The following is a 113152-nucleotide window of genomic DNA, read 5'->3' on the forward strand; positions in this document are numbered from 1 at the left end:
GTCATGACTGGCCAGTCCTCCGAGTCCGGCGAGCGGATCCCCGTCCGTGTCCTCGGCGGTCCCACCGTCCTCATCGAGTACGGCGGCCTCCGCGTCCTCACCGACCCGACCTTCGACGACCGGGGCGAGTACCCCTCGCCGAGCGGCCGGACCCTGGTCAAGACCGCCCCGCCGCGCACGAGCGCCGCCGAGCTGGGACCCGTGGACGTCGTCCTGCTCTCGCACGACCAGCACGCCGACAACCTCGACCACTCCGGCCGCAGCGTGCTCGCCGCCACCCCGCGCACCTTCACCACGCCCGCGGCGGCCGAGCGGCTCGGCGGCAGCACCGTGCCGCTCATCCCCTGGCAGTCCGCCGAGCTGCCCCGCCCCGACGGCGGTACGGTCACCGTGACCGCCACGCCCGCCCTGCACGGCCCCAAGGGCTCCGAGCCGCTCGTCGGCGAGGTCACCGGCTTCCTGCTGACCTCCGCCGACCTGCCCAGCGTGTACGTCAGCGGCGACAACGCCTCCCTGGAACTGGTCCAGGAGATCGCCGACCGGCACGGCCCCGTCGACACGGCCGTCCTCTTCGCCGGGGCGCCCCGCCTGGCGGTCCTGGACGACGCCCTCCTCGTCCTCGACGGCAAGGGCGCGGCCACCGCCGCCGAGCTGCTCGGCGCCCGCCGCGTGGTGCCGGCCCACTGCGACAGCTGGGCCCACTTCACGGAGGGGCGCGAGGAGGTCGTGACGGCGTTCACCGAGGCGGGGCTGGCGGACCGGCTCCAGCTGGACTGACCGCCGTAGCGGCGCGTCGTACGAGGGCGCGCTCAGCGTGCCCGGCGTCGCAGGAACACCGCGCTGGTGAGCGTGCCCAGGACGACGAGGGCCGCGTTCACCGCGATCGCCGTCTTCAGTCCGGCCAGGACGTCCGTACCCGCCATGGCCGCCGTGGCCACGGCGCTCATCACCGGGGTGCCCAGGGTGATCCCGATCTGCTGGGTCATCGTGGCCAGCCCGGTGGCGAGGCCCTGCTCGTGGTCGGCCAGCCCGGAGGTGGCGGTGACCATGAAGCCGACGATCACCAGCATGTTGCCCACCCCGCCCGCGAACGTGGCGGCCAGCAGCAGCCCGAGCGAGCCGTGGCCGGTGCCGAGGAAGAGCAGGGCCGCCGTGAACACCGCCTGGACCGTGCCGCCGGCCACGAGTGCCGTGGTGGGGCTGGTCCGGCCGATCACGCGCGGGGCGAGCGCACCGCCCACGACCGTGCCGATGCCCAGCACCCCGAACGACAGCCCGGCGGCCAGCGGGGAGAAGCCGAGCACCTCCTGGAGGTAGAGGGTCAGAAGGAAGACGAGGGACGTCTCGGTCACGAACGCGATCAGACCGGCGACGTTCCCCCAGGCCACCGTCCGCCTGCCGAGCACGCCGAGCGGTACCAGCGGCTCCGCCACCCGGCGTTCGATCGCCTGGAACGCGATCAGCAGCACCACCCCGGCGGCCAGGGGCAGCAGGGCCGCGGGTGAGCCCCAGCCGTGTTCGCCGGCCTGGGTGAGACCGAGGACGACGGCCAGCAGACCGAGCGTGACGGTGACCGCGCCGGGCATGTCCAGCCGCGGACGTACCGCGGGCCGCGACTCGGCGATCACGGCGGGCGCGACGAACAGGACGGCCACGGCGACGGGGACGTTGACGAAGAACGCCCAGCGCCAGGACAGCAGGTCCGTCAGCAGGCCGCCGAGGATCGCGCCGGTGGTGAAACCGGCCGACATCAGCGCCCCGTTGAGGCCGAGCGCCTTCTGCCGCAGCGGCCCCTCCGGGAAGGACGTGGTCAGCAGCGACAGGCCCGCCGGGGTCACCGCCGCCGTGGCCAGGCCCTGGAACACCCGGGCGGTGAGCAGCACTGCGGGGGTCTGTGCCAGTCCGCCGGCCAGTGAAGCCGCGCCGAGGACGACGAGACCGCCCAGGAAGAGCCGGCGGCGGCCGAAGAGGTCGGCGATCCGGCCGAACAGCAGGGTGAACCCGGCCGCGCACAGGGCGAAGGCCGTGCCGATCCACTGGAGACGGGCCAGCGGGAAGCCGAGGCCCGTGCCGATCACCGGCAGGGCCACGTTCAGGATCGAGAAGTCCACGGCCAGCATGAACTGGGCCGCGAGCAGCACCACCAGCACCAGGCGGAGCCGGGGGGTGAGGGCGGCGGGCGCGGTGCCCGCCCGTTGCTCGGCAAGGGTGGACATGACAGTGGGTCCTTTCTCCGACAGGGGGTTGCGGAGAAAGAGGCTCGTCCGGTCCCGGCGGGGCAGCCAGTACCGGCTTCGGGCCCGTCGCCGCGTGGGTGGTCATCGCATGACCACCCTCACGGCTCCCGTCCGCCCGGCCCGGCGGGCATGATGGACGGCGGCCGACACCCTTCAGGAGGCACCGATGGACGCCCCGTCCGAGCTGGGAGATTTCCTCAAGTCCCGCCGGGGCGCCGTACGGCCCGAGGACGTCGGGCTCGCGACCGCGCCGAACCAGCGCCGGGTCGCCGGGCTGCGCCGCGAGGAGCTGGCCCTGCTCGCCGGGGTCAGCGTCACCCACTACACCCGCCTCGAACAGGGCCGCGCGGCCGGTGTCTCGGACTCCGTGCTGGACGCGATCGCCCGCACCCTGCGGCTCAGCGAGGACGAGACCGCCCACCTCAAGGACCTGGCCCGCCCCACCGGCGCCCGCCGCCCCGCCGTACCCCGCGCGGAACGGGCGACCGCCTCGGCCCGTCAGCTGCTCGCGGCCATGACGGACGTACCCGCGCTCATCCTGGACCGGCGCGGTGACGTCCTCGCCTGGAACCGGCTCGGCCGCGCCCTGCTCGCCCCCCATCTGCCCTGGGAAGCGCCGGACACGCCCGGTGAGCGCCCCAACCTGATCCGGATGCTGTTCCTGGACGAGCGGTACCGGGACCTGTACGCCGACCGGAAGGAGGAGGCCCTGCTCGCGGTCGCCTCCCTGCGGCTGGTCGCGGGTCGGCATCCCGACGACCGCGCCCTGGCCGAACTGATCGGGCAACTGTCCATCCAGAACGGCGAGTTCAGCTCCCTGTGGGCTCGGCATCCGGTGCGTACCTGCACCTCGGGCGTCAAGTCCCTGCACCATCCGGTGGTCGGCGCCCTGGAGCTGAGCTTCGAGAACCTGTGCCTGCCCGGGGCCTCGGGCAGGCGCCTCATCGCCTACACGGCCGAGCCCGGCTCCCCGTCCGACGCGGCCCTGTGCCTGCTGGCGAGCACGGCGGCCCCGACAGAGGCCCAACCGGTCGACGAGGAACCGGTGTTCGACCCGCGCTGAACCGTGGACCGTGGACCGTGGCGGCCAGACAGTCGATCAGGAGTTCCGCTCCGCGCACATAGGGACTGAAGTACCCGGAGGTGCCCGTGACAACGTGGTCGTGCACGGCCAGGACGCCGGCCAGCAGGCACACCGCCCCACCGGTCAGCAGCAGCCGCAGCCAGGCGGGGCGGAGCATGAGCAGGCCGAGGGCGAGTGGCCAGAGCAGATAGAACTGCTCCTCCTGGGCCGGCGACCAGGTCGCGGTGAGGGGGCCGAGGTCGCCGAGGTCCGCGGCGACATACAGGTTGGCGCAGAACGACAGTGATCAAGAAGCCCGACAGTGCGAAGAAGACGTCGACGCCCAGATATCCCCAGGTCAGGACGTTTGAGTGAAACAACAGGACCAGCACGACGGCGGCCCCGCGGAGCCCGTCCAGCGCGGGGTACCGCGTGTGGGTCCAGGTTCACTGGTGACAGCGCGCTGGCCCGGCGCACGGCCCCCCGGATGCCCGGCTCCCCGGGCGCGGTGCCGGTCGCCGGGAAGCCGGTGCCCGCGGAGCGCCTAGTCGACGTCGACCGGGCCGTCGTCGTCCCCGGACCGCCCCTTGCCCGCGCGCAGTTGGAGCAGGGCGGTCGGGTTGCCGCTGTTGCCGCCGTTGCCGGTGTCGTTCCTGTCCTTGTCCTGGCCGTTCAGGTTCTGGCGGACCGAGTCCAGGATCGTCAGGCCCTGGGAGACCAGGCCGGCGGCGATCTCGCCGAGGCCGTCGGCGCCGTTGAGGACGTTGACGTTGGCGCCGGCCAGGCCGCCCGCGGCCTCCTTCACGATCTGCGGGAGCTGGTCGATGAGCATGCGGTCCAGCGCGACCCGGTCGTAGGAGGCCGCGGCCTCCGCCTGGATCTTCATGCGCTGGGCCTCGGCGGCGGCGAGGATCCGGACCCGCTCGGCCTCGGCCTGGGCGGGCTTGACGACCTCGGCCACCAGCTGCTGCTGGCGCAACTCGGCCTGCTTCTGAGCCAGTTCGGTCTGCGCCTCCAGCACCTCCTGCTGGGCGTGAGCCTGCGCCAGCGGTCCCGCCTGGGAGGCCTGGGCCTGCGCCCGGTCCACCTCGGCGGAGTACTCGGCCTTGACGATGGCGGTCTGCCGGGCGTACTCGGCCTGCTTGCGGGCCGCCGCCTGCTCCGCCTCGACCGAGGCCTGGGTGGCCTGGGCCTGGGCGATCTGGGCCTGGCGCTGGATGGCGGCCTTGTGCGGGGCGGACATCGCGTCGATGTAGCCGGTGTTGCCGTCGTCGATGGACTGGATCTGCAGCGAGTCGACGATCAGGCCGATCTTCGCCATCTCCACCTTCGAGGTGTCCAGGACCTCGGCGGCGAGCTTCTGCCGCTCGGTGACGATCTCCTCGACCGTCATCGAGCCGATGATGGCGCGCAGATGGCCGGCGAAGATCCGGCCGGTGAGCACCGACATCTGTTCCTGGTCGGACAGGAAGCGCTGGCCGGCGTTGATGATGCTCTCCTGGTCGTTGCCGACCTTGAAGGCGATGACCGCGCGGACGTGCAGCGAGATGCCCTGCTTGGTCACGCAGGTCTCGGTGACCTCCGCCTCACACATCGACAGCGTGAGGAAGCGGACCTTGCGAAAGACCGGAAGCACGAACTTGCCGTGGCCGGTGACCACGCGGAACGGAGCGCCCCCCAGTCCCCGCCTGCCGCCCGAGATCAGCATCGCCTCGTCGGGCGCGGGAACGCGGTATCCGAACATGCCTGTACTCCTCAGCTTGCGCCGGCGGTGTCTCCGCCGAGCGCATCCAGTGGATCCACCCACTCGATGACGCCGACCTCGCGGCATCCCCGTGATTCGATCACGAGGACCGTGGCGCCCGCGGGCAGGGGCTCCTCGGACCAGGCCAGGAAGGTCTCGGAGCCGCCTCTGACCCGTACCAGGACCTCTCCGGGACCCGCGGATCCGCGCGTCCCGATGAGCACCTTGCCCGTACAGCCGATCACGGCCTCGTCCTGCGGCATCACCCGGCCGTCCTCCTCGTCCTGACCTCAGGATTCCGACGATAGACCCAGACGGGCCAGGACCCAACGGGCAGGAGGGTATGGCGTACCGACCAGTACGCGGGGGGGCTCAAGCCCGGGTGTTCCCGAAGCGCAGCCGCCACGGGGTGAGCGCGGATTCGAGCTGGACGGCCAGGCTCATCTTGGAGGCGCCCTCGATCCGCTCCTCGAACCGGATCGGCACCTCGAGGATGGTCAACCCCCGTGTGATGGCGCGGTAGTTCATCTCGACCTGGAAGGAGTAGCCGTTGCTGCGCACGGTCGGCAGGTCGATCGCCCGGAGCGTCCCGGCCCGCCAGGCCTTGAAGCCGGCGGTGGCGTCCTTCACGCCGAGCCGCAGGATGGCGTTGACGTAGAGGTTGGCCCAGGCGGACAGGGCCTTGCGGTGCCACGGCCAGGCGGCGGCGGTCGAGCCTCCGGCGACATAGCGGGACCCGAGGACGACGCCGGCGCCCCGCGTCAGCAGCGTGTCGACCATCGCCGGGATCGCCGAGGCCGGGTGCGAGAGATCGGCGTCCATCTGGATCACCACGTCGGCGCCCTCGTCCAGCGCGCGCGTCATACCGGCGAGGTAGGCGCGGCCGAGCCCGTCCTTCGCGGTGCGGTGCAGCACGCCGACGGTGTCCGGCGACTCGGCGGCGAGCCGGTCGGCGATCTCCCCGGTGCCGTCCGGGGAGTTGTCGTCGACCACGAGCACATGCAGGTCCGGCAGCGGCAGTTCCGCGAGGAGGCGGGCCAGGACGGGCAGGTTCTCCCGTTCGTTGTAGGTCGGTACGACGACAACGACCTTCGGTGGTACGGGAGTCGGGGCGGCGGTCATCGGACCCGGGCTCTCTTCCGCCGCAGATCGCGGCCGGCGCTCAGGGCCGTGGCGGCCAGGAGGGCCAGCGCCAGGGTCTCGGTGACGGAGGCCGGGCCGGGGGGAGCGGCGAGGAGATTCCGGCCGGCGGCGAGGGCCAGTCCCGCGCCGAGGTACAGCAGGGCCGTGGACAGCCGGCGGGTCGACGGCAGGGTGGCCGTACGGGCGACCCGGGCGACCAGGACGCACAGCCGGAGGGCGACGAAGCCGAGCGTGAGCCAGTAATAGCCCACCATGGCGCCGTCGGCGAGGCCGGTGGTCCGGGCGGGCGTGCCGCTCCAGGCCAGCAGGCACAGGGCTACGACCGCGACGGCCGGGGCCGCCAGGGTGCGGACCGCCGCTGCGACCAGCCGGCGCAGGGCCGCGCCGCGCAGCAGGGGGAGCGGTGCGGCGAGGGCGATGCCGAGGAGCAGCGGGGCGAGCCACAGGCCGGCGGCCGGGTGGTGGCGGTCGGCGGCCAGGGCGCCGGACGGTTCGAGGGAGCGCAGCAGCAGTGCGGCCGTCGCCCCCAGCGCGAACAGGGCGACGGTGAGGACACGGCGGGTCTGCCCGGTGAACGTCTCGGGCCAGTCGCCGGGGTGGAGCCACAGCCGGGCAGCCCCCGCGACGGTGTCGGGCCAGGACCGGATGCCGGACGCGGACACCTCGCTCCTGATGTCCGCGCCCCAGCGCTCGCGTACGGCCGGCGGGTAGAGCCCGGCCAGCAGCGTGGCCGCGCTCATGCCGGGCCGATCCCGAGCGCGCGCAGACCGGCGGCCGAGATGCGGGCCATCTGCTGGAGTTCCACCCGCAGTTGCTCGCGGCCCGCGTCGGTGATCCGCATGGTGCGATGCCGCTCCTGGGCCTCGCCCGCCTCGTCCGCGGGCCGGATCAGCTCGCGCGCCTCCAGCCGGGACAGCGCGCCGTAGAGACTGCCGGGGCCGAGCCTGCGGCCGGTCAGCTTCTCGATCGCGGTGTTGATGGCGTATCCGTGCCGCGGTCCGTCCGCGAGGACGGTGAGCACGAGCATCTGGGCGTCGTTGCTGTGCATGCGATTCCCGTCTCCTTGCCTCCGGGTCCCTATAGTACGAGCCTCGATACTACCTGTCACGTAGTACGGGGTGCGTACTGTGGTGGTCTGTGGTGGTGGTCACGCCGAAGACCTCGTCGAGGGCGACGAGCCGGGGCCGCTGAGCCGGCGCGGGCCGGCAGCACGCGCTGGCGTTCGCCTCCGGACAGGGAGGCGACGGCCCGGACGCGCCTCGGTCTACGGCACCACGCTCAAGGCCCTGGTCCACGAGCAGTTCGGTGACGGCATCAGCCCACCAAGCCCTTCTGGATCCCGCCGACTCGGCGATCGGCCCGTCGAGGTCGCGCCGTAAGCTGCGCCGGGGGTTCTGAACATCACGGGGAGGCGCGAGTGGGGCGGGACGTGGTCCTCAGTGGCCGGTACGAGCTGGTCGAGAAGCTCGGACAGGGTGGCATGGGAACGGTCCACCGGGGGGTGGACCGGCAGCTGCGCCGTACCGTCGCGGTCAAGCTGCTCTCCTCGGAGTTGGCCCACGATCCGCAGTCGCGAGCCCGCTTCCGGCGCGAGGCGCACGCGGCCGCCGCACTGAACCATCCGGCAGTGGCCACCATCCACGACGTCGGCGAGGAGCCGCACCCGGACGGCCCGCGGCCCTACCTGGTCATGGAGTACGTGCAGGGCGCCACCCTCGCCGAAGCCCTGCGCGACGGCCCACTTCCCGTCGCCGCGGCGATCGACGCGGCCTGCGCGGTACTGGACGCGCTGCGGCACAGCCACGAGCGCGGCATCGTACACAGGGACATCAAGCCCTCGAACATCATGCTCACCGGACCCGACACCGTGAAGGTCCTCGACTTCGGCATCGCCAAGGCGTTCGCCGAGGCCGCCACCCGTATCACCGGCAGCGGCGCGGCCATAGGCACCCCCGCCTACCTCTCGCCCGAGCAGATCAGCGGCGCGGAGATCGACCACCGCGCCGATCTGTACGCGATGGGGTGCCTGCTGCACGAACTGCTGACCGGACAGACCCCGTTCCGTGGCGATTCGCCGTTCGCCGTCATGCATCAGCACCTGTACGCCGAACCCGAGCCGGTCTCCCGGTTCCGGCCGCAGGTACCGCCGGCGGTGGAGGCAGTGATCCTGCGCGCACTGCGCAAGGACCCGGCGGAACGATTCGCCGATGCGGGACAGATGCGCGCGGCCCTCGCCGACGCCCTGGCACAGGCCTCCATGCCGACCGCCCAGGCCACCACGCCCCGGCCCCCGGCGACGCGATCCGGCGGCCGAACCGCCCTCCGGGACAGGTTCCGTATCTCACTGCGCCCTTCCGCCGACGGCACTCTGGCTCTGCTCGGCTGCCTGCTGTCGATGCTGTGCGCGCGAGTCCAACTGGTGGACACCGCTCACTTCGGCCGGGTCGCCATCGCGGCCGGTGTGCTGGGCATCGTGACGCTGCCCTGGTCGACACGCCTGTCGTGCGCGATGGGCTGGGGGCCGGTGGCCGAGGCCGTGGCGGTCAACTCCGAGCTGCGGCGCGCCGACGTCGGCTGGGGCCACTCGTACGTCGCCATCGCCGCCCTGCTGGCCCTGGCCGCCGCCTGCTGTCTCGTCAGCGCGGTACGCGGCCAGGAGCGCGGTGTCGGCTCACTGGTCGCCTTCTGGTTCAGTGCCACCGCATCGATCTGGTACTTCCTCGACGATCTGCACAAGCTCTTCGTCTTCTACCTGCTGCTGTCGCTGGTGGCCCTTGCCACCGTGTCGTGGGAGGCCGTCGACCTCGTGCGGCGCAGGGCCGACGACAGGGGGGCAGCACCGCAAGGGCCGCCCGGCCGCCGGCTGACGGCCACGCTGACCCGAAACCTCAGGGCTGTCAGGAGGTGAGGACGGAGATGCCGTCGCCGAGCAGTTTCAGCCCGAGGACGAAGAACAGGACAGCCATCACGGCGACATTGTGCTGAGCTGCCCAGTCCTTCCAGTTGCCGAGCGTGGTCTTCGCTCGCTCTCCTCCGAGGAGGAAGACCCCCAGCGGGGCCAGCAGGCCGAGGGTGGCGATGACGACGAAGATCGCCAGCGACGCGATCTGCTGCCCGACCGGAAGTCCGGCTGAGCCGATCGCGGCGCCTGCGGCGATGGTCAGCGGGGCGTTCTTGGCGTTGAGCGCGGCCAGCGCCACTCCGAGGCCGAAGACCTTGAGCGGTGTGAGACGGTCGATCGCGCCCATCCACTTGGGCAGTTGAGCTTGCGAGGGATCCGCGGGGCGCCGGCGCCACTGCCGGGCTCCGAAGAGGACGAGAAGCACGCCCAGGGCGAGCTTGAGAGCTCCGACCCAGGTGGCCGGGTGTTTGTGGGCGGAGGCGCCTGCGGGGGAAGCGATCGCCAGCATGATTGCGCCCAGTACCGCGAGTCCGAGCAGCCAGCCGACGGTGAAGAGCGGTCCGTTGAGACGTCCCCGGGGTGTGGCGAGGATGAGGATGACCGCGATGACCGGAAGTGGGCTGACCGCGACGCCGGCCGCAAGACCCAGCACGTCACCGAGAACCTTTCCCATGGCTCCTCCCACAGGCTCGGCAGGCTCGGTTTTCATGGTGCTGCATCCCTCCGCCGCTGTCTTCGTGATCTCCTCCGAACGCGGCGAAGGTGCTGATCAGGCCGCATCTTGAGCCGCCCCCTACGCTCCGCGCCACCATGCCGGCGTGCCGGTGCGGGCGGCGGTGAAGCAGAGCGTGCGCACGAGCGTGCCCGCGGGTTTGCCGACGGCCGCGGCCTCGTAGAAGGTGGCGCGTTCGACGTACCTGCGGTCGTCCACGTCGTGCGGTTCGTAGGCTTCGCGGGTGGTGCCGGTCAGGTGCTCGGTGCCCAGCTTCCTGCACGCCTCGCGGACGGCGAGGCGGATCAGAAGGGCTTGGTGGGCACCCCACGAAACCTCAGGTCAGGGCCACACCAAGCAGTACGGCTGATGCCCCGCCTCATGCAACCGGTGCGAGAAGTCCTGCCACTCGTGCAGCGAATGGGAGGGGTGGGGCGGTGACCTGGGGTTTCTCGGAGAAATGTGCGTTGACCTGCGGAAACTCTCCTCGGTAGTTCTCACGGGTCAACGCCGTTTCCCAGGCTCATGTGCCCTGGATGTGCCCTCGGGATCGGGGCCAGAGCCGTCCCGAGTGGCCGCCGCAGCAGCCGCGAGGAGGGGGATCGAGAGCGCCCACGCACCCCGCTCCTCGCGGAGGGTCTGCTGTGTCCCTCCAGCAGAGTGGGCCGTAGGGCACAGCTTGATGGCAGGTCAGCGCAAGCTGGTGCTCGACACGTTCAGCACGTATCGGCATCGGGTCGGACGGCAAGAGCCACGCCATGGCCTAGCTCGGCGAGTCCAGAGCGCGTGCCGAGGGAAGTGTCATCGGTAACGGAATCGGTATCCGTGTTGGCACGATCTTCGTTCCCATTGAGACTGAGCACGTGCCTAAGCCAGTGAAACGACGGGGGTGTATCAATGAGCGGTCTCTTGGACGCAGTGGACACGGCTCAGGGCAACATCGAGCGTTTGGCTGACCCAGGATCCTTCCGCCTTGCCACCGACCAAGTGATGGAAGTCGCTCGTCAGTGCGGCGCTGAGTCAGTCCTCGCAGCCAGTGCAGCCGCAGAGGGGCTGGTAGGGGCACTGCTGGCCTCGTGTTCCAACCTGGTCAACTTGTCTTCCCGGGCGGTTGGACTGTCGACCAACGTATTGATCATCGACATCAACCTCGCCAGCGGTACCACCGTCGCGCAAGCTGCTCGCCGAGCGCGCGGTCTGGGTGCACAGCATGTACAGGCCGTCGTACTCCACCAGGTGACCGCGGCCACCGTTCAAGCTGCAGACTGTGGCGTGGAAGCGCTGACTGTGCTGGGTCGACGGCCCGCGGCCCCGCCTTCTTCTACGACGGATTCGGGGTTGTGGTAGATGCGGTTGGCAAAGACGTGAGTGCCGCCGCAGCTGCCGCAGCGCGTTTGGGATCCAGCTCCTTTCCCCGTGCCAGGGCGTCGGCCTTGGGCAGGCCAAGTGCCTCACCTACCTCTTTGCCACTGCGGTAGGCAACCTTCTGGATCTTGTGATCTCGGCAGATGTACCCCAAGGCGCCTTCGATCATCAGACGATGACGGGGCGCCGCCTTTCTGCTCCCAGTTGGACTGACGTCGGCTGTGCAGATAACCACCGCGTCAGGCTTCAAGGCTGACAACTTGCTGCTGAGCTTGCGCCCCAAATCTTCAACTTGATCAATAAGCTCTGACGTCGCCGTTCGGAGCTCGCATGCTTCAACCAACCGCGCCTGATCTCGTTGACCTTCCAGAACTGCACAGACAACGACAGGCCCACGCCCCGCCGTTGGGAAGCCCACGCTGATCCCGAGTACCACCATGCTCAGCACTATAGGGTGTTGGGCATGTCGGGAACGGTGATAGCCCAGGTCGGCCAACGCCAGATCGGGAACCGCATCAGCAACCGCTACCAGGTACTGGAACGCCTTGGGCGTGGGGCGACCGGCGAGGTCTATCGCGTTGAGGATGAGCATCTGCGCATGGAGGTAGCGCTGAAGCTCTTCGAGCCTATGCCGGGGCAACCCGCGACGTGGGACGAAGCGCAGACTCTGAAGGAACTGCAGAGTGAATACCTGCTCACTGTCTACAACGCAGATATCGCGGCCGGGACTGACATTCGCTATCTCACAATGCCTGTAATGGATGGTGATCTTGAAGCGGCTGCGGCGCCCTTCGGGGTGGATGTCGCTAAGGCGGTCCATTGGGGTCAACAGATTGGTTATGGACTCGAACGAATTCATGCCGCTGGCCTACTGCATCGCGACGTAAAGCCCGGGAATGCTTTCGTCGATTCGAGCGGTGACGTATTGCTTGGCGACCTTGGATTGGCCGTGCAGATGGACTCGAACGGTCGCTCGCCTATGGAGGGGACGTTCGCCACCGTTGCCCCTGAAGTGCTGACCACGAGAATGTGCTCTGTGGCATCTGATGTCTACTCGTTGGCGGCAACGGTCTTCTATCTCCTGTCTGGACAGTACCCGAACGGTCCACTTAGTCTCGGCCCGGCCGCCCGCCGGGACCGAATTATCAGCGGCCATTTTGACAAGTTGCGGGACGTCGCGCCTCAGGTATCGCAAAGCTTGGGTGCTGTCATCGAACGCGGACTTTCTCAGGACCCTGAAAAAAGACCGGTTAATTCTCAAGAATTTGCCAACCAGCTTGCTCAGTGCTCTCTCCATCGTCGGCCTTGGAAGCGCATCCCATCCCACAGTGGCCATGATCGATGCTTCGAAGGAGGTGCCATAAAGTCGGCAAAAGCGGTGGCCGTATGCGTGCTGCTCGATGCGCGGGGCCGAAGTAATATCGAGGTGAAACAGGCATCTGGACGGCGCTTGCGTCAACATGAGAAGAACGGAATTCCGCGAGACCAACTGTCCGCCGTCTTGCGTTCCCTGTTGCGCCAACTCTGACTCGCCCCGGGCCCCGGAGTGTCGACGGACTGTCCTGCTGACTTGGCTCCTGGAGTCACGCTTCGAAACTGCTAGGAGCGCGGCGGCGCCGTGCTCCCACGGATCACCAGCTGCGTCGGCACGACCACGTCGTGCTCCGTCTCCTCCCCGCCTAGGATGCCCAGCAGCATCCGGCCCGCCAACTCCCCCTGCTCCCGCACCGGCTGCCGCACGGTCGTAAGGTCCGTCAGCTCGGCCACCGGATGGTCGTCGATGCCGATGACGGACAGATCGTCGGGGATGCGCAGCCCGGCCCGGCGCAGGGTGCGGATCGCGCCGAGGGCGACCTCGTCGGAGTGGGCGTAGACGGCAGTCGGCGGCTCGGGCTGGCTGAGGAGCTTGGCCATGGCGTCGGCGCCCTGGTCGCCGCCCCAGTCGACGGTGACGACGAGGCGTTCGTCGAGGGGGATGCCGGCATCGCGCAGGGCGGCGTAGTACGCGTTCGAGCGGCCCGACGGCTGCACCTCGTCCGGCTGGTCCGGGTCGACCGCCGCGATCATCGCGATGCGTCGGTGGCCGAGGAAGAGCAGATGGTCCATGGCCTGGCGGCCGGCCGTCTCGTCGTCGATGGAGACGTTCGGATACGGCGCGTGCTGGCCGCCCGCGGCGATGATCGTGACGCCCATGAGCTCCAGCCGCCGTTGCTCCTCCTCGCCGACCGGGAAGGCCAGGACCACGACCGCGTCGACCTTCCGTCGCGCGGGCAGCCGGTGGAAGAAGTCGTGCCGGTCCTCGATGCCGTCCACGTGGTACAGCAACACGTCCAGGTCGGCCGCGCGCAGTACCGACTCCAGGCCCTCCAGCAGCGCCGCGAAGAACCAGCGCGAGATGTGCGGTACGACCACCGCGACCCGACCCGTGTCGCCACCGGCCAGCCGGGACGCCTCGGGGGAGACGACGTAGGAGAGCTCCTCGGCGACCGTGAGGACGCGACGGCGCGTGGCCTCGGCGACGCCGCTCTCGTTGTTGAGCGCGCGTGAGGCGGTGGCCATCGAGACGCCGGCCGCAGCGGCCACGTCCGCCATGTTGATCTTCTGGGAGCTCTGCGCCATGCCGGAAGGCTAACTCACTTTCGGAAACGCTTCCATGATTCTTGGAAGGGTTTCCGATGGCCCGGCGGGCATCGGCTACCCGAAGGTACGGGCATCTGATCGTTTCACCACGTCAACTGCATGTTGCGGCTTCGTTACTTGACAGACCTGATGGCGGCCCTCAGTCTTTCGGCAACGGAAACGCTTCCGAAACCCGCTTCGCACTCCCCGCGGCCCGGTCCGAGAAGCATCCGATCTCTGTCTGCCGACCATGATGGGAACGGCAGCCGCATGGATGCGAGGAGGCATCATGCCTGAGCAGCACCCCACCTCCCCCGCCAGAACCGTGGGCCGTCGCCTGCGCGCCCCGCTGGCGGCCGTCGCCGCCGCGGCCGCGCTGTCCACCCTGGCCGCGTGCAGCGCACCCGGCTCGGACTCGGGCTCCGGCGCCGCAGCGAACACGACGCCGACCGCCGTCTCCACTGCCGTCGGCAACACCCCGGCGACCCTGACCCTGTTCTCCGCGGCCGGTCTGGAGACCTACGAGCAGGGCCTGGCCGACGCCTTCATGGCCAAGTACCCGAAGATCAAGGTCAAGCTGCGGGTCGAGGCGGACAACAACTACAACACCGTGCTGCCAAGGCTGCTGGCCTCCGACTCCACGCCCGACATCGTCGCGCCGAACGACCTCCTCGGCGGGGTGAAAGACAACCTGCTCACCAACCTCGACGCCTACGACAAGGCGTACGGCTGGAGCGACAAGGTCCCCGCCTCCGCCCTCGCCCCCGGCCGGGTGCTGAGCGGAGTGATCGGCGGCGGGCAGCTGTACCAGGCGGGCGGTTCGGCTGGCCCGCTGGTCGGCGTCTTCTACAACAAGGAGCTGGCCGCCAAGGTCGGCATGACGAAGGTGCCCGCTTCCGTCTCCGAGCTCGAGGCCGTCATGGCCAAGGCGAAGAAGTCCGGCATCACCCCGATCGTCGCCTCCAACCAGGACGGCCTGATCGGCCACCTCTACAACCTGCTGCTCGGCGACTACATGGGCGCCGACAAGCTCAGCGACATCGTGTACCACCAGACGGGCGCCACCCTGGACACCCCGGCGGCGGTCCAGGCCACCGAGACCCTGCAGAAGTGGATCAAGGCGGGCTACTTCGCCTCCGACGTCAACTCCGTCAACCAGGAGGCGTCGTACGGCCAGTTCACCGGCGGCAAGGGCCTGTTCTTCTTCCAGGGCAGCTGGATCACGCAGACCATCGACAAGACCTTCAAGGGCAGGTACGGCGTCTTCCCGATGCCGCCGGCCGAGAAGAACGGCCCGTACGCGGGCATGACCAGCAACACGCTCGCCTTCTCCATCGCCGCCCGCTCCCAGCACAAGGACGCCGCCGGCCTGTTCCTGAACTTCCTCACCACCCCCGAGGCCGCGAAGGTCGCCGTCAAGAACGGCTACGCGGCGCTGACCTCCGGCACCGCCTCCCCGGCCAAGCCGTCCCTGTCCGGCACGCTGACCGAACAGATCCAGACCGGTTACGCCGCCATCGCCGCCGACAACGGCTTCGACAGCTGGCTGCAGAACTCCGCCCCCGCGGTGGGCACCAAGCTGACCCAGCAGCTCCAGCTGCTGGTCTCCGGCAAGGTCGAACCGGCCGCCATGGTCAAGACCCTGCAGACCACCTACGCCGACGCACTCAAGAGCAGCTGAGCACCATGCCCTCCACCCCCCGACCCACAAGGAAGGGCACCGCCGCCCGGGGCCGCACCAGGCTCCGGGCAAGGCGGTGGGCCGGCTGGCTCTTCGCCCTCCCCACCCTCGCCTTCTACGGCGTCTTCAACTTCCGCCCGGTCCTGATGTCGATCCAGTACTCCTTCTACGACTGGGACGGCGTCGGCGCCTCCACCTGGGTGGGCCTGAAGAACTACACGGCCGTCTTCACCGACAACGAGCAACTCGACTCCCTGCTCCACGCCTTCTACCTGATCCTGTTCTTCACCGTCCTGCCGCTCACCCTGGCCCTGATCACCGCCTCCGTCCTACGGCAGTTGCAGGGCCGCTTCACCGGCGCCCTGGCCCGCACCCTGCTCTTCCTGCCGCAGATCATCCCCGGCGCCGCCGCCGGCGTGGCCTGGACGTGGATGTACTCCGACAACGGCGTGGTCAACCAGCTGCTGCGCGCCATCGGCCTCGACTCGCTCGCCCGCCCGTGGCTCGCGGACTTCACCTGGGCCCTGACCGCGGTCGGCTTCATCGGCACCTGGCTGTCCACCGGCCTGTGCACCATGCTGCTCCTGGCCGGCATCGGAAAGATCGACAACAGCCTCTACGAGGCCGCCCGCATCGACGGCGCCGGACCCATCCGCCAGTTCCGGGCCGTGACCCTCCCCGGTCTCCGCAACGAGATCGGCGTCTGCGTCACCATCACGATCATCGCCGCCCTCGCCAGCTTCGACGTCGTCTACCTCTCCACCCAGGGCGGCCCCGGCACCCAGACCATGGTCCCCGGCGTCGCCGTCTACAACCTGGCCTTCAACGACAGCCGCCTCGGCGCCGCCTCCGCCCTGGCCGTCGTCCTGACGCTGATCGTGATCGCCGTCATCGCCCCGCTCCAGCGCCTGTTCCGGGAGAAGTGAGTTCCATGCCCGCACGAACGCAGACGCTGCGCCGCCGCGCCCCCGGACTCATCCTCATCACCGCCGCCGCGCTCTACTCGGTCGTCCCGCTGCTGAGCATGGTCAGCGCGGCCCTCGCCCCGCAGGGATCCTTCCCCTCCGGCCTGAGCTGGCCCACCGACCCGCACTGGCACAACTTCGTCGACGCCTGGAACGTCGCCAACATCACGACCCTGCTGAAGTCCAGCACCCTCATCGTGCTCGGCGTCGTACCCGTAGCGGTCCTGATCTCGACGATGGCCGCGTACGCCATCGCCGTCCTGGAGATCCCGCTCGGCAAGATCTTCTACACGATCCTCGTCCTCACCCTGACCCTCCCGTACGAGATCGTGATCGTCCCGCTCTACGAACAGACCAAGGCCATGGGCCTGCTGGGCACCCAGTGGGCGCTGATCCTCCCCCTCATCGGGATGAACATGCCGTTCGCGGTGTTCTGGATGCGGGCGCACTTCGTCGGCGTACCAAAGGAGTTGTCGGAAGCGGCGGGGATGGACGGCGCGGGCCCCTGGCGGGCGCTCTTCCACATCCACCTGCCGCTGGCCCGTCCCGCGATCGCCTCCCTGGCGCTGTTGATGTTCCTGTCCACCTGGAACCAGTTCCTGCTCGCCCTGGTGCTGATCGACGACCCCAACAAGCGGACCATGGCGGGCGCGTTGCAGGCATTCACCACCAAATACAGCACCGACCAGGTCCTGCTGAACGCCGGCGCCCTGCTCATCATGGCCCCCACGATCCTCGTGTTCCTGTTCCTGCAACGCCACTTCGTCAAGGCGCTGCTACAGGGCTCGGTCAAGGGCTGACCACCACCCCCATCACCTTCAGAACAGTCAGGACCGAGCACCATGACCAACCCGACCCCTACAGTGCTGCCCGCCGACGCCGACTGGTGGCGTACGGCCGCGATCTACCAGGTCTACATACGCAGCTTCGCCGACGGCGACGGCGACGGCACCGGAGACATCGCCGGCCTCCGCTCCCGCCTGCAGTACCTGGCCCACCTCGGCATCGACGCGATCTGGATCAACCCCTGGTACCCGTCCCCGCTGGCCGACGGCGGCTACGACGTCTCCGACTACCGCGACATCCACCCCGCCTACGGCACCCTCGACGAGGCCAAACAGCTGATCACCGAGGCACACGAGGTCGGCCTGCGGGTGATCCTGGACATCGTCCCGAACCACACCTCCGACCAGCACGCGTGGTTCCAGGAGGCGTTGGCGGCCAAGCCCGGTTCCCCGGAACGCGACCGCTTCATCTTCCGCGAGGGCAAGGGCGAGGAAGGCTCGCTTCCCCCCAACGACTGGCACGCGGCCTTCGGCGGCCCCACCTGGACTCGCACCGAAGACGGCCAGTGGTACCTCCACCTCTTCGCCCCCGAACAGCCCGACCTGAACTGGGACAACCCCGAGGTCCGTGCCGAGTTCGAGTCGATCCTGCGGTTCTGGTTCGACCTCGGCGTCGACGGCTTCCGTATCGACGTCGCCCACGGCATGGTCAAGGACCCCGCCCTGCCGGACCTCGGTCTGACCGAGTTCTCCGTCCTGACGGGAGAGGGCCAGGAGAACCACCCGCACTGGGACCGCGACGGCCTGCACGACATCTTCCGCAGCTGGCGCGCCATCGCCGACAGCTACCCGAACCCCCGCGTCTTCGTCGCCGAGGCCCACGTCCGCCCGGGTCGCATGCCGGACTACCTCCGCTCGGACGAACTCCACACCGCCTTCAACTTCGACTTCCTCAAGTGCCCGCTGGAGGCGGGCAAGTTGCGCGAGGTCATCGACCGCAGCATCACCAGCCTAACCGCCGTCGGAGCCCCGAGCACCTGGGTCCTGTCCAGCCATGACGAGACCCGCCACGTCACCCGCTACGGCCGCGCCGACACCGGCGTCCAGGCCCTCTTCCGGGACAAGCCCATTCCCACCGACCTCACCCTTGGCACCCGACGCGCCCGGGCAGCGGCCCTGCTGATGCTGGCGTTGCCGGGAGGCGCGTACATCTACCAGGGCGAAGAACTCGGCCTCTACGAGGTCGAGGACATCCCGGAATCGATGTTGCAGGACCCCATCTGGGAACGCTCCGGCCACACCCTCCGAGGCCGCGACGGCTGCCGCGTCCCTCTCCCGTGGACCGGCGACACCCAGCCCTTCGGCTTCAGCACATCCGTGACCGCCGCCCCCTGGCTCCCCCAGCCGGAGGACTGGAAGTCCTACACCGCCGAGGCCAACCAGGCCGACCGCACCTCCATGCTCCAGCTCTACCGCTCCGCCCTGCGCCTACGCCGCACCAACCCAGGTCTGCGCGGCGAGGACTTCCGCTGGCTCGACAGCCCCGCCGGCACGCTCCTCTTCGAACGCGGCAACGGCGTCCTGTGCGCGGTCAACCTCTCCGACCAGCTGATCCCGCTACCCGACGGCTCCGGCCCCCTCCTCGCGTCAGGGCCACTGAGCGAAGAGGGCCTGCTACCTCCGGACACAGCGGTCCTGCTGCACGGGGACTGATCTCCACCCCTGTGCCCCCGAAGCCGCCAGGGCCTGTCCGGTGTATCTCCCCGCCGACCGGACAGGCCCTGGCCTGCACAGGAGTGGAAGTCCGGCACTACAGGAATCTCGTCCATCCCTGGCGGAGAAACGGACCGGACGCGTACCGAACCGCGACACGCTCGACATGCGCTAGCCGGCGGTAAATGCCACGCTGAACGATCTCGCGGCGACGGCGGCAGCGCTTCCTCCGTCTGCTCCACCTACTCCGCGTGCGCCACCAACGCTGCCTCTGTCGCTCGTCGCCGTCCGGGCGGGGCAACAACAGGCTCTTGAACCACTGGTGCTTGCTTCAGCGCAGGCACAAGAAACGCGGAGTGTTTGACGGCGCTTCCTTCTCGCAGTAAGACGCTACTTCGAAGCGTCCTCTACGGCCTCGAAGATGTCGGCGTCCGTCTCCTTCTGCCAGTCGGGCAGGTCGGGCCAGTCGGCGACGTAGCCGGGCTTGGGGTCCTCGAAGTGCTTGTACATCTGGGCGGTCCAGCAGGTGGCGACGAAGCGGCTCTTCTGCTCGCGGGTGAGACGGGAGGCGTGGCGGTCGCTGAGGTCGAGGAACTGTCGCACCTGGTCGTACACGGCCCCGGCGGCCTGGCGCTCCCACTCGGGGGTCTCTTCCCAGGGGGTGATGTAGCCGGGCTTGGGTTCGCCGGGGAAGTGCTTTCGAACGCCGGTGATCCAAGCCTCGCGGAACACGCGTGCGCCCTCGATCTGCGACATGCCTTCCCCTCTCGTCACGTCGTGCACAGTGCGTCGATCTCGGCGCCCAGTTCGACCACGCGGGCGTCGCGGGCGAGGGGGCCGAGGTCGGTTCGTAGCCCCTGGAGTTTACGGGCGACGTAGCCGGAGGACGTCGCTCGGGCGAGTTGCAGGGCCTCGCGGCCGTAGGTGAGGACTTGGTCCGGGTCGTGGCGCAAGGCGCCGATGGACGCGAGGTCGGTGAGGACGGCGCCGCGGCGCCGGAAGGACTGCCCGGAGGCGAGTACGTCCTGGCTCAAAGCAGTGGTGAGGGCCTTCTCGGCGAGGTCGAGGCGGCCCAGTTGGAGGTAGCGGGCGCCGCGTTCCTCGGCGAGGCGGGAGCCGTCGAAGCGCAGCCAGCCGCCGTTGTGGAACGGGCCGTTGAGGTTCGTGACCTTCTCCGCTTCGTCCAAGGCGCGCTCGCAGGCGGACAGGTTCCCGAGTCCGGCATAAGCCTCGGCCTGAACCGAGGCGACCCAGTGGCGGGTGGACAGGGAACTGTCTCCTCGCCGCGCCACCCTCTCAGCCGCCGAGAGTGCGGTGGCGGCCTCGGCGTAACGCCGTTCGTACAGATCGACGTATGCGTGTCGGACCAGGGCGCATGCCCAGAGATCGTACGACTGGGCTTCCTTGCTGGCGGAGGCGGCGAGCGTGTAGGACGCCGCTGCGTCGGTGTAGCGGTTGCCGTCGAAGGCCAGCTCACCGGCGAGCTGGAAGAGGTCGCCGGCCGCGCCGCACAGGGCCTGGGATTCAGCTGCCGGCTGGCCGTCGAGGGTGTCGTTGAGCGTGGTGAGCTGGTCGCGGACGATCGGGTACACGGAGCCCTTCGCGCGGGCGAGTTGATACACCTGCCAAAGGTGGCCGTTCATGCGCAGGAAGTCCTCCGACATCCCACGGTGGGCTCCGTCGGTGAGGGCGGCGCTGTCGTCGGCGGGCAGGGCCACGAGGGCGCTGGTGACGGCTATGGCGCGCAGAAACTGGCGTCGGATCATGTCGTCGGGGTCCCCTGAGCCGTGGTGGTCGCGAGGCAGCGACCCTGCCGACTCCGGACGGGCTGCTTGTGGCTGTCCCATCAGGGCGTCGAGTGCGTCAAGGTCGAGGTGCAGCAGCTCGGCCAGCCGTGGCCGTAACGGCGGCTGGGGTGTGGTGGTCCGGGTCTCCCAGCGGCCGATCGTGCGCCGGTCGACGCCGAGGGCGTGCGCGAGCTCTTCCTGACTGTAGCCCAGCGCCCTGCGCCGCTCCGCAAGCCCCATGCCGCCCCCTTTCCACGTTCCCGTCCGTGTCTACCCTGGCGGCGCTGATCTGTCCCATGAGTGTCCCAGGAGTGCCTCATGGATGCCGTGGTCCGCGCCAACCCGTTCCGGTTTTCTGGACGTTGTCAGCCACGACAACTGTGGACACCGGAGAAGGGGTGCGGGCATGGGAACGCAGATCGCCATGTCGTCCGAGACGGCGCAATTCCCGATCGTCCTGGAGGCGGTCGACGAGAGCGTGGCCACGGCGCTCGCCGTCGGGCTGGCAATGCCCGATCGCCCGGTGATCGACGCGACGACCCGGGCCCTGGTCGGCCACCTCAGAGCGCTGATGGCCGAGGACCTCGGCTTCGACGAGGACCCGGCCGTGCAGGCGCTGTTCCGGGAGGGCTACCGGGTCCTCGACCTGACGCGCCGGCCGACCGCGGAGTCCACCCAATTCGGCGCCTACCAGTACATGCGTGAAGTCGGCCTGCTGACCAGGCGCTTCGCCGACGTCTACCGCGAGGCGCAGGAACAGGACGCAGCCGATGGCTGACGAAGCCCCCATCGATCTGCCCATGCGCCCGCCCGGAGCGACCCTGCCTGAACAGGAGCGGGCACGACGCCTCTTCATCAGTCCACCCGGCCTCCCGCCCTTCGTCCGGCAACCCGAGGGTCACCGCGAACAATGAAGAACAGCCGGCGCAACAACTTGCGCCTTGGCCCCTATGGCTGGCGCCAGTGGCTGCTGTCAGCTCTGATCATCGCCTCCACCTCACCGGTCGCCTGGGCCTTCTGGTACTTCGATCGCCCCTAGCCCTCGACGGGCACTCACTGACTCCCGCTCTGGCCGCGCGAGCCCTCAGGAAGACCCGGTTCCCCACCGGGACGGGCTCAACAACTCCCCAGCGGCCAGAGCGGGATCCCATCAGGCGGCATCACCGGCGGCACCCTGCCGCCTTGGCAGTCCCCTCGATGAGCTCCCGTCCCGGTCGCCGGCCTGCCCGCGGCCGGGACGGGTCCAGGGCTCCGCACTTCGCGGGGCTCGTCCACTCACTCCGTAGGAGAGGAACGACCATGAACATCGACGAACTGTTCACCGGCGACCTGATCACCGGCGTCCCCAGCATGGACGCGGCGCTGCTCGACAAGATGCCCGGCGGCGGCGACAACAACGGCGACCACTGCAGCTGACCAGCCCGTGAACGCGGTGGAGCAGGGCCGAGCGCCCTGCTCCACCGCCCCATGACTGAGGGGGGAAGCAGGTGCTTTCGTTTCGTGTGCGGCTGGCCGACACCCGGAGCACAGCCTGGCGCTGGAACACAGACCGGTGGGTCAGCGGGCAGAGCTGGATCAGACCCGCTCACGCGGCTGCCTTGGAAGCCGAGCTTGCGCCGGGCGATGGATCCGGCGTCTGTGCGCTGGTGAGGGAGGACAAAGGCGGGGAGGTTGACTTCACGTCCCTGCTCCTACGCCCGGACGAGGTTCAGGTCTCAGCAGGTGTGTTCGGCACCGCGCCGCTGTATCTGGTAGCGGTCGGAGAAGACCTGTACGGCTCGTGGGACTTGGCCGACCTACGGCCTCACCTGGGACTTGACCGACTCAATCCCCAGGCCGTGGCACGCGCCTTGACCCGCCAGCACCGCTACAGCGCCGACACCCTCTTCGACGGCGTGTACCGGCTCACGGAACGCGCCACGGCCGTCTTCACGACCGCGGGACTCACGATCCTTTACCCCGAGCCCGCCCAGCACGTACTGGAACCCCGAAGGCTGCGCCCGGGTGTTGACCCGGTGGACGCGTTCGATGCGCTGCTGACCGAGGTTGCGGCCGGGTGGCTTTCTACGGCGAGCTGCGTCGGCGTCGAGGTGTCCGGCGGGGCCGACTCGGGCAACGTGACTCTCTCCGCCGCCGCAGCTGGCTTCGGCTCCGTCCGCACATTCGGCCTGCTCATGGGCGGCCGGATCGGTCGCCTTCAGCAAGACCGACGTCGCATGCTTGTGGATCACCTGGGACTGCGGGACACCGCCATCCCGGCCATGCAGCACCCGCCGTTCGTGCCCGGTGGGGTACGGGGCCGCGGATTGCCGCACGACCCGGCAGGAGCCTTCTACCAGGAGGCATTCGACGTCTTGCGCGGGCACGTGGCCGCCCACGGTTGCGAGGTGGTCTTCACGGGCGGTGGCGGGGACGAGGTCAACGCCTGCCACTCCCGTACGGGCGCCGAACTCCCCGCGGCAGAGCCCATCCCGTGGCTCGGGAACAAGGCCATCGAGGCCCTGGCCCAGGTGGACGAGAACCTCGCCCCCATCCCCGTGCTCCCGGTGCCCACGCTCATGGCCTTCGGCCTGCACAACCCGGCCTACCTGAGACTCGGAATCTGGCCGGTGGCTCCGCTCGTCCACCCCCGAATCGTCCGCTTCATGGAGCAACTGCCACACGAGCACAAGGAGGGCAAGGCGATGTTCCGCGACCGCCTGCGGCGTGCCGGACTGCCCGAGTCCGTTGCTGCCCCGACCGAACCGGAGAACTTCCTCGCGGTCATGGAGTCGGGCCTGCGCAGTTACGGCCTTCCCCTCCTGGACGACATGCTCCGCGAGTCACTGCTGGTCGACCTCGGCTACGTTGATCCCGTCGCCCTGGCCCGAGCCCGGGAGCACGCCGAGCGAGCCCCCGTGGTGCCCGACCTGCTGTGCGACACACTCGCCCTGGAAGTCGGACTCCGGAGCCTTGCATGAGCAGCCTGGACATCGTGGAGGCGGAACGCCTCGAAGCGTCGAACCTCTTCTACCGGGACCCCACGCTGTACGACCACGTGCAGGCTGACAGCGACAGCGCGAGCCTCTGCCGGGAACTCATCGACCGGCACTACCCCGAAGCCCGAACACTGTTGGACTTCGGCTGCGGCACCGGCAGGGACCTGGAACTGCTGGCCCAGCACTTCGACTGCATCGGCGTTGATCTTCAGCCCGACCTGGTCGGCTACGCACGCCGCACGCGCCCCGAACTCGACTTCCGGGTCGGGGACATGCGCACCGTCCGACTCGGCCACACCGCCGACGTCCTGGTGTGCCTGGGCAACTCGCTCGCCTACGTGCACGACAACGCTGACGTCCGGGCAGCGTTCCAGACCTTCGCCGCACACGCGCACCCGGGCACCCTGCTCGTCCTGTGCTCCCCGGTAGCCCCGATCGAGTCTCCGAGCCCTCAACAGGCCCGCGTAGAAACCCCCCTCGGGGCCGCCACGGTGACCATCAGCTACCAGTGGGATCTGCGGACACAGATCAACACCATGCGTCGGCACTGGGTGTTCGACTCGGGCGAAGAGTGCCACGATGCCATCCGCAGGCGTGTTCTCGGCCCTCGCGAACTGGAGCTGCACGCGCTCCTCGCCGGTTTCGAGGTCTTTGAGATGGTCAACGAAACCGGCGAACTGCCTGTCCTGGGTCCAGGCGCCTACTCGGTGGCTCGCTATCAGGGGTGAGGCTCCGGCCAATGCTGCTGCGGCATGGCGAGTTGGGCCATCGCCTGAAAGCCGAGGACTCCGCTTGATCGGCAGGCGATTGCTCGCTGACCTCGACTGGGCAGCATGGCGGGAAGGAATCAAGGTCGCCCTCCAGCACGTGCTGAATCCCCAGCCGCACAGCATCGAGGGCATCCGGAAGGACCAGCAGGGATGAGCCAGGGAGTGCCGGAGTACGAGCAGCGCCAGATCACCGACGAGCAGTTCCACGACGCGGTGCTGATCTGGGACTACCACAGGATGGGCCACGAGCGGCGGCCCTGCTCGGCGGCGATCGGCCTGGGCAGCCACCACCTGGGCGTCGCCACCACGGCCGTCGTCCTCTATCGCGCCGGCTTCTTTCCGGTCGTGGTGTTCAGCGGCGGTAACAGCCCCACCACCCGGGCCCGTTTCCCGCGCGGCGAGGCCGTCCACTACCGCGAGCACGCCCTGAACCTGGGCGTGCCGGACGAGGCAGTCCTGGTCGAGCCGAAGGCCGGCAACACCGGCCAGAACATCACCTTCTCCCGCGAGCTGCTGGCCGAGGCCGGCATCGCGGTCGAGTCGCTGATGCTGATCTCCAAGCCGTACATGGAGCGCCGCTCGTATGCGACCTGCCGCAAGCTGTGGCCCGAGGTGGAAGTCGCGTGCGCCTCTGAGCCGCTGGAGTTGGACGACTACATCAAGTCCATCGGCGACGAGAAGCTCGTCGTCGACATGCTCGTCGGCGACCTGCAACGGGTGATCGAATACCCGAAGCTTGGCTTCGCCGTCGAGCAGGACGTACCAGGGGATGTCTATGACGCTTACGAGCGCCTCCTGGGCGCCGGCTTCGACAGCCGCCTCATCAACACCTGAGGCGTGCCCCGCCTCCGGCCGCCTGGCGGGGGGCGGGATTGCCAGTAATGCGCCCGCCTTGCGTCTCTGGACGATCGAAAGTGAATCGTCTGGCCGCCTAACGGGAGCTCACCGCCTTGGAGTTCACGCGTGACCGAGCAGATTCCTTCGGGCAAGAAACCCTTCCTCTATGTTGTCGTCTGTGCGGCCGGAGTTGCTGGCGACGTCGGCAGGCTGATCACCGCCGCGCAGGAGCGGCACTGGGGCGCCGGCGTCGTTGCCACGCCGCAGGGGTTGGGCTTCCTCGATGTAGAGGCGATCGAGGCGCAGACCGGCTACCCGATCCGCTCTGCCTGGCGCACGCCCGGTGAGGCTCGCCCTCTGCCGCCCGCAGGGGCCATCGCGGTAGCGCCGGCCACGTTCAACACGGTCAACAAGTGGGCCGCTGGCATCTCCGACACCCTCGCGTTGGGCATCCTGTGCGAGGCGTACGGCATGGGCATTCCCACCGCTGTCCTGCCGTACTTGAACTCGGCCCAGGCCGCCCACCCTGCCTACCGTCGGAGTGCGGACCAGCTGTGCGAGATGGGCGTCCTGATCGGCTCGTACGAGCCCCACAAGCCCAAGGCCGGCGGAGGCGCCGACCGATTTCGGTGGGCAGAGGCACTGGAGCTTCTCGCACCGGAGCTGTCCGCGCGGACGTGATCAGCGCCTTGGCTGCCCCTTGGGCTCCGGTGAGAGCGGGGACACCGACACAGTCGGGCGCTGCATAGCGTGGCGGGCGTTGGCTGCCTGCGCCTGCGGGCCGGGTGCCTGGCGCTGACCGAGGCGGCGGATGCGCCAGGTCAAGGCACGGGCGGGGCTGCGCGCATCGTCCAAAGGGCGTTGGCTGAGCGCCTGGTCGAGGAGGTTGGACACGTTGTGGCCCGCGGCCTCCCCTTCGGCGAGCGACGTGGCCAGGGCATCCCAGGCCCGGTCGTTGAGGATGCGTTCGGCGTGCTGGGGGGCCGACCGCAGGAGGTAGTGGGCATAGCGGCGCTTGGTCTGCGCCCCTGGTGTCCGGATGGCGAGGCCGGCTAGGACCGGTTCCGCGACCTGCGCGTATGCGGCCTGCAGGTGGATCAGAGCCTGCTCGGATGCCGCCTGCTGTTGGGCGTGCTGGCGGACGCGATGCCAGTGCATGGCGTAGGCGACGGCGGTGAGCGCGGCGTCGATCAGCATCGCCAATCCGGCGCCGTCGCCGTGGCGTACGGGATCGTTCCAGATCGCTTGGACGCTGCGGCGCAGGGCACGGGCACTGGCGTGGTCGGCGTCGATGCGCGAACGAGTGGCCCGTTCGAATGCCGCGGCGGCTCGTTCCAGTTCGGCCCGTGCTGCGGCCGGGGCAGTGAGGGAGAGCAGGTCGAGTGCTCCGCCGAGCGCTGAAAGTTGTCCCTGGGCCATGCCGTCGTCGCTGTGGATGAGGTGGTGGGGGATGCGTTCGGTGGCGGCGGTGGCCTGGTGCCACGGGTTGCCCGGTCGGACGGAGACCGGCGCAGGAGCGGTCGTCGCGAGGCGCTTGCGGACCTGGGGCAGGGAGAGGTCGCCGGAGAGAGTGGAACCGGCGTACCAGATGGGTTCGCCCTGCTTGTTGACGTCGCCGGGCAGGCTGACGCTGTAGCCGGACACATCTCCGGACGGCTCTGTCTTCGGCCGCACCACCACGCCGGACGCCTCCAGTAGGACGAAGAACTGGGTCTCGGTAGAGGCGGCGGCCATCGCGCGGCGGACGCGCCGGCGCAGGATCTCGCGGGCGGTGGCGTCCTGGCCCTGGCGTTTGGCCTTGAAGTGTTCCTTGCTGGTGGGGCGCTTGGCGGCGGTGCCGTCGCCCGGCTTCAACCGCCGAAGCCCGTAGTCGATTTCGATCTGGCGGGCCGCGCGCTGGACGGCCCGGATGTCGTAGTCCCGTTTGGGGCGGCGGCCGTCTTGGCGGACGAGGGTGGCTGCGATGTGGATGTGATCGTCGGCGTGCCGGACGGCCACCCAGCGGCAGGCTTCGGTGTCTCCGGCGGGGGCGATGCCGGCGGCGGCCACGATCCGGCGGGCGATCTCTGCCCACTGGGTGTCGGACAGGATGGGGTCCTCGGGGGCGGCGCGGACTGGGCAGTGCCAGACCGTGGTCTGGGGGGCCTGGCGGCCGAGCATGACCACTGGCTGGTCGAGCTGGGTGTAGAGCTGCTTCTCCACCTCCTTCGGGTCGCGGTGCGGGCTGCGGCCGGGGTCGGGGGCGAAGTCGTTCCAGGACGCGACCAGGTGGGGGTCGACGTGCTCGTTGGCGTCGCCCTTGCCGAAGAGGTAGGCGATCAGACGGCGGGTGCTGCCCTTGCCGGTGATGATCTTCGGTATCACCGGCCCTGCCTTCCCTCGGTGACTTTGGCGACGGCGGTGTCCACGTCGGCGATCGACGTTTCGATGTGGGCCAGGAGCCGGTGGACGACGTCGGGCTCGGGCCAGGCGCCGTCCTTGTTGAGGTGCCAGGTGAGCTGGTTGAGGTTGTTGCCGAGGCCGGCGAGCTGCCGGTTGGCGGCCATCAGTGCCTTCACCATGGCGCGGTAGTCGGCGATCGCTGCTGTGGGGTCCTCGGCGCGGGCGGCGGCGAGCGACGCCTCGGCGACGTAGCCGCCGATCTGCATACAGCTGAGCGCGGCGGCGTGGGCGAGGTCGGTGAACTCGCTGTCGTTGTAACGGGGGTGGACGCGGCGCTCGCGCAGGCGGGGCTGACGCAGACGGCGTTGCGGTATTGGCGTCTGCGCGGCGTGCGGTGAGGGTGTGGTGGCTCCCGTCCCGGTCGGCTCCCCTGGGCCGGCCGATCCCGGTGCCCCCTCGGCGCCGGGTGCCTCCGCCACCCCAGGGGCGGAAGCCGGGTAAGGACTCCTTACCCGACAACTTGCTGCGCTGTCTGGGGCTGAGGTCGTAGGCGTCGGCTGTTGGGCTGTGGGGAGTTCGTGGTGCTGTTCGTGCATGGTGTGGCTCCGGCGGTGAGGGGGCGGGAGATGTGTCACGTGCGTCGCATCCGTCCCATGCCTGGTCATGACAGGTACGGACACTCGGGCAGGTACGGAGAAGTCCGTCCCGGTGAGGACATCCGTCCCCGCGCTGACCTGCGCGGGGACGGATGCGACGCAGTGATACGGACCCAGCGGGAGGCGGGTTAGCGGGCGCGTTGGGGGCCGGCGGTGCCGCCGGGCGGGCCGATGGGCAGCTGACCCGACGGGGCGGCGGGCGGCTTGCCCTGAACCTGGCGCGCGGTTGCGGCGTCGTGCGCGGTGGCAGGCGCCGTCTCGGTGAGGTCGGGGCAGTGCCGGGCCCAGCTGTCGAGGAACCGGTTGCGGGCGTACCCCTTGGCCTGCCTGCCCTTGTCGAACCGGTAGTTGGCCGGGCGGATGTCGAAGTCCCGCAGCATTCTGCCCAGGTGGTAGGCGTTGAGCCCGTTGGTGCTGTGTTCCGCCCAGGGTGCGTCGGGGTCCTGGAGCAGGGCGGTGACCAGATCCAGGGAGGACAGGGCCTCTGGGTTGCCGTGTGCCTCGAAGACGCGGTGGATGTCGCGCAGCAACCTTGTCTTCAGGTTGGTTTGCTCGTCCTGGACGGCCTCGAACCGGGTCATCGCGACACAGGCCGCACGGGCGCTGGCGGGCCAGTGGCCGCCGGCCAGGTCGGCGATGATGACCAGCGGTTCCCAGGTGTCTGCCGCCCGGTCCTCCACCGGCATCGTTGGCGCCATGCGGCCGGCCGTGCAGCGCAGCGGTCCCAGCCATGCGGCCAGCTTGTCCCGCAGCGCGTTCAGCTCGGGTGTTGCGTGGCGCGAGCGGAACGGGGTCACCTTCTCGCCCGGCTTGCGCTTTTGCATGCGGAGCACGACCGCCCGGTCTGTGATCGTGTCGGGCAGGTCGCCGATCGAGGCCAGTGCGGCCATGGCGAAGGTCGGATACGGGGTCGGCTTGTGCTCCGGACCGGAGATGCGCCAGGCGGGCCGGTTGCGCTGGTGTCCGGCGTTCAGTAGGCCGCGCAGTTCCTCGTTCTCGCCGGCCTTGCTGAAGATGGTGTCGGCCTCGTCCACCAGGATCGTGCGCGGGTTCTTGCCGATGATGCGGAAGAGCACAGCCGTGGACATGTTCACCGTCATGATCGGCTGGTGGACGGTCTCGTGGAGCACGTCCAGAACCCGGGACTTGCCGCAGCCCTTCGTCGGGCCGACGACTGCCAGACGCGGCGCGTGCTGCAGCGCGGTCTGGATGTGCGTGGCCGCCACCCACAGGGTGACCGCTGTCAGTGCCTCGTCACTGGGCAGTACGACGTACTTGCCGATCGCCGCCCGCAACTCATCCAGCAGTTCCGCACCCTCACCGGAACCCCGTTCCCCAGGGTCTCCCGGTCCCCGAGGAGACCGGGAGCCGGTCCCGTGATCCGGTCCCCGTACGTCGACGGGACCGGTCCCCTCCTGCTGGGCGGTTCCCGCCACGGGGTTGTCAGTCCCCAGCGACTGGCGGGGACCGTGATCACGGTCCCCGTTGCGGTCCCCTGGTGCAACTGCAGCCTCTTGGGGACCGGTCCTCATTTTGACGCCGCTGACCTGCAAGTTTGCGCCGGATGCCGATACGGGGACCGGGACGTGCGGGGACCGAGCAGCGGGGACGTCGCCGGGACGGTCCCCAACAGCGGCATCAGGCGGCGGCTGGGGACGGTCCTCGTCTGCTTCCACATTCGCCGAATGCTCGACGGTCCCCGACGCAGGGGACCGTGTGTCCGCCTGATCCCTGCGGCGCCAGGGGACGCCCTCGCCGGGGACCGCGGGAGTGGGCCAGCCGGTCGGGGAGGTGTTCGTGGAGCTGGGGGACGTAGAGTCCTCCATAGGCGTTCCTCTCCGGTGAGAGGCAGGACGGGCAAAGTCCCGCCCCTCACCAGCTCGTTCGTTCAGGGATGGGCGATCAGTCGGGAAGTCTTCGGCCCTCGGCGTTGGCGCGCCGGGGGCCGCTTCGTTGTCCGCGCCAGACGCGGGGTCAGGCCGTGAGGTCGTACGACGTCTGGGCGTCCAGCCACGCGTCCACCTCCCGCCAGCGGTAGCGCAGGTGACGGCCGACCTTGTGGACGCTGGGGCCGATGCCCCGGTACTTCCACTGGTAGAGGGTCCTGACCGGTACTCCGAGGTACGCGGCCACGTCGGCGGGAGTGGCGAGCTGGTCACGCTCGGCGCCGGCGAGGCGCGGGGAGTGGTTCGGCAATGAGGTCTCCATATCGGAATCAGAGTTTTGGATGGCAGGCGTGGGCAACACGGCCACACCACCTGGGAGCGTCCAGAGTGAATTCTGAAACCCCCGGTTACTTCCCTCGGCGTCGCCGGGGAAGACCAAAACAGTAAGGGCGGATCCCCGGTTGCCGAAATCGCTCCCGCGGAAGCCGAAATTTTCTGCGGAGGAGCAACCGGCTGACGTGCCGGAATCCGATACCTCAGCAGCTCAGACGTAGCGTCCAGCAATGAGAAATGGTGTGGCAAGTCCAGCGGGCACTGCATCCGATAGTTGCCCAAATCGCCCACTTTTTTGACGCGGAGGGAAGGTAGCACAACCTCCCCGCCAAAACGGCTCGTGATGTGCCGGAATTCGACGAGACGAACACCACTTCGCCCCCGGACGACTTTTGGAGAGTTTAAGAACTAACTCTTGCCATGGCGGCCGACTGCAAGTTACAGCTATTTGTCATGCCCAACCGACCTGCCGAAATAGACCCCGCCGGCCTCCACGCCGCCCGCGCCATCGAGCACCTACGCCTCATGCGCAGCCTGCCCCAGCACCAACTCGCCGCCCTTCCCGCAGCCCTGCTGCTCCCGTGGCTGACGCACACCGCCGCGCTCTACGCCACCGCCCAGTCCCCTAACCCCATCCAGGAGACCCTTCTTGGCTGACGTGTACGACCGCTGGCACAAGTCCCACCCCAAGCCCGCCGAGGCCGAGTGCGGCGACCACAAGAGCCGTACGAAGCGGATGGTCCCCACCGCGGACCACGGCATCGGCAAGCGCTGGCAGGTCCGTTACCGCGACCTGGACGGCCATCAGCGCAAGGAGAACTTCCACACGAAGGCCGAGGCGGACAACCGCGCCGTCGAGGTCGATGTCGAGATCCGGCGCGGCTCCTACGTCGTCCCGGCCGAGACGAAGCAGACGCTCGGCGTCTACGCGCAGAAGTGGCTCGACGCGAACTCCGTCGGCCCGACGACCGCGCTCCGCTACGAGGCGACTGTCCGCAACCACATCGTGGAGCACCTCGGTCGGCGCGAGCTGCGGTCCCTCAACCAGCCCTCGATCATTCAGGGTTGGATCCGTACGCTCCAGGACGCGGAACTGGAAGTGTCGACGATCGAGGGCATCTTCGACATCCTCTCCAGCATCCTCGGGATGGCCGTGGAGGACGGGCTCCTGCCGAAGAACCCCTGCAAGTCGAAGTCGGTCAAGCTGCCGACGGCGACCAAGAAGAAGATCATCCCTTGGTCGTTGGAACGCGTACGTGCGGTCGTCGCCGGACTCCCGAAGCGCTTCCAGGCCGGTGGCAATCTCGCCTTCGGCTGCGGCCTGCGCCAGGGCGAGGTGTTCGGCTTTGCAGTCGACGACATCGACTTCAAGGGCGGATGGATCCACGTCAACCGCCAGGTGCGGTTGGTCGGTACGAAGCCTGTCTTCGCCCTGCCCAAGGGCAACAAGATCCGGTCAGTGCCCCTGCCGGCTCAGCTTGCTGCCACCCTCAAGGCCCACATGAAGGAGTTCCCGCCCGTCGCCGTCACCCTGCCCTGGGCCAAGCCAGACGGTGATCCGAAGACCTTCCGTCTCCTCTTCGTCGACGCGAAGGGACGGGCCTACAACCGCAGCGTCTTCAACATGGGTGACTGGAAGCGCGCCCTGGCTGCCGCCGGAGTGATCCCACCCCGCGAGCGCGGCGCGCGCTACCTCCAGGCGGCCCCCGAGGACGGCATGCACGCCCTCCGGCACGCCTACGCCTCCGTCCTCCTGGACGCGGGGGAGAGCATCAAGGCGCTCTCCGAGTACCTCGGCCACTCGGACCCGGGCTTCACGCTGCGGACGTACACGCACCTGCTGCCGTCCAGCGAGACCCGCACCCGCAAGGCGATCGATGACGCCTTCACCGAGGCCAACGCTGAAGACCGAGGTAGCACTTCCGATGGCGAGGGAGCATCCGTGCCTACACCGCAACCAACGTGCCAGCGTTGCGCACTGGCCGCCTGACAGCCTCTTCCGGCACATGACGAGAGCGGGGCGGTGGGTGAAACGGCCTGCATCGATTGGCTTGTTCGCCGCTCAGACTGCTGCCAGCACGCTCCCCCCAAGGGCAATCATTCCGAGGAGGAAGCAGACCAGTCCTGTCCTGATCCACCGGTGTTTGGCCGCGACGATGTCGCTCGTGTTGCGGAGCGCGATCACCAGGCCCGATATCTGCTCCTCTTCGGTGGTGCGCAGAGCGTCAGCGAGTACTCCGGAATCCGCGGCCCGACGGATGTCGAGGAAATACGTTAGGGGACTGCCGGCCCGCCACTGGCTCGCCCGGTAGCGAGGAGCTGTCGCGAACAGTAGAAAGCTCAGCGCAAGAACCCAGCTCAGAGCACTGGCCGTGCCCAGGGTTCGACTGAAGCCTGTGGCTGGCATCCTGCTCCAGTACGTGCTCAGGACGACTCCGGCACACACACCCAGCGCGCCAATGAGAACCGATGCCTTGGTGTCGGCACGACCGATTTCGGTTCGCACCTCGGCCAGCAAGCGTTCCGCGGCATGCACACCTGCGGGATCGGAATTGAGCCTTGGGGCGGGCCCGTGAGAGGAGGACGTTGTGCTCGTGACACCCATCATCTTCGGTTCTCCTGACATCGATTCAGGTTGGAGACATCCCCTGCGGCCTTCACATCACGGCAAGCCGGACCACAGGAGGGCACCGGCCACCAGCAGGCCGCCCCACAGGGCGCCGCGGTGACCGAGCTGGCCTACTGCCTCGCGCAGCGCCGACAGCACGGTGCCGACACAGCGGTGTCCGGCGCTTGCGACAGCGCACACCGCGTCTCCGTAGGTGTAGGCGAAGGGGGCGGCGTGGCCGGAGACACGGCGCTGCGCCCGGGTCCAGCAGTATTCGGGCAACAGCAGTCCGACGACCATGACATTCATCGCGTACTCCATGCCGGTCTCCAGGTGCGTCAACAGTGGTACCGCAGCCCAGCGGAGCAGCACGTAGCAGGCGATGCCGACGACGAGAGCAGGCACGAGGGCCCGTTCAACGTCCGCGGGCGTGGTCACCGGTCTTCTCCCGATGCGTCCGGTCGCTCATCCTGATCACTGGTTCCCCGCTCCAGCTGTTCCCGGTAGAGGGGGTGTTTGCGTGTCCGGCCCCGGCCGGCGTCGTTGAGCCGCTCCTTCACAGCCGACAGAGCCGCCCGCGACGCATCTTCCAGCATGTGATCCTCAACTGCTCCGGAGTCGAGGACCCGCTCGATGACGCGGATCTGGTTGGCGCTGGCCTCGCGCTCGTCGTCACGAATGGATTCGATTGCGAGCGGGATGTCGGCCGGATTCTGCGCGAGGTGCGCGCCCCAGCGCTCGAACTCGCCCTGAGACAGCAGCCGGGCGTAGAAGGAGCTGCGCTCCTCCATGACTTCGTGTTCGTTGTGGGTGCGCAGCCTGGTCAGTTCGTGCTCGCTCCGCGTCCGCTGCTTGGTGTAGTCGAGGGAGCGCAGTGAGGACAGTTGGCCGACCGCCTCCTCGTCGAGGCTGAGCCTGACTTCGCATTGGATGTCCAGCCCTTCGTCGGCCGCCAGAGGCGTGGTGGCCAGCGCCTCCATCACTGCGACCTCGGCAGCGGCGCTCTCCTCGATGGCGTACCGGCGGCTTTCCCGGCGCATCCGGGTCAGCAAACGGGGCTCCAGCAGCGCACGGACGTCGCGGATCTGCCGTTCCACCACCTTGGCGGGGTCGATGACCCGCCAGGTTAGATCGGTCTCCGCGGAGAAGAACGCGGCATCGCCGTCGCTAGGCAGCCGGTGCTCCAGCGACATGTGTTGGATGCCCATGTCCACTTCGTACAGTGTGCGGAAGTTGCTGGTCACCAGCTCTCCGCGGGTGGGCTGCTGATGCGGGAGATACGTCTGCGGTCGTCCTCCGGACGTCAGGAACACGAGTGCGCGTTCCGCGTAGGTCGGTGGCCGGTGGCGTACGTATTCGAAGCGGCCCAGGCTCCGTATCTGGCGCACAGGGTCGTTGACCAGTTCCATGAGTTCTCCTGTTTTCGGGGCATTGCATACGAGGCGGTGAGTCGCGTGAGGCTGGCCGAGTGTCGGCGGCGGCCGGAATCGGGGATGACGGGTCTGCCGTCACAGGGGACGGGGCAGTGCCGCGGGGCCTTTGGCGAGGGCGGTCCTGAGCCGGGCGGCCGTGGGGCTCTGGCCTCCGTCCGGGGTTTTGACCCGGCGCAGAAGGAAGTCCAACCGGTCCCAGTCGTTCTGGTTTTCGACCAGCAGAGGGAGCAGTCTGCCCAGCGCCTCCTCTACGTCCGACACCGTGTCGTACCGGTCCGTCTGCTCGAATGGCGCCTCGGTCGTAAAAGCTCGGTGCCGTGCCGCTTTCGCGGACGCACGCTCTGCGACCCGGACCCAGCGAACCAGTTCGTCACGTGCCGCGTCGCGGCTGGAGCGACTGTCCAGCAACGCCCGCCACATCACGACGGCGTACCGTCGGGCGTGGGCGTCGTGTTCCGCCAGCCACAGAAGGCTCGGCCAGGTCGTCGCCTCGTTGCTCACGGCCCGGTGGCGCCTGCGCGCACCCCGCAGAAATCCTGCTACTGCCAGTTCGCGCAGGGGACCACGGCTTGCGTGCCACTGCACGAGTCGCTCCAGAACGGTGACGGCTGCGGGCCCCTGAAGCAGCGCCTCCAGTGCCTGCTCAAGCGCTGACTGGAGCGCGCTGTCCGGTGGCGGTTCGGTCGCGGTCATCCGCCCGATGTCCCGGAGCGCACTCGGGGCCGTGGCCCCGCCCAGCAGAGCGTATGAGCGAGCGACCGTCCACCTCCGTGCCAGGTGATGTCGGCTGCTCCAGTCGGAGAGTAAGCGCCTGACGGCTGTGTCCATGCCATGTTCGGCGGCGGTGTACAGCGCCCATGCGGCGAGCTGCCGCTGCATCGGCCTCGGCGAAGAACCCCACTGATTGAGGAAGCTGTCGAAGGCGTAACCGAAGTCCGCGGCCGCCAGTACTCCCGAGGCCACCGCGGCTCGGAGCCGTACGAAGGTCCGGCGGTCCGTCACGAGGGTGTCGAGCCAGGCCAACAGGGGCTTTCTGACAGCTGGATGGCTGGTCCAGACATGGCGCAGGGCGATGCTCCAAAGGGAGTCGTTCTGGAAAGCGACGACCCGTTCGGGCAAGCGTCCCCATGCGGTGTCGGTCTCTTCGTCGTGTTCCTGGGCCCTGGCCAACCTCAATCGGTCTTCCGGGGATGAACCGAAGACGGGATATCCGGCGGTGCGATCGGGTTCCTCGACGGTGCGAAGCCGCATGTAGAGGAGGTCTCCGAGTTCGGCCACCAACGGATATGGCAATCCGTCGAATACGGCGAGCGAGATCAGAAACGCCTTGTCGCGCAGCGGGGCTCCGCCCGACTGCTGGTCTTCACTGAACCACCTGCTGGCGATCTCCTCGGCCGATCTACGGCCGTACCCGGAAAGCTCCTCATCGTCGCAGCGTCCCGCTGCGTACTCCACGAGAAGCCGAGCGAAGTCGGCGGCCTCCGCGGGTGACGGGCCGGAGCTCAAATACCGTACGGTCGTCTCCAGTTCAAGCAAACGCCGCACCCTGTCGGCCGCCGCGGCATCACCGGCCGGTCCGTCTGCCGCTGAGCCCTGGATCGCGTGCAGCAAGTGAGCCCGTGTGATGTCGGCGGCGGGAAGCGGTTGCCAATCGTGCGCTGTCACTTCCTCCATGACGGTGCCGTGCGCTGCGACGACGACAAAGAGACCGTCGTCCCCGAGACGGCGGCGGATGGCGTTGAGATGGATGTCCCGCAACGGACTGTCCTGGCTGGTGATCGGGTCCACCACCACATGGGCCCCGCCGGGCTGGACGTGGTTGGCGAAATCGGCCGACTCCGTGCCTGGGTCCAGCGCAATCACTTCGCCGGCTTTCGGACCGACCTGCATGAGCATGTGCAGGGCCGCGGTCCTGCGACCGGTGCCGGGCCGCCCGCGTAGAACGAGGACGCGTCGGGCGCTGAGTTGCGCGCACAGCTCGTCGTACCGCCGATTCGGTGCGAACGTCTCGGCCAAGTGGTCGAGTTCCGCTGTCGGCAGAGGGCCGACAGTGTGCAACCGGGGCAGGCGTCTTTCGTGCAGGTGTACATCGACGCGCTTGTCGCCTGCGACGACATCGCCGGATACCTGGGTGTCCCCCATGACATTGGCCCGCCCTGACCGCAGGTGCGGGGCGAGAGCAAAGAGCTGCTCGATGGCCTCCCATGCCTCCGGGGCGGGGTCTTCATCCGGTGTCGGTGGCGCCACGTCCCCGGTGTCGGCGGCCCGCCCGGGATCCTTCTCTGCCTCGGGTCCGGCGCCGGCGTCCTCGGGGTCTAAGGAGGCGTCCATGTGCTGGTTCACTCTCCGGTTCCTTCCACGTCCCGCTGCCGAGTCGACTCGGTGGAGCTGGTACCAACGTGCTTGTCACCCGCAATGGCGTCCCCGGCGATGCTCGCGGTCCCGAAGAAGAAATTGCCCGTGCGCGTGTGCAGCGCCGGAGCCGGAGCCGCGCCGGCTGAGTGCTCGGACCTGGGTACCGGTACGGCCGCCTGGGCGGGGATGGAAGATGCGGTCGACTCCGCGGTGGGCCGCTCCGATCCGGCGGTGTCGGTGTGCTGTCGCGAGCTGTCGTGGTACCAGCCCGTCAGCGTGGCACCTTCTTTGCTGTCGACGGTCAGTGGATGGAAGTGCTCGGGCCGTACACCCGGATGCGCGTGACGCACCACGCCCTGATACACGGCGTTGGACACGCAAAGGACACTCGGCTCCGACGTCGCGGCAAGCTCCTCTCGTAGCGCCGGTGCGTCCAGGAGCCGGAAAGCATGGACGAGATCCGCGCCGACTGCACCGAACTCGTCCAGTGCCACTTCGCCGGTATGGACGACGATCCGCAGCCTGATCCGAGCACCCTCGGCGGCCAGCCGATTGGTGCTGACGAGTTGCTCAGGTGTCGCCGTCAGCAAGGCCCTGAGCAGCGCGGGCTTCGGCACGGCCGGATCGATAAGGACGAAGACGCCGTCGCCGCGGTCCTCGCTGCGATACTCGGTCGGCTCGATGGCGGCAGTCGACAGCGTCTCATGGAGGACTCTGTACAACATGCGGTGAATGACGGCTTGTTCGCTGTCGCGACGCCGCCCCGATCCCTCCATGTCCATGAGCAGGATCGTCTTGTTGCTGGGTTCCGCCATGTGTCTCTCCTCAGAAGCGCGCGACCGGCGCGTCAGGCCGAAGCGAAGTGCGGGAGGGGCAATCGACTGCCGGGCCGACCAACCTGGTCGGTCAGGACCACTCCATGCCCAGGGTCAACCAGCACGTCGTGCGCCGCGAGGATCGTTGCCGCACGGTTGATGTGACGGATTACGCAGAGCCGCCGATCCGCCGCAACATCTCCGGCTTGACCACCACCAGGGCTTGACGGCGTGTGGTGACATAGCCGCGCTCCCGTAGTTCGCCAAGAAGCCGGGTAACCGACTCACGGGACGCCCCCACGGCCCCGGCGAGTTCCTGCTGGGTGAGTGGCACCCTGACGAGAACGCCCTCCGGTACTGGCGCACCGTGGTACTGAGCCAGCTCCAGCAGCAGGCGCGCCAGTCTCTCCTTGACACTGCAGGCCGCGAGCTCCAGCCGCTTGCGATCCCCGGCACGCATCCGGTCTGTGAGCACGGCCATGAGCTGACGCGCCGCGATCGGGTGCGCGTCAAGGAACGCCTTGAAGCGGTCCGACGAGATGACCACCGCCCTTACCGGCTCCAGCGTGGTCACCGAAGCGGACCGTGTCGTGTCCTCGAGTGCGGCGCTTTCACCAATGATGTCCCCCGGCCCGCGCAGAGCCAGCAGCGCTTCGTGCCCGCCGGGGGAACCGTCGGTCACCTTCAGCCAACCTTCCAGGACGAGCAGGACGTGGGAGGACGGCTCGCCCTTCATGAGCAGGACGGTACGAGCCGGATAACGCAACTCGGATCCGGCGCTGATCAACGCCGCCGAGGCCGCCTCCGGGAGCCGGGCGAGGTAAGGGACGCGGTCATCGGTCAGAAGAGGTACGGCGGCCTCAGCATGAGCGCGTAAGGCTCCTGGCTTCGCGCTTCCAGCGGCGCTCTCCACAGCAGTGTCCTTCCCGCAACGGAACTCACTCGCCCCCAACGCCGCCTGTCAAGCGGGCACCCAAGCAGTTCGCGGAAGCCTGCGGGATCGTCTGTGGCACGAGGTTTTGTCAAATGCCCGACGATTCTGGCGCATGCGTCTGACGATGGGCAATGTTGAATGCACAACGCGTCACCGGCATCCCATCGACCCACGCGCAGTACCGGGACGGGCAGAGCACCGGCTACCGAGAGGGCGCGGGCGTACGCCAGTGCCCTGATCGCAACCCATGTGCCCTCAATGTGCCCTGGCCGCCTGACGGCCCCCTCCGCCACCAAAAAGGGCGAGGCCCGAAGACCCCGCCCAACCCGCAAGAAACCCCAGCTCAGCGCCGATCAGGGCCAAACAAGGCAATAAGGCTGATGCCCCGCCTCATGCAACCGATGGCTGAAGTCCTGCCACTCGTGCAGCAGCTGATACACGTTGAACGCGTCCCGCGGACCGCCCCGGTCCGGCACCGTCGACCAGATGAAGGCTGCCGCGCCGACCGCTTCCTCGCCGATGCCGCGGAGGGGGTCGACGACCGTCATGGGGAGTTTGACGACCGCGTAGTCGGGGTGCAGGACGACCAGTTCGAGGGGCGGCACCTTGTGCAGGGGGACGCCCTCGATGCCGGTCAGCACCATCGCGGCCATCGTCTCCGGCTTGATCTTGGTGAACATGCCGTTCATGCCCAGCTCGTCGCCGCCGAGTTCCTCGGGGCGCATCGAGATGGGGACGCGGGCCGCGGTCGCGCCGTCCGGCGCGCCGAAGTATTTGTACGTCACCCCCACCCGACCACCATTCCTGCTCCCCGCCCTGAGACGGTCGGCCCGCCGGTCGTGCCGCTCGGGCTCGCCCGGTACACCCTGTGTCTGACGTGCTTCGGTCGCTTCCTCCGCGTCGCGCCGGTGCCTTCCCCGCCGGGCACGCCGAGGACCCAGGTCATCAGTCCCCTCGCCCAGTCCGCCACCGCGATGCATATCTCCACCCGACTGCTTTTCTAGGACGCGTGGCCCCCGCCGCGCAACCCGATCATCGTGTCAGTGACCTCCCCCACGGCCGCCCGCCGAAACGTGCGGTGAAACACCAGTCCGCAGGATCTTGGACAGCCCATGACCACGACTATTACTACGTGCTCATGAGCTGTGTGTATCAGGTCTCAGTCTCGCAGATGCCATGGCCGTGATCACGGTTGCGATCCGAGGCCGGCCGCTGCCGGGGCGGGCCGCGGCCTACCCTGAGGAGGTCACCACGCAACCGGAGTCCGAGAAGCCGGAGAAGCCGCACGTCATGAGTGCCCTGAGCGAAACGCCCTATCCCTACGATGCGCCCGTCTCCCAGGCGCTCTTCGACCGCGCCTCCGCCGTCACGCCCGGGGGTGTGAACTCCCCGGTGCGCGCCTTCCGCGCGGTCGGCGGCACGCCCCGCTTCATGGTGTCGGGCAAGGGGGCCTATCTCACCGACGCCGACGGGCGGGAGTACGTCGACCTCGTGTGTTCCTGGGGGCCCATGATCCTCGGGCACGCGCACCCCGAGGTCATCGCCGCTGTCCAGGAGGCCGTCGCGCGCGGTACGTCCTTCGGCACGCCCGGTGAGGGCGAGGTCACGCTCGCCGAGGAGATCGTCGCGCGCGTCGAGCCCGTCGAGCAGGTCCGGCTCGTCAGCAGCGGCACCGAGGCGACCATGAGCGCCATCCGGCTCGCCCGTGGGTTCACCCAGCGGTCCAAGGTGATCAAGTTCGCCGGGTGCTATCACGGGCACGTCGACTCGCTCCTCGCCGCCGCCGGCAGCGGCGTCGCCACGCTCGCCCTGCCCGACACCCCCGGCGTCACCGGCGCCCAGGCCGGCGACACGATCGTGCTGCCGTACAACGATCTCGAGGCCGTGCAGGAGGCGTTCCACCGGCACCCCGGGGAGATCGCCTGCGTCATCACCGAGGCCTCGCCCGGCAACATGGGCGTCGTGCCGCCGGACCCCGGGTTCAACCAGGGGCTCAGGGACGCCTGCAAGAAGAACGGCGCCCTCTACATCTCCGACGAGGTCATGACCGGGTTCCGGACGAGCCGGGCCGGGTGGTACGGGATCGATGGCGTCAAGCCGGATCTGATGACCTTCGGGAAGGTCATGGGCGGCGGGTTCCCGGCCGCCGCCTTCGGCGGGCGGGCCGATGTCATGGCCCACCTCGCGCCTGCCGGGCCCGTCTACCAGGCCGGCACCCTCTCCGGTAACCCCGTCGCCACCGCCGCCGGACTCGCCCAGCTGCGGCTGCTCGACGACGCGGCGTACGACAAGGTCAACGCGGTGTCCGCGCAGATCCAGGGCCTGGTCAGCGAGGCGCTGAACAAGGAGGGCGTCGCGCACCGGGTGCAGACCGCCTCCAACATGTTCACCGTCTTCTTCACCGACCGGCAGGTGCGGACGTACGAGGACGCCAAGCGGCAGGAGGCCTTCCGCTTCACCGCGTTCTTCCACTCCCTCCTCGCCAACGGCGTCTACCTGCCGCCGTCCTGCTTCGAGTCCTGGTTCGTGTCCACGGCCCACGACGAGCGGGCTGTCCAGATCATCGCCGACGCCCTTCCGGCGGCGGCCCGAGCCGCTGCGGAGGCCACCGCGTGAGCACCCCCACCAACGGCAGCAAGGACGTCACCGTCGTCCACCTCATGCGGCACGGTGAGGTCGAGAACCCGACCGGGATCCTGTACGGGCGGCTGCCCGGCTACCACCTGTCCGAGCTCGGGCGGCAGATGGCCGAGCGCGTCGCCGAGCACCTCGCTCCCCGGGACGTCACCCATGTCTGCGCCTCGCCGCTGGAGCGGGCGCAGGAGACGGCCGGCCCGATCGCCAAGGTGCACGGTCTCGACCTGGACACCGACGAGCGGCTCATCGAGGCCGACAACGTCTTCCAGGGCAAGACGTTCGGGGTCGGGGACGGGGCGCTGCAGCGGCCGGGCAACTGGAAGCACCTCGTCAACCCGTTCAGGCCGTCCTGGGGTGAGCCGTACGTCGACCAGGTCGTGCGGATGATGGGCGCGCTGAACGCGGCCAAGGACAAGGCGCGCGGCCACGAGGCGGTGCTGGTCAGTCATCAGCTGCCGATCTGGATCGTCCGGTCCTATGTGGAGCGGCGCCGGTTGTGGCACGATCCGCGCAAGCGGCAGTGCACCCTCGCCTCCCTGACGACGTTCACCTACCTCGGCGACAAGATCGTGTCGGTCGGCTACAGCGAGCCGGCCATCGATCTGGTCCCGGCCCATCTGCGGGCCGGCGCCAAGCCGCAGAAGGGCGGCAACGCCGCTCAGGGCAAGGCCTTCGGGGCCTGAACGGCAAGGCCTGACGGTCTGTTTGACCGGGCTTGGATCGTTTTTGCCGCAACTATTGCGAAAAACATAAGAATTATCGGAACCTCCCCGATCGTCGCGCCCTCTCAGTGGGTGACTCACACCGACAGGCGCGACGAATCGGGGATCTTCCATGCGCACCGTCTCCCGGACCCTCTCCCGCCGGGGCATACTCGGCCTCGGCGCAGGCGCGGCGGCCGCCGCCACCCTCGCCGGCTGCGGGACCCACACGTCATCCGACGGTGCCGGCGGCAAGGGCGGTTCCGGCGACGGAAAGAGCGGCAAGGGCGGCGACGCGAGCGGCGCGCCGCAGGGCAAGCTCATCGGCGACGGCTCGACGTCGTACACCGGCAAGCAGCCGCACCAGCCGGAAGCGCCCCGGCCGCTGGAGGCGGGTGAGACCCCGCCGCAGTTCGTGGTCTTCTCCTGGGACGGCGCCGGCGAGGTCGGCAACGGCCTCTTCCCGCGCTTCCTGGACCTCGCCAAGGAGCACGGCGCGTCCATGACCTTCTTCCTCTCGGGCATCTACCTGCTGCCCGAGTCGAAGAAGCGGCTGTACGCCCCGCCGAACAACAAGATCGGCGCCTCCGACATCGGTTACTTCAGCGACGAGCACGTCAAGGCGACGCTCACCAACGTCCGCCGGGCCTGGCTCGAAGGCCACGAGATCGGCACCCACTTCAACGGCCACTTCTGCGGCGACGCCCACACCTCGGTCAAGTGGTGGACGCCCGCCCAGTGGCACAGCGAGATCAAGCAGGCCAAGTCCTTCGTCAAGAACTGGAAGACCAACACCGGCTGGCACGACCTGCCCCCGCTGCCGTTCGACTACGAGAAGGAACTCGTCGGTGGCCGTACGCCGTGTCTGCTCAACCAGGAGAACCTGCTGCCCACCGCCCGCGAGCTGGGCTGGCGTTACGACGCCTCCTCGCCCGGCGGTCTCCAGATGTGGCCGACGAAGAAGCACGGGCTGTGGGACCTGCCGCTGCAGGAGGTCCCCTTCCCCGGCAGGAAGTTCCAGGTCCTGTCCATGGACTACAACATGATGTTCAACCAGTCGGCGAACTCCACCAAGGCGCCGGCCTACAACTACCCCGCCTGGCGTGAGCAGGCGGCCGGGGCGTACATCGCCGGCTTCAAGCGGGCGTACTTCTCGAACCGGGCGCCTTTCTTCATCGGCAACCACTTCGAGCACTGGAACGGCGGCATCTACATGGACGCCGTCGAGCAGGCCTTCAAGCACATCGCGCAGGCGAAGGAGAAGGGCGCCGACGTCCGCATGGTCTCCTTCCGGCAGTTCTGCGACTGGATCGACGTGCAGAAGCCCGAGGTGCTCGCCAAGCTGCGCACCCTCGCCCCCGGGCAGATGCCCACCGGCGGCTGGAAGACCTTCCTCGCCTGAGCCTCGTACGTACGCCCCACGCGTATGACCCCCTGTCGGAAATGTCCCGTGTAAATACGCCCTGAAATGCGGTTTTCCGCCCGGCAGGGGGGCGCGCGAGAGCCCCGGAACGGCCATGCGAAACTTTTCACATGAGTACCCGTAGCCGCGCCGCCCTGCTCAGCGCCGTGGCCGCTGTCGCGGCCCTGACCCTGTCCGCGTGCGGCAAGGGCGGCACCTCCGGCGGCGGTGGCAACACCAACTTCGTCACCGGCCACAACGGCATCGCCACCGCCCCCGCCGGCAAGCGCGACGCGGCCCCGGACCTGTCCGGCAAGACCATCGACGGCAAGACCCTCGACGTCGCCTCGCTCAAGGGCCAGGTCGTCGTCGTCAACGTCTGGGGCTCCTGGTGCAGCCCGTGCCGGGAAGAGGCGCAGTACTTCGCCAAGGTCTCGAAGAGTTACGAGGGCAAGGGCGTGCAGTTCGTCGGGATCAACACCCGAGACACCAGCACCACGCCCGCCGTCAACTTCGAGAAGGAGCACGGCATCACCTACCCGAGCCTGTACGACCCGACGGGCAAGCTGATGCTCCGCTTCAAGAAGGGCACCCTCAACCCGCAGCTGATCCCCTCCACGCTCGTCATCGACAAGCAGGGAAAGGTCGCCGCGCGGGCCCTGGAGGCGCTCGACGACACCGCCCTGCTGAAGATGCTCCAGCCCGTCCTGGCGGAGAAGTGACGTGAGCGCCCTCGTGACGCTCGCGGCGACGGGCGAGAACCAGACCGTGCTCAACGGCGCCCTGCTGATCGCCCTGCCGGTCGCCCTGCTCGGCGGACTCGTCTCCTTCTTCTCGCCCTGCGTCCTGCCGCTCGTCCCCGGCTACCTCTCCTACGTCACCGGAGTCGCCGGCACCGATCTGGCCGAGGCCCGGCGGGGGCGGATGGTCGGCGGGGCCGCCCTGTTCGTGCTCGGCTTCAGCGCCGTGTTCGTCTCCGGCGGCGCGCTCTTCGGCTTCTTCGGCTCCACCCTGCAGGAGTACCAGGGCACTCTGTCCAAGGTGCTCGGCGTGCTCATGATCGCCATGGGCGTCTTCTTCATGGGGCTCATGCCCTGGCTCACCCAGCGCGAGTTCCGCTTCCACAGGCGGCCGACGGCCGGCCTGATCGGCGCGCCCGTCCTCGGTGCCCTGTTCGGCATCGGCTGGACGCCCTGCATCGGTCCCACCCTCGCGTCGGTGAACCTCCTGTCCATGAACCAGTCGAGCGCCGGACGCGGTGCGCTGCTGATGATCGCCTACTGCGTCGGCCTCGGTGTGCCCTTCGTGCTCGCCGCGGTCGCCTTCCGCAAGGCGCTCGGCGCCTTCGGCTGGGTCAAGCGCCACTATGTGTGGGTGATGCGCATCGGCGGCACGATGATGATCGCGACCGGTGTGCTGCTGCTGACCGGCGCCTGGGACAGTCTGGTGCAGCAGATGCAGACCTGGTCCACCGGCTTCACTGTGGGGATCTGACCGATGAGCAACGCGACAACCGACAAGAGCCAGGGCGCCGAGAGGAGCCAGGACCAGGAGGACCTCGGCGCGGCCGGCTCCCAGCTGTCCACCGCGCCCAAGGAGGAGACCTCCGTCGCGCCGGGCCTCGGCGTCATCGGCTGGGCCCGCTGGTTCTGGCGGCAGCTGACCTCCATGCGGGTCGCGCTGCTGCTGCTCCTGATGCTCTCCCTCGCCGCGATCCCCGGCTCGCTGATCCCGCAGTCGGGCGCCGACCTCAACAAGGTCGACGACTTCCGCAAGGCCCACACGACGCTCGCGCCGGTCTACGACAAGCTCGGCCTGTTCCACGTCTACAGCTCGGTGTGGTTCTCCGCGATCTACATCCTGCTGTTCATCTCCCTCATCGGCTGCATCATTCCGCGCGCCTGGCAGTTCGTCGGCCAGCTGCGCGGCCGCCCGCCGGGCGCGCCCAAGCGGCTGAACCGGCTGCCCGCCTACACCACCTGGCGCACCACCGAGGACCCCGAGAAGGTCCGCGAGGCCGCGCTCGCCCTGCTGCGGAAGAAGCGCTTCCGGGCCCATGTCGCCGGTGACGCCGTCGCCGCCGAGAAGGGCTATCTGCGCGAGCTGGGCAACCTGGCCTTCCACATCGCCCTGATCGTGCTGCTGATCGCCTTCGCCTGGGGCCAGCTGTACAAGTCGGACGGCACCAAGCTGGTCGTCGAGGGTGACGGGTTCTCCAACTCGATCCTCCAGTACGACGACTTCAAGTCTGGCAGCCTGTTCAGCAACGACGACCTCGTGCCGTTCAGCTTCGACCTGAAGAAGTTCACCGGCACCTACGAGATCGCCGGCCCCAACAAGGGCACGCCGCGCACCTTCCAGGCGACGCTCGCCTACAGCGAGGGTGCGTACGGCACCCAGAAGCCGGTCACCGTCAAGGTCAACGAGCCGCTGCACATCGGCGACTCCAAGGTCTACCTCGTCAGCCACGGCTACGCGCCCGTCATCACCGTCCGCGACGGCAAGGGCAACGTCGTCTACCACGACGCCGTACCGCTGCTGCCGCTCGACGGCAACGTCAGCTCCAACGGCGTGATCAAGGTGATGGACGGCTACAGGAACGCGCGGGGCCTGTCGGAGCAGCTCGGCTTCCAGGCCTTCTTCGTGCCGACCTTCGACCCGAAGAGCGGCACGATGCTCTCGCAGTTCCCGGCGCTGCTGAACCCGCTGCTCGCGGTGAACGCCTACCACGGCGACCTCGGCGTCGACTCGGGCATCCCGCAGAGCGTGTACCAGCTCGACACGAAGCACATGAAGGCGTTCAAGGACGGCAAGGGCCAGCTGCTGAAGAAGCTGCTGCAGCCGGGCGACACCATGACGCTGCCGAACGGCGCCGGGTCCATCACCTTCGAGAAGGACATCAAGCAGTGGGCCGGCTTCGAGATCGTCCAGGAGCCCGGCAGCGGCTGGGCGCTCGGCGGTGCCCTCGCCGCGATCTTCGGCCTCGCCGGGTCCCTGTTCATCCAGCGGCGCCGGGTGTGGGTGCGCGCGGTGCGCGGCGCCGACGGCGTGACGGTCGTCGAGATGGCCGGCCTCGGCCGCAGCGAGTCCGCCAAGGTGCCCGAGGAACTGGGCACCCTCGCCGGAACCCTCTACGACCAGGCGCCGGGGGCACCCGACGCCGACGACGACTCCACCGAATCTCCCGTCGTACCTGCCGAAGGGGCTGAGCAGTGACTCCCGCCGCCGCAACCGAGCTCGCCGCCGCGACCAACGAACATCTGGCGAGCATGAGCAACACGCTCATCTACTCGTCCATGGCCGTCTACATGCTGGCCTTCTTCGCGCACATCGCCGAGTGGCTGTTCGGCAGCCGCAGCAAGGTGGCCCGTACGGCCGCCGCGCTGACCGCCGACAGCACGAAGGCGGCGAGCGGGCCGGCCGTCACGGTCAAGCAGGCCGGGGGGACCGCCGTACTGGAGCGGCCGAAGGTCGTCGTGCGCTCGGCGAGCGGCGCGCGGGACGTGCCGGACGGCCCCGGCGCGCACGGCGGCGACGCCCAGGGCGACCTCTACGGCCGGGTCGCGATCTCCCTCACGGTCCTCGCCTTCCTCGTGGAGCTGTCCGGCGTGATCACCCGCGCGGCCTCCGTGGAGCGGGCGCCGTGGGGCAACATGTACGAGTTCAACATCACCTTCTCCACGGTCGCGGTCGGCGTGTACCTCGGGCTGCTGGCGCTGAAGAAGAACGTCCGCTGGCTCGGCCTGTTCCTGATCACCTCGGTCCTGCTGGACCTCGGCCTCGCGGTCACGGTCCTGTACACGGCGAGCGACCAGCTGGTCCCGGCCCTGCACTCGTACTGGCTGTACATCCACGTCTCGACGGCCATCTTCTGCGGCGCGGTCTTCTACGTGGGCGCGGTCGCCACGATCCTGTACCTCTTCAAGGACTCGTACGAGACCAAGCTCCAGACCGGCGGCAAGCCCGGCGCCTTCGCGACCTCGGTCCTGGAGCGCCTCCCCGCCTCGGCCACGCTGGACAAGTTCGCCTACCGGATCAACGCGGCGGTCTTCCCGCTGTGGACCTTCACGATCATCGCGGGCGCGATCTGGGCGGGCGACGCCTGGGGCCGCTACTGGAACTGGGACCCCAAGGAGACCTGGTCCTTCATCACCTGGGTCGCCTACGCCGGCTACCTGCACGCCCGCGCGACAGCCGGCTGGAAGGGCCGCAAGGCCGCCTACCTGGCGATCCTCGCCTTCGGCTGCTTCCTGTTCAACTACTACGGCGTCAACATCTTCGTCACCGGCAAGCACTCCTACGCGGGCGTGTGACCGCCGGGTCGGTGACACTGGTGTCATGAGCGGTTCCATCGCGCAGGGCACCAGCCAGACCCACGGGAACACGCACATACTCCACTTCCTGGTGCGGCTCCCGCGGTCCATGGGGGACGTCTGGCCGGCGGTGGCCACCCGCGAGGGGCTCATGGGGTGGTGCACCGCCGTCGGCGTTCTCGAACCCCGGCTCGGGGGCGCGGTCGTCCTGGACGAGCTGGGCTCCGGGCGGGTCACGGCGTGGGACGTGGACCGGGTCGCCGAGTACACCTTCGAGGGTGAGGGGCGGGTCCGGTTCCATCTGGAGCGGGAGGGGGACGCGGCCAGCGTGCTGCGGTTCACCCGGGAGTTCCGGGGGGAGGGGGAGTCCGAGGCCCGGTGGCGCGGTCGGTTCGAACGGCTGATCGAACAGCTCGGCTCCTCCTAGGCCGGCGGCAGGCACTCCTTCGCCGGCGGCCGCCCCTCCGGCCAGGCGATCCGTACGAAGCGCGAGCCGCCCTGCGGGGTGAGTTCCACGATCGGTACGGCCTTGTCGTACGGGTTGCCGTGCACGTTCAGGCAGATCCAGCCGCTCGCCCCGTTCACCCGCAGCGGCCCCTTGACCTGCGGCCACTGCAGGCCCACGTCGGCCAGCGCGGGCACGCTCCTGCCGTCCGGCACCGCCTCGCGGATGCCGTGCACCGCGAGGCGCAGGGTGTCGTAGCCGATGATCAGCTGGCCGTCGTCCAGGGCGGCCGGTCCGATCGGGCCCACCGGCGCGCGCGTGGCGGACGTCAGCAGGGTCTGCAGGGTGGTGAAGTCGGCCGTGGAGCCGCCCGTCGCCGGAGCGTTCTTCACCCAGGCGTCCGGGTGGGCGAGCGAGGTGTAGCGCACGGACAGGTTGTGCCGCAGGGCGTCGCGGTCCAGCGCCTTGTCATGGGTGAGGTAGGACGCCTCGTCGCCGGTCAGGACCGTGAACTGGCGGTCCATGCAGCCGCGTGCGCCGAGCGCGTTGATGAACTGCCGCAGCTGGGTGTGCCGACCAGCGAAGAGGATCGTGTCCGTCTGCCGGGAGGTGCCGCACAGCAGGGTCGTGATCTGCCGGAAAGTGTTCGGGGTCGTGCCCTCCTGGCTGCGGTCGGCGGGCGGGGTGAACGGCTGCGCCCCGTACGGCGAGCCCTTGATCAGCGCCTGGAACGAGTTCTCCAGCGTCTGGGTGTACGGGTCGCCCGGCTTGTCGTACACCAGCAGCGCCCGGCCCGCGGTCACCTTCGCGAAGGAGGCCAGCGCGTGCGCCTCGTCGGTGTTGGTCGGCGCCACCCGGGCGAGACCGGGGTAGGGGTCCTTGCTGCTCTGGCCGTTGGCGAGGTCGTCGGCGGTGATGGAGGAGCCGATCACCGGGATGCCCCGCTGGGTCAGCCGCGCCACGGCCGCCTTGTTGGGGTCGGTGCTCTGCCCGATGCCCGCGACCGCCCGCAGCCGGTCCGCGCTGTTCGTCATCGCCGTCAACTGGTCCACGGTGTGCTGCCAGAGGTCGCCGCTCGTCCCCGGGTTGGCGAGCACCAGCCGGATCTGCGGGGTCTGCCCGTTGGAGTCGTGGTTGGCCTGGTACTGCGCCAGGTAGGCGCCCTGCAGCTGATGCTGGATGTCGTTCACGCTCGTGGCGGAGGTGGAGGTGTACGGCAGCATCAGCGCCACCGTCACGTAACTCCCCTGCTTGAGGCCGGAGTTCTCCCGCCAGATCGCCTTGACGACGTCCGTCAGCGCGGGCTGCCCGAAGTCGTACGGCCCCGGCCCCGTCGCCACGCCCACGCACTCGTCGCTGTCCTGCGGCCGGGCCACCCCGGGCGCGCAGGAGCGGTCCTCGTGGGTGAGGACGCGGACCCCGAACACCGCGCCGGTCACCAGCACCGCCCCCAGCAACAGGGCGAGATAACGGCGCAGCGGGATCTCCCACACGCTCTCCCGCAACCAGCTCCCCACGCCTGCCATCACGCCTCCCCGATGTCGTCGTCCGGCCCGTCCTCCGGGTCCTCCGGGCCGGTCATCGGCCGCCCGGCGAGCGCCGCCGCCGGCCAGTCCCGGGAGGCCCGCCACAGCAGCGCGTTGCCCGCCGGATGCAGGTTGGACAACTGCTCCAGCTCGAAGCCGAGCCGGACGGCGACCTGCTGCTCGGGCAGCACCAGCGGGTCCGCCAGCTGCCACACCGCGTGCAGCAGGCGTCGTACCAGCCGGTGCAGTACGGGGTCCGCGCCCTCCGGTACGGCATGGGTGGCGTCCGTGTGGCCGAGCGCCACGCCGGCCCGCTCGTCGTCGGCCCGGCCGGTGAAGTCGCGGCCCTCGGCGTCGTGCGCGTGGAAGTACGGCGCGGACGCGACGAACAGCAGCGTGCGCAGCCACTCCCGGGTGTCCGCGGTGACGAAGGTGTCCCGCAGATGCGCGACCGCCGACTCGGTCCGGCCGAGGGCCAGTTCATGGTGCAGCCGGTACCGGGCGTCCTCGGGCGCCGTGTAGTACGCGACGAGCCTCTCGTGCGCGGTACGCCAGGACGCGTGGTTCTCCTCGCACAGATGCAGCCGGAGCAGCAGCAGGGTGCGTACGAACGGGTCGCCGACGAACCGGCCCGGCACCTCCGGCAGCCCCTCCTCGGCGAGCCGGGCCTGCAGCGCCCGTACGCTCGCCGGACCGAAGGTGTCCGGCAGCAGCGCCGAGGCCAGCGCGCACGCCGAACCGTGGTCGTGCGCGGCGGCCAGCACGGTCAGCTCCGCCAGATACGCCTCGGGCACCAGCCCGTCCAGCAGCGCCCGGTAGGTGGGCAGCCCGGGCAGGTCCTCGGCCGGCCGGACGTCCGCCGTGAGCAGCCGGGCCGGCGAGGACACCCGCGGCGGATTCTGCGCGGCCGACTCGGCGAGCAGCTCGATGCCGAGCGGGTTCCCGCCGGTCAGCCGGTGGATGGCGTGCGGGAGCCGGGGCGGCAGGACGGTGTCCCCGCGGACCGCGCCGACCAGGTGCAGGGTGTCGTCCGGGCTCAGCGGCGGCAGCGCCACCAGCAGCGCCCGCGACGAGGGGGCCGCCCCCGGCTCCCAGCCGGACCTGCGGGCCACCTCCGGCAGCCGCCGCCGCACCGCCGCCGGCAGCTCCTCGCGGGCCTCGCCGAGCCGGGCCGCGACGAACGCCACCTGGTCCCGCACGCCCTCGGCGCGGTCCCGCAGCACGGCCGCGACCAGCCCGGGGCCGGGCGCCGACTGGGCGTTGTCGAGCAGCACCAGCGGCCGGCCGAGCCGCTGCATCCGGGGCAGCACGCCGGCGTAGGCCTCGGTCAGGTCTTCCAGCAACGCCCGCACCAGATACCGCTCGGCGTGCTCCCGGTTGGGGCCGCCGTCGCCGAAGTGCCGGGACAGCAGGATCAGCCCGCGCTGGGCGTTGCCGCCCGCGTTGGGATACGTCCGGTACCACACCGACGCCTTCTGGCGCCGCCGGCCCGCGAAGCCCTCCGAGACGGCCTCCAGGGTCGCCTCGATCGCGCCGGACACCAGGGGTCCGGTGCCGGTGGCCGCCGCGACGACCTTGGCCGCGACCTTCCCCGCCCAGCGCCCGGCGAACCCGCCGAACCGCGAGCCGCCCTCGTTCAGCAGCAGGATCCGCTCGACCTCCCGGCGGATCCGATCCGAGTCGGCGTCGCCCCAGCCGCTGGCGGCCACCGCGACCAGGCCCGTCATCAGCCGCGGGAACGAGATCCGGCCGGCGCCCGTCACCGGTGCCGCCAGCTGCTCGGCGAGCACCAGCAGCGCCTGCGCGAGCGGCGACCAGGAGTCGCCGGACCGGCCCGCCGGCGGCCCGGCGAACTGCTCCTCGGCACAGTCGATCAAGGCGACCGGAGTGTGCCCCTGGTACGCGTCCCGCAACTCGGCGAGGACCGCGCTCTTGCCGAGCCCCCGGGCACCGGTCAGCATCACAAAGGGCAGTTCGTCGGGGTACTCCGGCGGATGGGCACGGTGGTGCCAGGGGCGCAGACCGACGTGCCGCGGCGCGAGGCCGGCGGGCTCGTCGTTGAACAGCGCCCCGCGTCCATGCAACCGTCTGCCCACCCGATCGCCCCCCTCAACGATCGCCCCCTCAACAGCAGTGTAGGAAGGGGCAGTTGCTTCGGGCCAGAGTCAGTGGTGTCCGTTGGGTTACGAAAACTGTCGATGTAGGTTCCGGTCAGGACACGGCCGTGAGGCTGCCGCGCGTGGCGACCGAGGCGATGTGATCGCGCAGCCGCTCCACGTACAGCCGCAGGTTCTTCGCCGCCACGTCCGTGTCCGGGTACCGGCTGGCCAGCCACAGCCCCTCGTGCAGCCGGTTCACCCACACGCACACCTGGTCGCCGTACGACACCCGGATCAGCCCCGCCGCCCGCTGTTCGGCCCAGTGTTCGGCGCCCGGGATGGACCGGGTGTCGCAGTAGGAGACGATCGAATACAGGTCCGGCGAGGTCGGCCGGAAGTCCGCGCCGAGCAGGCTCAGCACCCGGGCCAGCGGCATCCGGGACAGCGGCCGGCTCGCGCGCAGCTCGTCGCGCACGGCCCGCATGGCGTCCCGCAGCCCCGTCGTACGGTCGACCGTCACCTCGATCGGCGCGCCGCCGACGTACCACCCCACGGAGTCGCTCCAACGCGACTTCACCCGGGTGTGGAACGGCACCACCGTCCGGTACACCGGCTGACCGCCCAGCTCGTGCACGGTCAGCGCGGTCGCGGCCAGCAGCCCGACCTGGCTGCCGCCGTAGGGCCGGCAGTACGCCTCGAACGCCGCCGCCGCGTCCGCGTCCGCCAGCGCCTCGCACAGCATCCGCTGACGCGGCAGCGGCCCGCCCGGCTCCAGTCCCAGATCGACGGGGAAGCCCGGCAGCATCCCGTCGCAGCGCCGGATGAACTCCCGCCAGCGGCCGACGGTCGCGTGCCGGGCGTCGATGCCGTCGGCGTCCGCCCGCTCGAGCTGACAGAAGTCGACGTAACTGGCCACGGGGGAAGCCGAGGTGCCGGGCACGGCGCCGGTCAGGCCCGCGGTGTACAGGTCGTGCACCTCGGCGGGGAGCCGGTGCAGGGAGTAGGCGTCGACGTTGCTGTGGTCGAAGGCCATGTACACGGAGACGCCGTCGTCCCGTACGACGGCGGTGTAGATGAGGTTGGGCCAGCGCAGCGCGTCCGCGACGGTGTCGAAGCGCTGCTGAAGATGCCGGACCAGCTCACCGGCGTCCGGGAAGTCCCCGGCCTCCTCCCGATGCAGCGCCACATCGGCGGCGTCGAGGGTGAACCGGCGCAGCTCGTCCCCGGCGTCTCCGGCCCAGCGGAAGCCGCTGCGCAGCGTCTCGTGCCGTACCGTCCAGGCACGCAGCGCCTCCTGGAGCACATCGAGGTCGACCGGGCCCGGCAGGTCGAAGGCGGTGCCCAGCCAGGTCGGCACGAACAGCCCGTCCTCCCGGACGCACTTGGCGGTCCGGATGTGCGACTCCTGGATGTAGGCGGGCGGCCGGGAGTCCTCCGGGAGCGCCGTCGCCGCCGCCACGGTCGCCGGGCTCAGCGTCCATTCGACGAGCCGTCCCGGCCGGACCTCGCAGCGCTGGATGTCAGTGATTCGCACGCGTCTCCCATCACAGAAGGGGGCCCCTGGATGCGGGCCCCCTTCAAGGCAATGCCGGGGGACGGGGCGGGGACATGCGTGTCCGGTCCATTTCAGCGGAACGGGTGGTGGGACGAACGCGGGATTGATTAACCGACGGTGATCGGGGCCACACTGACGGCATGGACCAGGAACAGGCCAGCGCCTGGCTCGCCACCGCCGTCGCCGAGGCCCGCGCCGGCCGCGCCGAGGGCGGCATCCCGATCGGCGCCGCCCTCTACGGCCCCGACGGCACCCTCCTGGGACGCGGCCACAACCGCCGGGTCCAGGACGGCGACCCCTCCCTGCACGCGGAGACGGCCGCGTTCCGCGCGGCGGGCCGCAGGCGCACGTACGCCGGTACGACCATGGTGACCACGCTCTCGCCGTGCTGGTACTGCGCGGGCCTGGTCCGGCAGTTCGGCATCTCGCGGGTGGTGATCGGAGAGGCCACGACGTTCCACGGCGGCCACGACTGGCTCGCGGAGCACGGCGTGGAGATCGTCGTCCTGGACGACCCCGAGTGCGTGGAGCTGATGCGCGCCTTCATCGACGAGAACCCGGCTCTGTGGAACGAGGACATCGGTGAGTGAGCTGAACGATCCGCGTATTCCGACCATCGATTTGGCCCCCTGGCTGGACGGCGACGCCGAGCGCCGCGCCGCCCTGGCTCGTACCGTCGACCAGGCCTTGCGGAGCGCCGGCTTCCTGCTGGTCACCGGGCACGGCGTGGACCCCGGTCTGCGCCGTGCGATCCGGGAGGCGGCGCGCCGCTTCTTCGTGCTGCCCGCCGAGGCCAAGCGGGCCTACGAGGCGAAGGTCGGCGGGCGCGGCTGGCTCGGGCCCGGCGCCGAGGCCAACGGGTACGCGGAGGGGACCGAGACCCCGCCCGACCTGAAGGAGTCGCTGACCTTCGCCACGCATGAGCCCTTCGACGACCCGGCCGTCAACGCCGAGTGGTACGCGCCCAACGTGTGGCCGGCGGAGGTCCCCGAACTCCGGCCGCTGTGTGAGGAGTACCTCGCGCGGATGGCCGAGCTGGAGAAGGAGCTGCTGACCCTGCTGGGGCATGCGCTCGGCCTGGAGACCGACTTCTTCAGCCGCCACATGGACCACCCGACCTACGGGTTCAACATCAACTGGTACCCGGGGACGGAGGTCGTCGGGGAGCCGGAACCGGGGCAGTTCCGGATCGGACCGCACACCGACTTCGGCACCGTCACGATCCTCGACCGGCAGACGGGCAAGGGCGGGCTGCAGGTCTACACCGACGAGGACGGCTGGCAGGACGCCCCCTGGGATCCGGCCGCGCTCACCATCAACATCGGCGACCTGATGGCCCATTGGACCGGTGACCGCTGGCGCTCGGGACGGCACAGGGTGCTGCCGCCGCCCGCCGACGCGCCGGGCGAGGAGCTGATGTCCCTCGTCTACTTCGGCGAGTGCACCCCGGGCACCCGGGTGGAGTCCGTACCGGCACCAGTCGGCCGGGTGGCGTATCCGCCGGTGGACTCGCATGTGTACCTGCGGGAGAAGCTGAACTCGATCACCGTGGAGAGTTGAAGCCGTTCACTTCGGCGCCGCGCCGACCGATCTCCAGACGGCACCGTTCCTAGGGTTGTTGGCCGGTGTTGGCCAACTCGCCGTAATCCGGACGTGTGGTCCGGTGGCCCTCCCGACGGTCCTGAGGGCCTGGGAACAGTGCGAGCTGGTCACTGCGGCGCGGTCGGGTCTTGCCGCCCGTGGTGGGCTTGCCCGCTGTCCTGGGTGGGCTCGCGGTCCCGCACGCCCTCGGCAGGGATGAGGCCTGGCCGGTAGCTCTCCCCGCGCTCATCCTCCGGTGAGCGGGGGTCACACCTGGCCGACGCCGGATCCCGTAACCGAGGGCGCGCCTGCCGATGGCCACCGAGGCAGCATGGTGCCGGGTGACCTTGGTCTTGTTCGTCGATTGCTGCTTGAGGGGTGTGGTCCTACGGCTCCACGGGCCTCGGCTCCTGCTCGGACTCGACCGCGCGCTGGACCTTCCGCAGTGCCGCAGGCGGCAGCGTCAAGGTCGTCAACGTCTCCACCGGCGCCTGTCTGAGCGCCAACGGCAACGGCCAGGCCGTCTTCGTCGGCGACTGCTCGCAGGGCGGCGGCAATCTGCGCTGGACGACGGGTTCCGGCAACTCCCTGGCCACGGTCATGGACGGCGGCTGCCTCGACCTCGCCTTCGGCGGCGGTGTGGACGAGCAGACCTGCCAGTCGGGCACGTCCTCGCAGAGCTGGGCGAGGACGTAAGGGGTCATCCGCTGATCATGCCGATGATCGCGCGCACCGCGTCGGCGACCGGCTGGCCGACCGCACCGACGGTGCTCGCGATCCCGGCGATCGCCATCAGCGCACCCCGCCGCGCCTGCGCGGGCACGGCGGCGTCGGGAGCGAGGACGGGCAGGGAGTCGTCCAGCAGCTGGGCGTCGGCCGCCGGCACCTGGGCGCGCAACTCGGTGATGAGCCGGTGCAGTTCGGCGAGGGCCGCGACCAGCGCCGGGTCCTGCCCGGCGCCGGCGGCACCGTAGTTCCTGACGATGCCCTGGTTGCCCTGGCCGCCGTACATGTTCACGTTGTCGCCGTAGTGGTAATTGCCGCCGCTCATCCGCTGATCCCCACGTTTCCGCTGCCGCCGTACATGTTGACGTTGTCGCCGAAGTAGTAGTTCTTCGGCGAGAAGTGCAGGCTCTGCACCGTCACCTTGAACTCGGTGTCCGGATGGTCGATGGCGTACGAGATCTGGCCGACGACCTGGTCCAGATACTGCGGGTTCTGGCTGGTCACCAGCGCGGTGGACGCGCCCGATGTCTCCACCGCGAGGACGTGGTGGTCGGAGGCCAGCAGGACCGAGAACAGTTCGACGATGAAGTAGATCTCGAGGCCGAGGGCCGCGATCCAGACGACCGTGACGTAGCCGGCCGCGCCGGAGTTGTCCCCGCCGCCACTGCTCGCGATCAGTCCGGGCACCATCGCGAAGAACCCGATGAGCAGCAGCCCTGCGGTGTAGCGCAGGAAGCGCAGCACCGCCTCCTTGCGCTTGGGGCGCATGACGAAGGTGTAGACGCGGGCGATGTTGTGCAGCGGGTACACCGCAGCGCCGATCCACAGGATCCGCTTGCTGACCCGCAGATCGACGGAGGCGGAGGCCGGCTGCCGGGGTGGCGCGGGCACGTCCGGCATGTACGGCGCGGAGGCGGGTGGAGCGCTCGTCGGCGCGGGTGGCGGGGTGGCAGGTACGGGTGGTGGCTCCTGGGCCGGGTTCATGTGTCTCTGTCCCCCAGAGGTCAAGCGATCGCTCGCAACTCAGTGATGACCATTAACCACAGGTCAGACGACGAGTGGCAAGTCGTTATGAGCAACGAAGTCGTCTCTGTCGGTGATGAATTGATGGAGACTCACCTTCGCATTTCTTTCCTCCGGCGTTGGCCGGGCGTTCGACCCGGGATCGTCCGGCAAGCGCACGATCCTGTCCCCGCTGACGCAGGAGACACGGGTGTACACAGACAGAGCCGAGACCGAAAGACCGCGTTCGACCGGCGAGCCCCGGCTACGGGTCGGGGCTCCGGCGGTCGCGTCCTCGCCGGGCTCCACGGCGCGCCGATGGTTCCCGCGCGCCGTCGCCGCCGTCACCGCCCTGTGCGCGATCGTCGTCCTCGCCCAGGGGCACGTCGGCCTGCCCTTCACCCATATCGTCACGATCGAGGCGAAGATGGCCTCGAAGGCCGACTACTTCGAGGATCCCGAGGTCCAGCGGCTGCTCGTCCGGCACGGCTTCCGCGTGCACATCACCCGCATGGGCTCGCGGGGGATCGCCGCGCAGAGCTACGACGGCTACGACGTCGTGTTCCCCTCCGGGCAGCCCGCCGCCGACCTGATCACCAGGAAGCGCGCGGCCGAGGGCCACCCGGCGACGACGTACCGTCCGTTCGTCAGCCCGATCGTGCTCGGCACCTACCGCGAGTACGCCGAGACGCTCCAGGAGGCCGGGATCGCGACCCCGTTACCGGGGGTGCCCGCCGGAGCCAAGCCGCTCTACTACTCGCTGAACATGCAGAAGTTCCTGCAGGCGACCGCCGACGGCCGCCGCTGGGACAGGCTCGGCATCGACCGGCACGGCATCCACAACGGCAACAAGGTGCTCGCGCAGACCTCCGACATCTGCGAGGCCAACTCCGCCGGCACCTATCTGGGCCTGGTCTCCTACGTGTGGAACCACGACAACATCCCGCAGAACCCGGCCGAGGCGGCACAGTTCGCCGAGCGGATAAGGCTCCTCCTCAACGACCAGGGCATGCCGTCCTCCGAGAAGAACGAGACCTACGTCTCCGCCGAGGGCAAGAGCATCGCGCCGATCGCGGTGATCTACGAGCACCAGTTCCTGGCCCACCAGATCGACACCCAGGCCGACACCGGACACCTCGACGACGAGCGCGTGCTGCTCTACCCGTCCGTGCGGTTCGTCACCGAGCCGCAGCTCATCGCACTGACCCCGGACGGCGACCGGCTCGGCGACCTGATCGGCAAGGACCCGGCGCTGCAGCAGCGGGCGATGGAGCTGGGCTTCCGGGTCCGGGACGCCGAGGGCGCCTCCGCCACCAGCGACGCGCTGACCCGGTTCCTCACCGGCCGCCACATCCAGGCGCCCGTTCTGTCGGACGACGACACCAAGGCGGTGCTGCCCCGGCTCGACCTGCTGGAGAAGATGATCGAGACCGTCGGCGACTGCACCCCCGTGGCCCAGTCGGCGGCGGCCGGGGAGGCGCCATGAGGGCCCGCGGGCTGCGGGCCGCCCTGTGCCTGGTCCTGCTCGCCGCGCTCGGCGGTCTCGTCTCCTGCTCAGGCGGGGGCGGCGGCCCCGACACCACCCTGCACGTCCTGGCCAGCGACGAACTCGCCGACATGAAACCCCTGTTGGACCGGCTCCGGCAGGACACCGGCGTCCGCCTAGACCTGGACTACCGGCCGACCAACGACGCCGGCGACACCCTGCTGACCGGCCGCCACTCCTACGACCTGGCCTGGCTCTCCTCCGACCGCTACTTCCGCCTGAAGGCCAAGCAGGCCGCCACCGGGAGCCATCCGACCACCATCGTGCAGAGCACGTCGACCATGCGCTCCCCGGTCGTCGTCGGCCTCACCCCGGACCTGGCCCGCACGCTGCGCGCCAGGGCGCCCGGCGGACGCCTGTCCTGGGCGGACCTCGCCGACGCCGCCGCCACCGGCACCGTACGCTTCGGCATGGCCGACCCCCGGCACAGCAACAGCGGTCTCGCCGCACTGGTCGGCGTCGCCACCGCCGCCGCCGGCACGGGCAGCGCGCTGCGCCCGGCGGACGTCAGCTGCGACCGGCTGCGCGGCTTCCGCTCCGGGCAGACCCTCACCGCCGAGAGCTCCCACGCCCTGCTGGACGACTTCGCGAGCCACCCGGGCCGTACCAACGCCCTGATCACCTACGAGTCCGAACTGCTCACCCTGAACGCCTCCGGCCGGCTGAAGCAGCCCCTGGAGATCGTCCACCCCGCCGACGGCATGGTGCTGTCCGACTATCCACTGCTCCTGCTCGACCAGCGCCGCCGGGACGCCTACGACCGCGTGGTGACCTGGCTGACCGCCGCCGACCACCAGCGGGAGATCATGCGGCGGACGCTGCGCCGCCCGGTCAGCACCGCCGTCACCCGCGACCCCCGGCTCACCGCGCCGCTGGACAACGCCCTGTACTTCCCGGACGACCCGGCCGTCCTCGACCGGCTGCTCGCCGACTACGGCGACCCCCGGCGCCGGGTCGCCGACCAGGTGATCTTCCTGCTGGACTTCTCCGCCTCCATGCGCGGCTCCCGTACGACCGCGCTGCGGGCCGCGTTCGCCGGGCTCAGCGGGGCGGACTCCTCCGCCACAGGCAAGTTCGTCCGCTTCTACCAGGGCGAGCGGCTGACCGTGATCCGCTTCGGCGGGCGCCCGCTGGACGAGCGCACGGTCACCGTGCACGGCGCCGCCGACCTCGCGGCCCTCACCAGCTTCGTCGCCGACGGCGGCTACGACGGCGCCACCGCCGTCTGGTCCGCCCTGGACCACGGTTACGCCACCGCCGAGAAGACCCTGCGCGACGACCCGGGACGCGTGGTGTCCATCGTGCTGATGACCGACGGCGAGAACAACGCGGGCATCGACCGCGCGACCTTCGTCAGCCGCTACCGGGCCCGGCCCGCCGACGCCCGCGCCGTGGCGACGTACCCCGTCCACTTCGGCGACTCCGACGCGGCCGAACTGCGCCAGATCGCCTCGGTGACCGGCGGCCGCATGGTCGACGCCCGCGCCCAGTCCCTGTCCAGCGCGTTCAAGGAGATCCGTGGCTGTTCTTGACGGCACCTGGTGGAGCGCCTGGTGGGGCGCGATGGTCTGGTGGCTGGTGGCCTTCGCCGGCCTGCTCGTGCTGGGCGTGCGCGTCGTACGGCGGGCCCTCAGGCGGCTCAGGAAGACACCCGAGGACCCCCACTACCTTCCGCTGTATCTCGACAACGACGCGGTCCTGGACGTGTTCAAGCTGGGCAACTACCGGTCGGCGCTGCGCCGGGAGGTCGAGGTACGCAACGTGCGCAACACCGGGTGTCTGGCGTCGATACCGCTGGTGTCGCTGATGTTCCAGCTCTCCGGGGACAGAACCACCGAGATCGTCGCCAAGTACGTCGAGGAGAGCGAGCCGATCTCGGTGATCGGCCTGCTGCTGTCCGTCCTGCGGCGGGGGGACGGGCTCGTCCGGGTGCGGCTGCGGCGGGACGAGCCCGGAGCGGTCACGCCGAACCGCGCCCTCCTCGGGGCCGGGGCGGCCGGTGAGGTGGTCCTCAGCGAGATCGGTGAGTTCGTCATGGTCACCGGCCGGTTCGAGGCCGAGGACTCCCGGGGCGACACGCTGGTGATGCGGGCCCCCTACGGCGACGGCGGTCAGTCCGCGCACCTGCGGGTCGTCCTGCGCGTCGACGGGCTGCGCTCCCCGGGACGGCAGCTGCCCGAGGGCCAGTTCCAGGCGCACTGCCTGGGCAAGGTGACGACCTGGCGTCCCGACACCCGCGAGGTCGTGCTCCAGTACCCGGTGGCCGTCTTCCAGTGAACTGCGGGTATCGGCGCCGCCGATGCCCCCATCGGCAGCACCCCGTACTGGCCCGTGGATCGACGTCCGGGCCGGTCCTAGCGTCGACGTCATGACCCCGGAACTCAAGGGCACCGCCCAGCTGACCACCGCCATGATGCTCTCCGGCACCCTCGGCGTCTTCGTCGTCGAGTCGGGCGCCTCGCCCTTCAACGTCGTCTTCTTCCGCGTCCTGTTCGGCGCCCTCGCCCTCGGCGGCTATGTCACCGCCCGCGGCTGGCTGCGCGACCACGGCTTCACCCGCCGCACCCTCTCCCTCGCCGTCCTCGGCGGGGTGTTCATCGTCTTCAACTGGGTGCTGCTGTTCTCGTCGTACGAGAACACGTCCATCTCCGTCGCCACGGTCGTGTACCACACGCAACCCTTCTACGTGGTCCTCCTCGGCGCCCTGCTCTTCCGCGAACGGCTCACCGCCGCGAAGGCCGGCTGGATCGCCGTGGCCTTCGCCGGACTGATCCTGGTGTCGGGCGTCACCCCGGCCGACTTCGGGCGCGGCGGCTCGTACCTGCTCGGCATCGGCCAGGCCCTGCTGGCCGCGCTGTTCTACGGCCTGTCCACCCTGGTCACCAAGCGCATCACGGGAGTGCGCCCGCACCTGATCGCCCTCGTCCAGGTCCTGGTGGGCATCCCGCTCCTGCTCCCCTTCGCGGACTTCGGCGCGATGAGCGGCACCGGCTGGGACTGGGGCTGGCTGGTGGGCCTCGGCCTCATCCACACCGGAGTGATGTACGTCCTCATGTACGCCGCGTACGCCGAGCTGCCGACGTCGAAGATCGCCGTACTGGCCTTCGTCTACCCGGCGGTCGCGATGCTGATGGACTGGCTGGTCTACGGCCATCACATCGGGCTCGTCCAGGCACTGGGCGTGCCGCTGATCGTCACCGCCAGTCTCAGGGTGACCCTTGCTCGGCGACCAGCCGCCGCGCCTGCTCCACGAACAGCCGCGCATGCGCCGGAAGCCGCTTCCCGGCCCGCCACGCCAGCTGCGTGCGAAGCGTGAACGGCGGCTCCCAGGCCAGCCGTACGAGAGAACCCTCCGCGAGTTCGGCGGCGACCGTCACCTCGGGCAGCAGCGCGATCCCGAGGCCGGCCGCCGCCGCGCGCTTGGTGGCCTCGATCGTGCCGAACTCCGTGAACCGCACCGGCCGCAGAGCCGTCAACTCCCGTTCGAACAGGTCCCGGTAGGCGCAGCCGGGCTCGGTGGCCAGCAGGGACTGGCCGGTGAGGCCGGCGGTCGTCACGGGGGACGCGCTCAGCTCGTGCCCGGGCGCGGCCACCAGCGCCAGCGGTTCGACGGCGAGCACGGCGGACTCCAGGCCCGGGTGCTCGGTCTCCGCCTCCATCAGGAACCCGAGGTCGTACGTGCCCTGACGCAGCGCCTGCCGGGTCTCGTCGCCGATGGTGGTGCGCAGCGCGAGCCGCACCTTGGGATGGCGGTGGTGGAAGTACTCCAGCAGCGGGGGCAGCCGGTAGGAGGTCAGGGACTCCATCGTGCCGACGGTGAGCGCGCCGGACGGCTCCTGCGCCCCGGTGACCGCCGCGCGGGCCTCCTCGGTCAGGTCGATGATCTGCCGGGCGTAGGGCAGCAGCCGCTCGCCGGCCTCGGTGAGCCGGATCCTGCTGCCGAGCCGGTCGAACAGCTCGACGCCGAGCGAGGACTCCAGGGTGCGGATCTGCCCGGTCACGCTGGACTGCGCGTACGACAGCTCGGCCGCGGCCTGGGTGAAGCTCAGTACGGTGGCGACCTTCTCGAAGGTGACGAGCAGCCGGAGTTCCATCAGCCCTTCTCGGGGTCGTCCTTGTTCAGGGACCTGAGGAACTCGGGGTTGTCGTCGGGGGCGACCCACTGCCCGGGCACGGCGCCGCCCACCGGGACCGGCTGCCGCACCTTGCCGGTGATCAGCCAGGCGACCGGACCGACCAGCACCTCGCCGAACAGCAGGATGATGATCACCCACACCACCTTCGGCAGATGCCGCACCTCCTCCTCGGGGGTGTTCAGACAGTCCACGAAGGCGTAGATCCACAGCGCCAGGACCAGTAGGAACGGCAGATACCTGAGCATGCTCGCGTGCACTCCCCACATGAGACCCGGGCCCCGGTGACCGGCTCAGGTTAGCGGGTGGCAGATACTGGGACACATGGCTTACGACGATCTTCGCTCCCTGTTGCGGGCGCTGGAGCGCGAGGGAGACCTCAAGCGCATCAAGGCCGAGGTCGACCCATTTCTGGAAGTCGGGGAGATCGTCGACCGGGTGCAGAAGGCGGGCGGACCGGCGCTGCTCTTCGAGAACGTGAAGGGCTCCGCGATGCCCCTCGCGATGAACGTCTTCGGCACCGACCGGCGCCTGCTCAAGGCGCTCGGCCTGAAGTCGTACGGCGAGATCTCCGAGAAGATCGGCGGCCTGCTGCGGCCCGAACTGCCGCACGGCTTCGTCGGGGTGCGCGAGGCCTTCGGGAAGCTCGGCGCGATGGCGCACGTCCCGCCGAAGAAGATCAAGGAAGCGCCGGTCCAGGAGGTCGTGCTGCACGGGGACGAGGTCGACCTCGACCGGCTCCCGGCGCTGTTCACCTGGCCGCAGGACGGCGGCTCCTTCTTCAACCTGGGGCTCACGCACACCAAGGACCCGGAGACGGGCATCCGCAACCTCGGGCTGTACCGCCTGCAGCGCCACGACAAGCGCACCATCGGCATGCACTGGCAGATCCACAAGGACAGCCGCAACCACTACCAGGTGGCGGCGAGGAGGGGCGAACGCCTGCCCGTCGCCATCGCCTTCGGCTGCCCCCCGGCCGTCACCTACGCCTCCACGGCCCCCCTTCCCGGTGACATCGACGAGTACCTCTTCGCGGGCTTCATCGCGGGCAAGCGGATCGAGATGGTCGACTGCAAGACGGTCCCGCTCCAGGTGCCCGCGAACGCCGAGGTGGTGCTGGAGGGCTGGCTGGAGCCCGGCGAGATGCTCCCTGAGGGTCCCTTCGGCGACCACACCGGCTTCTACACCCCGCAGGAGCCGTTCCCCGCGCTGAAGATCGACTGCGTGACGATGCGGAGGCGCCCGCTGCTCCAGTCGATCGTGGTCGGCCGCCCCCCGACGGAGGACGGCCCGCTGGGCAGGGCCACGGAACGCTTCTTCCTCCCCCTGCTGAAGATCATCGTCCCGGACATCGTGGACTACCACCTGCCCGAGGCCGGGGGCTTCCACAACTGCGCGATCGTCTCGATCGACAAGAAGTACCCGAAGCACGCGCAGAAGGTCATGCACGCGATCTGGGGGGCGCACATGATGTCCCTCACCAAGCTGATCGTGGTCGTGGACGCCGACTGCGACGTGCACGATCTGCACGAGGTCGCCTGGCGGGCCCTCGGCAACACCGACTACGCCCGCGACCTCACGGTCGTGGAGGGCCCCGTCGACCACCTCGACCACGCCTCCTACCAGCAGTTCTGGGGCGGCAAGGCGGGCATCGACGCGACGAGGAAGTGGCCGGAGGAGGGTTACACGAGGGACGGAGGCTGGCCGGACATGGTCCTCTCCGACCCCGATACGGCGGCTCTCGTGGACCGCCGCTGGAAGGAGTACGGGCTGTGACCACCGCCGCGATCCCGCAGCCAGGACGCACCAAGGCGTTCCTCCGTCTGGTGATGATCGAGCACTCGGTCTTCGCGCTGCCCTTCGCCTACATCGCCTCGCTCACGGCGATGTACCAGTGGGACAAGAGCATCCACTGGGCCCGGCTGCTGCTGGTCACGATCTGCATGGTCGGCCTGCGGACGTTCGCGATGGCGGTCAACCGGATCATCGACCGCGAGATCGACGCGCGGAACCCGCGTACGGCCCACCGCGAGCTGGTGACCGGCGCGATGTCGGTCCGCCACGCCTGGACGGGCGCCCTGATCGCGCTGGTGATCTTCCTGGGCGCGGCGGCTCTCCTGAACCCCCTGTGCCTGGCGCTGGCCCCGGTCGCGGTGATCCCGATGGTGGTCTACCCGTACGGCAAGCGCTTCACGAACTTCCCGCAGGCCATCCTGGGCCTCGCCCAGGCCATGGGCCCGGTGGGCGGCTGGCTGGCCATCTCCGGGACCTGGTCCTGGGACGCGGTGGTCCTCGGCCTGGCCGTGGGCATCTGGATCGGCGGCTTCGACCTGATCTACGCCTGCCAGGACGTCGAGACCGACCGCGAGACCGGCGTCATGTCGGTCCCGGCCCGTTTCGGGATCCCGGCCGCGATCTGGGGCGCGCGGGTGTGCCACACCCTGACGACGGCCCTGTTCGTCTGGTACGCCCTGGCCACGCACGCCGGCACCTTCTTCTGGTTGGGCCTGCTGATCGTCGCGGGCGCCTTCGTCTACGAGCACCGCATCGTCCGCCCGCATGACCTGTCCCGCCTGAACAGGGCGTTCTTCAGCGTCAACGGCTTCATCGGCATTGCCCTGTTCGTGTGTGCGCTGCTGGATCTGCTGGTTCGGGGTCTGAGCGTCTGAGTACCTCCCCGGGCATCGCGCACTACGCCCACCCGGCCTGAGTCCTGTCCGACCCACCGGTACGCTCAAGGTGTGAACGCAGGAGAAACGCAGCGCGTGCCTTGGATCGTGGGGGTGTCCGGAGCTTCCGGGACGCCCTATGCGGCGGCTGTGCTGCGGGCGCTGCTGGCGGCGGGGGAGGCGGTGGACCTGGTGGTCAGCCGGGCCTCGCGGCTGACGCTGCTCGATGAGACCGGGATATCGTTCCGGGACGCCCACTGGTGCGACGACCTGCGGGAATGGCTCGGCCGGGGCGCCGACGGCAAGCCTGACACCTTCGATGTGGACCTCGGCGGGGTGCGGTACTGGAACGCGGGGGACCTCGCGGCCGGGCCGTCCTCGGGGTCGTACCCGGCGAAGGGCATGCTCATCGTGCCCGCGTCCACGGCGTGTGTCGCCGGGGTCGCGCTCGGACTGTCCAAGGACCTGCTCCAGCGCACGGCGAGCGTCACCCTCAAGGAGCGCCGGACCCTGGTCGTGGCCGTACGGGAGGCTCCGCTGAACGGGCAGACGCTGCGCCATCTCGTGGCGCTGGACGACGCCGGCGCCACCGTCGTACCGGCCTCGCCCGCCTTCTACGCGGGCGCCACCCACATCCAGGATCTGGTGGACTTCGTCGCCGGTCGGGTGCTGGACGCGGCGGGCGTCGAGCACGGCCTGTACCGGCGGTGGCGGGGCGAACTGGGCACGTCGTAGTACCTCTCTTCAACTTCGGAACTCTGCACCGGAAGGCTTCGATCGCATGGACGCGGTGGACAGGCAGCTCATCCAGGCCCTGAGGGAGAACGGCCGGGCCTCGTACGCGGAGCTGGGGCGCCTCGTCGGCCTGTCGGGACCCAGCGTCACCGACCGCATCAACCGGCTGGAGGCGGCCGGTGTCATCACCGGCTACCGCGCCACGGTGAACGCGGCCTCGCTCGGCCTCGGCGTCACCGCGCTGATCGGCATCTCGCTCTCCGACGCCGCCGACCACGAGGACGTCGCCCAGCGGCTGCGGGACCTGCCGGAGATCGAGGACTGCTGGTTCATCGCCGGCGACGACTCCTACATGCTGAAGGTCCGGGCCACCGATGTGGACGGCCTCGAGCGGATCATCCGGCGGCTCAGCGGGACCAAGGGTGTCTCCCGGACCCGTACCACCATCGTGCTCTCCACCAAGTGGGAGAACCGGGTCGGGGAACTTCCGGAAGAGGTCTAGGCGCGGAGCGCCGTATGGGGGCACCTCCCGCCCGAAGGGTGGGGGAGTACCGTTTACGAAGTCTGTCGAGGAAAGGTGTTGGCATGGACGTCGGGCTCAAGCGCGAGCTGGAGGAGAAGGTCCGCTCCGGTGAGCGGCTGACCCGCGAGGACGGCATCGCGCTGTACGAGTCGGACGACCTGGCCTGGCTCGGCGGCCTCGCGCACGAGGTGCGCACCCGTAAGAACGGTGACGTCGTCCACTTCAACGTCAACCGGCACCTCAACATGACCAACGTGTGCACGGCCTCCTGCGCCTACTGCTCGTTCCAGCGCAAGCCGGGCGAGAAGGACGCGTACACGATGCGCATCGAGGAGGCCGTCAAGCTCGCCAAGGCGATGGAGTCGGAGAACCTCACCGAGCTGCACATCGTCAACGGGCTGCACCCGAACCTGCCGTGGCGCTACTACCCGCGCTCGCTGCGTGAGCTGAAGGCCGCGCTGCCGCACGTGTCGCTGAAGGCGTTCACGGCGACGGAGATCCACCACTTCGAGACGATCTCCGGCCTGTCGGCGTCCGAGATCCTCGACGAGCTGATCGACGCCGGTCTGGAGTCGCTGACCGGCGGTGGCGCCGAGATCTTCGACTGGGAGGTCCGGCAGCACATCGTGGATCACAGGACCCACTGGGAGGACTGGTCCCGGATCCACCGCCTGGCGCACGAGAAGGGTCTGAAGACCCCGTGCACCATGCTGTACGGCCACATCGAGGAGCCCCGGCACCGGGTCGACCACGTTCTCCGTCTCCGCGAACTGCAGGACGAGACGAACGGCTTCCAGGTCTTCATCCCGCTGCGCTACCAGCACGACTTCGTGGACATGAAGGACGGGAAGGTACGCAACCGGCTCCAGGCCCGCACGCAGATGGCCACCGGTGCCGAGGCCCTGAAGACCTTCGCCGTCTCCCGGCTGCTCTTCGACAACGTCCCGCACGTGAAGGTCTTCTGGGTGATGCACGGCGTGCAGACCGCCCAGCTGGCCCTCCAGCACGGCGCGGACGACATGGACGGCTCGGTCGTCGAGTACAAGATCACGCACGACGCGGACAACTTCGGCACCCCGAACAAGCTGACCCGCGAGGACCTGCTGGACCTGATCCGCGACGCCGGCTTCCGCCCGGTGGAGCGCAACACGCGCTACGAGATCATCCGCGAGTTCGACGGCCCCGACCCGGCCCGCCGGGACTCCCCGCAGCCGATGCGGGTGTGAGCCGGTGTCGTTGACATTCGAGCTGGACCCGTCGGTCTCGCCCGCCTTCCGGGACGAGGTGCTCGCGCTGTGGGCGGACGTGTCGAACGCCGGCGGCTCCGTGGGCTTCGTGCCGCCGGTGACCGTGGACGACATACGCCCCGAGCTGGTGAAGCACTTCGTCGCCATGGCCGAGGGCCGCACCCGGTTGCTGGTGGGCCGGGACACGACGGGCGCGGTCGCGGCGACCGCGTTCCTCACGCACAACACACACCGGCTGATGACGCACTGGGTGTGGCTGTACACGGTGATGGTCCACCCCCGCCACCAGGGCCAGGGGTACGGCCGTGACCTGCTCGCGGCCGCCGCCGACGCGGCCCGCACGCTCGACGGCATAGAGGCGATACGGCTCACCTGCCGGGGCGGCCTGGGCCTGGAGCGGTTCTACGGCTCCTGCGGCTACAAGGAGGTCGGCCGGGTGCCCGGCGCCATCCGGGTCGCGCCGGGCGACGACCGCGACGACATCACCATGCTGCTGCCGATCACCTGACCCCCTCGTCCGACCCCGCTGCAAGATCGCCCTCCGGGCGTGCTTCACTGGACGCTGACCCTTTTGGAATCGGACGAGTGGATTGAGATGCTCCGCTACACGCTGATGCGCCTCGGCATCTTCGCCGGCTGCCTCGTCGTCGTCTGGGGAGCCGTCTACTCCGGCATCTTCCCGCGTGGTTTCGGCGACTCCAACTTCCTCTGGGTGCTGCTGCTCTCCCTGGTGCTGTCGGCGCCGATCAGCTGGGTGGTGCTGCGCCGGGAGCGGGAGCGGGCCTCGGTGCAGATCGTGAACCGGGTCGACCGGATGAAGGCCAACCTGGAGGCGAACCGCAGCCAGGAGGACGGCGCCGACGACACCGCCCGCACGCAGGGCGAGGCCGCCACCTCCAACTAGTCTTGCCCTCATGGGTGGGGCGAGGACCAAGCGGATGCCGCGTGCGGTGCGGGAGCAGCAGATGCTCGACGCCGCCGTACGGATCTTCGGCCAGCGTGGCTACATGGCCGCGTCGATGGACGAGATAGCCGAGCTGGCAGGGGTCTCCAAGCCGTTGGTCTACCTCTACCTCAACTCCAAGGAAGACCTCTTCACCGCCTGCATCCGCCGGGAGTCCACCGCGCTGACGCAGGCGGTACGCGCCGGGGTCCGCCCGGACCGCCCCGCCGACCGCCAGCTCTGGGACGGCCTCCTGGCCTTCTTCGCCCACACCGCCGAGCATCCGGACGCCTGGTCCGTCCTCCACCTCCAGGCCCGCACCCACGGCGAACCCTTCGCCTCCGAGGTCGCCGCGATGCGCACGGAGATCGTCGCCTTCGTCACCCGCCTGGTAGCCGTAGCCGCCCGCGAGGCCCACCGGGATCCCGACCTGGCGGAGGGCGAGGTCGCGGGTTTGGCGGAGGCCCTGGTGGGAGCGGCGGAGTCGCTGGCCGCATGGGCCAACACGACACCGGGGGTCACAGCCCGACAGGCGGCGGGCACGTTGATGAACTTCGCGTGGTCGGGATTGGGCAACTTGATGAGGGGTAACAGATGGACTCCGCCGGCTGAAGAAACCTAGGGGCGCGGGGCTGTATCGATGTGCGGCTCCGCCGCGTGGGCGCGAGCAACCCCCACGCACCCGGCAACGGCGACACACCTCCACGGCGCCTAGCCCACCTCCCCAACCAAGTGCAGTCGCCCCCCATCCCCCCGCAACTCGAACCGACCGCACCCATCCGCCCCGTACGCCACCCTGCAAGGCAACAACACCGGCGCCACAAACCGCGCCCGCACCCCGACGGACCCGCTCATACCGTGGGCGGCTACGCAGCGAGCCACCGTCCACATGCCATGCGCGATGGCCCGGGGGAAGCCGAAGAGGCGGGCGGTGAGGGGATGGAGGTGGATGGGGTTGCGGTCACCGGAGACCGCGCCGTACCGCCGTCCGACGTCCCCGGCGAGCCGCCACTCGGCGACGACGGGCAGCGGAGTGTCCTCGCGGACCGGCCGGGGTGCCGTACGGCTGTCGGTGTGATGCCGGGCGAGATACGTGCTGCGGGACTCCCAGACGACGTCACCACCCGCCGCCATCTCGGTCACCACCGTGGCCTCCGTACCGCGCCGGTGCGGGGCCAACCCCTCGATGTGTACGGCGAGTTGGTACTCCTCCGTCGCCGGTACGGCGGTGTGCCGGACGATGTCGATCGAGGTGTGGACGAGGCCCAGCAGCGGCAGCGGGAAGTCCCGGCCGCTCATCAGCCGCATGGCAAGCGGGAAGCCGAGGACGTGCGGGTAGGTCACGGGGAGGGTGGGCTCGCCCGTGGGGAAGCCGCAGACGCGCTCGTAGGCGGCCAGGTGCGCCAGGTCGATACGGACCCCGGGCAGCACGAGCCGGGTGGGCGGGAAGTCCGCCTCGGGGGAGGGGCGTTTGAACGGCGAGCGCAGTGCGCCCGTTATGAGATGCAGCAACTCGCCTGTCATGTCCAGCCGCCTCATGCTTACTCGGGAGTAAGGTTACCGTCGGTAAGTCTAACGTGAGCCCCTGTCGCAAAACCCCCGAGGTTGCACATCCCCGACCCCGGACCATCCCCGAACCCGCACAACCCCCTCACAGTGGGCCCGTACGATCACCTGCCTAACCAGCGGTAACTCCTTTCTGTCGAGGCCCACCGCAGGTGTATGCACGCCAGAGGAGCCGCCCGTGTCCACTCCGTACCCGAACGCCCCCGTCTCCTCCGCCGCCGTCACCGCCGTCGACTACGACGGCCGCCCGGTCCTCGTGGAACCCCGGATCCAGCGGCTGGACGGCGCCGTACGGGAGGTGCACGTGCCGCCGTTCACACCCCCGGTCAAGCACGGGTCGCTCGCGGACCTGCCGTTCGACAACGCCGAGGCCGCCCCGAACGAGGTCGTGCTCAGCCGCCGTGTCCCGGAAGGCGGTTGGGCCGATCTGACCGCCGCCGACTTCGCCGGACAGGTGCTCGCGGTGGCCAAGGGGCTGATCGCCGAGGGGATGGTGCCGGGGGACCGGATCGCCGTCATGGCCCGCACCCGGTACGAGTGGACGCTGCTCGACTTCGCCGCCTGGGCGGCCGGGCTGGTCACCGTGCCCGTCTACCCCACCTCCTCCGTCTTCCAGACCCGGTGGATCCTGCACGACTCCGGCGCCCGTGCCCTCGTCACCGAGACCGCCGCCCAGGCCGCCGCCCTCGGGCCCGAGCTGCCGCACCTGCCCGACCTGCGGCATCTGTGGGTGATGGACAAGGAGCACGTGACCCGGCTGGCGGAGGCGGGCGCGCAGGTGCCGGACGGTGAAGTCGCCGTACGCAGAGGGATGCTGGGCCCCGACACCCTCGCCACGCTCATCTACACCTCCGGCACCACCGGCCGCCCCAAGGGCTGCGCGCTCTCCCACGGCAACTTCTTCGCCGAGGTCGACAACGCCATCGAGCTGCTCTACCCGGTCTTCAAGGCGCAGGACGAGGACCCCTCGGTGCTGCTGTTCCTGCCGATGTCCCATGTGTTCGGGCGGATGGTGGCCATCGCCTGCATCCGGGCCCGGGTGCGGCTCGGGCACGCGCCGAGCCTCGCCGCCGAGGACCTGCTGCCGGACCTGGCCGCCTTCAGGCCAACCGCCCTGCTGACCATCCCGTACATGCTGGAGAAGGTCTACAACTCGGCCCGCGCGAAAGCGGAGTCGGGCGGCCGGGTCTCCGTCTTCGACCGGGCGGCGGCGGTCGCCGTGCGCTACGGCGAGGCGCTGGAGGCCCGGCAGACCGGCACCGGCGGCGGCCCGAGCCGCTCGCTGAAGACGGCCCGCACCTTCTACGACCCGCTCGTCTACCGCAAGATCCGCTCCGCCATGGGAGGAAGGGTCCGCCACATCATCTGCGGCGGCTCCCCGCTCGGCCGGCGCCTCGCCGCGTTCTACGCCGGTGCCGGCATCGAGATCTTCGAGGGGTACGGCCTGACGGAGACCACCGCCGCCACGACGTGCACACCGCCGCTCAAGCCCCGCCTGGGCACGGTCGGCTGGCCGATGCCCGGCACCCGCATCCGGATCGCCGCCGACGGCGAGATCCTCGTCGCCGGCGACCATGTGCTGCGCGGCTACTGGGATCCGGCGGCCGGCGGTGTCGTACCCGCGACCCGGGACGGCTGGCTGGCGACCGGCGACATCGGGGAGCTGGACGACGAGGGCTACCTCACCATCACCGGCCGCAAGAAGGAGCTGCTGATCACGGCGGGCGGCAAGTCGGTGGCCCCGGCCCCGCTGGAGAACTGGCTGCGCCAGCACCCGCTGATCTCGCAGGTCATGCTGGTCGGCGACGGCCGGCCGTTCGTCTCCGCGCTGATCACCCTCGACCCCGACGGCATCACCCACTGGCGTCAGATGATCGGCAAGCACCCGGTCCCACCCGAACTGCTGGTCGGCGACGTGGAGTTGGAGGAGGTCCTGCAGCGCGCGATCGACGAGGCCAACAAGATGGTCTCGCGGCCCGAGTCCATCCGTCGTTTCGCCGTGCTGCCCAGGGACTTCACCGAGGTGGAGGGCCATCTCACCCCGTCGATGAAACTTCGGCGCGAGCAGATCATGGGGGACTTCGCGGAGGCGGTGGAGGGGCTGTACGAGGCTTCCCGGTGAGGGGTCGGCACCCGCTCCCCGGCCGGCTCACGCCGTGCGTCCGGACGTCGGCGTGATGCGGGGAGCGGGTTGCCGCCTGGGTCGGCTCGGTTGCGGCCCGCCCCCGATCCTCGTACCGCGCTCAAGGTGCAGTCAATCCTTGGGTTTTCTCGGCAAACCCCAGTGTTAGCTTGGGTGTTGTGACCCTCGAAGACCTGCGTGTGTTCGTGGCCGTGTGCCGGGCGGGCAGCCTCAGTGCCGTCGCCCGGGACCTCGGCTGCACCCAGTCCGCCGTCAGCCAGCACGTCAAGCGGCTGGAGCGGGAGACGGGCCTGGCCCTGCTGGAGCGCCAGCCGCGCGGGGTCGTACCGACGCAGGCCGGGCGGATCCTGGAGGCCGCGGCCGCCGAGGGCATCTCCGGGCTCGACCTCGCCGTACGACGGCTGCGCGATCTGCTCGACGGGCACAGCGGGCACGTCCGCGTGGCTACCGGCGCCACCACCGTGCGGCACTTCATGTCCGACGCGGTCCTCGCCTTCCGCCGCCGCCACCCCAAGGTCAACCTCGAGTTCCGCACGGTCAGTTCGGGCCGCGGCACCTTCGACGCGCTCGCCGACGGCACCCTCGACCTCGCCTGGATCACCCTCGGCCCGCCGGTGAGGGGCATCGAGCAGCGGACCGTGGTCGAGCTGCCCTGGGTGCTCGCCGTACCGGCCGACGACCCGCTGGCCGCCCGGTCCCGGCTCGATCCGGCCGACCTGGCCGACGTCCCGCTCATCCGGCTGCCGCCCAACTCCGCCTCCGCCGCCCATCTGGAGGCCGCCTGCGCCGAGTCGGGCGTCCGGCTCGCGCACGACGCCTCCGTCGCCGACTGGGACACCGCGCTGCTCCTCGCCGAACTGGGCGCGGGCCGGGCCGTCGTACCCGCCGTACCCGGGCTGCCCGTGCCCGGCGAGGGCCCGCTGCGGCTGATCCCGCTGCCGGGGCTGCGGCCGCTGCCGGTCGGCTGGGCGGTGCGCCGCTGGGACGCGCTCAGCCCGCCCGCCCGGGCCTTCGCGGACACCGTGCGCATCCGCCCGCGGACCCCCGGCGAAAACCGGTAGCGGTGGCTATTTCCGGGCGAACAGGAAGGCCTGGGGGACCTTCTCGTCGAGCCGCTCCTCGGGCTCGCGGACCGTGCGGGACACCAGGGTGAAACCGGCGGCGGTGAGCAGTTGAGCCATGGCGTCCGGGTCCCGGCGGAGGAAGTCCAGCGTCACCGGGTGGCCGAAGGGGCGCTCCAGGCGACGGGGTTCCTCCCCGGCCTGGAAGGCGAGCAAGAGGTGTCCGCCCGGCTCCATGACCCGGTGGAACTCCGCGAAGAGCGCCGGGAGCCGGTCCGTGGGGGTGTGGATCGAGGAGTACCAGCACACGACACCGGCGAGCGAGCCGTCCGCCTGCTCGAGCTCCAGCATCGAGCCCTGCACAAAACGCAGCCCGGGATTCTCGCGCCGGGCGACCGCCAGCATGGACGCGGACAGGTCGAGCCCGAAGACTTCGAGGCCCAGGGCGGCCAGCCTCCCGGTGACCCGCCCGGGCCCACACCCGAGATCAGCCACCACCCCGCCGCCCCCCACCATCCGCGCATACAACCCGAGCAGCACCTCCTCCAACGGCCTCTGCGCGAACTCCTCCTGGAAATGGGCGGCATAGTCGTCGGCGATGGCGTCGTAGAAGGTCCGGGTGGCGGTCAGGAAGTCCTGGGTGTCGGTCATGAGGCCGGAGGGTAGCGCCCACCACTGACAACGTGCCCGGATCCGGGGGCAGCACGTGGCGTACACCGAGCCCTGGGCGGCGCACGCCCAACTGCGGGCGGCACACCGGGACTTGCTCAGTGGAGCATTCGCCACCGGGGGCGGCGCATTCGAGCCTGTCCCGTGGGTGCCCGCTCGGCGGCGGCGCGCCCGCACCTTTGTGGCGGTGCGCGGCCAGCCGACTGTGGGCAGCGGGCCCGCGGCCGCCCGGCGGTGTACGCCCTGCCGACGGCAGCGCACCCGGACTTGCCTGGTGGCGTACGCCCGGCAGGGCGCGCCCGCGCCCGGCCCGCGGTGGACGTCTCGGTCGGCCGAGCGGGTGGGGGAGGTCAGGTGACTCCGGCCGCTCGCAGCAGCGCCGTGGTCGCCGCCGCTCCCACGACCACCACCACGAACGGTGCCCTTCGCCACGCCAGCAGGCCTCCCGCCAGCACCCCGGCCGGCCGCGCCCAGCCCGCGAGGTCGCCGCCCTCGGTCAGCGCGCCCGTGGCCAGCAGGGCGACGAGCAGGACGACGGCCCCGGCCGCGGCCAGCTCCTGCACCCGGGCGGGTATCTCGACCCGCCCGTGCAGCACCGGCCCGACCAGCCGGAAGGCGTACGTGCCGACGGCGAGGGCCAGGATCACCACGACGGTGGCGTTCATACCGCCCGACCTTCTTCCCGGTTCCGCCCCCGGTGCAGAAACAGCCCGGCCAGAGCGACCAGCACCGGCACCCCGGCCGGTACGGCGGGCGTCACGGCCAGGGCCAGTCCGGCGCCGAGCAGGGCGCATCGCCGTACCGCCGCGTCCGCGCGCAGGGTGGGCAGGACCAGGGCGATCAGGACGGCGGGGAAGGCGGCGTCCAGGCCGTAGCGGGCGGTGTCGCCAAGCGCGCCGCCGGCCAGTGCGCCCGCCAGCACGCCGATGTTCCACACGGCGAACAAGCCGAGCCCGGAGATCCAGAACGCCCGCCGCTGCCGTACCGGATCGCTCTGGGCGAGGGCGAAGGCGACCGTCTCGTCGGTGACGAGGTGCGCGCCGAGGAAGCGGGCCGCGCGGCTCGTGCCGAGGATCTCCGCCACGGCCAGGCTGAACGCGGCCGTCCGGGTGTTGAGCAGCAGCCCGGTGGCCGCCGCCGCGAGCGGACCGCCCCCGGCGAGCAGCACGCCGACCGCGCTGAACTGGGCCGACCCCGCGTACACCACCACGGACATCAGCACCGGCACCCACAGCGGCAGCCCGCCGGCGACGGAGACCGCGCCGAAGGAGACGCCGACGATGCCGCTGGCCAGCCAGACGAGCGAGCTGTCGCGGACGAGGGAGCGGTCCTCGGACATGTCAGGGGGCGTCGGGGGCATCGGAGTGGTTGTTCGTTGTGGCGAACGCATGTTCTCTACAATGGACAGAGAACCTTGTGTCCGTCAAGGCGAACGATCGTACCGATGGAGCGAACGACATGGCCGAGCCGCCTCCCCGGGTCCCCGACCGGCTTCCGATGGAGTGGATCGCCGCGTCCCTCAAGCGCGAGCGCGCCCGCGCCGGGTTGTCCCTGTCCGAGCTGGCCAAGCGCGCGGGAATCGCCAAGTCCACGCTGTCCCAGCTGGAGGCGGCGAGCGGGAACCCGAACGTGGAGACGCTGTGGGCGCTCGCGGTGGCGCTGGGGGTGCCGTTCAGCGCGCTGGTCGAGCCGCCGGTGCAGAGCGTCCAGGTGATCCGCGCCGGACAGGGCCCGGGAGTCGCCTCCGGGCAGGCCAGCTTCGTCGGCATCCTGCTGTCGGCGAGCCCGCCCGGGGCCCGGCGGGACATCTACCAGATCCGCGCCGAGCCGGGCTCGGCGCGCACGGCCGAGCCGCACATCCCGGGCACGGTGGAGCATCTGATCGTCGGCACGGGACGGGTGAAGGCGGGCCCGGCCGGAGAAGAGGTCGAACTGGATCCCGGCGATTACATGGCGTACCGGGGGGATGTCGCCCACTCCTACGAGGCGCTGGCGCCGGGTACGACGTTCGTCCTCGTCATGCAGCACGTGTAGAGAATTCGCCGGGAATTCACACGGCGGGTGGGTGGGCCGAAAAGGCAGGAGCCCCGTCGCCTTACGGCGCGGGGCTCCTTGGGTACTGCACTCAGGTTCTGCGATCAGGCAGAGATCAGACGGGGGTGACGTTCTCCGCCTGCGGGCCCTTCGGACCCTGCGTCACGTCGAAGGAGACCTGCTGGTTCTCCTCCAGGGAACGGAATCCCTGGGCGTTGATCGCGGAGTAGTGAACGAAGACGTCGGGGCCGCCGCCCTCCTGGGCGATGAAGCCAAAGCCCTTTTCGGCGTTGAACCACTTAACGGTTCCGGTAGCCATAAGCCCTCCTTGGGCTCAAAAGGGTTGCCCTGCTCCAGAACCTGCACGTGCGAAACGGTGCTGCACAACTGCATTCGTCTGAAAACGACGAGAGCCCGCGGTCACATGCTCCGCAGGCTCTGTACTGCAAGGGAAACCAAACTGCAACTTGCGGCGAGCCTAGCACGCGGGCAGCCGAAAGCAATAGAGGTCAAGATCACTTCACCCGGATGTTTGAACGTCTGCTAGTCCGTTCGACGGCGGGGTCGGTCCGAGCACGGTACAGCACGGGGTCTAGTCTCGCGATGTGGACCATCCCCGCACCCGGCCGCGCGTCGGCCACATCCAGTTCCTGAACTGCCTGCCCCTCTACTGGGGGCTCGCGAGAACCGGCACGCTCCTCGACTTCGAGCTGACCAAGGACACCCCGGAGAAGCTCAGCGAGCGGCTCGTACGCGGCGATCTCGACATCGGTCCCATCACGCTCGTCGAGTTCCTGCGCAACGCCGACGACCTCGTCGCCTTTCCCGACATCGCCGTCGGCTGCGACGGTCCCGTCATGTCCTGCGTGATCGTCTCGCAGGTCCCCCTCGACCGCCTGGACGGCGCCCGGGTCGCCCTCGGCTCGACCTCCCGTACGTCGGTCCGCCTCGCCCAACTCCTCCTGGCCGAGCGCTACGGCGTACGCCCCGACTACTACACCTGCCCGCCCGACCTCAGCCTGATGATGCAGGAGGCCGAGGCGGCGGTGCTCATCGGCGACGCGGCACTGCGGGCGAACCTGCTGGACGGCCCGCGCTACGGCCTCCAGGTGCACGACCTCGGCGCGCTCTGGAAGGAGTGGACGGGCCTGCCGTTCGTCTTCGCGGTGTGGGCGGCCCGGCGCGACTACCTGGAGCGCGAACCGAGCCTCACCCGCGAGGTGCACGGCGCCTTCCTCGACTCCCGCGACCTCTCCCTGGAGGAGGTCGGCAAGGTCGCCGAACAGGCCGCCCGCTGGGAGGCCTTCGACGAGGCGACCCTGGCCCAGTACTTCACCACCCTCGACTTCAGCTTCGGCGCACCGCAGCTGGCGGCGGTCGCGGAGTTCGCGCGCCGGGTGGGGCCGACGACCGGCTTCCCGGCGGACGTGAAGGTGGATCTGCTGCAGCCGTGAGCACGCGTCACTAGGCTGCTCCCCGAGAAGCGTTACTACGCCGCTGTCCAGAAGGCGTCGGGGGCGTTGGGGGGAGCGTGCGCCATGCGGCAGCTGGAAGCCGACGAGCCGGCCACCGTCGGGCCCTACCGGCTGCTCGGCCGGCTCGGCTCCGGCGGAATGGGCCGGGTCTACCTCGGCCGCAGCGCGGGCGGCCGTACGGTCGCCGTGAAGATCGTGCACCCGCACTTCGCCCTGGACGACGAGTTCCGCGCCCGCTTCCGGCGTGAGGTGGCGGCCGCCCGCCGGGTCGGCGGCGCCTGGACCGCGCCCGTCCTGGACGCCGACCCGGACGCCCCGGTGCCCTGGGTGGCCACCGCTTATGCGGCCGGACCGTCCCTCGCCGCGGCCGTCACCGACACCGGCCCGCTGCCCGCGCACACGGTGCGGGCCCTGGCCGCGGGCCTCGCCGAGGCGCTCGCGGCCGTCCACGAACTGGGCCTGGTCCACCGGGACGTGAAGCCGTCGAACGTCCTGCTGACCCTGGACGGCCCGCTCCTCATCGACTTCGGCATCGCCCGGGCCATGGACGGCACGGCGTCCCTGACCTCCACCGGTGTGTCGATCGGCTCCCCCGGCTACATGTCCCCCGAGCAGATCCTCGGCAAGGGCGTCACGGGCGCCGCCGACGTCTTCTCCCTCGGCGCGGTCCTCGTCCACGCGGCCACCGGCGCACCACCCTTCCGCGGCGACACCTCGGCCGCGCTCCTCTACAAGGTCGTCCACGAGGAGCCCGAACTCGACTCCCTCGACGCCGGCTTGCGGGAGGTGGCGGCGGCCTGCCTGGCCAAGGACCCGGCGGCCCGGCCCACCCCCGCCGAGGTGAGCCGACGGCTCGCCCCCGAAGGCGCCGCCCGCCTGATCACCGGCGGCTGGCTGCCGGGCGCCCTGGTGGAACAGGTCAGCCGCAGCGCCGTACACCTGTTGAACCTGGACACGGGGGAGACGGCGTGGTCGGGGCCGGTGGCGTTCGAGAGGGCTTCGGTGGAGGGGGAGACCGGGGAGAGGGGGGCGTTCACCGGGAGCGGAGCTTTCGGCCCTGCTCCTGTGATGCATTCCGGGGTCTCCTCCTGGACTCCCTCGGGAGTGGCGGCCGACGTCCCCGCCCTGCCGGCCGACGCGCCCCCGTTGCCCGAGGTTCCGCCCGGTGTGCCCTCTTCGCCCCAGGTCCCGCCCACTGTCCCGCCCCCCGGCCGGGTCTCCGTCAGCGTCGCGGCGGACTCCGCTCCGGGGGAGGGCGGCCGGGGGCGTCGGCTGAGCTGCACGGTGGTGCTCGCGGTCGCCGGGGCGCTGGCCGTGGGGTCCCTGGGCCTCGGACTGCTGCGGCCCTGGATGCAGGGCGGCAGCGACTCGGGTGCGGGCGCCGTTCCTTCCCCCACCCCGACCTCCCCGACCGCCCCGGCGTCGACCCCGACCTCGAGTTCCCGGCCCGGCGTGATCCCGGCCCGCTACCTCGGCACCTGGGAAGGGCAGGCCACCGGCCTCGGCGGCACTGTGCCCATGGGCACGTTCCGGCTCACCGTCCATCAGGCGGCGGTGGGACAGGAGCTGGGACAGCTCCGGCAGACCGACCAGATCGGCGGCGTGTGCACCGACATCCTCACCCTGAAGAAGGTGACGAAGACCCAGCTCCTCGCGACCTCGGCGGGCTCCCCGGACAACCCCGGGCACTGCGTACCGACCCCGCACCAGGTGGAGTTGACCCCGGTCGGCGACGACCTGACGTTCACGTCGGACAGTTCGGCCGAGGGCAACCCGGTGGCGCGCCTGTCGAAGGCCGGATGAGCACCGGCGCGCTGGCGGCCGTCGCCGCGCTGTGGGGCGCACTGGCCGGCGCCCTGCTGCCCCGCGCCGCCCACCGCTTCGCCGTACCCCCCGAAGAACCCTGGCGGGACCACTGCCCGGCCGGCCACCCGATCCGGGGGTGGGTGGGAACGACGGGCTGCGGACCATGCGCAAAGAAGAGGGAGTCCGTCCCCACCGCCGTCGTCACCGCCCTCACCTGTGCCGCGCTCGCCGCCGCCACCGGCGCCCGCCCCGAGCTGACGGCATGGCTGCTGCTCGCGCCCGTGGGCGTACTGCTGGCCGTGGTCGACGTGCGGGTACGGCGGCTGCCCGACCCGCTGACCCTGCCGCTCGCCCCGGCCGCCCTCGCCCTGCTGGGCCTCGCCACGCTGCTGCCCGGCCACGCCGGCCACTGGCTCACCGCGCTCTACGGCGCCCTCGCCCTCGGCGCCGGCTACTACGCGCTGTACCGGATCAACCCGGGCGGCATGGGCTTCGGCGACGTGAAACTGGCCGTCGGCACGGGCGCCGTACTCGGCTGGTACGGCTGGTCCACCGTGCTGCTCGGCGCCTTCGCCGGTTTCCTGCTGGGCGCGCTCTACGGCGGTGCGCTCGTCGCCGTACGACGGGCAGACCGGAAGACCGCTGTCCCGTTCGGCCCGTTCCTGCTGGCCGGCACCTTCGCCGGGCTGCTGATCGGCGCGTCCGCGGCCTGACGTCCTTACGGCGAAACCGCTGGCGTAGGCTGGTTCGGTTCGTCCACACCCCTTGACGAAAGGGACGCCCCGGTGACCGAGAAGGCCGACCTCACCTCTTTTGATGTCACAGCCGTCCTCGACCGTGCCGCCGCCGGTGGGCGGATCACCCCCGAGGAAGCGCTCGACCTCTACCGCGACGCGCCCCTGCACGCGCTGGGCGCCGCCGCCGATGCCGTACGCCGCCGGAAGTACGCCGGGATCGAGCACATCGCGACGTACATCATCGAGCGCAACATCAACTACACGAACGTGTGTGTCACGGCGTGCAAGTTCTGCGCCTTCTACGCGGCCCCCAAGGACAAGGACAAGGGCTGGACCCGCGACCTCGACGACATCCTGCGCCGCTGTGCGGAGACCGTCGAGCTGGGCGGCACCCAGATCATGTTCCAGGGCGGCCACCACCCGGACTACGGCGTCGAGTACTACGAGAAGCACTTCAAGGCCATCAAGGACGCCTTCCCCCAGCTGGTGATCCACAGCCTGGGTGCCTCCGAGGTGGAGCACATGGCGCGTATCTCCGGCGTCTCGGTGGAGGAAGCCATCACCCGGATCCACGCGGCGGGCCTCGACTCCTTCGCGGGCGCCGGCGCGGAACTCCTCCCCGAGCGCCCCCGCAAGGCCATCGCGCCGCTGAAGGAGTCCGGCGAGCGCTGGCTGGAGATCATGGAGACCGCACACAAGCTGGGCGTGGAGTCCACCTCGACCATGCTGATGGGCACGGGCGAGACGAACGCCGAGCGCATCGAGCACCTGCGGATGATCCGGGACGTCCAGGACCGTACGGGCGGCTTCCGCGCCTTCATCCCGTACACCTACCAGCCCGAGAACAACCACCTGAAGGGCCGCACCCAGGCCACGATCTTCGAGTACCTGCGGATGATCGCGATCGCCCGCCTCTTCCTCGACAACGTCCAGCACATCCAGGGCTCGTGGCTGACCACCGGCAAGGAGGTCGGCCAGCTGTCGCTGCACTACGGCGCGGACGACCTCGGCTCGATCATGCTGGAGGAGAACGTGGTCTCCTCGGCCGGCGCCAAGCACCGCTCCAACCGCCTGGAGATCATCGACCTGATCCGCAAGGCGGGCCGCGTCCCGGCGCAGCGCGCCACGACGTACGAGCACCTCGTCGTCCACGACGACTCGGCCAACGACCCCGTCGACGACCGCGTGGTCTCCCACATCTCCTCCACGGCCATCGAGGGCGGCACGGCCCACCCCGAACTGAAGCTGCTGGCATCCAACTAGTCCCACCGTGCTGACACTTCATCTCGCCGAGCGGTCTCCCGAGGCGGCCGTTCTGGTCGACGGGGCGTCCGTCGCCGCGGTCGGCCCGTACGACGAACTGGCCGCGTCCGCACCCGGGGCGAGGGTGCGGCGCTGGCCCGGCATCCTCACCCCGGGGCTGCTGAACCCGTACGGTCCGGAGCTGCTGGAGGCCACCTATCACCCCGACCCGCGCGAGGCCGACACCCTCGGCACCGAGCCCATCGGCGGGGCACGGGCGAGGGAGATCCTCCGCGGTGATCCCGCGCGCCTCGGCGCGAGCGCGCGGCGCGGGGTGCAGCGGATGCTGGCGCACGGCACGGTGGCGGTGGCCGGGGAGTTGCGGTCACGGGTCGTGGTCGACGCCGTGCGCAGGGCCGGGCTCGCGGTGGGGCAGCGGCCCGACCGCCTTCCCGGCCCGGCGGCGCTGTCCCCGACCCCGCTGATCCTGCTGCCGCGGCTCGTCCAGGGCGGGCCCGCCCGTTTCGCCGTGTTCGACGTCGAGGACCTCGCCGAACTGGTCCGCCGGGGCGCCGGCACCTGCGTGGCGACCGTGATCGGCGGGCGGTTGGTGTACCGGCGTCGCTGATGCCGTACCCCCTGCTGCAACAATGGGCGGGTGACCCGCGCTTCCCTGAACAAGCAGCCGCACGAAGTCGCCTCGATGTTCGACGACGTGGCGGAACGGTACGACCTGACGAACGACGTGCTGTCGCTCGGCCAGGACCGGCGCTGGCGCAAGGAGGTGGCGAAGGCGGTCGACGCGCGCCCCGCGCAGAAGATCCTCGACCTGGCGGCCGGTACGGCGACCTCCTCGCTGCCCTTCGCGCAGGCGGGCGCGTACGTCGTCCCCTGTGACTTCTCGCTCGGGATGCTCCAGGTCGGCAAGAAGAAGCACACCTGGCTGCCGTTCACGGCCGGCGACGCGACGAGGCTGCCGTTCAAGGACGACACCTTCGACGCCGTCACCATCTCCTTCGGGCTGCGCAACGTGCAGGACTTCGACGCCGCCCTGCGCGAGATGTACCGGGTGACCCGGCCCGGCGGGCGTGTGGTGATCTGCGAGTTCTCGCACCCGACGTGGGCGCCGTTCCGCACCGTCTACACCGAGTACCTGATGCGGGCGCTGCCGCCGGTCGCGCGCGCGGTGTCCTCGAACCCGGACGCGTACGTCTACCTCGCCGAGTCCATCCGTGCCTGGCCCGACCAGCCCGCCCTCGCCGAACGGCTGCGCAAGGCGGGCTGGTCGAAGGTGGCGTACCGCAATCTCACCGGCGGTGTGGTCGCGCTGCACCGGGGTTTCAAGGAGAGCTGAGCTCCCTGTTTTTCCGGGCGGCCTAGCGGTCGATCATCTCGAAGGCGTCCCCGGGCTCGCCGAGTTCGCGCTGCATCCCGCCCCTCGGCGGGCGCGGGATGCGTGGCTCGCGCACGCCTCCGCCGCCCTCGCCCTCACCGAAGTCGAACCACACGTACACCATCGAGTCCGGCGGCACCTCGGCACCGGGCTGCGGATACTGGCGTACGACGTAGTCGACAACGGCGAGATGGAAGTCCGGGCGGTCCGGCGCGTTGAGGAACAGGCCCCGCGCCTGGGCCGTTTCGCGCGCGTCCACGGCCATCAGCCCGACCAGCCGTGGCACACGCACTTCGGGTGTTTTGGGTGTTATGCGCAAAGATGTCACCCCCAGCGATACTGGAAGGGTAACTCCCGTGCGCCCCGGCCGGAAGGCGGCGGTGTCTTTCTGTAACAGACGACTACTGACCGTGATGGAGGCTGAGTCGGAAGCAGAGGGCCTGCTCGTCCAGCGTCGGGTGCGGATAGGTCTCCGCCGGCAGCATGCCGAGCCGCCGGGTCACCGCGATCGACCGCTCGTTGCCCGGCCGGACCAACGCCACCACTTCCTCGACCCCGGCCGCCCGCACCCGCTCCAGGGTCTCGCGCGCGGCCGCGGTGACGTACCCCTTGCCCCAGTACCGACGGGCGAGCCGCCAGCCGATCTCCGTCTCGCCGACCGGACCCCAGTCGGGCCGCCAGGGCTGGGCGCCGGTGAAACCGATGACCTCCCCGGACTCGTCCAGCATCGTCCACAGACAGAAGCCGAGTTCCGCGTCGTGCCGCCGCTGGCGCGCGGTGAGTTCCTCGTAGACGGACAGGGCGGCCGGCTTGCCGCCGTAGAACTCCATGACCTCGGGGTCGTCGAAGACCCGATGCCAGGCGACCGCGTCCTCGTGCGTGGGGACGCGCAGCCGTACCGCGGGGAGAGGTCCGTTCACAGGGCAGCCCTTCAGCCGGGTGATCAATTCTGCTGAATAGACTGCCCATGTCCAGTGCCGGTCGGCACGCAGATTTCGAACTTGGGGAGATCCCGCCGTGACCGTCGTGAAGGAGCCCCTCGCCGAGAACACCGCCGACGTGATCGTCGTCGGCGCGGGGCCGGCCGGCTCCACGACCGCGTACCACCTCGCCAAGGCCGGTCTCGACGTCCTGCTCCTGGAGAAGACCGAGTTCCCGCGCGAGAAGGTGTGCGGCGACGGCCTCACCCCGCGCGCGGTGAAGCAGCTCGTCGCCATGGGCATCGACATCTCCGAGGAGGCCGGCTGGCTGCGCAACAAGGGCCTGCGCATCATCGGCGGCGGCTCCCGCCTCCAGCTGGACTGGCCGGATCTCGCCGCCTACCCGAACTACGGACTGGTCCGCAAGCGCGACGACTTCGACGAGCAGCTCGCCCGCAACGCCCAGAAGGCAGGGGCGCGGCTGTACGAGCGCTGCAACGTGAGCGGCCCCGTCATCGACGACCGCACCGGCCGCATCACCGGTGTCACCGCCAAACTCGGCGAGGAGAAGCGCGAGGTCACCTTCCGCGCGCCGCTCGTCGTCGCCGCCGACGGCAACTCCACCCGCCTGTCCCTCGCGATGGGCCTGCACCGCCGCGAGGACCGCCCGATGGGCGTCGCGGTGCGCACCTACTTCACCTCCCCGCGCCACGAGGACGACTACCTGGAGTCCTGGCTGGAGCTGTGGGACCGCCGCGGCCCCCAGGACCGCCTCCTGCCCGGCTACGGCTGGATCTTCGGCATGGGCGACGGCACGTCCAACGTCGGCCTCGGCGTCCTGAACACCTCCGAATCCTTCAAGGAGCTGGACTGGCGCGAGGTCCTCAAGGCCTGGTGCGCCTCCATGCCCGAGGACTGGGGCTACACCCCGGAGAACATGACCGGCCCGATCCGCGGCGCCGCCCTCCCCATGGCCTTCAACCGTCAGCCCCACTACACGCGCGGCCTGCTGCTCGTCGGCGACGCCGGCGGCCTGGTGAACCCCTTCAACGGCGAGGGCATCGCCTACGCCATGGAGTCCGGCCAGATCGCCGCCGACGTCATCGTCCAGGCCCACGCGCGGGCCACGCCCGCCCAGCGCGAGATCGCCCTGCAGCGCTACCCGCGTGTCCTCAAGGACACCTACGGCGGCTACTACACCCTCGGCCGCGCCTTCGTGAAGCTCATCGGCAACCCGAAGGTCATGCAGATCGCCGCCCAGCGCGGCCTCACGCACCCGCTGCTGATGAAGTTCACCCTCAAGCTCCTCGCGAACCTCACCGACCCCACGGGCGGCGACGCGATGGACCGCATCATCAACGGCCTGAGCAAGGTGGCCCCGAAGGCGTGAGCCTCCTCCAGGCCCGGCTCAGCTCCTCGGCCCTGGCGGTCCGGCGGGCGAACACCTCGTCCCGCCGGTCCGCCATCTGCCGCAGCGCGTCCTTCTTCTCCCGCTTGGAGAGCCGGTCCAGATAGACGTACCCGTGGGTGTGGTCCGTCTCGTGCGCCAGGCAACGGGCGAAATATCCCGTGCCTTCGATGACGAGCGGATCGCCGTCCTTGTCCTGCCCGCGCACGACGGCCCGCTCCGGCCGCGGTACGGCCATCACGGCACCCGGCACCGACAGGCAGCCCTCGCCCTCGTCGATCAGCCGGCGCCCGGCCGAGGCGGACTCCAGCACAGGATTGATGATGTGTCCGACATGCCGGATTCCCTCGTCATCGGGGCAGTCGTACACGAACAGGCGCAGATCGACGCCGACTTGGTTGGCCGCCAGCCCCGCTCCCTCGGCGACGTACATGGTGAGGAACATGTCGTCGATGAGCGCGGCGAGGTCGGGTCCGAACTCCGTGACGTCCCGGCACGGCTTGTGCAGGACCTCCTCGCCGACCTCGGTGATCCGCCGCACCGCGCCGCGCCCGGCCTCGGGGGCGTGACGGGGGTAGTAGTCGGCGGGGCTTCCCTGGACGAACACGCGTGGCATCGCGCGGTCTCCTTCACTCGTGGACGGACCGCCGGACGGCGGCCCGAGCCGAGCATGTCAGGTACGACCGGCCTGACGCGCGGGAATGGCGCAAGGGCCGCTGCCCCCGAGCGGCTGCGGCCCTACGCGCGTTGAGAGGTGCGTGGTGCGCTCAGAGCACCCGCACGGCCCCGGTGGGCGGGTCGTAAGACAGCGGCTTCTCGACGATGCCGGTGGAGGGGTTCTGCGCGCCGACGAACATACCGTCGCCGACGTACACCGCCACGTGGTACGCGCTGCCCGCGTTGCCCCAGTACAGGATGTCGCCCGGCTGGAGGTTGCTCAGCGAGACCTGGGTGCCCTGGGTGGACTGGTCCTGGGAGACACGCGGCAGGCTGACGCCGATCTGCTTGAAGGCGGCCTGCACCAGGCCGGAGCAGTCGTAGGCGCTCGGACCGGTGGCGCCGAGGACGTAGGACTTGCCGATCTGCGCCTTGACGAAGCTGATGACGGCCGCGGCCGAACCGGTGGCCGTGGACGAGCTCGTGGAGGAGGAGTCGGTGCTCGACGAGGCGGAGAGGGTCGTGCGCTCCGCGTTGCGGGAGGCGCGCGCGGCGGCCTCCTTGCGGGCGGCCTCGTCGGCCTGCTTCTTGGCCTCGGCGGCCTTCTGCTTCGCCTCGGCGAGGTCCGCCTTGGCCTGCTTCGCGGCATTCGCGGCGGCCGCGTCACGCTCGGCCTGCAGCTGGTAGTTCGCGGCGGCCTGCTGCGTGGCGTCCGCGGACTGGGCCGCCTGAGCGGCCAGGTCGGCCGTCAGGGTGGGCAGTTCGAGGGTCTGCGTCACCGGCTCGGCCGCGTTCGCCGAGCCGGACGCCCCGGCGACTGCCAGGGTGCTGAGGACGCCACCGGCAACTCCGGCCCGCATCGCGAGGGTCGACGCGCTGCGGCGGGGCTTCCGGTGGCTGCGTATGTGAGCGGTGTGGGACATGGGAACAACCGGTATCAGGGGCTCCTTCATATCTTCAAGAAACGTGTCCTGCGCCACAGTTGCTCAATCGAGACCTGAACTCCCGGGCGTGTCGCTCTTTATTGACGCCGTAACGGACATTGCGGACTGTGGTGATCAAGCCCTTGATCACGCTCTTTGATCATTACGCCCGAATTGCCCCTCGCCTACCACTGGTTCGGATGCTTGGCCAAGCCCGGTTCCCAGAGGTCCCTCATCGATGTGGCGGAGGTCACGGAACGGTCACCAGAATGACGGCGTCCCGTGCGCGTGGAGCTCGTGAACGCGTGCACGCGTCCGGCCCTCCGTCCACATCGCACCCCGCGCTCCCTCTGATGTGTGAACGCGGTCCTCTATCAAGGACCCATGTCCAGCGCGAATTTGCATGCAAGTGAAGTCTCTTGATATGGAGACGCCCCCTCCGGCCTGCGATGACAAGCTGGAATGTCACTTCTGGTGATCAACTGAACGCTTCGCGTATGAAGATCACTCATCATCCGACTTCATGATCCTTCGTCAGGTGGTGGAGATCACAAAGCTTGTGCAATACCCCGTGTCGCAGATCACAGAGCGGCGGGCATAAGATGCGTGGCAGTTGGGCTTGTGACCTGCTTCACATGTTCTCGATCTTCGCCCGGGACGAGCGGGGCTCGTGGGACCGGTGAGGCGGCTGTGAGCCCTGTGCAACCGCCAGCAGTCAGCGCCGACTGAGAGGAGCGAGGAGCGGTGAACGCGTATGCGCCCATCCTCGTACTGGGAGCCCTCGGGGCAGGCTTTGCGATCTTCTCCGTGGTCATGGCCACGCTGATCGGTCCGAAGCGGTACAACCGCGCCAAGCTCGAGGCCTACGAGTGCGGTATCGAGCCGACCCCCACGCCGGCCGGCGGCGGGCGCTTCCCCATCAAGTACTACCTGACGGCGATGCTCTTCATCGTCTTCGACATCGAGATCGTCTTCCTCTACCCCTGGGCCGTCACCTTCGACGCCCTGGGGATTTTCGGGCTCGTGGAGATGCTGCTCTTCGTGCTCACCGTCTTCGTCGCGTACGCGTACGTATGGCGGCGCGGCGGCCTGGAATGGGACTGAGGGGCCTAACGACATGGGACTCGAAGAAAAACTGCCGAGCGGTTTCCTGCTGACCACCGTGGAGCAGGCCGCGGGCTGGGTGCGCAAGGCGTCCGTCTTCCCCGCCACCTTCGGCCTCGCCTGCTGCGCCATCGAGATGATGACCACCGGCGCCGGCCGTTACGACCTGGCGCGCTTCGGCATGGAGGTCTTCCGCGGCTCGCCGCGCCAGGCCGACCTGATGATCGTCGCCGGCCGGGTCAGCCAGAAGATGGCGCCGGTGCTCCGGCAGGTCTACGACCAGATGCCCAACCCCAAGTGGGTGATCTCCATGGGCGTCTGCGCCTCCTCGGGCGGCATGTTCAACAACTACGCGATCGTCCAGGGCGTCGACCACATCGTCCCGGTCGACATCTACCTGCCGGGCTGCCCGCCCCGGCCCGAGATGCTGATGGACGCGATCCTCAAGCTCCACCAGAAGATCCAGAGCTCCAAGCTCGGCGTGAACGCCAGGGAGGCCGCCCGCGAGGCGGAGGAGGCGGCGCTCAAGGCCCTGCCTACGATCGAGATGAAGGGGCTGCTGCGGTGAGCGACGCGAACGGCAACGGCACGGGCGGCGTGAACGGGTCCGCGAACGGGGTGAACCCCGAGAAGGACCTCTCCGCCTCCAACCTCCCCGGCCAGCGCGGCCAGGGAGGCGAGGAGATCCGTGTCCAGCGCGGCATGTTCGGCGCCAACAACGGCGGCGACACCTCCGGCTACGGCGGACTCGTCCGCTCGGTCCGGCTCCCCGGAGCGGCTGCCCGCCCCTACGGCGGCTGGTTCGACGAGGTCGCCGACGAACTCGAGGGCGCCCTGGAGGAACAGGGACTCCTCCCCGAGAACGCCATCGAGAAGACGGTCGTCGACCGCGGCGAGCTGACCTTCCACATCGAGCGCGAGCACCTGGTCCGCGTCGCCCGCACCCTGCGCGACGACCCGGCCCTGCGCTTCGAGCTGTGCACCGGCGTCAGCGGCGTCCACTACCCCAACGACAAGGGCCGCGAGCTGCACGCCGTCCACCATCTGCGCTCGATCACCCACAACCGGCTGATCCGCCTCGAAGTCAGCGCCCCCGACGCCGACCCGCACATCCCGTCCCTGGTCTCCGTGTATCCCACGAACGACTGGCACGAGCGCGAGACCTACGACTTCTTCGGCATCGTCTTCGACGGTCACCCGGCCCTGACGCGGATCATGATGCCGGACGACTGGCAGGGCCACCCACAGCGCAAGGACTACCCCCTCGGCGGCATCCCCGTCGAGTACAAGGGCGCCCAGATCCCGGCTCCGGACCAGCGGAGGTCGTACTCGTGAGCAGCACCCAGTCAGCAGCCGCCCGGGAAACCACCGAGGGCACCGTGTACACGGTCACCGGTGGCGACTGGGACGAGGTCGTCCAGTCCGCGACCCGCGCCGACGACGAACGCATCGTCGTCAACATGGGTCCCCAGCACCCCTCCACCCATGGAGTGCTGCGCCTGATCCTCGAGATCGAGGGCGAGACCGTCACCGAGGCCCGCTGCGGCATCGGCTATCTGCACACCGGCATCGAGAAGAACCTCGAGTACCGCACGTGGACGCAGGGCACCACCTTCGTCACGCGCATGGACTACCTGACGTCGTTCTTCAACGAGACCGCCTACTGTCTCGCCGTCGAGAAACTCCTCGGCATCGAGGACGAGATCACCGAGCGCGCCACGATCGTCCGGGTGCTCCTGATGGAGCTGAACCGGCTCTCCTCCCACCTGGTCGCCATCGCCACCGGCGGCATGGAGCTGGGCGCCACCACGATCATGATCTACGGATTCCGTGATCGTGAAATGATTCTCGACCTCTACGAGCTCATCACGGGCCTCAGGATGAACCACGCGTACATCCGCCCCGGCGGACTCGCCCAGGACCTGCCGCCCGGCGCGGTGGACCAGATCCGCGAGTTCGTGAAGAAGATGAAGAAGAACCTCCCGGAGTACGACAAGCTCGCCACCGGGAACCCCATCTTCAAGGCCCGCATGCAGGACATCGGCTACCTCGACCTGGCCGGCTGTATGGCCCTCGGCGCCACCGGCCCGATCCTGCGCTCGGCCGGCCTGCCGCACGACCTGCGCAAGGCACAGCCGTACTGCGGCTACGAGACGTACGACTTCGAGATCCCGACCGCCGACTCCTGCGACGCCTACGGCCGCTTCCTGGTCCGCCTGGAGGAGATGCGCCAGTCGCTCGGGATCGTCGAGCAGTGTCTGGACCGGCTCCAGCCCGGACCGGTCATGGTCGCCGACAAGAAGATCGCCTGGCCCGCCCAGCTCGCCCTGGGTCCGGACGGACTCGGCAACTCCCTCGACCACATCAAGAAGATCATGGGTACCTCCATGGAGGCCCTGATCCACCACTTCAAGCTCGTCACCGAGGGCTTCCGCGTCCCGCCGGGACAGACGTACGCGGCCGTCGAGTCCCCGAAGGGCGAACTCGGCGTGCACGCCGTCTCCGACGGCGGCACCCGCCCCTACCGGGTCCACTTCCGTGACCCGTCCTTCACCAACCTGCAGGCCATGGCGGCGATGTGCGAAGGCGGCCAGGTCGCCGACGTGATCGTCGCCGTCGCGTCCATCGACCCCGTGATGGGAGGCGTCGACCGGTGACCACCTCTTCTTCGGAGCGGGGCGTCAGCCTGGGCATGCCCGAACTGCCCGCTCCCGCCTACCCGGACGAGGTCCGGGCCCGGCTGGAGGCGGACGCGCGCGAGGTCATCGCGCGCTACCCGGACTCCCGCTCCGCCCTGCTGCCGCTGCTCCACCTCGTGCAGTCGGAGGAGGGCCATGTCACGCGCACCGGAATGCGGTTCTGCGCCGACATGCTGGGCCTGACCACGGCCGAGGTCACCGCCGTCGCGACCTTCTACACGATGTACCGGCGCAGGCCCTCCGGTGACTACCAGGTCGGCGTGTGCACCAACACGCTGTGCGCGGTGATGGGCGGCGACGAGATCTTCGAGACCCTCCAGGAACACCTGGGCGTCGGCAACGGCGAGACCACCGACGACGGCAAGGTCACCCTGGAGCACATCGAGTGCAACGCGGCCTGTGACTTCGCACCGGTCGTGATGGTCAACTGGGAGTTCTTCGACAACCAGACGCCCGGCAGCGCCAAGCGCCTGGTCGACGATCTGCGCGCGGGGCGGCCCGTGCAGCCCACGCGCGGGGCGCGGCTGTGCACCTTCAAGGAGACCGCGCGGATGCTGGCCGGCTTCCCCGACGAGCGGCCCGGGGCCGTCGAGGAGGGCGGCAGTGCGGGACCCGCGTCGCTGGTGGGCCTTCGCCTGGCAAGGGGAGAGGCCGCACCCGCGCGCGTGGTCCATCCGCGCGGAGGTCCGCATGAGGAATCCCAGGACGCGCCGTCCGCGGACCAGGCCGCAGAGGAGGGGGAGTGATGACCGTGGCAGCCGAACTCAAGGACACCAGCCCCGAGAAGCTGCTCGCACCCGTGTTGTCGGCCTTCTGGGACGAGGACCGGTCCTGGAGCCTGGACGTCTACCGGAGGCACGAGGGGTACGAGGGGCTGCGCAAGGCGCTCGCCATGTCACCGGACGACCTGATCGCGTACGTCAAGGACTCCGGGCTGCGTGGCCGTGGTGGCGCGGGATTCCCGACCGGAATGAAGTGGCAGTTCATTCCGCAGGGTGATGGAAAACCGCACTATCTAGTTGTCAACGCCGACGAGTCGGAGCCCGGGACCTGCAAGGACATCCCGCTCCTCTTCGCGAACCCGCATAGCCTCATCGAGGGCATTGTGATCGCGTGTTATGCCATCAGGTCGTCGCATGCCTTCATCTATCTGCGTGGTGAAGTCGTCCCCGTTCTGCGGCGGTTGCACGAGGCCGTGCGCGAGGCCTACGCGGCGGGCTACCTCGGCGAGAACATCCTGGGCAGCGGGCTCGACCTCCAGCTCACCGTGCACGCGGGCGCCGGCGCGTACATCTGCGGTGAGGAGACCGCACTGCTCGACTCGCTCGAAGGCCGCCGTGGTCAACCGCGGCTGCGTCCTCCTTTCCCTGCTGTCGAAGGGCTCTATGCCTGCCCGACTGTTGTGAACAACGTCGAGTCGATCGCGTCGGTTCCCGCGATCCTGAAAAACGGGAAAGAATGGTTCAGGTCGATGGGCAGCGAGAAGTCCCCGGGCTTCACGCTCTATTCGCTCAGCGGCCATGTCGCCAGCCCCGGCCAGTACGAGGCCCCGCTCGGCATCACGCTCCGCCAGCTCCTCGACATGAGCGGCGGGATGCGGCCCGGCCACCGGCTCAAGTTCTGGACGCCCGGCGGGTCCTCGACGCCGATGTTCACCGACGAGCACCTCGACGTCCCTCTTGATTACGAAGGAGTAGGCGCCGCGGGTTCCATGCTCGGCACCAAGGCGCTCCAGTGCTTCGACGAGACGACCTGCGTGGTGCGGGCGGTGACCCGCTGGACCGAGTTCTACGCCCACGAGTCCTGCGGCAAGTGCACGCCCTGCCGCGAAGGGACGTACTGGCTGGTGCAGTTGCTGCGGGACATCGAGGCCGGCAAGGGCACCATGTCCGACCTCGACAAGCTCAACGACATCGCCGACAACATCAACGGCAAGTCATTCTGCGCCCTCGGCGACGGCGCCGCGTCCCCGATCTTCTCCTCGCTGAAGTACTTCCGCGAGGAGTACGAACAGCACATCACGGGCCGGGGCTGCCCCTTCGACCCGGCCAAGTCCACGGCCTGGGCGGACCGCCCGGAGGTGAACGCATGACCGTGACCACCAGCGCCCCCACCGGAGGGGGGCAGGCGGCGGTCCCGCCGGAAGACCTCGTCACGTTGACGATCGACGGCATCGAGATCAGCGTGCCCAAGGGCACCCTGGTCATCCGGGCCGCCGAGCAGCTCGGCATCGAGATCCCGCGGTTCTGCGACCACCCCCTCCTCGCCCCGGCCGGCGCCTGCCGCCAGTGCATCGTCGAGATCGAGGGCCAGCGCAAGCCGGTGGCGTCCTGCACCATCACGTGCACCGACGGCATGGTGGTGAAGACCCAGCTGACCTCGCCGGCCGCCGAGAAGGCCCAGAAGGGTGTGATGGAGCTGCTGCTCATCAACCACCCGCTGGACTGCCCGGTCTGCGACAAGGGCGGCGAGTGCCCGCTGCAGAACCAGTCGATGTCGCACGGCGGCGCCGAGTCCCGCTTCGACGGCAAGAAGCGGACCTACGAGAAGCCCGTCGCGATCTCCACCCAGGTGCTGCTCGACCGCGAGCGGTGCGTGCTGTGCGCCCGCTGCACCCGCTTCTCCAACCAGATCGCGGGCGACCCGATGATCGAGCTGCTCGAGCGGGGCGCACTGCAGCAGGTTGGCACCGGCGAGGACGACCCGTTCGAGTCGTACTTCTCCGGCAACACCATCCAGATCTGCCCGGTCGGCGCCCTGACCTCGGCGGCATACCGGTTCCGCTCCCGCCCCTTCGACCTCATCTCCTCGCCGTCGGTGTGCGAGCACTGCTCCGGCGGCTGCGCCACCCGCACCGACCACCGGCGCGGCAAGGTCATGCGGCGGCTCGCCGAGAACGACCCCGAGGTCAACGAGGAGTGGATCTGCGACAAGGGACGCTTCGCGTTCCGGTACGCGCAGGCGAAGGACCGCCTCGACACCCCGCTGGTGCGGGGCGCCCACGGCGTCCTGGAGCCCGCCTCCTGGCCGGAGGCCCTGGACGCGGCCGCGCGCGGGCTGAGCGCCGCCCGTTCCCGGGCCGGCGTCCTCCTCGGCGGCCGGCTGACCGTCGAGGACGCCTACGCCTACAGCAAGTTCGCGCGCGTGGCGCTCGACACGAACGACATCGACTTCCGCGCGCGCGTGCACAGCGGCGAGGAGTCCGACTTCCTGGCCTCCCAGGTGGCCGGCCGCGGCCGTGACCTCGACGGTACGGGCGTCACGTACACCTCCCTGGAGAAGGCGCCCGCCGTCCTGCTGGTCGGCTTCGAGTCGGAGGAGGAGGCGCCCGGCGTCTTCCTGCGGCTGCGCAAGGCCTGGCGGGGGCACAAGCAGCAGGTGTTCGCGCTGGCCACGCACGCCACGCGCGGGCTGGAGAAGGCGGGCGGCATCCTGCTGCCCGCAGCGCCCGGTACCGAGACCGAGTGGCTCGACGCCCTTGCGAGCGGCGTCGGCTTGGAGGAGCCCGGCGCCCGTGCCGCCGAGGCCCTGCGCGGCGAGGGCGCGGTCATCGTCGTCGGCGAGCGGCTCGCCTCGGTCGCGGGCGGCCTCACCGCCGCCGTACGCGCCGCCACCGCCACCGGCGCCCGGCTGGTGTGGATCCCGCGCCGGGCCGGAGAGCGTGGCGCCGTCGAGGTGGGCGCGCTGCCGTCGCTGCTGCCGGGCGGCCGCCCGGCGACCGACCCGCGCGCGCGGGAGGAGGTCGCCGCCGCCTGGGGGCTCGCCGAACTCCCACTGCGCTACGGCCGCGACACCCACCACATCATCGAGGCAGCCGCCACCGGCGAACTGTCGGCCCTCGTGGTCGCGGGCGTCGAGGTCGCCGACCTGCCCGACCCGGCACGCGCGCGTGAGGCTCTCGACAGCGTCGGCTTCCTGGTGTCGCTGGAGCTGCGGCCCAGCGAGGTCACCGAGCGTGCCGACGTCGTCCTGCCGGTCGCCGCGGTCGCCGAGAAGGGGGGCACCTTCCTCAACTGGGAGGGCAGGGTCCGGTTCTTCGACGCCGCGCTCAAGCCCGACCAGATGACCCGCCGTCTCGCGCCGACCGACGGGCGCGTGCTGCAGATGCTCGCCGACGCCATGGACGTCCACCTGGGCCTGCCGGACCTGCGCACCACGCGCGCGGAGATCGACCGGCTCGGCTCCTGGGACGGCCCGCGCGCCACCGAGCCGCAGGAGTCCGCGGGCGTACTGCCGCGTCCGGCCGCCGGCGAGGCCGTGCTCGCCGGACACCGGCTGCTGCTCGACCAGGGCGTGCTACAGGAGGGCGACGAAGCGCTCGCCGGCACCCGGCACGCCGCACGCGCGCGTGTGTCCGCGGCGACGGCCGCAGAGGCGGGCGTCGAGGACGGCGAGATCCTCGCCGTCACCGGCCCTGCGGGAACCGCCGAACTCCCGCTCCAGATCACCGAGATGCCCGACCGGGTGGTCTGGCTCCCGCTGAACTCCGTCGGCGGCGGCGTCGCCTCCGACACCGGGGCACAGCCCGGCTCCCTCGTCCGCATCGGCCCGGCGGCAGACGCCGACAAGGCCCCCAAGGAGGTGGAGGCATGAGCCCGTACCTCGCCGCTGAAGACCTCTCGATGTTCGGCCACGACCCCTGGTGGCTGGTCGTCATCAAGGCCGTCTTCTGCTTCGCCTTCCTGATGGTGACCGTACTGTTCTCCATCGTCTGGGAGCGCAAGGTCGTCGCCTGGATGCAGCTGCGCATCGGCCCCAACCGGCACGGCCCCTGGGGCATGCTCCAGTCGCTCGCCGACGGCGTGAAGCTGATGCTCAAGGAAGACGTCATCGTCAAGCGCGCGGACAAGGCGGTCTACATCCTCGCGCCGATCGTCGCGGCCATCCCGGCCTTCATGGCGATCGCGGTGATCCCCTTCGGCCCGGCCGGCAACGAGATCTCGATCTTCGGTCACCGCACCACGATGCAGCTCACCGACCTGCCGATCGCGGTGCTCTACATCCTCGCGGTCGCCTCCGTCGGCATCTACGGCATCGTGCTGGCGGGTTGGAGTTCCGGATCCACCTACCCGCTGCTCGGCGGCCTGCGTTCCTGCGCGCAGATGATCTCGTACGAGATCGCCATGGGCGCCGCGTTCGCCTCCGTGTTCCTGTACTCGGGGTCGATGTCGACGTCCACGATCGTCGCCCAGCAGCACGACCGCTGGTACATCCTGCTGCTGCCGGTCTCCTTCATCCTCTACATCGTCACGATGGTCGGCGAGACCAACCGCGCCCCCTTCGACATGCCGGAGTCCGAGGGCGACCTGGTCGGCGGCTTCAACACCGAGTACTCGTCCATCAAGTTCGCGATGTTCATGCTCGCCGAGTACGTGAACATGGTGACGGTCTCGGCCGTCTCCACCACCCTGTTCCTCGGCGGCTGGCGCGCCCCCTGGCCGATCAGCGGCTTCTGGGAGGGCGCGAACCACGGCTGGTGGCCGCTGCTCTGGTTCGTGATCAAGGTCCAGTTGCTGCTGTTCTTCTTCATCTGGCTGCGCGGCACGCTCCCACGCGTGCGCTACGACCAGCTGATGAAGCTCGGCTGGAAGGTCCTCATCCCGGTCTCCGTGACCTGGCTGATGCTGGTGGCGACCGTACGGGCCCTGCGCAACGAGCACTACGACTTCGCCGACATCGCCCTCTACGTCGGCGGCGGTGTCCTCGCCCTGCTGCTGCTCTCCTTCGTCGCCGACATGTTCCGCGAGAAGGCCAGGACGGCCGAACAGCCTGCCGTACAGGAAGCCGGATTCGACCCGATGGCGGGCGGATTCCCGGTCCCGCCGCTGCCCGGACAGGAGCTGCCGCCGGTGCCGAGGCGCCGCCCGCGCCGCGACCGCGAGCTGATTGTCAGTGGTGGGTCGGACACTGTCAGTGACGGAACTTCGGATGGAAAGGAGGCGTCCGATGGCTGAGGAGCCCAAGGAGACCAAGCCCGGTTTCCAGAACCCCGTGGCCGGCTTCGGCGTGACCTTCAAGGCCATGTTCAAGAAGCGGCTGACCGAGCAGTACCCGGAGCAGAAGAAGACCACGGCCCCGCGGTTCCACGGACGGCACCAGCTCAACCGCCATCCGGACGGCCTGGAGAAGTGCGTCGGCTGCGAGCTGTGCGCCTGGGCCTGCCCCGCCGACGCCATCTATGTGGAAGGCGCCGACAACACCGACGAGGAGCGCTACTCGCCGGGCGAGCGCTACGGCCGCGTCTACCAGATCAACTACGCCCGCTGCATCCTGTGCGGCCTGTGCATCGAGGCGTGCCCCACGCGCGCGTTGACGATGACCAACGAGTTCGAGCTGGCCGACTCCAGCCGCGCCAACCTCATCTACACCAAGGAGCAGCTGCTCGCCGGGCTCGAGGAGGGCATGGTCGACACGCCCCACGCGATCTTCCCGGGGACGGACGAGCAGGACTACTACCGCGGCCTGGTGACGCAGGCCGCGCCCGGCACCGTACGCCAGGTGGCCGTGTCCAAGGGAGAGAACCCCGAGGACCAGGAGCAGGAGGTGGACGTATGAGTCCGCAGCTCGCCGCCTACACCACCTCCACCGGTGAGGCCTTCCAGTTCTGGGTGCTCGGCACGGTCGCGGTGATCGGCGCCCTGTGCACCGTCTTCATGAAGAAGGCCGTGCACAGCGCGCTCTGTCTCGCCGGGACCATGATCGTTCTGGCGGTGTTCTACCTCGCCAACGGCGCCTACTTCCTCGGCATCGTGCAGATCGTCGTGTACACGGGCGCGATCATGATGCTGTTCCTGTTCGTGGTGATGCTCGTCGGCGTGACGGCCGCGGACTCACTGAAGGAGACCATCAAGGGGCAGCGCTGGCTGGCCCTTGTGTGCGGGGTCGGCTTCGGCGTCCTGCTGTTCGCCGGCATCGGCAACGCCTCCCTGAAGGAGTTCGACGGCACCGGCCGGGCGAACGCGAACGGCAATGTGGAAGGCCTCGCCTCCCTCATCTTCACCAAGTACGTCTTCGCCTTCGAAATCACCGGCGCCCTGCTGATCACGGCCGCCGTCGGCGCCATGGTGCTCACGCACCGGGAGCGCACCGAGCGCGCCAAGACCCAGCGCGAGCTGTCCGAGCAGCGCATCCGCGAGGGCAAGCACATCCCGCCGCTGCCCGCCCCCGGTGTCTACGCCCGGCACAACGCCGTGGACATCGCGGGCCTGCTGCCCGACGGCACCCCGTCCGAGCTGACCGTCAACAAGACGCTGCGCGAACGCGGCCAGATCCGTGACGTGTCGGCGGAGGCGCTCGGCGATCTGCGGGCGCTGGAGCAGCGCTCCGAGGAGCGCCTGGAGCGCACGGCGGTCGAACCGGCGACGTTCAAGCGGTCCGAGGAGGCGTCGAAGTGAACCCGGTCAACTACCTGTATCTCGCCGCCCTGCTGTTCACGATCGGCGCGACCGGCGTCCTGATCCGGCGCAACGCCATCGTGGTCTTCATGTGCATCGAGTTGATGCTGAACGCCTGCAACCTCGCGTTCGTCACCTTCTCCCGGATGCACGGCAACCTCGACGGCCAGATCATCGCCTTCTTCACGATGGTCGTCGCCGCCGCGGAGGTCGTGGTGGGCCTCGCGATCATCGTGTCGCTGTTCCGTACCCGCCACTCGGCCTCGGTCGACGACGCCAGCCTGATGAAGCTGTAAGGGGTCGGAAGAATCGTGGAGAACCTGATCGCGCTGCTCATCGCGGCGCCCCTGCTCGGAGCGGCCGTCCTGCTGACCGGCGGCCGGCGCCTGGACCGCGTCGGCCACTGGGTCGGCACGCTCCTGTCGGCCACCTCGTTCCTGTTCGGCCTGATCCTCTTCGCCGACCTGCTCGGCAAGAACGCCGAACACCGCACGCTCGTCAAGCACCTGTTCAGCTGGGTCCCGGTGGCCGGCTTCCAGGCGGACGTCACCTTCCGCCTGGACCAGCTGTCGATGACGTTCGTCCTGCTCATCACGGGCGTCGGCTCTCTGATCCACCTGTACTCGGTCGGGTACATGGAGCACGACGCGCGCCGCCGCCGCTTCTTCGGCTACCTGAACCTGTTCCTCGCGGCGATGCTGCTGCTCGTCCTCGCCGACAACTACCTGCTGCTGTACGTCGGCTGGGAGGGCGTCGGTCTCGCCTCGTACCTGCTGATCGGCTTCTGGCAGCACAAGCCCAGCGCCGCGACGGCCGCGAAGAAGGCCTTCCTGGTCAACCGCGTCGGCGACATGGGGATGTCGATCGCCATCATGGTGATGTTCACGACGTACGGGACCTTCGCCTTCGGCCCGGTCCTCGGCCACGCGACCGAGGCCTCCCAGGGCAGGCTCACCGCGATCGGCCTGCTGCTCCTGCTCGCCGCCTGCGGCAAGTCGGCCCAGGTGCCGCTGCAGTCCTGGCTCGGCGACGCCATGGAGGGTCCGACCCCGGTCTCGGCCCTCATCCACGCGGCGACGATGGTGACCGCGGGCGTGTACCTGATCGTCCGCTCCGGAGCCATCTTCAACGCGGCGCCGGACGCGCAGCTGGCGGTCACCGTCGTCGGCGCGGTCACGCTCCTGTTCGGTGCGATCGTCGGTTGTGCCAAGGACGACATCAAGAAGGCGCTGGCCGGCTCGACCATGTCGCAGATCGGCTACATGATCCTCGCCGCGGGCCTCGGCCCCATCGGCTACGTCTTCGCGATCATGCACCTGGTGACGCACGGCTTCTTCAAGGCCGGGCTGTTCCTCGGCGCCGGTTCCGTCATGCACGGCATGAACGACGAGGTCGACATGCGCAAGTACGGCGGCCTGCGCTCGTACATGCCGATCACCTTCGTCACCTTCGGCCTCGGCTACCTCGCCATCATCGGCTTCCCGGGCCTGTCCGGCTTCTTCTCCAAGGACAAGATCATCGAGGCGGCCTTCGCCAAGGGCGGTTCCGAGGGCTGGATCCTCGGCGGCGCGGCCCTGCTGGGCGCGGCCATCACCGCCTTCTACATGACGCGCGTGATGCTGATGACGTTCTTCGGCGAGAAGCGGTGGCAGCCGGACGAGAACGGCAACGAGCCGCACCCGCACGAGTCCCCGAAGGTCATGACGATCCCGATGATCGTGCTGGCCGTGGGCTCCGTCTTCGGCGGCGCCTTCTTCAGCATCGGCGACCGCTTCCTGCACTGGCTGGAGCCGGTCACCGGGCACAGCGAGGGCAACTCCCCGGTCAGCGCCCTGACGGTCACCGGGGCGACCATGGTCTGCCTGGTCATCGGCGTCGGCATCGCCTGGGCGCAGTACGGCCGCAAGCCCGTTCCGGCCGTCGCCCCGCGCGGCTCGCTGCTCACCCGCGCGGCCCGGCGCGACCTGCTCCAGGACGACTTCAACCATGTGGTCCTGGTCCGTGGCGGTGAGCACCTGACGCGCTCCCTGGTGTACGTCGACCACACCCTGGTCGACGGCGTCGTCAACGGCACGGCGGCCGGCTTCGGCGGCCTGTCCGGGCGGCTGCGCCGACTCCAGAACGGCTTCGCCCGCTCCTACGCGGTCTCGATGTTCGGCGGTGCGGCACTCCTGGTCGCCGCGACCCTGCTGATGAGGGCGGTCTGATACCGATGTCCTTTCCTCTGCTGACAGCGACGGCGGTGCTCCCGGCCGTAGGGGCCGTCGCCACGGCCGCCGTACCGGCCGCGCGGCGCACCACCGCCAAGTGGCTGGCGCTGGTCGTCTCGCTCGCCACACTCGCCCTGGCGATCACCGTCCTGGTCCGCTTCGACCCGGGCGGCGCCCGCTACCAGCTCACCGAATCCCACGCCTGGATCAAGGACTTCGGGGTGCGGTACGAGCTGGGCGTCGACGGCATCGCGGTGGCGCTGGTCGCGCTGACCGCCGTACTGATCCCGTTCATCATCCTCGCCGGCTGGCACGACGCCGACCCGCTGGAGACCGGCAGCAAGCGGTGGCGGCCCACCCAGGGCTTCTTCGCGCTGATCCTGGCCGTCGAGGCGATGGTGCTCATCTCGTTCGAGGCCACCGACGTCTTCCTCTTCTACATCTTCTTCGAAGCCATGCTCATCCCGATGTACTTCCTCATCGGCGGCTTCGGAGACCGCGCCCACGCACAGGGTGAGGCGGCGGCCTCGACGCAACGGTCGTACGCCGCCGTGAAGTTCCTGCTCTACAACCTGGCCGGCGGTCTGATCATGCTGGCCGCGGTGATCGGTCTCTATGTGGTCGCCGGGAACTTCAGCCTCGCGGAGATCGCGCACGCGCGCGCGAACGGCTCGCTCCACATGGCGACCAGCACCGAACGCTGGCTGTTCCTCGGCTTCTTCTTCGCCTTCGCGGTGAAGGCGCCGCTGTGGCCGCTGCACACCTGGCTGCCCAACGCCATGCAGGAGTCCACCGCCCCGGTCGCCGTCCTGATCACCGCGGTCGTCGACAAGGTGGGCACCTTCGCGATGCTCCGCTTCTGCCTCCAGCTGTTCCCGGAGGCGTCGAAGTGGGCGACGCCCGTCATCCTCGTACTGGCGCTCATCAGCATCGTCTACGGCGCACTGCTCGCCGTCGGCCAGCGGGACATCAAGCGCCTGGTGGCGTACGCGTCGATCTCGCACTTCGGCTTCATCATCATGGGCATCTTCGCGATGACCAGCCAGGGGCAGTCCGGCGCGACGCTCTACATGGTCAACCACGGCATCTCCACGGCCGCGCTGATGCTGGTCGCCGGCTTCCTGATCTCCCGGCGCGGCTCGCGGCTCATCGCCGACTACGGCGGTGTGCAGAAGGTCGCCCCGGTGCTCGCCGGGACGTTCCTGATCGGCGGCCTCGCGACCCTCTCCCTGCCGGGCCTCGCGCCGTTCGTGAGTGAATTCCTCGTTCTGGTCGGCACGTTCACGCGCTACCCGGCGATCGGCGTCATCGCCACCTTCGGCATCGTCCTCGCCGCGCTCTACACCCTCGTGCTGTACCAGCGGACCATGACGGGTCCGGTGAAGCCCGAGGTCTCGGCGATGCCCGACCTCCGCGTGCGCGAGCTGGTGGTGGTCGCCCCGCTGATCGTGCTGCTGATCTTCCTGGGTGTCTATCCGAAGCCCGTCACGGACATCGTCAACCCGGCGGTCAAGCAGACCATGTCCGACGTACACAAGACCGACCCCAAGCCCTCGGTGGAGGCGGCCAAGTGAGCACAGCAGCCGTCCACAGCCTGTGGACAACCGCGGCCGACCCGATCTCCAAGATCCCGGCACCGAAGATCGAATATGGACAATTGTCGCCGACACTGATCGTCGTCGGTGCCGCGGTGGTCGGCGTGCTGGTCGAGGCGTTCGTCCCGCGCAAGTCCCGCTACTACGCGCAGGTGTTCGTGTCCGTCGTCGCCCTGTGCGCCGCGTTCGCCGCGGTGGTCGCGCTCGCGGCCGACGGCTACGGCACCACCAAGGCGCACATCGCGGCTATGGGCGCGATCGCGGTCGACGGCCCGGCCCTCTTCCTGCAGGGCACGATCCTGCTGGCCGGCCTGGTCGCCCTGTTCACCTTCGCCGAGCGGCGCCTGGACCCGGCCGCGCACGGCAACCGCGTCGACTCCTTCGCCGCGCAGGCCGCGTCGGTGCCCGGCAGCGACAGCGAGAAGGCGGCGGTGAAGGCGGGATTCACCACCACGGAGGCGTTCCCGCTCCTCCTCTTCGCGATCGCGGGCATGCTGGTGTTCCCCTCGGCCAACGACCTGCTGACCCTGTTCGTGGCCCTGGAGGTCTTCTCCCTGCCGCTGTACCTGCTGTGCGCGCTGGCCCGCCGCAAGCGGCTGATGTCGCAGGAGGCCGCGGTCAAGTACTTCCTGCTCGGCGCGTTCGCCTCGGCGTTCACCCTGTTCGGCATCGCCCTGCTGTACGGCTACGCGGGCTCCGTGTCGTACGGGCGCATCGCGCAGGTCGTCGACGGCACGGTCAGCAACGTCGACCCGGCGCTCGCCAACACCATGGGCAACGACGCGCTGCTCCTCATCGGCGGCGCCATGATCGTGATGGGTCTGCTGTTCAAGGTGGGCGCGGTGCCGTTCCACATGTGGACGCCCGACGTCTACCAGGGCGCGCCGACCCCCGTGACCGGCTTCATGGCGGCGGCGACGAAGGTGGCCGCGTTCGGCGCGCTGCTGCGCCTGCTGTACGTCGTCCTGCCGGGCATGCGCTGGGACTGGCGGCCGGTGATGTGGGCGGTGGCGATCGTCACCATGCTGGGCGGCGCGATCGTCGCGATCACGCAGACCGACATCAAGCGGCTGCTGGCGTACTCGTCGATCGCGCACGCCGGATTCATCCTCGCGGGTGTCATCGCCACGACGAAGGACGGCGTCTCGTCGGTCCTCTTCTACCTGGCCGGCTACTCCTTCGTGACGATCGGCGCCTTCGCGGTGGTCACGCTGGTGCGCGACGCGGGCGGCGAGGCGACCCACCTGTCCAAGTGGGCAGGGCTCGGCCGCCGCTCCCCGCTGGTGGCGGCCGTCTTCGCGGTCTTCCTCCTGGCCTTCGCCGGCATCCCGCTGACCTCCGGCTTCGCCGGAAAGTTCGCCGTGTTCAAGGCGGCGGCGGACGGCGGCGCGGCCCCGTTGGTCGTCATCGGTGTGATCTCCTCGGCGATCGCCGCGTTCTTCTACATCCGCGTGATCGTCCTGATGTTCTTCAGCGAACCGAGCCCGGAGGGCCCGACCGTCGCCGTCCCCTCCCCGCTGACCATGACCGCGATCGGCCTGGGCGTGGCGGTGACCCTGGTCCTTGGCGTGGCCCCGCAGTACTTCCTGGACCTGGCGAGCCAGGCGGGAGTGTTCGTGCGCTGACGCTCCGCTCGCACATGCCGCTGCCCGGCGCCCCTTCGGATGGGGTGCCGGGCAGCGGTGTGTTTCCGGGGTCACTGATTCCTGTCGCGGCGCGCCTTGATCTGCGTGAGGTCTAGGTCCACCGGGAATGGCACGTCCAACTTCATACGCTCGCGGAAGATGCCGGTGCCGGTGTAGGTGCCGGTCGTCGGTTCCAGCTCGAAGACGTATACCGCTGCCCGGCCCTTCTCGTTCTCGACCCGCCAGTAGTGGGGGATCTTGGCTCGGGCGTACTTCATCGGCTTGGTCTCGCGGTCTCGGGAGACCGAGTCCTCGGAGACGACCTCGATGGCCAGGACTACGGATTCCACCGGGAAGCGGGTCTGGTACGGGTCCTCCACCACATCCGCTCGCACGACGACCACGTCCGGCTCCGGCCGGTTCTGCCGGTCGATGTCGATCGTGAACTCGCGGATGGCCTCGAATTCCTCCGGCGCCAGCGACTGAAGCTGCCATTCGAGGAAGCTCACGGCGCGGGCGTGAAACAGGGTCTGCGGACTTACGAAGACCAGGCTCCCGTCGATCAATTCCGTGTGCGGAGGAAGATTCGGAAGCCGGTCCAGGTCGTCGGCGGTCCAGCCGCCCTTCGGCGGCATCGGCCAGCTGGACGCGGACGCCTTCGGTGCGACGCTCATCAGTGCTCCCATGGGACGGAGTCTGGCCGGTGCATTCAGACTATCGGCCGGAAACGGGCAGGTCTCCCGCGAACGTGTGAACGACATTCGTGTCCTTGGCGCGAGGTTCCTGGGGCAGCCTGTGGATAACTCCCTGGCTGTCGGTGCGGGCCCCTATCGTGGATGCAGCGGTCGAGAGACGACACACGGGGGACCGGCGGGGGACAGGACCATGGAAGCGACGGGCGTGATCAGCGAGATGCCACAGGTGACCGAGGGGCCGGGCGCGGCCGACAGTGAGGCGCTGGCCACGCTGCACCGGGTCTTCGGATACGAGGCCTTCCGCGGCGAGCAGGAAGCGATCATCGAGCATGTGGTGGCCGGCGGCGACGCCGTCGTGCTCATGCCGACCGGTGGCGGCAAGTCGCTGTGCTACCAGATTCCGGCCCTGGTCAGACCCGGTACAGGCGTGGTGATCTCGCCGCTGATCGCGCTGATGCAGGACCAGGTGGACGCCCTGCGCGCCCTCGGCGTGCGCGCCGGCTTCATCAATTCCACGCAGGACTTCGACGAGCGCCGCCTGGTCGAGGCCGAGTTCGTCTCCGGCGAGCTGGATCTGCTCTACCTGGCCCCGGAGCGGCTGCGCCTGGACGCCACGCTCGACCTGCTCTCGCGCGGCAAGATCTCCGTCTTCGCCATCGACGAGGCGCACTGCGTGTCCCAGTGGGGCCACGACTTCCGCCCCGACTATCTGTCCCTGTCCCTCCTCGGCGAGCGCTGGCCGGACGTCCCGCGGCTCGCCCTCACCGCGACGGCCACCCGCGCCACCCACGAGGAGATCACCCAGCGGCTGAACCTGCCGACGGCCCGCCACTTCGTCGCCAGCTTCGACCGGCCCAACATCCAGTACCGGATCGTTCCCAAGGCCGACCCCAGGAAGCAGCTGCTCGCCTTCCTGCAGCAGGAGCACGCGGGCGACGCGGGCATCGTGTACTGCCTGTCGCGCAACTCGGTGGAGCGGACGGCGGAGTTCCTGACCGCCAACGGCATCGAGGCGGTGCCGTATCACGCGGGCCTGGACGCGGGCATGCGCGCCACCCACCAGTCCCGGTTCCTGCGCGAGGACGGCCTGATCGTGGTGGCGACCATCGCCTTCGGCATGGGCATCGACAAGCCGGACGTACGGTTCGTCGCCCATCTGGACCTGCCCAAGTCGATCGAGGGCTACTACCAGGAGACCGGCCGCGCGGGCCGCGACGGACTGGCATCCACGGCGTGGATGGCGTACGGCCTCAACGACGTCATACAGCAGCGCAAGCTGATCCAGTCCGGTGAGGGCGACGAGGCGTTCCGCCGCCGCGCCGCCGCCCACCTCGACGCGATGCTCGCGCTGTGCGAGACCGCCCGGTGCCGCCGCGGCCAGCTGCTCGCCTACTTCGGCCAGGACCCCGAGCCGGCGGGCTGCGGAAACTGCGACACCTGCCTCACCCCGCCGGAGACCTGGGACGGCACGATCGCCGCGCAGAAGGTGCTGTCGACGGTGGTACGGCTGCAGCGCGAGCGGGGGCAGAAGTTCGGCGCCCTGCAGATCGTCGACATCCTGCTCGGCAAGCGCACGGGCAAGATCATCCAGTTCGACCACGACCAGCTCTCCGTCTTCGGCATCGGAACGGACCTCGCCGAGGCCGAGTGGCGGGGCGTCATCCGGCAGCTGCTGGCCCAGGGGCTGCTCGCGGTCGAGGGGGAGTACGGCACGCTGGTGCTCACCGAGGCGAGTGGTTCGGTCCTGCGGCAGGAGCGGGAGGTGCCGCTGCGCAAGGAGCCGAAGAAGCCGGCCGCAGCCCGGTCGCGCTCGGCCGGTGCGTCCGGCGGAGACCGCAAGGCCAAGGCCGCCGTGGCCGAGCTGTCCGACGAGCTGCTGCCCGCCTTCGAGGCCCTGCGCGCCTGGCGCACCGAACAGGCCCGTGAGCAGGGCGTCCCGCCGTACTTCATCTTCAACGACGCCACCCTGCGCGGCATCGTCACCCTGCGACCCGCCTCGGTGCGCGAGCTGGGCACGGTGAGCGGCGTCGGCGAGAAGAAGCTGGCGACGTACGGGGAGGGCGTGCTGGCGGTGCTGGCCTCCCTGGACGGTCCGGCCCCGGCCGCCGACGCCGCACAGGGCGCCGACTGGCCGGAGCCGGACGAGGAGCCGGAGCCCGACGACTGGATATAGCGCGCCGGTCCGCGGCGATGCGGAGGAGCGTCACAGCCCCCGCGCCGCATAGGCCCTGACGTCCGCGTCCGAGTCGGCCGTGGCCGTGGCGAGGGCCGCGCGGGCCTCCGCGGTGTCCCGGTGCCGGGCCAGAGCCAGGACGGCCGCCTTGCGCACGTCGGCGTTGGGGTCGGCCAGGGCCTTGGCCAGGGCGGGTACGGCGGTTTCGGCGGCCGCGGCCGACAGCGCGGTGGCGGCGCCGGAGCGGACCTGCCAGGCGGGGTCGGACAGGGCGGCCACGGCACGGGCGGCGAGCGGCGGCGGGCAGCCGGTGCCGGCCAGCGCACCGAGCGCGGCACCGCGCACCAGGGCGTCGGTGTCCTCGGTGAGGCGGTCCAGGGCGGCGGTGAGCAGCCGCCGGTCGGCTGCCGTGAGCCCCGCCGGGGCGACGGCTGCCAGCGCCTTGGCCACGGTGACCCGGACCTCCCGGGAGGGATCGTCCGCGGCACCGGCGAGCGGCCGGACGGCGTCGACCGAGACCAGCGCCCGCACGGCCTCGGTGCGGACAGCGATGTCGGGATCGTCCAGCGCCGCCGCGAACACACCGGCCTCGCCGAGCCGCAGCGCGCGCAGCACATCGAGCGCGGCGGCCCGGACCACGGGGTCGGCCTGGGCGAGCACACCGGTGAGGGCGGAGCCCAGGGCGGGTTCGGGAGGCAGGGTCTCGACGAGTTCGCGCAGTGAGGCCGCGGCGGCGGCGCGGACCCCGGTGTCGGGGTCGGCGAGGGCACCGGCCAGGGCCTGCCCGGTGCCGGGCGGCACGGTCTCGGTGAGCACCGAGACGGCCGTACGGCGGACTGCCGGGTCGGGGTCAGCCAAGTAGGGCTCCAGGGTGGTGAGTTCGGGCTCCGCCTCGGCCAGTTCCAGCAGCTGGAGGAGCCGGGGCGAGGCGGTGCCGTGGCCGCCGGCGCCCACGGCGGAGGCGGTGGCGCGTGCGGAGGCCGGTCCCGCGGCGACCGGCGCCACCTCACGCGGCCCGGCTGTGGCCACGTGCTCGGGACGGACCTCGCCGATCCACCGGGAGGGGCCGCCGACCGGAGTGAACTCCTCGACCGGGACCAGATAGGGAGCCACGGGACGGGCCGTGAACTCCATCGCACCAGAGGGGGACTTGTGCAGATCGAGATGGTGGAACCAGGAGGCGTCGTCGCGCCCGGGATGGTCGAGACGGTCGTGGTAGAGACCCCACCGGGACTCGGTACGGGCGAGAGAGGCGCGGGCGGCCATCTCCGCGCAGTCGCGGATGAAGGTGACCTCGGCGCAGCGCATCAGCTCGTGCGGGGTGCGGGCGCCCATGGCAGCGATGTCGGCGCGCATCCGCCCGAACGCCTCCAGGGCGAGGGAGAGCCGCGCACCGGACTTCGGCGGTGCGACGTAGTCGTTCACGAAGCGGCGCAGCTTGTACTCGACCTGGGCCTGCGGCGGGCCGTCCGGGTTGCGCAGCGGGCGGTAGATCAGCTCGTGCGCCTCGCGGATCTGGTCCGCGGGAAGTTCACCCTCGTACGTCGTGAACCGGGCGGCGTCCGCGCCCGCGAGGTCGCCGAAGACGAAGGCGCCGATCATGTAGTTGTGCGGGACGCAGGCCAGGTCGCCGGCGGCGTACAGGCAGGGGACGGTCGTACGGGCGTGGTCGTCGACTCGGACGCCGGAGGCGGAGTGGCCACCGCACAGGCCGATCTCGGAGATGTGCATCTCGACGTCGTGGGTGCGGTAGTCGTGCCCGCGCCCGGCGTGGAAGGTGCCCCGTGTGGGCCGCTCGGTGGAGTGCAGGATCGACTCCAGCGCGGAGACCGACTCCTCGGGGAGATGGCTGAGCTTGAGGTAGACCGGGCCGCGGTCGCTGGCGACCTCGGCGGCGAACTCGGCCATCATCTGCCCCGACCAGTAGTCGGAGTCGACGAAGCGCTCGCCGTGCCGGTTGACCTGGTACCCGCCGAAGGGATTGGCGACGTAGGCGCAGGCCGGGCCGTTGTAGTCCTTGATCAGCGGGTTGATCTGGAAGCACTCGATGCCGGTCAGTTCGGCGCCCGCGTGGTAGGCCATGGCGTACCCGTCGCCGGCGTTGGTGGGGTTCTCGTAGGTGCCGTACAGGTAACCGGAGGCGGGCAGTCCGAGGCGGCCGCAGGCGCCGGTCGCGAGGATCACCGCGCCCGCGCGGATGGTGACGAAGGCGCCGGTGCGCGTGTGGAAGCCGACGGCGCCCACGGCCCGCCCCTGGGCGGTGAGGACCCGGACCGGCATCACCCGGTTCTCGATCCGGATCCGCTCCCGCATCTCGCGCCGCCGCAACTGCCGGTAGAGGACCTTTTTGACATCCTTTCCCTCTGGCATCGGCAGTACGTACGAGCCGGAGCGATGCACCTGGCGCACCGCGTACTCACCGTGCTCGTCCTTCTCGAACTTGACCCCGTACGACTCCAGCCTCTGCACCATCGCGAAGCCGCGCGTGGCGGTCTGGCGGACGGTGGACTGGTCGACGATGCCGTCGTTGGCGCGGGTGATCTCGGCGACGTAGTCGTCGGGTTCGGCGCGCCCCGGGACGACCGCGTTGTTGACGCCGTCCATGCCCATGGCGAGCGCGCCGGAGTGACGGACGTGGGCCTTCTCCAGCAGCAGGACGTCCGCGCCGCGCTCGGCGGCGGTCAGGGCGGCCATGGTGCCGGCGGTGCCGCCGCCGATGACGAGGACGTCGCAGGTCAGCTCCTCGGCGTCGGTGACGTCGGGAATCTCCAGGGGAGTGGTGGCGGGGGTGGTCACCGGGGTGCCTTTCAGGAGCCGAGCGAGGTGAGGATGTCGCGGCGCAGGGCCGTGCGAGCCGGATCGTCCAGGGCCCCGCGATCGCGGGGGCCGGGTATGTCGCGTACGGCGGCCACCCGGCCGGAGCCGAGCAGAGCCACGCGGTCGCCGAGGAAGAGGGCCTCGTCCACGTCATGCGTGACGAAGACGACGGTCGCGCCCGTGCCGCGCAGCACTTCCACCAGCAGGTCCTGCATGCCGGAGCGGGTCTGGGCGTCGAGGGCGCCGAAGGGCTCGTCCATGAGGACCGCGCGTGGGCTGTCGGCCAGTGCGCGGGCCAACTGGGCACGCTGGCGCTGCCCGCCGGACACGCGGTGCGGCAACTGCGCCGCCTGCGCGCTGAGTCCGACGCGTTCGAGCCAGGAGGCTGCCCTCGCCCGGCGCACGCCGCGCGGAACACCGCTGATGGCGAGCGGCAGTTCGACGTTCCCGCGCAAGGTGCGCCAGGGCAGCAGCGCGTCCTCCTGGAAGACCAGCGCACGGTCGGCCGACGGCCCGGTCAGCGGGCCGCCGTCCACCTCGGCCGTGCCGCCCAGCGGAGGCAGCAGCCCGGCGAGGGTGCGTAGCAGTGTGGACTTGCCGCAGCCGGAGGGGCCGACGACGGTGAGGATCTCACCGGGCGCGACGTCCAGGTCGACGTCGTACAGCACCGGCGCGTCCGGCCGGCCGAGCACGGCGGAACGGAACGTGAGCCGGGTACCGCGTACGCCTTCCGATGCGGGCGCGGCGGAAGCGGTGACGGTCTCAGACGAGGTGCTCATCGCGGGCCTCCTCGGTGTCCTTCTGGCCCTGCTGCTCGGGCTGGGCATGCTGCTCGGAATCACGGTCGGCACGCACGGGGGCGACGGCGGGCCGGGCCACGCGGGCGCGGCCGCCGGGGACGTACGAGGTGCGGGGCAGCCATCGGGTCAGGCGCCGGCCGAGGAGCTCCACGGCCGTGGAGGTGACCCAGCCGAGGACACCGATGGTGACCATGCCGACGAAGACGCCGGGGTAGTTCACCACCGTGTAGTCCTGCCAGGTGCGGTAACCGACCCCGTACTGGCCGGAGATCATCTCGGCGGAGATCACACAGATCCACGACACGCCGATGCCGACCGACAGCCCGCCGAAGATCCCGGGCAGCGCGCCCGGCAGCACCACCGACCCGAGAACCCGCAGCCGCCCGCCGCCCAACGTGCGCACCGCCTCCTCCCAGACGGGGGTCAGCGCGCGGACCGCGTGCCGGGTGGAGACCAGCACGGGGAAATAGGCGGCGGTGCAGGTGATGAAGACGATGCCCTGCTCGTTGGAGGGGAACAGCAGGATCGCGACCGGGACGAGGGCGATCGCCGGGATGGGACGGACGACCTCCAGGACCGGGCCGAGCAGATCCTCGGCGAGCCGCGAGCGGGCCACTAGCACGCCGGTTGCCACGCCCAGGACGGCCGCCAGCGCGAAGCCGGCGAGGATCCGGGTGAGGCTGTCGGTGAGGTCGGTCCAGTAGTCGTCACCGGAGAGCCGGTCGGTGAAGGCGCGGGCCACGTCGGTGACCGTCGGGAACTGCGAGAAGCGCAGCCACAGATCGACCTTCAGGCTGGTCAGCAGCTGCCACAGCCCGAGGAACGCGGCCAGGGAGGCGGTCCGCAGCGCATACCGGGCCAGGGGACGCCGGGTCATGAGGCCCGCTCCAGAGCCTCGCGGTACGACATGGTGCGGGCGCCGCCGTGGGCGGTGACATAGGCCTGCGCGGTCGCCGGGGCGACGAAGGGCAGCAGCCGATCGCCGTCGGCGACCCACACCGCCTTGTCGGCGAACCAGAGCGTGCCGGTGGTGACGTCGGCCACGTAGGCGGCACGGATCCCGTCCTGGTGCCCGGCCACGTAAGTCAGCAGCTCCTTCGCGGACTTGAAGGAGAGCGTCTTCTCGCTGTCTTTGACCCACACCTCACTCGCGGCCGGCGGAGGTGCGGCGGCGAGCCGCTTGGTGTAGGAGGCGCCGAGGGCCTTCTTCACGTACTGGTCGTCGACGAAGGAGTCCACGTCGATGTCGCCGGTCAGCTTGGCGGCCTTCAGTACGGACACGTCCTGCTTCAGTGCGGAGACGAGCTGCGGCTTGACGGCCGGGTCGAAGGTGGCGATGCCATGGGCGCCGTTGTAGAGGTAGACGACCTCGGCGGGCAGGCCGGTGGCCTGGGCGACCTTCTCCGCTGCGGTGACGGGATGGGCGTTGAGGTAGTCCGTCGCCTCGGTCTGGGCCTTGAGGAAGGCCTCCAGGACGGCCGGGTGCCGGTGGGTGAAGTCCTCGCGGGCGGTCACGCCGTGGAACGTTGGCAGGTTCAGCTGCGCGCCGTCGTACAGGGCCTTCGCCTTGCCCTGGTAGGCGAGCAGGCCGGGCCAGGCGACGAACTGCGACAGGGCGTCCACGCTGCCGGAGGAGAGCGCCGAGGCGCCCACGGCGGGCTGCTGGTTGAGCTTGGAGATGCCCTTGTCCGGGTCGATGCCGGCGCGCTGCAGGGCCCGTACGAGGGTGCCGTCGGCTGCGGAGCCGATGCTTGTGGAGACTTTCCTACCCTTCAGGTCCTGCAGCGAGGCGAGCTTCGAACCAGGGGCGGTGACCACCGTGTTGAGGCCGCCGCGCAGGTTGTAGCCGGTTACCGAGACCAGGTGGGTCGGGCGTCCGAGCTGTTTGCCGCGGGCCGCGTTCAACAGCAGCGGGACGTCGCCCATCGAGCCGATGTCGATCTTCCCGGCGGTCATCTGAGCGGTGATCGGGGCGCCGGTGGCGTAGTCCTGCCAGTCGACCTTGTAGGTGTGGCCGTCGTGCAGGGAGTTGAGTCGCTGCTCGAAGTAGCCGAGGGAGCGCAACAGTGTTCCCGCGGTGACGGTGTTGATGGTCTTGGACTGGTAGCCGACGGTCACGGTGACCGTGGCGCCGCTGCCCGCCTCGGCGCTGCCGCCGCAGGCGGTCAGGGGAAGGAGGAGTGCGATGGCGGGCAGGGCGACTGCTGTGCGTTTCATGGTGGTTGTACCTCTCACCGCAGCAGGTAGGGCATGTTGACCGTGACGGCTCCGGTGGGGCAGCGGGCCGCGCAGGGGCCGCAGTACCAGCACTCGTCGACGTGCATGTACGCCTTGCCGCTGCTGTCGTCGATGGCGAGGGAGTCCAGCGGGCACATGTCCACGCAGAGGGTGCAGCCGTCGATGCACTTCGACTCGTCGATGGTCACGGGCACGTCGGCCCGCTGGGGCGCCAAGGGCATGGCTGTCTCCAGGAAACGTGCAGGCGGGGTGGGTGCGGCGGCCGGTTACAGGGACCGGTGGAGCAGGCCGCTCATGGTGATGCGGTCGCCGCGGAAGCGGATGAACTCCAGGTCGACGGGGCGGCCGTCGGCGAGGTGGGTGAGGCGTTCCAGCATGAGTACGGCGGCTCCGCGCGGGGCCTGGAGCACGGCGGCGGAGTGGGCGTCCGCGTTCACCGCTTCCAGGGTGATCTCGGCGTGGCCGAGGCGCTGGCCGGTGATGGCTTCCAGGAGGCGGAAGACATCGGTGTTCTCCAGGTCGGCGCCGAGCAGGGCGGTGCCGAGGTCGAGCGGGATGTAGGTGAGGTCGAGGGAGAGTGGGAGGCCGTTCAGGCGGCGCAGGCGCTCGATGTAGAGCACGTCGGCGCCGGCCGGGACACCGAGGCGGTCGGCCACCGGGGCGGGTGCGGGGGCGGGGCCCATGGTGCGGACCTCGTTGGTGACGTGGCCGTGTTCGCGGAGGGTTTCCGCGAGGCCCATCAGACGGTCGAGCCCGTGCGGGTACTTCTGGGCGACGACCACGGTGCCGACGCCCGGCAGCCGCTCCACCAGGCCTTCGGCCCGGAGCAGGTCCAGGGCCTGGCGGACGGTGTTGCGGGAGGCGCGGTAGTCGGCGGCGAGGGTCGACTCGTGCGGGAGGGTGCCGTTCTGGAAGGCGCCGGTGAGGAGCTGGCGGCGCAGCAGGTCGGCGAGCTGCCGGGCCCGGTCCGCGCGCAGCCGGCGACGCGCGCGGTGGGCGGCGACCGTGGTCGCGGCGCCCTGACCGGCGTGGTCGCGGGGGCGGTCGGTGACTGACATGGCTGGAACCATACTGATGCGGTGGGGAAAGTCGTGTTGCCGCAGTGTTGCGCCAGGTGAGGGGGTGTGAGGTGGGGCGCTGAGCTGGGAGTTCTCCCGTTTGTGCGGCAAGATCTGCCACCCTGCGGGCCTGTCAGGACAGCGCCGTCAGCCCCGGGGCGAATGTGATCAGCAGGGGCAGCAGTGGCACCAGGGCGGCCACCGTCGTCGTCAGGGCCCGGTGC

Annotated in this window: 112 protein-coding genes (1 of these 112 only partly in view); 65 read left to right on the plus strand and 47 right to left on the minus strand. The window is 69.9% G+C overall.

What is annotated here, in order from left to right; translation table 11 throughout:
* Positions 1 to 3 precede the first annotated feature (3 nt).
* Positions 4 to 777 carry an MBL fold metallo-hydrolase gene (locus ACH47Z_RS24705; RefSeq protein ID WP_399077151.1) on the plus strand — a complete coding sequence of 258 codons (774 nt, stop codon included), beginning with the start codon at positions 4 to 6 and terminating at the stop codon, positions 775 to 777.
* Positions 778 to 809: 32 nt separating this feature from the next.
* On the opposite strand, the gene ACH47Z_RS24710 is transcribed toward ACH47Z_RS24705, so the two are convergent.
* Positions 810 to 2216, minus strand: coding sequence for an MFS transporter (locus ACH47Z_RS24710; RefSeq protein ID WP_399077153.1), 1407 nt, complete (start codon positions 2214 to 2216; stop codon positions 810 to 812).
* A 187-nt stretch (positions 2217 to 2403) separates the two neighbouring features.
* Between ACH47Z_RS24710 and ACH47Z_RS24715 the strand changes: the two genes are divergently transcribed.
* A complete protein-coding gene (locus ACH47Z_RS24715) occupies positions 2404 to 3300 on the plus strand; it encodes a helix-turn-helix transcriptional regulator (RefSeq protein ID WP_399077155.1) in 897 nt (298 codons plus the stop codon).
* Positions 3301 to 3844: 544 nt separating this feature from the next.
* On the opposite strand, the gene ACH47Z_RS24720 is transcribed toward ACH47Z_RS24715, so the two are convergent.
* From ACH47Z_RS24720 to ACH47Z_RS24740, 5 genes are all read right to left on the minus strand, one after another.
* Positions 3845 to 5044 (minus strand): flotillin family protein, encoded by a 1200-nt coding sequence (locus ACH47Z_RS24720; protein ID WP_399077157.1) that lies wholly within the window; start codon positions 5042 to 5044, stop codon positions 3845 to 3847.
* Positions 5045 to 5055: 11 nt separating this feature from the next.
* The gene (locus ACH47Z_RS24725; protein WP_399077159.1) at positions 5056 to 5307 is read right to left on the minus strand and encodes a hypothetical protein; all 252 of its coding nucleotides are present in this window, start codon (positions 5305 to 5307) and stop codon (positions 5056 to 5058) included.
* Between the two features lie 109 nt (positions 5308 to 5416).
* The gene (locus ACH47Z_RS24730; RefSeq protein WP_399077160.1) at positions 5417 to 6166 is read right to left on the minus strand and encodes a polyprenol monophosphomannose synthase; all 750 of its coding nucleotides are present in this window, start codon (positions 6164 to 6166) and stop codon (positions 5417 to 5419) included.
* Complete coding sequence (locus tag ACH47Z_RS24735) at positions 6163 to 6927, minus strand: hypothetical protein (protein WP_399077162.1); 765 nt, start codon at positions 6925 to 6927, stop codon at positions 6163 to 6165. The genes ACH47Z_RS24730 and ACH47Z_RS24735 overlap by 4 nt, the downstream gene beginning before the upstream one ends.
* Positions 6924 to 7235, minus strand: a complete 312-nt coding sequence (locus tag ACH47Z_RS24740; protein WP_399077164.1) for a PadR family transcriptional regulator — start codon at positions 7233 to 7235, stop codon at positions 6924 to 6926. Before ACH47Z_RS24740 ends, ACH47Z_RS24735 begins: the two co-directional genes overlap by 4 nt.
* A gap of 82 nt (positions 7236 to 7317) precedes the next feature.
* Here ACH47Z_RS24740 and ACH47Z_RS24745 point away from each other — a divergent pair, with 82 nt between their 5' ends.
* Both ACH47Z_RS24745 and ACH47Z_RS24750 read left to right on the plus strand, forming a co-directional pair.
* A complete protein-coding gene (locus tag ACH47Z_RS24745; protein WP_399077532.1) occupies positions 7318 to 7566 on the plus strand; it encodes a hypothetical protein in 249 nt (82 codons plus the stop codon).
* Positions 7567 to 7604: 38 nt separating this feature from the next.
* Positions 7605 to 9095 (plus strand): protein kinase, encoded by a 1491-nt coding sequence (locus tag ACH47Z_RS24750; RefSeq protein ID WP_399077166.1) that lies wholly within the window; start codon positions 7605 to 7607, stop codon positions 9093 to 9095.
* Here the strand turns inward: ACH47Z_RS24750 and ACH47Z_RS24755 are convergent.
* The 3 genes from ACH47Z_RS24755 to ACH47Z_RS24765 form a co-directional block, all read right to left on the minus strand.
* Entirely contained in the window at positions 9085 to 9762 is a 678-nt protein-coding gene (locus tag ACH47Z_RS24755) for a GAP family protein (protein ID WP_399077168.1), read from the minus strand. The two genes, ACH47Z_RS24750 and ACH47Z_RS24755, sit on opposite strands and share 11 nt — an antisense overlap.
* A gap of 120 nt (positions 9763 to 9882) precedes the next feature.
* The gene (locus ACH47Z_RS24760) at positions 9883 to 10020 is read right to left on the minus strand and encodes a hypothetical protein (RefSeq protein WP_399077170.1); all 138 of its coding nucleotides are present in this window, start codon (positions 10018 to 10020) and stop codon (positions 9883 to 9885) included.
* Positions 10021 to 11122: 1102 nt separating this feature from the next.
* The gene (locus ACH47Z_RS24765) at positions 11123 to 11605 is read right to left on the minus strand and encodes a hypothetical protein (RefSeq protein WP_399077172.1); all 483 of its coding nucleotides are present in this window, start codon (positions 11603 to 11605) and stop codon (positions 11123 to 11125) included.
* A gap of 24 nt (positions 11606 to 11629) precedes the next feature.
* On the opposite strand from ACH47Z_RS24765, the gene ACH47Z_RS24770 reads away from it, so the two are divergent.
* The gene (locus ACH47Z_RS24770; RefSeq protein ID WP_399077174.1) at positions 11630 to 12694 is read left to right on the plus strand and encodes a serine/threonine protein kinase; all 1065 of its coding nucleotides are present in this window, start codon (positions 11630 to 11632) and stop codon (positions 12692 to 12694) included.
* Positions 12695 to 12765: 71 nt separating this feature from the next.
* Here the strand turns inward: ACH47Z_RS24770 and ACH47Z_RS24775 are convergent, their stop codons facing one another.
* On the minus strand, positions 12766 to 13785 hold the full coding sequence (locus tag ACH47Z_RS24775) for a LacI family DNA-binding transcriptional regulator (protein ID WP_399077175.1): 1020 nt from the start codon (positions 13783 to 13785) through the stop codon (positions 12766 to 12768).
* 289 nt (positions 13786 to 14074) lie between these two features.
* On the opposite strand from ACH47Z_RS24775, the gene ACH47Z_RS24780 reads away from it, so the two are divergent.
* From ACH47Z_RS24780 to ACH47Z_RS24795, 4 genes are read left to right on the plus strand one after another with little or no spacing between them, the layout of a single operon-like run.
* The gene (locus ACH47Z_RS24780; RefSeq protein WP_399077177.1) at positions 14075 to 15466 is read left to right on the plus strand and encodes an ABC transporter substrate-binding protein; all 1392 of its coding nucleotides are present in this window, start codon (positions 14075 to 14077) and stop codon (positions 15464 to 15466) included.
* 5 nt (positions 15467 to 15471) lie between these two features.
* Positions 15472 to 16392, plus strand: a complete 921-nt coding sequence (locus ACH47Z_RS24785) for a carbohydrate ABC transporter permease (RefSeq protein WP_399077179.1) — start codon at positions 15472 to 15474, stop codon at positions 16390 to 16392.
* A gap of 5 nt (positions 16393 to 16397) precedes the next feature.
* On the plus strand, positions 16398 to 17231 hold the full coding sequence (locus ACH47Z_RS24790; RefSeq protein WP_399077181.1) for a carbohydrate ABC transporter permease: 834 nt from the start codon (positions 16398 to 16400) through the stop codon (positions 17229 to 17231).
* A gap of 42 nt (positions 17232 to 17273) precedes the next feature.
* The gene (locus tag ACH47Z_RS24795; RefSeq protein ID WP_399077183.1) at positions 17274 to 18929 is read left to right on the plus strand and encodes a glycoside hydrolase family 13 protein; all 1656 of its coding nucleotides are present in this window, start codon (positions 17274 to 17276) and stop codon (positions 18927 to 18929) included.
* A 390-nt stretch (positions 18930 to 19319) separates the two neighbouring features.
* On the opposite strand, the gene ACH47Z_RS24800 is transcribed toward ACH47Z_RS24795, so the two are convergent.
* On the minus strand, positions 19320 to 19685 hold the full coding sequence (locus ACH47Z_RS24800; RefSeq protein ID WP_399077184.1) for a hypothetical protein: 366 nt from the start codon (positions 19683 to 19685) through the stop codon (positions 19320 to 19322).
* Positions 19686 to 19699: 14 nt separating this feature from the next.
* Positions 19700 to 20956 (minus strand): helix-turn-helix transcriptional regulator, encoded by a 1257-nt coding sequence (locus tag ACH47Z_RS24805; RefSeq protein WP_399077186.1) that lies wholly within the window; start codon positions 20954 to 20956, stop codon positions 19700 to 19702.
* A 166-nt stretch (positions 20957 to 21122) separates the two neighbouring features.
* Here ACH47Z_RS24805 and ACH47Z_RS24810 point away from each other — a divergent pair, with 166 nt between their 5' ends.
* The 6 genes from ACH47Z_RS24810 (at position 21123) to ACH47Z_RS24835 (ending at position 25982) form a co-directional block, all read left to right on the plus strand.
* A complete protein-coding gene (locus tag ACH47Z_RS24810; RefSeq protein ID WP_399077187.1) occupies positions 21123 to 21494 on the plus strand; it encodes a hypothetical protein in 372 nt (123 codons plus the stop codon).
* Between the two features lie 1060 nt (positions 21495 to 22554).
* On the plus strand, positions 22555 to 23676 hold the full coding sequence (locus ACH47Z_RS24815; RefSeq protein WP_399077188.1) for an asparagine synthase: 1122 nt from the start codon (positions 22555 to 22557) through the stop codon (positions 23674 to 23676).
* A complete protein-coding gene (locus ACH47Z_RS24820; protein ID WP_399077189.1) occupies positions 23673 to 24422 on the plus strand; it encodes a class I SAM-dependent methyltransferase in 750 nt (249 codons plus the stop codon). The genes ACH47Z_RS24815 and ACH47Z_RS24820 overlap by 4 nt, the downstream gene beginning before the upstream one ends.
* 64 nt (positions 24423 to 24486) lie before the next feature.
* Complete coding sequence (locus ACH47Z_RS24825; RefSeq protein WP_399077191.1) at positions 24487 to 24618, plus strand: hypothetical protein; 132 nt, start codon at positions 24487 to 24489, stop codon at positions 24616 to 24618.
* The gene (locus tag ACH47Z_RS24830; protein WP_399077192.1) at positions 24615 to 25298 is read left to right on the plus strand and encodes a YdcF family protein; all 684 of its coding nucleotides are present in this window, start codon (positions 24615 to 24617) and stop codon (positions 25296 to 25298) included. The genes ACH47Z_RS24825 and ACH47Z_RS24830 overlap by 4 nt, the downstream gene beginning before the upstream one ends.
* A gap of 129 nt (positions 25299 to 25427) precedes the next feature.
* Entirely contained in the window at positions 25428 to 25982 is a 555-nt protein-coding gene (locus tag ACH47Z_RS24835; RefSeq protein ID WP_399077194.1) for a flavoprotein, read from the plus strand.
* On the opposite strand, the gene ACH47Z_RS24840 is transcribed toward ACH47Z_RS24835, so the two are convergent.
* The 4 genes from ACH47Z_RS24840 to ACH47Z_RS24855 form a co-directional block, all read right to left on the minus strand.
* Positions 25983 to 27665 (minus strand): relaxase/mobilization nuclease domain-containing protein, encoded by a 1683-nt coding sequence (locus ACH47Z_RS24840; protein WP_399077196.1) that lies wholly within the window; start codon positions 27663 to 27665, stop codon positions 25983 to 25985.
* Positions 27662 to 28162, minus strand: coding sequence for a plasmid mobilization relaxosome protein MobC (gene mobC, locus ACH47Z_RS24845; protein WP_399077198.1), 501 nt, complete (start codon positions 28160 to 28162; stop codon positions 27662 to 27664). The genes ACH47Z_RS24840 and mobC overlap by 4 nt, the downstream gene beginning before the upstream one ends.
* Positions 28163 to 28467: 305 nt before the next feature.
* Positions 28468 to 29634, minus strand: a complete 1167-nt coding sequence (locus tag ACH47Z_RS24850) for a DUF3631 domain-containing protein (RefSeq protein ID WP_399077200.1) — start codon at positions 29632 to 29634, stop codon at positions 28468 to 28470.
* A 679-nt stretch (positions 29635 to 30313) separates the two neighbouring features.
* Complete coding sequence (locus tag ACH47Z_RS24855) at positions 30314 to 30547, minus strand: helix-turn-helix transcriptional regulator (protein ID WP_399077202.1); 234 nt, start codon at positions 30545 to 30547, stop codon at positions 30314 to 30316.
* 464 nt (positions 30548 to 31011) lie between these two features.
* On the opposite strand from ACH47Z_RS24855, the gene ACH47Z_RS24860 reads away from it, so the two are divergent.
* Positions 31012 to 31215, plus strand: a complete 204-nt coding sequence (locus ACH47Z_RS24860; RefSeq protein WP_399077205.1) for a hypothetical protein — start codon at positions 31012 to 31014, stop codon at positions 31213 to 31215.
* A gap of 1 nt (position 31216) precedes the next feature.
* Positions 31217 to 32548 (plus strand): tyrosine-type recombinase/integrase, encoded by a 1332-nt coding sequence (locus ACH47Z_RS24865; RefSeq protein ID WP_399077534.1) that lies wholly within the window; start codon positions 31217 to 31219, stop codon positions 32546 to 32548.
* A gap of 72 nt (positions 32549 to 32620) precedes the next feature.
* Here ACH47Z_RS24865 and ACH47Z_RS24870 read toward each other — a convergent pair whose 3' ends face one another.
* The 7 genes from ACH47Z_RS24870 to ACH47Z_RS24900 all read right to left on the minus strand — a co-directional run bounded on the left by ACH47Z_RS24870 (position 32621) and on the right by ACH47Z_RS24900 (position 39683).
* Complete coding sequence (locus tag ACH47Z_RS24870) at positions 32621 to 33184, minus strand: Pycsar system effector family protein (RefSeq protein WP_399077207.1); 564 nt, start codon at positions 33182 to 33184, stop codon at positions 32621 to 32623.
* 36 nt (positions 33185 to 33220) lie between these two features.
* The gene (locus ACH47Z_RS24875; RefSeq protein ID WP_399077209.1) at positions 33221 to 33604 is read right to left on the minus strand and encodes a hypothetical protein; all 384 of its coding nucleotides are present in this window, start codon (positions 33602 to 33604) and stop codon (positions 33221 to 33223) included.
* Positions 33601 to 34575 carry a hypothetical protein gene (locus tag ACH47Z_RS24880; RefSeq protein ID WP_399077211.1) on the minus strand — a complete coding sequence of 325 codons (975 nt, stop codon included), beginning with the start codon at positions 34573 to 34575 and terminating at the stop codon, positions 33601 to 33603. The genes ACH47Z_RS24875 and ACH47Z_RS24880 overlap by 4 nt, the downstream gene beginning before the upstream one ends.
* A gap of 99 nt (positions 34576 to 34674) precedes the next feature.
* Entirely contained in the window at positions 34675 to 36942 is a 2268-nt protein-coding gene (locus ACH47Z_RS24885; protein ID WP_399077213.1) for a hypothetical protein, read from the minus strand.
* Positions 36939 to 37769 carry a hypothetical protein gene (locus ACH47Z_RS24890; RefSeq protein WP_399077215.1) on the minus strand — a complete coding sequence of 277 codons (831 nt, stop codon included), beginning with the start codon at positions 37767 to 37769 and terminating at the stop codon, positions 36939 to 36941. Before ACH47Z_RS24890 ends, ACH47Z_RS24885 begins: the two co-directional genes overlap by 4 nt.
* Positions 37770 to 37938: 169 nt before the next feature.
* Positions 37939 to 38613 (minus strand): Crp/Fnr family transcriptional regulator, encoded by a 675-nt coding sequence (locus ACH47Z_RS24895; RefSeq protein ID WP_399077536.1) that lies wholly within the window; start codon positions 38611 to 38613, stop codon positions 37939 to 37941.
* Positions 38614 to 39056: 443 nt separating this feature from the next.
* Positions 39057 to 39683, minus strand: a complete 627-nt coding sequence (locus ACH47Z_RS24900) for a hypothetical protein (protein WP_399077217.1) — start codon at positions 39681 to 39683, stop codon at positions 39057 to 39059.
* 319 nt (positions 39684 to 40002) lie between these two features.
* On the opposite strand from ACH47Z_RS24900, the gene hemL reads away from it, so the two are divergent.
* The 8 genes from hemL (at position 40003) to ACH47Z_RS24940 (ending at position 48183) form a co-directional block, all read left to right on the plus strand.
* Positions 40003 to 41319: a glutamate-1-semialdehyde 2,1-aminomutase gene (gene hemL / locus ACH47Z_RS24905; protein ID WP_399077538.1), complete on the plus strand. Its 1317-nt coding sequence runs from the start codon at positions 40003 to 40005 to the stop codon at positions 41317 to 41319.
* 44 nt (positions 41320 to 41363) lie between these two features.
* A complete protein-coding gene (locus ACH47Z_RS24910; protein WP_399077541.1) occupies positions 41364 to 42023 on the plus strand; it encodes a histidine phosphatase family protein in 660 nt (219 codons plus the stop codon).
* Positions 42024 to 42174: 151 nt separating this feature from the next.
* Entirely contained in the window at positions 42175 to 43443 is a 1269-nt protein-coding gene (locus tag ACH47Z_RS24915) for a hypothetical protein (RefSeq protein ID WP_399077219.1), read from the plus strand.
* Positions 43444 to 43574: 131 nt separating this feature from the next.
* Positions 43575 to 44165, plus strand: a complete 591-nt coding sequence (locus tag ACH47Z_RS24920) for a TlpA family protein disulfide reductase (protein ID WP_399077221.1) — start codon at positions 43575 to 43577, stop codon at positions 44163 to 44165.
* A 1-nt stretch (position 44166) separates the two neighbouring features.
* Positions 44167 to 44937 carry a cytochrome c biogenesis CcdA family protein gene (locus tag ACH47Z_RS24925; protein WP_399077223.1) on the plus strand — a complete coding sequence of 257 codons (771 nt, stop codon included), beginning with the start codon at positions 44167 to 44169 and terminating at the stop codon, positions 44935 to 44937.
* A 3-nt stretch (positions 44938 to 44940) separates the two neighbouring features.
* Positions 44941 to 46659, plus strand: coding sequence for a cytochrome c biogenesis protein ResB (locus tag ACH47Z_RS24930; RefSeq protein ID WP_399077225.1), 1719 nt, complete (start codon positions 44941 to 44943; stop codon positions 46657 to 46659).
* Entirely contained in the window at positions 46656 to 47756 is a 1101-nt protein-coding gene (ccsB, locus tag ACH47Z_RS24935) for a c-type cytochrome biogenesis protein CcsB (protein WP_399077227.1), read from the plus strand. The genes ACH47Z_RS24930 and ccsB overlap by 4 nt, the downstream gene beginning before the upstream one ends.
* Positions 47757 to 47781: 25 nt before the next feature.
* The gene (locus ACH47Z_RS24940) at positions 47782 to 48183 is read left to right on the plus strand and encodes a hypothetical protein (RefSeq protein WP_399077229.1); all 402 of its coding nucleotides are present in this window, start codon (positions 47782 to 47784) and stop codon (positions 48181 to 48183) included.
* On the opposite strand, the gene ACH47Z_RS24945 is transcribed toward ACH47Z_RS24940, so the two are convergent.
* The 3 genes from ACH47Z_RS24945 to ACH47Z_RS24955 form a co-directional block, all read right to left on the minus strand.
* Positions 48180 to 49727, minus strand: coding sequence for an ABC transporter substrate-binding protein (locus ACH47Z_RS24945; protein WP_399077231.1), 1548 nt, complete (start codon positions 49725 to 49727; stop codon positions 48180 to 48182). The two genes, ACH47Z_RS24940 and ACH47Z_RS24945, sit on opposite strands and share 4 nt — an antisense overlap.
* Positions 49727 to 51823, minus strand: coding sequence for a hypothetical protein (locus tag ACH47Z_RS24950; protein WP_399077233.1), 2097 nt, complete (start codon positions 51821 to 51823; stop codon positions 49727 to 49729). Before ACH47Z_RS24950 ends, ACH47Z_RS24945 begins: the two co-directional genes overlap by 1 nt.
* 115 nt (positions 51824 to 51938) lie before the next feature.
* Complete coding sequence (locus ACH47Z_RS24955) at positions 51939 to 53360, minus strand: condensation domain-containing protein (protein ID WP_399077235.1); 1422 nt, start codon at positions 53358 to 53360, stop codon at positions 51939 to 51941.
* Between the two features lie 161 nt (positions 53361 to 53521).
* Between ACH47Z_RS24955 and ACH47Z_RS24960 the strand changes: the two genes are divergently transcribed.
* The 3 genes from ACH47Z_RS24960 to ACH47Z_RS24970 all read left to right on the plus strand — a co-directional run bounded on the left by ACH47Z_RS24960 (position 53522) and on the right by ACH47Z_RS24970 (position 55658).
* On the plus strand, positions 53522 to 53971 hold the full coding sequence (locus tag ACH47Z_RS24960; protein WP_399077237.1) for a nucleoside deaminase: 450 nt from the start codon (positions 53522 to 53524) through the stop codon (positions 53969 to 53971).
* 1 nt (position 53972) lies between these two features.
* Positions 53973 to 54941: an isopenicillin N synthase family dioxygenase gene (locus ACH47Z_RS24965; RefSeq protein ID WP_399077543.1), complete on the plus strand. Its 969-nt coding sequence runs from the start codon at positions 53973 to 53975 to the stop codon at positions 54939 to 54941.
* A gap of 399 nt (positions 54942 to 55340) precedes the next feature.
* Entirely contained in the window at positions 55341 to 55658 is a 318-nt protein-coding gene (locus ACH47Z_RS24970; protein WP_399077239.1) for a ricin-type beta-trefoil lectin domain protein, read from the plus strand.
* Positions 55659 to 55662: 4 nt separating this feature from the next.
* On the opposite strand, the gene ACH47Z_RS24975 is transcribed toward ACH47Z_RS24970, so the two are convergent.
* Entirely contained in the window at positions 55663 to 56013 is a 351-nt protein-coding gene (locus ACH47Z_RS24975) for a hypothetical protein (protein ID WP_399077241.1), read from the minus strand.
* Positions 56010 to 56588, minus strand: coding sequence for a DUF6232 family protein (locus ACH47Z_RS24980; RefSeq protein ID WP_399077545.1), 579 nt, complete (start codon positions 56586 to 56588; stop codon positions 56010 to 56012). Before ACH47Z_RS24980 ends, ACH47Z_RS24975 begins: the two co-directional genes overlap by 4 nt.
* Before the next feature lie 313 nt (positions 56589 to 56901).
* Between ACH47Z_RS24980 and ACH47Z_RS24985 the strand changes: the two genes are divergently transcribed.
* The 4 genes from ACH47Z_RS24985 to ACH47Z_RS25000 all read left to right on the plus strand — a co-directional run bounded on the left by ACH47Z_RS24985 (position 56902) and on the right by ACH47Z_RS25000 (position 61552).
* A complete protein-coding gene (locus ACH47Z_RS24985) occupies positions 56902 to 58176 on the plus strand; it encodes a hypothetical protein (RefSeq protein WP_399077243.1) in 1275 nt (424 codons plus the stop codon).
* Positions 58173 to 59768 (plus strand): substrate-binding domain-containing protein, encoded by a 1596-nt coding sequence (locus ACH47Z_RS24990; protein ID WP_399077245.1) that lies wholly within the window; start codon positions 58173 to 58175, stop codon positions 59766 to 59768. The genes ACH47Z_RS24985 and ACH47Z_RS24990 overlap by 4 nt, the downstream gene beginning before the upstream one ends.
* A complete protein-coding gene (locus ACH47Z_RS24995) occupies positions 59755 to 60513 on the plus strand; it encodes a hypothetical protein (RefSeq protein WP_399077247.1) in 759 nt (252 codons plus the stop codon). Before ACH47Z_RS24990 ends, ACH47Z_RS24995 begins: the two co-directional genes overlap by 14 nt.
* Before the next feature lie 91 nt (positions 60514 to 60604).
* Positions 60605 to 61552, plus strand: coding sequence for a DMT family transporter (locus ACH47Z_RS25000; protein WP_399077249.1), 948 nt, complete (start codon positions 60605 to 60607; stop codon positions 61550 to 61552).
* On the opposite strand, the gene ACH47Z_RS25005 is transcribed toward ACH47Z_RS25000, so the two are convergent.
* Entirely contained in the window at positions 61443 to 62330 is an 888-nt protein-coding gene (locus ACH47Z_RS25005) for a LysR family transcriptional regulator (RefSeq protein WP_399077250.1), read from the minus strand. The two genes, ACH47Z_RS25000 and ACH47Z_RS25005, sit on opposite strands and share 110 nt — an antisense overlap.
* Positions 62330 to 62617 carry a PLDc N-terminal domain-containing protein gene (locus ACH47Z_RS25010; protein ID WP_399077252.1) on the minus strand — a complete coding sequence of 96 codons (288 nt, stop codon included), beginning with the start codon at positions 62615 to 62617 and terminating at the stop codon, positions 62330 to 62332. Before ACH47Z_RS25010 ends, ACH47Z_RS25005 begins: the two co-directional genes overlap by 1 nt.
* Positions 62618 to 62693: 76 nt before the next feature.
* Between ACH47Z_RS25010 and ACH47Z_RS25015 the strand changes: the two genes are divergently transcribed.
* The 8 genes from ACH47Z_RS25015 (at position 62694) to ACH47Z_RS25050 (ending at position 69108) form a co-directional block, all read left to right on the plus strand.
* The gene (locus ACH47Z_RS25015; RefSeq protein WP_399077254.1) at positions 62694 to 64145 is read left to right on the plus strand and encodes a menaquinone biosynthesis decarboxylase; all 1452 of its coding nucleotides are present in this window, start codon (positions 62694 to 62696) and stop codon (positions 64143 to 64145) included.
* Complete coding sequence (mqnP, locus tag ACH47Z_RS25020) at positions 64142 to 65038, plus strand: menaquinone biosynthesis prenyltransferase MqnP (protein ID WP_399077257.1); 897 nt, start codon at positions 64142 to 64144, stop codon at positions 65036 to 65038. Before ACH47Z_RS25015 ends, mqnP begins: the two co-directional genes overlap by 4 nt.
* 96 nt (positions 65039 to 65134) lie before the next feature.
* Positions 65135 to 65773, plus strand: a complete 639-nt coding sequence (locus ACH47Z_RS25025; RefSeq protein WP_399077260.1) for a UbiX family flavin prenyltransferase — start codon at positions 65135 to 65137, stop codon at positions 65771 to 65773.
* 46 nt (positions 65774 to 65819) lie between these two features.
* Positions 65820 to 66275 carry an Lrp/AsnC family transcriptional regulator gene (locus ACH47Z_RS25030; protein WP_059251851.1) on the plus strand — a complete coding sequence of 152 codons (456 nt, stop codon included), beginning with the start codon at positions 65820 to 65822 and terminating at the stop codon, positions 66273 to 66275.
* 83 nt (positions 66276 to 66358) lie between these two features.
* Entirely contained in the window at positions 66359 to 67522 is a 1164-nt protein-coding gene (gene mqnE, locus ACH47Z_RS25035) for an aminofutalosine synthase MqnE (protein WP_399077262.1), read from the plus strand.
* Between the two features lie 4 nt (positions 67523 to 67526).
* Entirely contained in the window at positions 67527 to 68051 is a 525-nt protein-coding gene (locus ACH47Z_RS25040) for a GNAT family N-acetyltransferase (protein ID WP_399077264.1), read from the plus strand.
* 87 nt (positions 68052 to 68138) lie between these two features.
* Entirely contained in the window at positions 68139 to 68447 is a 309-nt protein-coding gene (locus tag ACH47Z_RS25045; protein WP_399077266.1) for a DUF4229 domain-containing protein, read from the plus strand.
* Between the two features lie 10 nt (positions 68448 to 68457).
* Positions 68458 to 69108, plus strand: a complete 651-nt coding sequence (locus tag ACH47Z_RS25050; protein ID WP_399077268.1) for a TetR/AcrR family transcriptional regulator — start codon at positions 68458 to 68460, stop codon at positions 69106 to 69108.
* Between the two features lie 89 nt (positions 69109 to 69197).
* Here ACH47Z_RS25050 and ACH47Z_RS25055 read toward each other — a convergent pair whose 3' ends face one another.
* Positions 69198 to 70010: a MaoC family dehydratase gene (locus ACH47Z_RS25055; RefSeq protein WP_399077270.1), complete on the minus strand. Its 813-nt coding sequence runs from the start codon at positions 70008 to 70010 to the stop codon at positions 69198 to 69200.
* Between the two features lie 220 nt (positions 70011 to 70230).
* On the opposite strand from ACH47Z_RS25055, the gene ACH47Z_RS25060 reads away from it, so the two are divergent.
* Positions 70231 to 72174 (plus strand): AMP-dependent synthetase/ligase, encoded by a 1944-nt coding sequence (locus ACH47Z_RS25060; protein ID WP_399077273.1) that lies wholly within the window; start codon positions 70231 to 70233, stop codon positions 72172 to 72174.
* Between the two features lie 179 nt (positions 72175 to 72353).
* A complete protein-coding gene (locus tag ACH47Z_RS25065) occupies positions 72354 to 73256 on the plus strand; it encodes a LysR family transcriptional regulator (RefSeq protein ID WP_399077275.1) in 903 nt (300 codons plus the stop codon).
* Between the two features lie 6 nt (positions 73257 to 73262).
* Here ACH47Z_RS25065 and ACH47Z_RS25070 read toward each other — a convergent pair whose 3' ends face one another.
* From ACH47Z_RS25070 to ACH47Z_RS25080, 3 genes are all read right to left on the minus strand, one after another.
* The gene (locus ACH47Z_RS25070; protein WP_399077278.1) at positions 73263 to 73907 is read right to left on the minus strand and encodes a class I SAM-dependent DNA methyltransferase; all 645 of its coding nucleotides are present in this window, start codon (positions 73905 to 73907) and stop codon (positions 73263 to 73265) included.
* 368 nt (positions 73908 to 74275) lie between these two features.
* The gene (locus ACH47Z_RS25075) at positions 74276 to 74590 is read right to left on the minus strand and encodes an AzlD domain-containing protein (protein WP_399077280.1); all 315 of its coding nucleotides are present in this window, start codon (positions 74588 to 74590) and stop codon (positions 74276 to 74278) included.
* On the minus strand, positions 74587 to 75315 hold the full coding sequence (locus ACH47Z_RS25080) for an AzlC family ABC transporter permease (RefSeq protein WP_399077283.1): 729 nt from the start codon (positions 75313 to 75315) through the stop codon (positions 74587 to 74589). Before ACH47Z_RS25080 ends, ACH47Z_RS25075 begins: the two co-directional genes overlap by 4 nt.
* 68 nt (positions 75316 to 75383) lie before the next feature.
* On the opposite strand from ACH47Z_RS25080, the gene ACH47Z_RS25085 reads away from it, so the two are divergent.
* Positions 75384 to 75959: a helix-turn-helix domain-containing protein gene (locus ACH47Z_RS25085; protein ID WP_399077284.1), complete on the plus strand. Its 576-nt coding sequence runs from the start codon at positions 75384 to 75386 to the stop codon at positions 75957 to 75959.
* A gap of 115 nt (positions 75960 to 76074) precedes the next feature.
* On the opposite strand, the gene ACH47Z_RS25090 is transcribed toward ACH47Z_RS25085, so the two are convergent.
* On the minus strand, positions 76075 to 76278 hold the full coding sequence (locus tag ACH47Z_RS25090) for a cold-shock protein (RefSeq protein ID WP_003974443.1): 204 nt from the start codon (positions 76276 to 76278) through the stop codon (positions 76075 to 76077).
* 286 nt (positions 76279 to 76564) lie between these two features.
* On the opposite strand from ACH47Z_RS25090, the gene ACH47Z_RS25095 reads away from it, so the two are divergent.
* The 6 genes from ACH47Z_RS25095 (at position 76565) to ACH47Z_RS25120 (ending at position 82573) form a co-directional block, all read left to right on the plus strand.
* Positions 76565 to 77413: a menaquinone biosynthetic enzyme MqnA/MqnD family protein gene (locus ACH47Z_RS25095; protein ID WP_399077286.1), complete on the plus strand. Its 849-nt coding sequence runs from the start codon at positions 76565 to 76567 to the stop codon at positions 77411 to 77413.
* Positions 77414 to 77497: 84 nt separating this feature from the next.
* Positions 77498 to 79237, plus strand: coding sequence for a protein kinase (locus tag ACH47Z_RS25100; protein WP_399077289.1), 1740 nt, complete (start codon positions 77498 to 77500; stop codon positions 79235 to 79237).
* Positions 79234 to 79953: a prepilin peptidase gene (locus ACH47Z_RS25105; RefSeq protein ID WP_399077292.1), complete on the plus strand. Its 720-nt coding sequence runs from the start codon at positions 79234 to 79236 to the stop codon at positions 79951 to 79953. The genes ACH47Z_RS25100 and ACH47Z_RS25105 overlap by 4 nt, the downstream gene beginning before the upstream one ends.
* Before the next feature lie 72 nt (positions 79954 to 80025).
* Positions 80026 to 81240: a cyclic dehypoxanthinyl futalosine synthase gene (gene mqnC / locus ACH47Z_RS25110; RefSeq protein ID WP_399077294.1), complete on the plus strand. Its 1215-nt coding sequence runs from the start codon at positions 80026 to 80028 to the stop codon at positions 81238 to 81240.
* A gap of 7 nt (positions 81241 to 81247) precedes the next feature.
* Positions 81248 to 81847 carry an imidazolonepropionase-like domain-containing protein gene (locus ACH47Z_RS25115; protein WP_399077296.1) on the plus strand — a complete coding sequence of 200 codons (600 nt, stop codon included), beginning with the start codon at positions 81248 to 81250 and terminating at the stop codon, positions 81845 to 81847.
* A 30-nt stretch (positions 81848 to 81877) separates the two neighbouring features.
* A complete protein-coding gene (locus tag ACH47Z_RS25120; RefSeq protein ID WP_399077297.1) occupies positions 81878 to 82573 on the plus strand; it encodes a demethylmenaquinone methyltransferase in 696 nt (231 codons plus the stop codon).
* Between the two features lie 22 nt (positions 82574 to 82595).
* Here the strand turns inward: ACH47Z_RS25120 and ACH47Z_RS25125 are convergent, their stop codons facing one another.
* Together ACH47Z_RS25125 and ACH47Z_RS25130 are read right to left on the minus strand one after the other, a co-directional pair.
* Positions 82596 to 82904 carry a PASTA domain-containing protein gene (locus ACH47Z_RS25125; RefSeq protein WP_399077299.1) on the minus strand — a complete coding sequence of 103 codons (309 nt, stop codon included), beginning with the start codon at positions 82902 to 82904 and terminating at the stop codon, positions 82596 to 82598.
* Between the two features lie 109 nt (positions 82905 to 83013).
* Complete coding sequence (locus ACH47Z_RS25130) at positions 83014 to 83532, minus strand: GNAT family N-acetyltransferase (RefSeq protein WP_399077301.1); 519 nt, start codon at positions 83530 to 83532, stop codon at positions 83014 to 83016.
* A 97-nt stretch (positions 83533 to 83629) separates the two neighbouring features.
* Between ACH47Z_RS25130 and ACH47Z_RS25135 the strand changes: the two genes are divergently transcribed.
* Positions 83630 to 84922, plus strand: a complete 1293-nt coding sequence (locus tag ACH47Z_RS25135) for a geranylgeranyl reductase family protein (RefSeq protein ID WP_399077304.1) — start codon at positions 83630 to 83632, stop codon at positions 84920 to 84922.
* On the opposite strand, the gene def is transcribed toward ACH47Z_RS25135, so the two are convergent.
* Together def and ACH47Z_RS25145 are read right to left on the minus strand one after the other, a co-directional pair.
* The gene (gene def / locus ACH47Z_RS25140) at positions 84888 to 85556 is read right to left on the minus strand and encodes a peptide deformylase (protein WP_399077306.1); all 669 of its coding nucleotides are present in this window, start codon (positions 85554 to 85556) and stop codon (positions 84888 to 84890) included. The genes ACH47Z_RS25135 and def overlap by 35 nt on opposite strands.
* A gap of 151 nt (positions 85557 to 85707) precedes the next feature.
* Complete coding sequence (locus tag ACH47Z_RS25145) at positions 85708 to 86520, minus strand: C40 family peptidase (protein ID WP_399077308.1); 813 nt, start codon at positions 86518 to 86520, stop codon at positions 85708 to 85710.
* A 744-nt stretch (positions 86521 to 87264) separates the two neighbouring features.
* Between ACH47Z_RS25145 and ACH47Z_RS25150 the strand changes: the two genes are divergently transcribed.
* The 14 genes from ACH47Z_RS25150 to nuoN are packed head-to-tail and all read left to right on the plus strand — an operon-like array spanning position 87265 to position 103147.
* Entirely contained in the window at positions 87265 to 87624 is a 360-nt protein-coding gene (locus tag ACH47Z_RS25150; RefSeq protein ID WP_003992243.1) for an NADH-quinone oxidoreductase subunit A, read from the plus strand.
* 13 nt (positions 87625 to 87637) lie between these two features.
* Positions 87638 to 88192 carry an NADH-quinone oxidoreductase subunit B family protein gene (locus ACH47Z_RS25155; protein WP_126885586.1) on the plus strand — a complete coding sequence of 185 codons (555 nt, stop codon included), beginning with the start codon at positions 87638 to 87640 and terminating at the stop codon, positions 88190 to 88192.
* Entirely contained in the window at positions 88189 to 88959 is a 771-nt protein-coding gene (locus ACH47Z_RS25160) for an NADH-quinone oxidoreductase subunit C (protein WP_399077310.1), read from the plus strand. Before ACH47Z_RS25155 ends, ACH47Z_RS25160 begins: the two co-directional genes overlap by 4 nt.
* A complete protein-coding gene (locus ACH47Z_RS25165; RefSeq protein ID WP_399077312.1) occupies positions 88956 to 90281 on the plus strand; it encodes an NADH-quinone oxidoreductase subunit D in 1326 nt (441 codons plus the stop codon). Before ACH47Z_RS25160 ends, ACH47Z_RS25165 begins: the two co-directional genes overlap by 4 nt.
* The gene (gene nuoE, locus ACH47Z_RS25170) at positions 90278 to 91069 is read left to right on the plus strand and encodes an NADH-quinone oxidoreductase subunit NuoE (protein WP_399077314.1); all 792 of its coding nucleotides are present in this window, start codon (positions 90278 to 90280) and stop codon (positions 91067 to 91069) included. The genes ACH47Z_RS25165 and nuoE overlap by 4 nt, the downstream gene beginning before the upstream one ends.
* Positions 91066 to 92415: an NADH-quinone oxidoreductase subunit NuoF gene (gene nuoF, locus ACH47Z_RS25175; protein ID WP_399077316.1), complete on the plus strand. Its 1350-nt coding sequence runs from the start codon at positions 91066 to 91068 to the stop codon at positions 92413 to 92415. Before nuoE ends, nuoF begins: the two co-directional genes overlap by 4 nt.
* Complete coding sequence (locus ACH47Z_RS25180) at positions 92412 to 94916, plus strand: NADH-quinone oxidoreductase subunit G (protein WP_399077318.1); 2505 nt, start codon at positions 92412 to 92414, stop codon at positions 94914 to 94916. Before nuoF ends, ACH47Z_RS25180 begins: the two co-directional genes overlap by 4 nt.
* Complete coding sequence (gene nuoH, locus ACH47Z_RS25185) at positions 94913 to 96277, plus strand: NADH-quinone oxidoreductase subunit NuoH (protein WP_399077320.1); 1365 nt, start codon at positions 94913 to 94915, stop codon at positions 96275 to 96277. The genes ACH47Z_RS25180 and nuoH overlap by 4 nt, the downstream gene beginning before the upstream one ends.
* Positions 96270 to 96878 carry an NADH-quinone oxidoreductase subunit NuoI gene (nuoI, locus tag ACH47Z_RS25190; RefSeq protein ID WP_399077322.1) on the plus strand — a complete coding sequence of 203 codons (609 nt, stop codon included), beginning with the start codon at positions 96270 to 96272 and terminating at the stop codon, positions 96876 to 96878. Before nuoH ends, nuoI begins: the two co-directional genes overlap by 8 nt.
* On the plus strand, positions 96875 to 97717 hold the full coding sequence (locus ACH47Z_RS25195) for an NADH-quinone oxidoreductase subunit J (protein ID WP_399077324.1): 843 nt from the start codon (positions 96875 to 96877) through the stop codon (positions 97715 to 97717). Before nuoI ends, ACH47Z_RS25195 begins: the two co-directional genes overlap by 4 nt.
* A complete protein-coding gene (gene nuoK, locus ACH47Z_RS25200; protein WP_023547474.1) occupies positions 97714 to 98013 on the plus strand; it encodes an NADH-quinone oxidoreductase subunit NuoK in 300 nt (99 codons plus the stop codon). Before ACH47Z_RS25195 ends, nuoK begins: the two co-directional genes overlap by 4 nt.
* Positions 98014 to 98028: 15 nt before the next feature.
* Positions 98029 to 99924 carry an NADH-quinone oxidoreductase subunit L gene (gene nuoL, locus ACH47Z_RS25205; RefSeq protein ID WP_399077326.1) on the plus strand — a complete coding sequence of 632 codons (1896 nt, stop codon included), beginning with the start codon at positions 98029 to 98031 and terminating at the stop codon, positions 99922 to 99924.
* 5 nt (positions 99925 to 99929) lie between these two features.
* Entirely contained in the window at positions 99930 to 101501 is a 1572-nt protein-coding gene (locus tag ACH47Z_RS25210) for an NADH-quinone oxidoreductase subunit M (protein ID WP_399077328.1), read from the plus strand.
* Positions 101498 to 103147, plus strand: a complete 1650-nt coding sequence (nuoN, locus tag ACH47Z_RS25215; protein ID WP_399077331.1) for an NADH-quinone oxidoreductase subunit NuoN — start codon at positions 101498 to 101500, stop codon at positions 103145 to 103147. Before ACH47Z_RS25210 ends, nuoN begins: the two co-directional genes overlap by 4 nt.
* A gap of 71 nt (positions 103148 to 103218) precedes the next feature.
* Here the strand turns inward: nuoN and ACH47Z_RS25220 are convergent, their stop codons facing one another.
* Positions 103219 to 103821: a Uma2 family endonuclease gene (locus tag ACH47Z_RS25220; protein ID WP_399077333.1), complete on the minus strand. Its 603-nt coding sequence runs from the start codon at positions 103819 to 103821 to the stop codon at positions 103219 to 103221.
* Positions 103822 to 104032: 211 nt separating this feature from the next.
* On the opposite strand from ACH47Z_RS25220, the gene recQ reads away from it, so the two are divergent.
* Complete coding sequence (gene recQ, locus ACH47Z_RS25225; protein ID WP_399077335.1) at positions 104033 to 106015, plus strand: DNA helicase RecQ; 1983 nt, start codon at positions 104033 to 104035, stop codon at positions 106013 to 106015.
* A 30-nt stretch (positions 106016 to 106045) separates the two neighbouring features.
* Here recQ and ACH47Z_RS25230 read toward each other — a convergent pair whose 3' ends face one another.
* From ACH47Z_RS25230 to ACH47Z_RS25260, 7 genes are all read right to left on the minus strand, one after another.
* Complete coding sequence (locus ACH47Z_RS25230; RefSeq protein ID WP_399077337.1) at positions 106046 to 108811, minus strand: fumarate reductase/succinate dehydrogenase flavoprotein subunit; 2766 nt, start codon at positions 108809 to 108811, stop codon at positions 106046 to 106048.
* An 11-nt stretch (positions 108812 to 108822) separates the two neighbouring features.
* Positions 108823 to 109611: an ABC transporter ATP-binding protein gene (locus ACH47Z_RS25235; protein ID WP_399077339.1), complete on the minus strand. Its 789-nt coding sequence runs from the start codon at positions 109609 to 109611 to the stop codon at positions 108823 to 108825.
* Complete coding sequence (locus ACH47Z_RS25240; RefSeq protein ID WP_399077341.1) at positions 109595 to 110509, minus strand: ABC transporter permease; 915 nt, start codon at positions 110507 to 110509, stop codon at positions 109595 to 109597. Before ACH47Z_RS25240 ends, ACH47Z_RS25235 begins: the two co-directional genes overlap by 17 nt.
* Complete coding sequence (locus tag ACH47Z_RS25245; RefSeq protein WP_399077343.1) at positions 110506 to 111849, minus strand: ABC transporter substrate-binding protein; 1344 nt, start codon at positions 111847 to 111849, stop codon at positions 110506 to 110508. Before ACH47Z_RS25245 ends, ACH47Z_RS25240 begins: the two co-directional genes overlap by 4 nt.
* Before the next feature lie 14 nt (positions 111850 to 111863).
* The gene (locus tag ACH47Z_RS25250) at positions 111864 to 112091 is read right to left on the minus strand and encodes a ferredoxin family protein (RefSeq protein WP_016437651.1); all 228 of its coding nucleotides are present in this window, start codon (positions 112089 to 112091) and stop codon (positions 111864 to 111866) included.
* A gap of 45 nt (positions 112092 to 112136) precedes the next feature.
* Positions 112137 to 112928 (minus strand): GntR family transcriptional regulator, encoded by a 792-nt coding sequence (locus tag ACH47Z_RS25255; RefSeq protein WP_399077345.1) that lies wholly within the window; start codon positions 112926 to 112928, stop codon positions 112137 to 112139.
* A 133-nt stretch (positions 112929 to 113061) separates the two neighbouring features.
* Positions 113062 to 113152, minus strand: partial view of a M56 family metallopeptidase gene (locus ACH47Z_RS25260; protein WP_399077347.1) — the final stretch only. It continues 848 nt past the right edge of the window; only the last 91 of its 939 coding nucleotides appear in the window; its start codon lies off the right edge, out of view; the stop codon is at positions 113062 to 113064.

This window comes from Streptomyces sp. NPDC020192, from assembly GCF_044388685.1.
Lineage (GTDB): Bacteria > Actinomycetota > Actinomycetes > Streptomycetales > Streptomycetaceae > Streptomyces.

Coding starts and splice junctions, on each gene's coding strand:
- ACH47Z_RS24705 (WP_399077151.1), top strand. CDS start 4: ATGACTGGCCAGTCCTCCGAGTCCGGCGAGCGGATCCCCGTCCGTGTC.
- ACH47Z_RS24710 (WP_399077153.1), bottom strand. CDS start 2,216: ATGTCCACCCTTGCCGAGCAACGGGCGGGCACCGCGCCCGCCGCCCTC.
- ACH47Z_RS24715 (WP_399077155.1), top strand. CDS start 2,404: ATGGACGCCCCGTCCGAGCTGGGAGATTTCCTCAAGTCCCGCCGGGGC.
- ACH47Z_RS24720 (WP_399077157.1), bottom strand. CDS start 5,044: ATGTTCGGATACCGCGTTCCCGCGCCCGACGAGGCGATGCTGATCTCG.
- ACH47Z_RS24725 (WP_399077159.1), bottom strand. CDS start 5,307: ATGCCGCAGGACGAGGCCGTGATCGGCTGTACGGGCAAGGTGCTCATC.
- ACH47Z_RS24730 (WP_399077160.1), bottom strand. CDS start 6,166: ATGACCGCCGCCCCGACTCCCGTACCACCGAAGGTCGTTGTCGTCGTA.
- ACH47Z_RS24735 (WP_399077162.1), bottom strand. CDS start 6,927: ATGAGCGCGGCCACGCTGCTGGCCGGGCTCTACCCGCCGGCCGTACGC.
- ACH47Z_RS24740 (WP_399077164.1), bottom strand. CDS start 7,235: ATGCACAGCAACGACGCCCAGATGCTCGTGCTCACCGTCCTCGCGGAC.
- ACH47Z_RS24755 (WP_399077168.1), bottom strand. CDS start 9,762: ATGGGAAAGGTTCTCGGTGACGTGCTGGGTCTTGCGGCCGGCGTCGCG.
- ACH47Z_RS24765 (WP_399077172.1), bottom strand. CDS start 11,605: ATGGTGGTACTCGGGATCAGCGTGGGCTTCCCAACGGCGGGGCGTGGG.
- ACH47Z_RS24770 (WP_399077174.1), top strand. CDS start 11,630: ATGTCGGGAACGGTGATAGCCCAGGTCGGCCAACGCCAGATCGGGAAC.
- ACH47Z_RS24775 (WP_399077175.1), bottom strand. CDS start 13,785: ATGGCGCAGAGCTCCCAGAAGATCAACATGGCGGACGTGGCCGCTGCG.
- ACH47Z_RS24780 (WP_399077177.1), top strand. CDS start 14,075: ATGCCTGAGCAGCACCCCACCTCCCCCGCCAGAACCGTGGGCCGTCGC.
- ACH47Z_RS24785 (WP_399077179.1), top strand. CDS start 15,472: ATGCCCTCCACCCCCCGACCCACAAGGAAGGGCACCGCCGCCCGGGGC.
- ACH47Z_RS24790 (WP_399077181.1), top strand. CDS start 16,398: ATGCCCGCACGAACGCAGACGCTGCGCCGCCGCGCCCCCGGACTCATC.
- ACH47Z_RS24795 (WP_399077183.1), top strand. CDS start 17,274: ATGACCAACCCGACCCCTACAGTGCTGCCCGCCGACGCCGACTGGTGG.
- ACH47Z_RS24800 (WP_399077184.1), bottom strand. CDS start 19,685: ATGTCGCAGATCGAGGGCGCACGCGTGTTCCGCGAGGCTTGGATCACC.
- ACH47Z_RS24805 (WP_399077186.1), bottom strand. CDS start 20,956: ATGGGGCTTGCGGAGCGGCGCAGGGCGCTGGGCTACAGTCAGGAAGAG.
- ACH47Z_RS24810 (WP_399077187.1), top strand. CDS start 21,123: ATGGGAACGCAGATCGCCATGTCGTCCGAGACGGCGCAATTCCCGATC.
- ACH47Z_RS24820 (WP_399077189.1), top strand. CDS start 23,673: ATGAGCAGCCTGGACATCGTGGAGGCGGAACGCCTCGAAGCGTCGAAC.
- ACH47Z_RS24830 (WP_399077192.1), top strand. CDS start 24,615: ATGAGCCAGGGAGTGCCGGAGTACGAGCAGCGCCAGATCACCGACGAG.
- ACH47Z_RS24855 (WP_399077202.1), bottom strand. CDS start 30,547: ATGGAGACCTCATTGCCGAACCACTCCCCGCGCCTCGCCGGCGCCGAG.
- ACH47Z_RS24860 (WP_399077205.1), top strand. CDS start 31,012: ATGCCCAACCGACCTGCCGAAATAGACCCCGCCGGCCTCCACGCCGCC.
- ACH47Z_RS24870 (WP_399077207.1), bottom strand. CDS start 33,184: ATGTCAGGAGAACCGAAGATGATGGGTGTCACGAGCACAACGTCCTCC.
- ACH47Z_RS24880 (WP_399077211.1), bottom strand. CDS start 34,575: ATGGAACTGGTCAACGACCCTGTGCGCCAGATACGGAGCCTGGGCCGC.
- ACH47Z_RS24890 (WP_399077215.1), bottom strand. CDS start 37,769: ATGGCGGAACCCAGCAACAAGACGATCCTGCTCATGGACATGGAGGGA.
- ACH47Z_RS24900 (WP_399077217.1), bottom strand. CDS start 39,683: ATGCATCGCGGTGGCGGACTGGGCGAGGGGACTGATGACCTGGGTCCT.
- ACH47Z_RS24910 (WP_399077541.1), top strand. CDS start 41,364: ATGCGGCACGGTGAGGTCGAGAACCCGACCGGGATCCTGTACGGGCGG.
- ACH47Z_RS24915 (WP_399077219.1), top strand. CDS start 42,175: ATGCGCACCGTCTCCCGGACCCTCTCCCGCCGGGGCATACTCGGCCTC.
- ACH47Z_RS24920 (WP_399077221.1), top strand. CDS start 43,575: ATGAGTACCCGTAGCCGCGCCGCCCTGCTCAGCGCCGTGGCCGCTGTC.
- ACH47Z_RS24930 (WP_399077225.1), top strand. CDS start 44,941: ATGAGCAACGCGACAACCGACAAGAGCCAGGGCGCCGAGAGGAGCCAG.
- ACH47Z_RS24940 (WP_399077229.1), top strand. CDS start 47,782: ATGAGCGGTTCCATCGCGCAGGGCACCAGCCAGACCCACGGGAACACG.
- ACH47Z_RS24945 (WP_399077231.1), bottom strand. CDS start 49,727: ATGGCAGGCGTGGGGAGCTGGTTGCGGGAGAGCGTGTGGGAGATCCCG.
- ACH47Z_RS24960 (WP_399077237.1), top strand. CDS start 53,522: ATGGACCAGGAACAGGCCAGCGCCTGGCTCGCCACCGCCGTCGCCGAG.
- ACH47Z_RS24975 (WP_399077241.1), bottom strand. CDS start 56,013: ATGAGCGGCGGCAATTACCACTACGGCGACAACGTGAACATGTACGGC.
- ACH47Z_RS24980 (WP_399077545.1), bottom strand. CDS start 56,588: ATGCCGGACGTGCCCGCGCCACCCCGGCAGCCGGCCTCCGCCTCCGTC.
- ACH47Z_RS24990 (WP_399077245.1), top strand. CDS start 58,173: ATGAGGGCCCGCGGGCTGCGGGCCGCCCTGTGCCTGGTCCTGCTCGCC.
- ACH47Z_RS25000 (WP_399077249.1), top strand. CDS start 60,605: ATGACCCCGGAACTCAAGGGCACCGCCCAGCTGACCACCGCCATGATG.
- ACH47Z_RS25005 (WP_399077250.1), bottom strand. CDS start 62,330: ATGGAACTCCGGCTGCTCGTCACCTTCGAGAAGGTCGCCACCGTACTG.
- ACH47Z_RS25010 (WP_399077252.1), bottom strand. CDS start 62,617: ATGCTCAGGTATCTGCCGTTCCTACTGGTCCTGGCGCTGTGGATCTAC.
- ACH47Z_RS25015 (WP_399077254.1), top strand. CDS start 62,694: ATGGCTTACGACGATCTTCGCTCCCTGTTGCGGGCGCTGGAGCGCGAG.
- ACH47Z_RS25030 (WP_059251851.1), top strand. CDS start 65,820: ATGGACGCGGTGGACAGGCAGCTCATCCAGGCCCTGAGGGAGAACGGC.
- mqnE (WP_399077262.1), top strand. CDS start 66,359: ATGGACGTCGGGCTCAAGCGCGAGCTGGAGGAGAAGGTCCGCTCCGGT.
- ACH47Z_RS25045 (WP_399077266.1), top strand. CDS start 68,139: ATGCTCCGCTACACGCTGATGCGCCTCGGCATCTTCGCCGGCTGCCTC.
- ACH47Z_RS25050 (WP_399077268.1), top strand. CDS start 68,458: ATGGGTGGGGCGAGGACCAAGCGGATGCCGCGTGCGGTGCGGGAGCAG.
- ACH47Z_RS25055 (WP_399077270.1), bottom strand. CDS start 70,010: ATGACAGGCGAGTTGCTGCATCTCATAACGGGCGCACTGCGCTCGCCG.
- ACH47Z_RS25070 (WP_399077278.1), bottom strand. CDS start 73,907: ATGACCGACACCCAGGACTTCCTGACCGCCACCCGGACCTTCTACGAC.
- ACH47Z_RS25075 (WP_399077280.1), bottom strand. CDS start 74,590: ATGAACGCCACCGTCGTGGTGATCCTGGCCCTCGCCGTCGGCACGTAC.
- ACH47Z_RS25080 (WP_399077283.1), bottom strand. CDS start 75,315: ATGCGTTCGCCACAACGAACAACCACTCCGATGCCCCCGACGCCCCCT.
- ACH47Z_RS25085 (WP_399077284.1), top strand. CDS start 75,384: ATGGCCGAGCCGCCTCCCCGGGTCCCCGACCGGCTTCCGATGGAGTGG.
- ACH47Z_RS25090 (WP_003974443.1), bottom strand. CDS start 76,278: ATGGCTACCGGAACCGTTAAGTGGTTCAACGCCGAAAAGGGCTTTGGC.
- ACH47Z_RS25100 (WP_399077289.1), top strand. CDS start 77,498: ATGCGGCAGCTGGAAGCCGACGAGCCGGCCACCGTCGGGCCCTACCGG.
- ACH47Z_RS25105 (WP_399077292.1), top strand. CDS start 79,234: ATGAGCACCGGCGCGCTGGCGGCCGTCGCCGCGCTGTGGGGCGCACTG.
- def (WP_399077306.1), bottom strand. CDS start 85,556: ATGCCACGCGTGTTCGTCCAGGGAAGCCCCGCCGACTACTACCCCCGT.
- ACH47Z_RS25145 (WP_399077308.1), bottom strand. CDS start 86,520: ATGTCCCACACCGCTCACATACGCAGCCACCGGAAGCCCCGCCGCAGC.
- ACH47Z_RS25155 (WP_126885586.1), top strand. CDS start 87,638: ATGGGACTCGAAGAAAAACTGCCGAGCGGTTTCCTGCTGACCACCGTG.
- ACH47Z_RS25180 (WP_399077318.1), top strand. CDS start 92,412: ATGACCGTGACCACCAGCGCCCCCACCGGAGGGGGGCAGGCGGCGGTC.
- nuoH (WP_399077320.1), top strand. CDS start 94,913: ATGAGCCCGTACCTCGCCGCTGAAGACCTCTCGATGTTCGGCCACGAC.
- nuoI (WP_399077322.1), top strand. CDS start 96,270: ATGGCTGAGGAGCCCAAGGAGACCAAGCCCGGTTTCCAGAACCCCGTG.
- ACH47Z_RS25195 (WP_399077324.1), top strand. CDS start 96,875: ATGAGTCCGCAGCTCGCCGCCTACACCACCTCCACCGGTGAGGCCTTC.
- ACH47Z_RS25210 (WP_399077328.1), top strand. CDS start 99,930: ATGTCCTTTCCTCTGCTGACAGCGACGGCGGTGCTCCCGGCCGTAGGG.
- ACH47Z_RS25220 (WP_399077333.1), bottom strand. CDS start 103,821: ATGAGCGTCGCACCGAAGGCGTCCGCGTCCAGCTGGCCGATGCCGCCG.
- recQ (WP_399077335.1), top strand. CDS start 104,033: ATGGAAGCGACGGGCGTGATCAGCGAGATGCCACAGGTGACCGAGGGG.
- ACH47Z_RS25235 (WP_399077339.1), bottom strand. CDS start 109,611: ATGAGCACCTCGTCTGAGACCGTCACCGCTTCCGCCGCGCCCGCATCG.
- ACH47Z_RS25240 (WP_399077341.1), bottom strand. CDS start 110,509: ATGACCCGGCGTCCCCTGGCCCGGTATGCGCTGCGGACCGCCTCCCTG.
- ACH47Z_RS25245 (WP_399077343.1), bottom strand. CDS start 111,849: ATGAAACGCACAGCAGTCGCCCTGCCCGCCATCGCACTCCTCCTTCCC.
- ACH47Z_RS25250 (WP_016437651.1), bottom strand. CDS start 112,091: ATGCCCTTGGCGCCCCAGCGGGCCGACGTGCCCGTGACCATCGACGAG.
- ACH47Z_RS25255 (WP_399077345.1), bottom strand. CDS start 112,928: ATGTCAGTCACCGACCGCCCCCGCGACCACGCCGGTCAGGGCGCCGCG.